At 64.0% G+C, this 114,481-nt stretch carries 106 protein-coding genes and 1 pseudogene (1 of these 107 cut by a window edge); 44 read left to right on the top strand and 63 right to left on the bottom strand.

What is annotated here, in order from left to right; all coding sequences use genetic code 11:
- Positions 1–284: 284 nt before the first annotated feature.
- The 5 genes from ABID58_RS23925 to ABID58_RS23945 form a co-directional block, all read right to left on the bottom strand.
- Positions 285–1,103, bottom strand: a complete 819-nt coding sequence (locus tag ABID58_RS23925) for an aldo/keto reductase (RefSeq protein ID WP_354035112.1) — start codon at positions 1,101–1,103, stop codon at positions 285–287.
- A gap of 263 nt (positions 1,104–1,366) precedes the next feature.
- Positions 1,367–2,932, bottom strand: coding sequence for an alkaline phosphatase D family protein (locus ABID58_RS23930; protein ID WP_354035113.1), 1,566 nt, complete (start codon positions 2,930–2,932; stop codon positions 1,367–1,369).
- A gap of 118 nt (positions 2,933–3,050) precedes the next feature.
- Positions 3,051–3,470 (bottom strand): hypothetical protein, encoded by a 420-nt coding sequence (locus ABID58_RS23935; RefSeq protein ID WP_354035115.1) that lies wholly within the window; start codon positions 3,468–3,470, stop codon positions 3,051–3,053.
- Between the two features lie 108 nt (positions 3,471–3,578).
- The gene (locus ABID58_RS23940) at positions 3,579–4,580 is read right to left on the bottom strand and encodes an NAD(P)H-dependent flavin oxidoreductase (protein ID WP_354035117.1); all 1,002 of its coding nucleotides are present in this window, start codon (positions 4,578–4,580) and stop codon (positions 3,579–3,581) included.
- A 69-nt stretch (positions 4,581–4,649) separates the two neighbouring features.
- Complete coding sequence (locus ABID58_RS23945; protein ID WP_148754569.1) at positions 4,650–5,387, bottom strand: SDR family oxidoreductase; 738 nt, start codon at positions 5,385–5,387, stop codon at positions 4,650–4,652.
- Between the two features lie 165 nt (positions 5,388–5,552).
- Here ABID58_RS23945 and ABID58_RS23950 point away from each other — a divergent pair, with 165 nt between their 5' ends.
- A complete protein-coding gene (locus tag ABID58_RS23950) occupies positions 5,553–6,020 on the top strand; it encodes a winged helix-turn-helix transcriptional regulator (protein WP_354035118.1) in 468 nt (155 codons plus the stop codon).
- Here ABID58_RS23950 and ABID58_RS23955 read toward each other — a convergent pair.
- From ABID58_RS23955 to ABID58_RS23970, 4 genes are all read right to left on the bottom strand, one after another.
- Entirely contained in the window at positions 6,017–7,636 is a 1,620-nt protein-coding gene (locus ABID58_RS23955; RefSeq protein WP_354035120.1) for a DHA2 family efflux MFS transporter permease subunit, read from the bottom strand. The genes ABID58_RS23950 and ABID58_RS23955 overlap by 4 nt on opposite strands.
- Positions 7,633–8,790 (bottom strand): HlyD family secretion protein, encoded by a 1,158-nt coding sequence (locus ABID58_RS23960; RefSeq protein ID WP_354035121.1) that lies wholly within the window; start codon positions 8,788–8,790, stop codon positions 7,633–7,635. Before ABID58_RS23960 ends, ABID58_RS23955 begins: the two co-directional genes overlap by 4 nt.
- Positions 8,791–8,989: 199 nt before the next feature.
- Positions 8,990–9,148, bottom strand: coding sequence for a hypothetical protein (locus tag ABID58_RS23965; protein WP_187435241.1), 159 nt, complete (start codon positions 9,146–9,148; stop codon positions 8,990–8,992).
- 30 nt (positions 9,149–9,178) lie between these two features.
- Entirely contained in the window at positions 9,179–9,553 is a 375-nt protein-coding gene (locus ABID58_RS23970) for a PRC-barrel domain-containing protein (RefSeq protein ID WP_354035122.1), read from the bottom strand.
- A gap of 139 nt (positions 9,554–9,692) precedes the next feature.
- Here ABID58_RS23970 and ABID58_RS23975 point away from each other — a divergent pair, with 139 nt between their 5' ends.
- The 7 genes from ABID58_RS23975 (at position 9,693) to ABID58_RS24005 (ending at position 14,743) form a co-directional block, all read left to right on the top strand.
- Positions 9,693–11,480, top strand: coding sequence for a thiamine pyrophosphate-requiring protein (locus ABID58_RS23975; RefSeq protein ID WP_354035124.1), 1,788 nt, complete (start codon positions 9,693–9,695; stop codon positions 11,478–11,480).
- Between the two features lie 8 nt (positions 11,481–11,488).
- The gene (locus ABID58_RS23980; RefSeq protein ID WP_128953211.1) at positions 11,489–11,716 is read left to right on the top strand and encodes a hypothetical protein; all 228 of its coding nucleotides are present in this window, start codon (positions 11,489–11,491) and stop codon (positions 11,714–11,716) included.
- Positions 11,717–11,798: 82 nt separating this feature from the next.
- Positions 11,799–12,350 (top strand): DUF4142 domain-containing protein, encoded by a 552-nt coding sequence (locus tag ABID58_RS23985; RefSeq protein ID WP_354035126.1) that lies wholly within the window; start codon positions 11,799–11,801, stop codon positions 12,348–12,350.
- 47 nt (positions 12,351–12,397) lie between these two features.
- Positions 12,398–13,288: an SDR family oxidoreductase gene (locus tag ABID58_RS23990; protein ID WP_354035127.1), complete on the top strand. Its 891-nt coding sequence runs from the start codon at positions 12,398–12,400 to the stop codon at positions 13,286–13,288.
- A gap of 77 nt (positions 13,289–13,365) precedes the next feature.
- On the top strand, positions 13,366–13,950 hold the full coding sequence (locus ABID58_RS23995; RefSeq protein WP_354035128.1) for a phosphatase PAP2 family protein: 585 nt from the start codon (positions 13,366–13,368) through the stop codon (positions 13,948–13,950).
- On the top strand, positions 13,947–14,294 hold the full coding sequence (locus tag ABID58_RS24000) for a DUF3147 family protein (RefSeq protein WP_354035129.1): 348 nt from the start codon (positions 13,947–13,949) through the stop codon (positions 14,292–14,294). Before ABID58_RS23995 ends, ABID58_RS24000 begins: the two co-directional genes overlap by 4 nt.
- Positions 14,294–14,743 carry a DUF3147 family protein gene (locus tag ABID58_RS24005; protein ID WP_354035130.1) on the top strand — a complete coding sequence of 150 codons (450 nt, stop codon included), beginning with the start codon at positions 14,294–14,296 and terminating at the stop codon, positions 14,741–14,743. Before ABID58_RS24000 ends, ABID58_RS24005 begins: the two co-directional genes overlap by 1 nt.
- Positions 14,744–14,806: 63 nt before the next feature.
- On the opposite strand, the gene ABID58_RS24010 is transcribed toward ABID58_RS24005, so the two are convergent.
- The 4 genes from ABID58_RS24010 to ABID58_RS24025 form a co-directional block, all read right to left on the bottom strand.
- Positions 14,807–14,956 carry a hypothetical protein gene (locus ABID58_RS24010; protein ID WP_187435242.1) on the bottom strand — a complete coding sequence of 50 codons (150 nt, stop codon included), beginning with the start codon at positions 14,954–14,956 and terminating at the stop codon, positions 14,807–14,809.
- Positions 14,957–15,299: 343 nt separating this feature from the next.
- Positions 15,300–15,506 carry a hypothetical protein gene (locus tag ABID58_RS24015; protein ID WP_354035131.1) on the bottom strand — a complete coding sequence of 69 codons (207 nt, stop codon included), beginning with the start codon at positions 15,504–15,506 and terminating at the stop codon, positions 15,300–15,302.
- An 84-nt stretch (positions 15,507–15,590) separates the two neighbouring features.
- Complete coding sequence (locus ABID58_RS24020) at positions 15,591–15,722, bottom strand: hypothetical protein (protein WP_283812778.1); 132 nt, start codon at positions 15,720–15,722, stop codon at positions 15,591–15,593.
- A 120-nt stretch (positions 15,723–15,842) separates the two neighbouring features.
- Positions 15,843–16,037, bottom strand: a complete 195-nt coding sequence (locus tag ABID58_RS24025; RefSeq protein WP_148754581.1) for a hypothetical protein — start codon at positions 16,035–16,037, stop codon at positions 15,843–15,845.
- Between the two features lie 96 nt (positions 16,038–16,133).
- Between ABID58_RS24025 and ABID58_RS24030 the strand changes: the two genes are divergently transcribed.
- The gene (locus ABID58_RS24030; RefSeq protein ID WP_354035132.1) at positions 16,134–16,640 is read left to right on the top strand and encodes a DUF4142 domain-containing protein; all 507 of its coding nucleotides are present in this window, start codon (positions 16,134–16,136) and stop codon (positions 16,638–16,640) included.
- 7 nt (positions 16,641–16,647) lie between these two features.
- Here ABID58_RS24030 and ABID58_RS24035 read toward each other — a convergent pair whose 3' ends face one another.
- A complete protein-coding gene (locus tag ABID58_RS24035) occupies positions 16,648–16,944 on the bottom strand; it encodes a hypothetical protein (protein ID WP_354035133.1) in 297 nt (98 codons plus the stop codon).
- A gap of 282 nt (positions 16,945–17,226) precedes the next feature.
- Here ABID58_RS24035 and ABID58_RS24040 point away from each other — a divergent pair, with 282 nt between their 5' ends.
- Entirely contained in the window at positions 17,227–23,523 is a 6,297-nt protein-coding gene (locus tag ABID58_RS24040) for a HAMP domain-containing protein (RefSeq protein ID WP_354035134.1), read from the top strand.
- Between the two features lie 13 nt (positions 23,524–23,536).
- Complete coding sequence (locus ABID58_RS24045; RefSeq protein WP_354035135.1) at positions 23,537–25,030, top strand: sensor histidine kinase; 1,494 nt, start codon at positions 23,537–23,539, stop codon at positions 25,028–25,030.
- Here ABID58_RS24045 and ABID58_RS24050 read toward each other — a convergent pair.
- The gene (locus tag ABID58_RS24050) at positions 25,027–25,332 is read right to left on the bottom strand and encodes a hypothetical protein (protein ID WP_354035137.1); all 306 of its coding nucleotides are present in this window, start codon (positions 25,330–25,332) and stop codon (positions 25,027–25,029) included. The two genes, ABID58_RS24045 and ABID58_RS24050, sit on opposite strands and share 4 nt — an antisense overlap.
- 58 nt (positions 25,333–25,390) lie before the next feature.
- Between ABID58_RS24050 and ABID58_RS24055 the strand changes: the two genes are divergently transcribed.
- From ABID58_RS24055 to ABID58_RS24070, 4 genes are all read left to right on the top strand, one after another.
- Positions 25,391–25,660 carry a hypothetical protein gene (locus ABID58_RS24055; protein WP_148754640.1) on the top strand — a complete coding sequence of 90 codons (270 nt, stop codon included), beginning with the start codon at positions 25,391–25,393 and terminating at the stop codon, positions 25,658–25,660.
- Between the two features lie 96 nt (positions 25,661–25,756).
- A complete protein-coding gene (locus ABID58_RS24060; RefSeq protein WP_148754586.1) occupies positions 25,757–25,987 on the top strand; it encodes a hypothetical protein in 231 nt (76 codons plus the stop codon).
- A gap of 385 nt (positions 25,988–26,372) precedes the next feature.
- On the top strand, positions 26,373–26,567 hold the full coding sequence (locus tag ABID58_RS24065; protein WP_354035139.1) for a DUF3072 domain-containing protein: 195 nt from the start codon (positions 26,373–26,375) through the stop codon (positions 26,565–26,567).
- Between the two features lie 83 nt (positions 26,568–26,650).
- A complete protein-coding gene (locus ABID58_RS24070; RefSeq protein ID WP_354035140.1) occupies positions 26,651–26,905 on the top strand; it encodes a DUF6496 domain-containing protein in 255 nt (84 codons plus the stop codon).
- 12 nt (positions 26,906–26,917) lie between these two features.
- On the opposite strand, the gene ABID58_RS24075 is transcribed toward ABID58_RS24070, so the two are convergent.
- The 12 genes and pseudogenes from ABID58_RS24075 to ABID58_RS24130 form a co-directional block, all read right to left on the bottom strand.
- A complete protein-coding gene (locus tag ABID58_RS24075) occupies positions 26,918–27,280 on the bottom strand; it encodes a hypothetical protein (RefSeq protein ID WP_148754589.1) in 363 nt (120 codons plus the stop codon).
- A gap of 286 nt (positions 27,281–27,566) precedes the next feature.
- Positions 27,567–29,108 carry a Do family serine endopeptidase gene (locus ABID58_RS24080; RefSeq protein ID WP_187435243.1) on the bottom strand — a complete coding sequence of 514 codons (1,542 nt, stop codon included), beginning with the start codon at positions 29,106–29,108 and terminating at the stop codon, positions 27,567–27,569.
- Positions 29,109–29,303: 195 nt separating this feature from the next.
- Complete coding sequence (locus tag ABID58_RS24085) at positions 29,304–29,516, bottom strand: hypothetical protein (RefSeq protein ID WP_254129531.1); 213 nt, start codon at positions 29,514–29,516, stop codon at positions 29,304–29,306.
- Positions 29,517–29,626: 110 nt separating this feature from the next.
- Positions 29,627–29,851: pseudogene (locus ABID58_RS24090) on the bottom strand (hypothetical protein); the annotation flags it as partial.
- A 99-nt stretch (positions 29,852–29,950) separates the two neighbouring features.
- Positions 29,951–30,688, bottom strand: a complete 738-nt coding sequence (gene rpe / locus ABID58_RS24095) for a ribulose-phosphate 3-epimerase (protein ID WP_354035142.1) — start codon at positions 30,686–30,688, stop codon at positions 29,951–29,953.
- Positions 30,685–31,617 (bottom strand): CbbX protein, encoded by a 933-nt coding sequence (gene cbbX / locus ABID58_RS24100; protein ID WP_354035143.1) that lies wholly within the window; start codon positions 31,615–31,617, stop codon positions 30,685–30,687. The genes rpe and cbbX overlap by 4 nt, the downstream gene beginning before the upstream one ends.
- Positions 31,618–31,715: 98 nt before the next feature.
- Positions 31,716–32,123 carry a ribulose bisphosphate carboxylase small subunit gene (locus ABID58_RS24105; protein ID WP_148754595.1) on the bottom strand — a complete coding sequence of 136 codons (408 nt, stop codon included), beginning with the start codon at positions 32,121–32,123 and terminating at the stop codon, positions 31,716–31,718.
- Between the two features lie 11 nt (positions 32,124–32,134).
- A complete protein-coding gene (locus ABID58_RS24110; RefSeq protein ID WP_354035144.1) occupies positions 32,135–33,595 on the bottom strand; it encodes a form I ribulose bisphosphate carboxylase large subunit in 1,461 nt (486 codons plus the stop codon).
- A gap of 29 nt (positions 33,596–33,624) precedes the next feature.
- Complete coding sequence (fba, locus tag ABID58_RS24115; RefSeq protein ID WP_354035146.1) at positions 33,625–34,710, bottom strand: class II fructose-bisphosphate aldolase; 1,086 nt, start codon at positions 34,708–34,710, stop codon at positions 33,625–33,627.
- Between the two features lie 14 nt (positions 34,711–34,724).
- Entirely contained in the window at positions 34,725–36,746 is a 2,022-nt protein-coding gene (gene tkt / locus ABID58_RS24120; RefSeq protein ID WP_354035147.1) for a transketolase, read from the bottom strand.
- A gap of 16 nt (positions 36,747–36,762) precedes the next feature.
- The gene (locus tag ABID58_RS24125; RefSeq protein WP_354035149.1) at positions 36,763–37,638 is read right to left on the bottom strand and encodes a phosphoribulokinase; all 876 of its coding nucleotides are present in this window, start codon (positions 37,636–37,638) and stop codon (positions 36,763–36,765) included.
- Positions 37,639–37,651: 13 nt separating this feature from the next.
- Positions 37,652–38,689: a class 1 fructose-bisphosphatase gene (locus tag ABID58_RS24130; protein WP_354035151.1), complete on the bottom strand. Its 1,038-nt coding sequence runs from the start codon at positions 38,687–38,689 to the stop codon at positions 37,652–37,654.
- A 116-nt stretch (positions 38,690–38,805) separates the two neighbouring features.
- Between ABID58_RS24130 and ABID58_RS24135 the strand changes: the two genes are divergently transcribed.
- Complete coding sequence (locus tag ABID58_RS24135) at positions 38,806–39,783, top strand: LysR family transcriptional regulator (RefSeq protein ID WP_354035152.1); 978 nt, start codon at positions 38,806–38,808, stop codon at positions 39,781–39,783.
- 104 nt (positions 39,784–39,887) lie between these two features.
- On the opposite strand, the gene ABID58_RS24140 is transcribed toward ABID58_RS24135, so the two are convergent.
- The 9 genes from ABID58_RS24140 to ABID58_RS24180 all read right to left on the bottom strand — a co-directional run bounded on the left by ABID58_RS24140 (position 39,888) and on the right by ABID58_RS24180 (position 48,383).
- Positions 39,888–40,097, bottom strand: a complete 210-nt coding sequence (locus ABID58_RS24140; protein ID WP_148754602.1) for a hypothetical protein — start codon at positions 40,095–40,097, stop codon at positions 39,888–39,890.
- A gap of 139 nt (positions 40,098–40,236) precedes the next feature.
- Positions 40,237–40,656: a DUF4118 domain-containing protein gene (locus tag ABID58_RS24145; protein ID WP_354035154.1), complete on the bottom strand. Its 420-nt coding sequence runs from the start codon at positions 40,654–40,656 to the stop codon at positions 40,237–40,239.
- A gap of 139 nt (positions 40,657–40,795) precedes the next feature.
- Positions 40,796–41,989, bottom strand: a complete 1,194-nt coding sequence (locus ABID58_RS24150; RefSeq protein WP_354035156.1) for an MFS transporter — start codon at positions 41,987–41,989, stop codon at positions 40,796–40,798.
- Positions 41,990–42,056: 67 nt separating this feature from the next.
- On the bottom strand, positions 42,057–42,611 hold the full coding sequence (locus ABID58_RS24155; protein ID WP_354035157.1) for a TetR/AcrR family transcriptional regulator: 555 nt from the start codon (positions 42,609–42,611) through the stop codon (positions 42,057–42,059).
- 946 nt (positions 42,612–43,557) lie between these two features.
- Positions 43,558–45,204, bottom strand: a complete 1,647-nt coding sequence (locus ABID58_RS24160; protein WP_354035158.1) for a GMC family oxidoreductase — start codon at positions 45,202–45,204, stop codon at positions 43,558–43,560.
- Between the two features lie 14 nt (positions 45,205–45,218).
- On the bottom strand, positions 45,219–45,812 hold the full coding sequence (locus tag ABID58_RS24165) for a GNAT family N-acetyltransferase (RefSeq protein WP_354035160.1): 594 nt from the start codon (positions 45,810–45,812) through the stop codon (positions 45,219–45,221).
- Positions 45,813–45,916: 104 nt separating this feature from the next.
- Positions 45,917–46,843 (bottom strand): SMP-30/gluconolactonase/LRE family protein, encoded by a 927-nt coding sequence (locus ABID58_RS24170; protein WP_354035161.1) that lies wholly within the window; start codon positions 46,841–46,843, stop codon positions 45,917–45,919.
- Between the two features lie 137 nt (positions 46,844–46,980).
- Positions 46,981–47,814 (bottom strand): GyrI-like domain-containing protein, encoded by an 834-nt coding sequence (locus ABID58_RS24175; protein ID WP_354035162.1) that lies wholly within the window; start codon positions 47,812–47,814, stop codon positions 46,981–46,983.
- Between the two features lie 221 nt (positions 47,815–48,035).
- On the bottom strand, positions 48,036–48,383 hold the full coding sequence (locus ABID58_RS24180; RefSeq protein WP_502916428.1) for a hypothetical protein: 348 nt from the start codon (positions 48,381–48,383) through the stop codon (positions 48,036–48,038).
- A 182-nt stretch (positions 48,384–48,565) separates the two neighbouring features.
- On the opposite strand from ABID58_RS24180, the gene ABID58_RS24185 reads away from it, so the two are divergent.
- Positions 48,566–48,790 (top strand): hypothetical protein, encoded by a 225-nt coding sequence (locus ABID58_RS24185; protein ID WP_148754610.1) that lies wholly within the window; start codon positions 48,566–48,568, stop codon positions 48,788–48,790.
- A gap of 281 nt (positions 48,791–49,071) precedes the next feature.
- On the opposite strand, the gene ABID58_RS24190 is transcribed toward ABID58_RS24185, so the two are convergent.
- Positions 49,072–49,728, bottom strand: a complete 657-nt coding sequence (locus tag ABID58_RS24190) for a glutathione S-transferase family protein (RefSeq protein ID WP_354035163.1) — start codon at positions 49,726–49,728, stop codon at positions 49,072–49,074.
- Positions 49,729–49,906: 178 nt separating this feature from the next.
- On the opposite strand from ABID58_RS24190, the gene ABID58_RS24195 reads away from it, so the two are divergent.
- Entirely contained in the window at positions 49,907–51,130 is a 1,224-nt protein-coding gene (locus tag ABID58_RS24195; RefSeq protein ID WP_354035165.1) for a polyhydroxyalkanoate depolymerase, read from the top strand.
- A gap of 128 nt (positions 51,131–51,258) precedes the next feature.
- Here ABID58_RS24195 and ABID58_RS24200 read toward each other — a convergent pair whose 3' ends face one another.
- The 8 genes from ABID58_RS24200 to ABID58_RS24235 form a co-directional block, all read right to left on the bottom strand.
- A complete protein-coding gene (locus ABID58_RS24200) occupies positions 51,259–54,627 on the bottom strand; it encodes an adenylate/guanylate cyclase domain-containing protein (RefSeq protein WP_354035310.1) in 3,369 nt (1,122 codons plus the stop codon).
- Positions 54,628–54,885: 258 nt separating this feature from the next.
- Positions 54,886–55,401: a hypothetical protein gene (locus ABID58_RS24205; protein WP_148754614.1), complete on the bottom strand. Its 516-nt coding sequence runs from the start codon at positions 55,399–55,401 to the stop codon at positions 54,886–54,888.
- 503 nt (positions 55,402–55,904) lie between these two features.
- Positions 55,905–57,773 carry an ABC transporter ATP-binding protein gene (locus tag ABID58_RS24210; protein WP_354035167.1) on the bottom strand — a complete coding sequence of 623 codons (1,869 nt, stop codon included), beginning with the start codon at positions 57,771–57,773 and terminating at the stop codon, positions 55,905–55,907.
- A 9-nt stretch (positions 57,774–57,782) separates the two neighbouring features.
- A complete protein-coding gene (locus tag ABID58_RS24215; RefSeq protein WP_354035168.1) occupies positions 57,783–58,709 on the bottom strand; it encodes a 2-hydroxyacid dehydrogenase in 927 nt (308 codons plus the stop codon).
- Positions 58,710–58,716: 7 nt separating this feature from the next.
- Positions 58,717–60,045, bottom strand: a complete 1,329-nt coding sequence (locus ABID58_RS24220) for an NAD(P)/FAD-dependent oxidoreductase (protein ID WP_354035170.1) — start codon at positions 60,043–60,045, stop codon at positions 58,717–58,719.
- 37 nt (positions 60,046–60,082) lie between these two features.
- Entirely contained in the window at positions 60,083–60,958 is an 876-nt protein-coding gene (locus ABID58_RS24225) for an ABC transporter permease (RefSeq protein WP_354035172.1), read from the bottom strand.
- A gap of 3 nt (positions 60,959–60,961) precedes the next feature.
- On the bottom strand, positions 60,962–61,912 hold the full coding sequence (locus ABID58_RS24230; protein ID WP_354035173.1) for an ABC transporter permease: 951 nt from the start codon (positions 61,910–61,912) through the stop codon (positions 60,962–60,964).
- A gap of 27 nt (positions 61,913–61,939) precedes the next feature.
- On the bottom strand, positions 61,940–63,631 hold the full coding sequence (locus tag ABID58_RS24235) for a peptide ABC transporter substrate-binding protein (protein ID WP_148754620.1): 1,692 nt from the start codon (positions 63,629–63,631) through the stop codon (positions 61,940–61,942).
- 204 nt (positions 63,632–63,835) lie between these two features.
- Here ABID58_RS24235 and ABID58_RS24240 point away from each other — a divergent pair, with 204 nt between their 5' ends.
- From ABID58_RS24240 to ABID58_RS24255, 4 genes are all read left to right on the top strand, one after another.
- A complete protein-coding gene (locus ABID58_RS24240) occupies positions 63,836–64,471 on the top strand; it encodes a cupin domain-containing protein (protein ID WP_148754621.1) in 636 nt (211 codons plus the stop codon).
- A 139-nt stretch (positions 64,472–64,610) separates the two neighbouring features.
- Positions 64,611–66,452 carry an ATP-binding protein gene (locus ABID58_RS24245; protein WP_354035175.1) on the top strand — a complete coding sequence of 614 codons (1,842 nt, stop codon included), beginning with the start codon at positions 64,611–64,613 and terminating at the stop codon, positions 66,450–66,452.
- A gap of 69 nt (positions 66,453–66,521) precedes the next feature.
- Positions 66,522–66,971, top strand: coding sequence for a cupin domain-containing protein (locus ABID58_RS24250; protein WP_354035176.1), 450 nt, complete (start codon positions 66,522–66,524; stop codon positions 66,969–66,971).
- An 84-nt stretch (positions 66,972–67,055) separates the two neighbouring features.
- Complete coding sequence (locus tag ABID58_RS24255) at positions 67,056–68,129, top strand: hypothetical protein (protein WP_354035178.1); 1,074 nt, start codon at positions 67,056–67,058, stop codon at positions 68,127–68,129.
- Between the two features lie 16 nt (positions 68,130–68,145).
- On the opposite strand, the gene ABID58_RS24260 is transcribed toward ABID58_RS24255, so the two are convergent.
- The 4 genes from ABID58_RS24260 to ABID58_RS24275 all read right to left on the bottom strand — a co-directional run bounded on the left by ABID58_RS24260 (position 68,146) and on the right by ABID58_RS24275 (position 73,591).
- Positions 68,146–69,501, bottom strand: a complete 1,356-nt coding sequence (locus ABID58_RS24260) for a cytochrome-c peroxidase (RefSeq protein WP_148754625.1) — start codon at positions 69,499–69,501, stop codon at positions 68,146–68,148.
- Positions 69,502–69,518: 17 nt separating this feature from the next.
- Complete coding sequence (locus ABID58_RS24265; protein WP_354035180.1) at positions 69,519–71,234, bottom strand: alkaline phosphatase family protein; 1,716 nt, start codon at positions 71,232–71,234, stop codon at positions 69,519–69,521.
- 265 nt (positions 71,235–71,499) lie between these two features.
- Complete coding sequence (locus tag ABID58_RS24270) at positions 71,500–72,759, bottom strand: alpha/beta hydrolase family protein (RefSeq protein WP_354035182.1); 1,260 nt, start codon at positions 72,757–72,759, stop codon at positions 71,500–71,502.
- A 40-nt stretch (positions 72,760–72,799) separates the two neighbouring features.
- Positions 72,800–73,591 (bottom strand): ABC transporter substrate-binding protein, encoded by a 792-nt coding sequence (locus ABID58_RS24275; RefSeq protein WP_354035184.1) that lies wholly within the window; start codon positions 73,589–73,591, stop codon positions 72,800–72,802.
- A gap of 244 nt (positions 73,592–73,835) precedes the next feature.
- On the opposite strand from ABID58_RS24275, the gene ABID58_RS24280 reads away from it, so the two are divergent.
- Together ABID58_RS24280 and ABID58_RS24285 are read left to right on the top strand one after the other, a co-directional pair.
- Complete coding sequence (locus ABID58_RS24280; RefSeq protein ID WP_187435246.1) at positions 73,836–75,029, top strand: efflux RND transporter periplasmic adaptor subunit; 1,194 nt, start codon at positions 73,836–73,838, stop codon at positions 75,027–75,029.
- 10 nt (positions 75,030–75,039) lie between these two features.
- Positions 75,040–78,198 (top strand): efflux RND transporter permease subunit, encoded by a 3,159-nt coding sequence (locus ABID58_RS24285; RefSeq protein ID WP_354035186.1) that lies wholly within the window; start codon positions 75,040–75,042, stop codon positions 78,196–78,198.
- Here ABID58_RS24285 and ABID58_RS24290 read toward each other — a convergent pair.
- Together ABID58_RS24290 and ABID58_RS24295 are read right to left on the bottom strand one after the other, a co-directional pair.
- A complete protein-coding gene (locus ABID58_RS24290) occupies positions 78,195–80,453 on the bottom strand; it encodes a cation:proton antiporter domain-containing protein (protein WP_354035188.1) in 2,259 nt (752 codons plus the stop codon). The genes ABID58_RS24285 and ABID58_RS24290 overlap by 4 nt on opposite strands.
- 378 nt (positions 80,454–80,831) lie before the next feature.
- Positions 80,832–82,004, bottom strand: coding sequence for an MFS transporter (locus ABID58_RS24295; protein ID WP_354035191.1), 1,173 nt, complete (start codon positions 82,002–82,004; stop codon positions 80,832–80,834).
- A gap of 59 nt (positions 82,005–82,063) precedes the next feature.
- Between ABID58_RS24295 and ABID58_RS24300 the strand changes: the two genes are divergently transcribed.
- Both ABID58_RS24300 and ABID58_RS24305 read left to right on the top strand, forming a co-directional pair.
- Positions 82,064–82,864, top strand: a complete 801-nt coding sequence (locus tag ABID58_RS24300; RefSeq protein ID WP_354035193.1) for an AraC family transcriptional regulator — start codon at positions 82,064–82,066, stop codon at positions 82,862–82,864.
- A gap of 275 nt (positions 82,865–83,139) precedes the next feature.
- Positions 83,140–84,489 carry a malonyl-CoA decarboxylase gene (locus tag ABID58_RS24305; RefSeq protein ID WP_354035195.1) on the top strand — a complete coding sequence of 450 codons (1,350 nt, stop codon included), beginning with the start codon at positions 83,140–83,142 and terminating at the stop codon, positions 84,487–84,489.
- A gap of 393 nt (positions 84,490–84,882) precedes the next feature.
- Here ABID58_RS24305 and ABID58_RS24310 read toward each other — a convergent pair whose 3' ends face one another.
- The 5 genes from ABID58_RS24310 to ABID58_RS24330 form a co-directional block, all read right to left on the bottom strand.
- Positions 84,883–85,170: a GIY-YIG nuclease family protein gene (locus ABID58_RS24310; protein ID WP_354035197.1), complete on the bottom strand. Its 288-nt coding sequence runs from the start codon at positions 85,168–85,170 to the stop codon at positions 84,883–84,885.
- A 557-nt stretch (positions 85,171–85,727) separates the two neighbouring features.
- Positions 85,728–85,985, bottom strand: coding sequence for a DUF3297 family protein (locus ABID58_RS24315; protein WP_014492823.1), 258 nt, complete (start codon positions 85,983–85,985; stop codon positions 85,728–85,730).
- Complete coding sequence (locus tag ABID58_RS24320) at positions 85,982–86,458, bottom strand: glutathione peroxidase (RefSeq protein ID WP_354035199.1); 477 nt, start codon at positions 86,456–86,458, stop codon at positions 85,982–85,984. Before ABID58_RS24320 ends, ABID58_RS24315 begins: the two co-directional genes overlap by 4 nt.
- A 2-nt stretch (positions 86,459–86,460) precedes the next feature.
- Positions 86,461–87,861, bottom strand: coding sequence for an amidase family protein (locus ABID58_RS24325; protein WP_354035202.1), 1,401 nt, complete (start codon positions 87,859–87,861; stop codon positions 86,461–86,463).
- 224 nt (positions 87,862–88,085) lie between these two features.
- On the bottom strand, positions 88,086–88,343 hold the full coding sequence (locus ABID58_RS24330; RefSeq protein WP_187435261.1) for a DUF6894 family protein: 258 nt from the start codon (positions 88,341–88,343) through the stop codon (positions 88,086–88,088).
- 263 nt (positions 88,344–88,606) lie between these two features.
- Here ABID58_RS24330 and pqqA point away from each other — a divergent pair, with 263 nt between their 5' ends.
- The 11 genes from pqqA to ABID58_RS24385 all read left to right on the top strand — a co-directional run bounded on the left by pqqA (position 88,607) and on the right by ABID58_RS24385 (position 100,082).
- Positions 88,607–88,687, top strand: a complete 81-nt coding sequence (gene pqqA / locus ABID58_RS24335; protein WP_007595659.1) for a pyrroloquinoline quinone precursor peptide PqqA — start codon at positions 88,607–88,609, stop codon at positions 88,685–88,687.
- Positions 88,688–88,806: 119 nt separating this feature from the next.
- Complete coding sequence (gene pqqB / locus ABID58_RS24340; protein ID WP_354035204.1) at positions 88,807–89,736, top strand: pyrroloquinoline quinone biosynthesis protein PqqB; 930 nt, start codon at positions 88,807–88,809, stop codon at positions 89,734–89,736.
- Positions 89,733–90,524: a pyrroloquinoline-quinone synthase PqqC gene (gene pqqC / locus ABID58_RS24345; RefSeq protein ID WP_354035206.1), complete on the top strand. Its 792-nt coding sequence runs from the start codon at positions 89,733–89,735 to the stop codon at positions 90,522–90,524. The genes pqqB and pqqC overlap by 4 nt, the downstream gene beginning before the upstream one ends.
- 12 nt (positions 90,525–90,536) lie before the next feature.
- Positions 90,537–90,848, top strand: a complete 312-nt coding sequence (gene pqqD, locus ABID58_RS24350) for a pyrroloquinoline quinone biosynthesis peptide chaperone PqqD (protein ID WP_148754730.1) — start codon at positions 90,537–90,539, stop codon at positions 90,846–90,848.
- Positions 90,845–92,038 carry a pyrroloquinoline quinone biosynthesis protein PqqE gene (pqqE, locus tag ABID58_RS24355; protein ID WP_354035208.1) on the top strand — a complete coding sequence of 398 codons (1,194 nt, stop codon included), beginning with the start codon at positions 90,845–90,847 and terminating at the stop codon, positions 92,036–92,038. Before pqqD ends, pqqE begins: the two co-directional genes overlap by 4 nt.
- Positions 92,028–93,014 (top strand): prolyl aminopeptidase, encoded by a 987-nt coding sequence (gene pip / locus ABID58_RS24360; protein ID WP_354035210.1) that lies wholly within the window; start codon positions 92,028–92,030, stop codon positions 93,012–93,014. The genes pqqE and pip overlap by 11 nt, the downstream gene beginning before the upstream one ends.
- Positions 93,015–93,039: 25 nt before the next feature.
- Positions 93,040–93,717: a hypothetical protein gene (locus ABID58_RS24365; protein ID WP_354035212.1), complete on the top strand. Its 678-nt coding sequence runs from the start codon at positions 93,040–93,042 to the stop codon at positions 93,715–93,717.
- Positions 93,718–93,957: 240 nt separating this feature from the next.
- Positions 93,958–95,757, top strand: a complete 1,800-nt coding sequence (locus ABID58_RS24370; RefSeq protein ID WP_354035214.1) for an FAD-dependent oxidoreductase — start codon at positions 93,958–93,960, stop codon at positions 95,755–95,757.
- On the top strand, positions 95,727–97,574 hold the full coding sequence (locus tag ABID58_RS24375; RefSeq protein ID WP_354035216.1) for a 2-oxoacid:acceptor oxidoreductase subunit alpha: 1,848 nt from the start codon (positions 95,727–95,729) through the stop codon (positions 97,572–97,574). Before ABID58_RS24370 ends, ABID58_RS24375 begins: the two co-directional genes overlap by 31 nt.
- Positions 97,571–98,626 (top strand): 2-oxoacid:ferredoxin oxidoreductase subunit beta, encoded by a 1,056-nt coding sequence (locus ABID58_RS24380; RefSeq protein ID WP_148772803.1) that lies wholly within the window; start codon positions 97,571–97,573, stop codon positions 98,624–98,626. Before ABID58_RS24375 ends, ABID58_RS24380 begins: the two co-directional genes overlap by 4 nt.
- A gap of 124 nt (positions 98,627–98,750) precedes the next feature.
- Positions 98,751–100,082 carry an adenylate/guanylate cyclase domain-containing protein gene (locus tag ABID58_RS24385; RefSeq protein WP_148754736.1) on the top strand — a complete coding sequence of 444 codons (1,332 nt, stop codon included), beginning with the start codon at positions 98,751–98,753 and terminating at the stop codon, positions 100,080–100,082.
- Positions 100,083–100,181: 99 nt separating this feature from the next.
- On the opposite strand, the gene ABID58_RS24390 is transcribed toward ABID58_RS24385, so the two are convergent.
- The 3 genes from ABID58_RS24390 to ABID58_RS24400 all read right to left on the bottom strand — a co-directional run bounded on the left by ABID58_RS24390 (position 100,182) and on the right by ABID58_RS24400 (position 103,047).
- Positions 100,182–100,631, bottom strand: a complete 450-nt coding sequence (locus tag ABID58_RS24390) for a DUF4399 domain-containing protein (RefSeq protein WP_354035218.1) — start codon at positions 100,629–100,631, stop codon at positions 100,182–100,184.
- Positions 100,632–100,647: 16 nt separating this feature from the next.
- The gene (locus ABID58_RS24395; protein ID WP_354035220.1) at positions 100,648–102,180 is read right to left on the bottom strand and encodes an SUMF1/EgtB/PvdO family nonheme iron enzyme; all 1,533 of its coding nucleotides are present in this window, start codon (positions 102,178–102,180) and stop codon (positions 100,648–100,650) included.
- Between the two features lie 282 nt (positions 102,181–102,462).
- Positions 102,463–103,047, bottom strand: a complete 585-nt coding sequence (locus ABID58_RS24400; RefSeq protein ID WP_148754739.1) for an STM3941 family protein — start codon at positions 103,045–103,047, stop codon at positions 102,463–102,465.
- 196 nt (positions 103,048–103,243) lie between these two features.
- Here ABID58_RS24400 and ABID58_RS24405 point away from each other — a divergent pair, with 196 nt between their 5' ends.
- The 6 genes from ABID58_RS24405 (at position 103,244) to ABID58_RS24430 (ending at position 105,935) form a co-directional block, all read left to right on the top strand.
- On the top strand, positions 103,244–103,864 hold the full coding sequence (locus ABID58_RS24405; protein ID WP_354035311.1) for a hypothetical protein: 621 nt from the start codon (positions 103,244–103,246) through the stop codon (positions 103,862–103,864).
- Between the two features lie 40 nt (positions 103,865–103,904).
- A complete protein-coding gene (locus ABID58_RS24410) occupies positions 103,905–104,348 on the top strand; it encodes a DsrE family protein (RefSeq protein WP_354035222.1) in 444 nt (147 codons plus the stop codon).
- A gap of 134 nt (positions 104,349–104,482) precedes the next feature.
- Entirely contained in the window at positions 104,483–104,806 is a 324-nt protein-coding gene (locus ABID58_RS24415) for an ArsR/SmtB family transcription factor (RefSeq protein ID WP_354035224.1), read from the top strand.
- Entirely contained in the window at positions 104,803–105,234 is a 432-nt protein-coding gene (locus ABID58_RS24420) for an SRPBCC family protein (protein ID WP_354035226.1), read from the top strand. The genes ABID58_RS24415 and ABID58_RS24420 overlap by 4 nt, the downstream gene beginning before the upstream one ends.
- Positions 105,235–105,279: 45 nt before the next feature.
- Positions 105,280–105,492, top strand: a complete 213-nt coding sequence (locus ABID58_RS24425; protein WP_187435263.1) for a hypothetical protein — start codon at positions 105,280–105,282, stop codon at positions 105,490–105,492.
- Positions 105,489–105,935, top strand: coding sequence for a DUF1801 domain-containing protein (locus tag ABID58_RS24430; RefSeq protein WP_354035228.1), 447 nt, complete (start codon positions 105,489–105,491; stop codon positions 105,933–105,935). The genes ABID58_RS24425 and ABID58_RS24430 overlap by 4 nt, the downstream gene beginning before the upstream one ends.
- Positions 105,936–106,152: 217 nt before the next feature.
- On the opposite strand, the gene ABID58_RS24435 is transcribed toward ABID58_RS24430, so the two are convergent.
- The 4 genes from ABID58_RS24435 to ABID58_RS24450 all read right to left on the bottom strand — a co-directional run bounded on the left by ABID58_RS24435 (position 106,153) and on the right by ABID58_RS24450 (position 111,702).
- The gene (locus ABID58_RS24435) at positions 106,153–107,688 is read right to left on the bottom strand and encodes a SpoVR family protein (RefSeq protein ID WP_148754745.1); all 1,536 of its coding nucleotides are present in this window, start codon (positions 107,686–107,688) and stop codon (positions 106,153–106,155) included.
- On the bottom strand, positions 107,685–108,962 hold the full coding sequence (locus ABID58_RS24440; RefSeq protein WP_187435276.1) for a YeaH/YhbH family protein: 1,278 nt from the start codon (positions 108,960–108,962) through the stop codon (positions 107,685–107,687). Before ABID58_RS24440 ends, ABID58_RS24435 begins: the two co-directional genes overlap by 4 nt.
- A gap of 19 nt (positions 108,963–108,981) precedes the next feature.
- Positions 108,982–110,925 (bottom strand): PrkA family serine protein kinase, encoded by a 1,944-nt coding sequence (locus tag ABID58_RS24445; protein WP_148754747.1) that lies wholly within the window; start codon positions 110,923–110,925, stop codon positions 108,982–108,984.
- 384 nt (positions 110,926–111,309) lie between these two features.
- On the bottom strand, positions 111,310–111,702 hold the full coding sequence (locus tag ABID58_RS24450; RefSeq protein ID WP_354035230.1) for a hypothetical protein: 393 nt from the start codon (positions 111,700–111,702) through the stop codon (positions 111,310–111,312).
- Between the two features lie 212 nt (positions 111,703–111,914).
- Here ABID58_RS24450 and ABID58_RS24455 point away from each other — a divergent pair, with 212 nt between their 5' ends.
- Positions 111,915–114,481, top strand: partial view of a bifunctional transaldolase/phosoglucose isomerase gene (locus ABID58_RS24455; protein ID WP_354035232.1) — the 5' portion only. It continues 283 nt past the right edge of the window; the window shows 2,567 of its 2,850 coding nt (coding positions 1–2,567); its start codon is at positions 111,915–111,917; its stop codon lies beyond the right edge, outside the window.

A 114,481-nucleotide genomic window follows, 5' to 3' on the forward strand; every position in this document is an offset into this window, starting at 1 on the left:
TCTCCCGCCAAGGCATCGGCTGATCCTCCCAGCCGACAGAGAACTGTCACCCATCCATCCGGTCTACTGTGTTACCTCTCTATCCGGTCTGGACAACCTCCTTCCTTCTCCCCTTGTGGGAGAAGGTGGCGCGAAGCGCCGGATGAGGGGTATCTCTCGGCGAATTCAAACTGATCTGCACGCGGATAGAGACCCCTCACCCGTCTCGCCGCTCCGCGCCGAGCCACCCTCTCCCACAAGGGGCCCACAAGGGGAGAGGGTAACCTTGCACGTAGTGTCGACATTTAATCCCAAACAGGTGCGAAGCCCGGATTGACGCAACGCCTGTCCTTCGGCAGCGCTGCGATCTTCTTGCGGTCGGCATCATCCAGCTTGATCTTCAGCGCGTCCCGATTGGCCTGCTGGCTCTCGTGGCGCGATGCCTTCGGGATCGCGGCGACACCATCCTGGTCGAGCAGCCATTTCAGCGCCACTTGCGCCGCGCTTGCGTTGTGTTTCGCGCCGATCTCGGCGAGCACCGGATCGGATGCAACGCGCCCCTGCGCGAGTGGGCAATAGGCGACGAGCGGTATCGACTTGGCGTTGAGATAGGCCAGCACCTTCGATTGATCCAGCATCGCGTGATATTCGATCTGGTTGCAGGCGATCGGCGCCTTGACGTCCTCGACCGCGACCTTGAGCAGCGCCGTGGTGAAATTGGCGACGCCGATCGCCCGTGTGCGCCCCTCCTCCTTCAGCTTCATCAAGGTCTCGAACACCTGGCCCCAGTTCGCCGACTTCGACGGCCAGTGCACGAGATAGAGATCGACGTGGTCGAGCCTCAGTTTCTTCAGGCTGTCATCGAAGGCGCGGCGGATCGCGTCCGGCGCCAGGTTCTCGTGCCAGACTTTTGTCGTGACGTGCAGCTCGCCGCGCGGCACGGAGGCCGCAGCCAGCGCGGCGCCGATGGCTTCCTCGTTGGCATACATCTCGGCGGTGTCGATGTGGCGATAGCCGATCGACAGCGCGCTCTCGACCGCAGCGCGGCAGGCGTCGCCCTGCATGCGGAAGGTGCCGAGGCCGAGCTTGGGCATGCTGATGCCCTGTGTTTTCAGATTGTCCATTGAACAGGCTCCTGAGCATTTCAGCCCGCCGGATGCGCGCGGCGATGCCGCGTGAGCAGTCTCTTCGGTGATGGAAAAGAGGTGGCGGGACTGGCCCACTGTAGCGCGCAAGGCGGGCGGCGGCCAATCAAGATCGGGTTAGGTGCTTCCTCACCGTCATGCCCGGGCTTGTCCCGGGCATCCACGTTCTTGACACCACAAGGGGAAGGCGTGGATGGCCGGGTCAAGCCCGGCCATGACGACGGTGAGAATGACCCGTCCCTTTACGAATGCTGCGCAACCATAGCCGGGCGCGCCTGCGGCTGCGGCACGAGGTCGACCGACCAGAGATCGCGGTTGTCGACGTCCTTCAAGGTGACAGTCATCACGCCGCTTGTGCCGTCAATGTCGACGCGGCCGAAGAACTGCAGGCCGAAGCAGGGCGCGAGGTTCTCGCCCTGGGTTTCGCTGCACCCGTTCCGGTACATCGCTACGGGGCCAAACGTGTTGTCGAGCTCGCCGGGGCCCCAGGTGCCTGCATGCAGGGGTCCGGAGACGAATTCCCAGAACGGCTCGAAATCGCGAAACCGGGCCTTGTTCGGATCGTAGTAGTGCGCGGCCGTGTAGTGCATGTCGGCGGTGAGCCAGACGATGTTGCGGACACAAGCGCGCTTGATGAACGCAAGCAGATCGGCGATTTCGTGCTCACGCCGGTCGGGCGGCCCGTCGCCGAGCGCGACGGCATCGAGGCTGATCAGCCCGATCGGCAAATCTGCCGCGATCACCTTCCAGGTTGCGCGCGAGGCAGCGAGCTCCCGCTTCAGCCAAGCGAGCTGCTCGGCGCCAAGAATCCAGCCGCGATGATCGTTGCCCTTGTTCCAGGTCTCGTCGCGATAGCTGCGCATGTCGATCATGAAGACGTCGAGCAGCGGGCCGTAGGCGATCTTGCGATAGACCCGTCCCTGCCGCGCGCCGATGTCCCGGATCGGCATGAAGTCGAAGAAGGCGCGGCGAGCACGCGCGACCAGGCGCGGCGTGCCGTCGTCCTCGTAGCCGGCTTCGTCATAGCTGCCGGTGGGCGACCAGTCGTTGGTGACCTCGTGATCGTCCCATTGCGCGAGCATCGGCACTTGCGCATGGAACGCGCGAAAATGCTCGTCGAGATGGTTGTATTTGTAGTTGCCGCGGAACTGCGCCAGCGTGTGCGCGACTTGCGCTTTGTCCTCGGTCACGACGTTGCGCCAGATCTCGCCATTCGGCAGCTTCTGCTCGGACGAAATCGTGCAGTCGGCATAGATGTGATCGCCGGAGTGGATGAAGAAGTCCGGGCGGTTGTCGAGCATGGTGCGATAGCTGCGATAGCCGCCTCGCGCGATGTCGATGCCCCAGCCCTGCCCTGCGACATCGCCTGACCACAGGAACGAGATCGACTGGCCCGCGGCCGGCGCAGTGCGGAAATGGCCGACGCGGCTTTCGCCGGCGATGCTGCTCGCGATGTCGTCGAAGCGCACGCGATAGAAGACGTCCTGTCCGGGCGGCAGATCGTCGAGCTGCAGTTTTGCGGTGAAGTCTGCGTCGGGCAGAGCGTCGCGCGACGCAGACGCGATGATGGTCTTGAAGCTCTCGACCGTCGAGCATTCCACCTGCATTCGAGCAGGCCGATCCGCGCGCGCCCAGATCACGGCAGAGCCGTCCGAGACGTCGCCGGACTGGATGCCGCCCGCGATCTGCGGGCGATCGGCGGCACGGCTGATGCTCGGCTTTGCGAGCGAGGCGACGGCGAGGCTGGAGCTGGAGCGGACCAGGAACTGCCGCCGGGTCCATGCGCGTGAAGCGCGGAGCGTTGCCATTCAGGAAACCTTCGTCGAATCGCGACGGAAGGTGCCTGCGCTCCTTGACTCCTACCCTTACGGTTTCTTGACTCTGCGCCTACGATTTTACGACGCGGGGATGACGTTCTCGAACTGGTCAGCGCTTCCAGTTGCAGATGCCGCCGGAACGACACGGCCAGGTCTGGATATGCGTGTCCATCGCCTGGGCGTCCAGCGGATTGCCGTGACGATGCGCGAGCTTGGTGCGGGCTGCGCCGCGCGGCTGCGCGCTCTTCGCGTGCGCCACCTTCGGCTCGGAGACGTGCACGCGCTCCGCCGCAACCTTCTTAGGCACGTCGACCGGCTCGGCGCGAGCCTGCGCCTCGGTGCCGCCCTTCGCCTCTAGCGCGACTGGAGCAAAATGCGTCTCGGGTCCGAGCCGCTTCGGTGACAGCACGGCCTTTGAGAGGTCAAGGCCAAGGTATTCATCAGGCTTGTAGTCGTCAGCGCGTGCGATGCTGCCCCATGCAAGCACGAGGGCAACGGCAACAGCGAAAGGAACGCTTTTCAGGACCACGGACGCCTCCTGAAATTGATTATTAAAGGAGTAATCTGCGTCTATCTAGGAGGCGCCGCGTGCAATTCCAGCGGTCAACTGCCGCCGTGGTTAAGAAGTTAGGCGATGTCAGGCGACCTTTCGCGTTGCACTCGTCCCGTCCAGGAACCCCATAAGCCGGCTGCGGATGATTTGTTCCGCCTCGGTCATGATGCGATCGACGAGTTCCTTGCAGGTAGGGATGTCGTGGATGAGGCCCGCGACCATGCCACAGCTCCAGGCGCCGGCATCCATCTGCCCGTCCAGCATGACCTTGGGATAGACACCCGCGACCTGGTCGTGGATGTCGTCGATGGTCAGCTTGGCGCCCTTCTCGCGCTCGACCTCGAGCAGGCGGTCGACATTCGCATTCTTCAGCACGCGCTCGGTGTTGCGCAGGGCCCGCATGATCAGGCGGGTGTCGAGCTCGGTCGCCGCGACCAGCGCGTTCTTCACGTTCTGATGGACAGGTGCTTCCTTGGTCGCGATGAAACGCGTGCCCATGTTCATGCCGGCAGCACCCAACGACAGCGCCGCGACGAGGCTGCGTCCGTCGGCCATGCCGCCCGAGGCCACAAACGGGATCTTCAACTCCTCCGCCGCGCGCGGCAGCAGTATCATGTTGGGAATGTCGTCCTCGCCGGGATGGCCGCCGCACTCAAACCCGTCGACGCTGACGGCGTCGCAGCCGATCCGCTCGGCCTTCAGCGAGTGGCGCACCGAGGTGCATTTGTGGATCACCTTGATGCCTGCCGCCTTCAGCGCCGGCATGTAGGCCTCCGGGCTGCGGCCCGCGGTCTCCACCGCCTTGACGCCGCCCTCGACGATGGCTGCGATGTATTCCGGATAAGGCGGCGCCGAGAAAGCCGGCAGGAAGGTGAGGTTCACACCGAATGGCTTGTCGGTCATGTCGCGGCAACGCGCGATCTCCTTGGCGAGCAGCTCCGGTGTTTTCTGCGTGAGGCCGGTGATGATGCCGAGCCCGCCGGCATTGGAGACGGCGGCGGCAAGCTCCGCAAAGCCGACGAAATGCATGCCGCCCTGGATGATGGGGTGCTCGATGCCGAACAGTTCGGTGATCGCCGTCCTCACGTACATATCCTCCCGGAATTTTGCTTCAGCTCTGCTTGGGGACAGTCTAGCCGCACTTCTGCGCCGCGGTCACCATTTCTCTCCGAACGGGCGGATCTCCATCTCGAAGGTCCAGGCACTCTTGGGCTGCTGATAGAGCTGCCAATAGGAATCGGCGACCGCCGAAGGCGGCATCAGCAGATCGGGATTATCAAGCGCATTCGGCCCGAGCGCCTCGAGCCGGCGCTGCCGCACCCATTCAGTGTCGACACCGGAATCGATGATGAGATGGGCGACGTGAATGTTCTTCGGCCCGAGCTCTCGCGCCATCGCCTGCGCCACCGCACGCAGTCCGAACTTGGCACTGGCAAACGCCGCAAAGCCGCTGCCGCCGCGCAAGGACGCCGTCGCACCGGTGAAGAAGATCTTGCCACCGCCGCGCGGCAGCATCAGCCGCGCCGCCTCGCGCCCTGCGAGGAAGCCTGAATAGCAAGCCATCTCCCAGACCTTGCGAAACACGCGCTCGGAGGTGTCGAGAATCGGGAAATTGACGTTGGCGCCGACATTGAAGATGCAGACCTCCAGCGGCGCATGCTTGTCGGCATCGTCGAGGAAGGAGATGACCTCCTCCTCCTTGCGCGCATCCAGCGAGCGCGCGTGGATCTCGCCGCCGGCGGCCTCGATGTCCTTCACCAGCGGCGCGAGCTTGTCGCCGTTGCGGCGGCCCGCATAGATCGAAAAGCCTTCGGCGGCGAATTTCTTGGCAATCTCGGAGCCGATGAAATCGCCGGCCCCGATCACGGCCGCGGTCGCGTTTCGCTTGGGCAAGGTCGCCTCCTCCGGTGACAGCATGTGATTGGGCCGGGAGGCTATAGTTCTAAAATAGAACTGTCAAACTTTGACGTCGGATGCTAAGTTTCTTTAGAAATACCCCTGATCATTCAAGTCAGTTCTTTTTTCAGACTTATGGTTGCCCAGGCCGGAGACAGGATCATGAAGTGGGATACGCTGGACGAGGAGCCCTGCTCGCTCTCCCGCACCGTCGCCGTGGTCGGCGACCGCTGGACGCTCTTGATCCTGCGCGAATGCTTCTTGCGCGTACGCCGCTTCGAGGCATTCCAGACGTCGCTCCAGATCACGCGGCATCTTCTGTCGGAGCGACTGAAGAAGCTGGTCCGCTTCGGCATCCTGCGCCGCGTCCCCTATTCCGAGTCTCCCAAGCGCTACGAATACATCCTCACGCAGAAGGGGCTCGATCTCTATCCGATCATCATGGCGATGGTGCATTGGGGCGACACCCACATGGGTGACGAGCGCGGCCGCCCGCTGCTGCACGAGCACAAGACTTGCGGCAAGCTGTTCGATCCGGTGATGGTGTGCTCGGAATGCGGCGAGGCGCTGCATGCGAAGCAGGTGCACGTTCATGCGGGACCGGGGCGGCGAGGAGCTGACGCTGCCTAGTGCCCTCGCGCCGGCGAGCGCAAATCGACCGGTCGGATGACCGCGGCAATCGGGATCAACAACGCCGCAATAACGGCAAGCGTCCAGAACACGTCGATATAAGCAAGAAGATCGATCTGCTGCTGGAGGGTCTGGCCGATCCAGGCGATCGCTTGCGAGGCAGCGTCCGTCGCGTTCGAGCCTTGGGCCTGGAAGAAGCGCGTCATTGCGTCGATGGTTTGCTGATAGCCGAGATCGGACGGCGCGGCGTGCTCGATCAGGCGGCTCTGATGGAATTGCTGGCGTTGCGCCAGGAGCGTTTGCGCCAGCGCCACGCCCATCGAGCCACCGATGTTGCGGGCGACATTGATCAGGGCGGAGGCCTGGTTGGTCTTCTCGGGTGGCAAGCCGTCATAGGATGCCGTCGTCACCGGAAGGAATAGGAAGGGAAGAGCGACCGCGAGATAGATTCGCGCCAGCGCGGCGTAGCCGTAGCTGATGTCTCCGGTAAGCCCGGTCAGATGCCACATCGAAAGCGCGGCCGTCGCAGCGCCGAACATGATCAGATATTTCGGCTGCACCATCGTGACCAGTCGTCCCGCCACCGGCATCAACATCATCGTCACGACGCCGCTCGGCGACAGCACCAGTCCCGCGAGCATGGCGGTGTAGCCAAGCTCCGTCTGCAAGAGCTGCGGCAATAGCTGCGTTGTTGAGATCAGCACCGCAAATGTGCCAAGCATGACCAGGAAACAGGACCCGAACTGGCGCCTGCCGAGCAGGCGGATGTCGACGATCGGATCATCCCGCATCAACTCCCACGGGATCAATGCGAGCAGGCTGAAGGCGGCAAGCAGTGCAAAGGACAGGATCATGTTCGATCCGAACCAGTCATTGCGCTGGCCTTCGTCAAGCACGAATTCGAGTGCACCGAGCCCGATCGCGACCAGCAGGAAGCCGATGTAGTCGACGCGCAGGCCTTTGCTCAGCAGCTCCGCCCTCTCCTCTTCCGCGCCCGACGGCTCCTTGACCAGCGTGCCGACCAGGAACAGCGAGATCAGACCCATCGGCACGTTGATCAGGAACACCCAGTGCCAGGAGTAGGTATCAGTAATCCAACCGCCGAGCGTCGGGCCAATCACTGGGGCGACCACGACTGCGACGCCATAGATCGCAAACGCCTGGCCGCGTTTTTGCGGCGGAAAAGAATCAGCGAGGATCGCCTGCTCGCTGGTCGCCATGCCACCACCGCCCAGCCCCTGCAGAATCCGGAACAACACAAGCGCCTGCAAGCTCCAGGCGAGGCCGCACAACAGCGAGGCCACCGAAAAGGTCGCCACGCAGATCATGTAGAAGCGCTTGCGGCCCATCACGGTCGACAGCCAGCCTGAGATCGACAGCACGATGGCATTGGCGACCAGATAGCTGGTGATGACGTAGGTGCTCTCGTCGATGCCGACCGCGAGCCCGCCTGCGATGTGGCGCAGCGCGACATTGGCGATGGTGGTGTCGAGCACCTCCATGAAAGTCGCGATCGAGACCACGAAAGCGATGAGATATGGATTATGGCCGCCGGCTGCCGAGCGTTCCGGCGACCAGCCGCCGGCAGATGCGCCGTCTTGCGTGGCGTCCGTCATCGCACCCTGGTCCAGGGCACGACCGACATGCCGGGACCAACAGGCAGATCGGCCGGCCAATTGTCGACCACGATTTTCACCGGCACGCGCTGCACCACCTTGACGTAGTTGCCGGTGGCGTTCTCCGCCGGCAGCAGGCTGAAGGCGGTGCCGGAGCCCGGCTGCACGGAATCGACATGGCCGGTCAGCTTCCGCCCGGGATAGGCATCGATGCGGATCTCCACCGGCTGGCCAGGTCGCATGTCGGCGAGCTGGGTCTCCTTGTAGTTGGCGACGATCCAGACATCATCGGGCACGAACATCATCGGGCTCTGGCCTGCGGTCACGAACGTACCCTTGGCGCCGGAGAGCTTGACGACGCGGCCGGACTGCGCGGCGACGACACTGGTATATTGCAGGTTTAGCTTCGCTTGATCGAGCTGGGCCTGGAACTGCTCGAGCTGCGCCTTGGCACCTTCGAGCTGGGCTTGCAGCGTCTTGATCCCGAGTTGCGCGGCTATCACCGCAGTCTTGGCGCGCTCGGTGTTGGCTTGCTGGGCCTGAAGATCGGAGCGGGTCTGCTGCTGGCGCTGTACGGTGCCGGCGCCCTTCTCGACCAGATTCTGGGCGCGCGCAAATTCCTCCTGCGAGAACTGAAGCTGGGCCTGCGCCTGCTCGAGCTGGGCCTGGGCCTGCTTGATCTGCTCCTGCTGGGAATCGATCTGCGCCTCGACATTGGCGATGTTGGCCTTGGAGACCTCGACCTGCGCCGCGGCCTGATCGACGGCGATGCGATAGTCGCGCTCGTCAATCTTGGCGAGGAGATCGCCGGCGTTGACATGCTGGTTGTCCGTGACCGGGATATCCGTCACGTAGCCGCCGACCTTCGAGGCCACGGAAAAGCTGCGCGCGGCGACAAAGGCGTCGTCGGTGGATTCGTAGTGGCGGACCTCGAGCCAATAGAGCAGACCGCCGGCCAGCGCTGCGATCAGCACGACGGCGCCAACGGTCGCGAGCAGCCAGTGCTCGCGGAGCCGCTCGCGCAGCGACGGGGTCTTGGCCGGCTTCCCGGACTGATCCCTGGTCTGGCGCTCGGGGTCCGGCGAATTCTTTGGAGCTTCCAGCTTCTGCGGTTGCTCCGCGGACGGCCCGCGCTCCCGGGTTTGAGCATCCACTGCGAACACCTCGATCGAAACTATGCAGCGAACGGCTTTGCCATGCGTGCACACCGGGAGCCTAACCGTAGCCTTAAGGCATGGTTCCGGGTTGTGGGAGCACCGCTCTCATTCGTGAATGCATTGCGCAAAAAAGAAGCGCGGCACCATCTGTACCGCGCCCACAAATTTGCCTGCGCATTTGTTCAATGCGTCTTGTTCAGTGCGTCTTGGTCTCGTGCCATTTCTCCAGGTCCGGCCTTTTCTCGCCGGACCTCTGCTCCTTCTCCGGATTACCCTTCCAGGGCTTGTCCGTCTGGGCGTGCGATCCCCAGTCATTCTGCTGCCGGGGATCGTCGGTGGGCTTTTCCTGGCTCATCTGATCTCCCTCTGTCTCTCCGCCAACCGGTTAGGCGAAGGGAACACCGTAATAGGCGTTGATGCTCCGCGTCGCGGCGTCATCGCTCCAGTTCCAATCGCTGCGCGCGCCATACTTCGGTGCCCCTTCAAGGGCCTTCGCAGTGATTCCGGTGACATAGCCGCCGAGCTCGGTGTCGTATTTCAGCGACTGCCAGGGCAAGGGATAGTGATCGTTGCCGAGGCCCAGAAATCCACCAAAGCCGAGCACAGCGTAGGACACCTTGCCGCTGATCTTGTCGATCATCACGCGTTCGATCGAACCGATCCGGTTGCGATCCGCGCCGTAAACCGACGTTCCCTGGACCTTGTCGCTGCCGATCAGACGGCCCATCTCGGCGCGATCCAGTTCGCCTTGATTCAACATTTGGATCCTCCACTCAGCCAATGTGTGAATCAACTTGCGTGAAGGGGTGATCGTTCCAGAAGGCGCCTGCGGCCAACAGGAACATCGCCGGGAACGCGCTGTTCTTGATGTCAGATCAGGAAACCGGGAGCCGTCCACGATGTCCCAGACCGTCTCCGACTTCATCGTCCAGCGTCTGCATCAGTGGGGCGTCCGCCATATCTTCGGTTACCCCGGCGACGGCATCAACGGCGTGTTCGGCGCCATGAACCGGGCCGAGGCCAAGATCGATTTCGTGCAGGCCAGGCACGAGGAGATGGCGGCGTTCATGGCCAGCGCCTATGCGAAGTTTTCCGGCGAGCTTGGCGTCTGCGTCGCGACATCGGGACCTGGCGCCTCACATCTGATCACGGGGCTCTACGATGCGCTGCTGGATCACCAGCCGGTGCTGGCGATCGTCGGCCAGCAGGCGCGAAACGCGCTCGGCGGAAGCTATCAGCAGGAACTCGACCTCGTCTCGATGTTCAAGGACGTCGCCGGCGCGTATGTCGCGCAAGCGTCCTCACCCGCCCAGGTGCGGCACCTGATCGATCGCGCGGTGCGCATCGCGCTCGCACGCCGGGCCCCGACTGCAATCATCCTCCCCAACGATCTCCAGGAAGAGCCGTACGAAGGACCGCCCCGTGCCCACGGCACCCTGCATTCCGGTGTCGGCTACAGTGCCCCATGCGTGATCCCTCGCGAAGCCGAACTCGATCATGCCGCGGAGGTTCTCAACGCCGGCCAGAAGGTCGCGATGCTGATCGGCGCCGGCGCGCTGCATGCCACCGACGAGGTGATCGCGGTCGCCGACCGCCTGTCCGCCGGCTGCGCCAAGGCGCTGCTCGGCAAGGCGGCGCTGCCGGACGACCTGCCGTGGGTGACGGGCTCGATCGGCCTGCTCGGCACCGAGCCCAGCTACAACATGATGATGGAATGCGACACGCTGCTGATGGTCGGCTCTGCATTCCCCTACGCAGAATTCCTTCCAAGGGAAGGCGCCGCGCGCGGCGTGCAGATCGATATCGATGCCGGCATGACGTCGATCCGCTTCCCCATGGAAGTCAGCCTCGTCGGCGATGCCGCGGAGACCTTGCGGAGCCTGCTGCCCCGGCTCGCGCCCAAGAGCGACGGCGCCTGGCGGAAGGGCATCGAGGACAACGTCGCCAGATGGTGGAAGACGCTGGACGACCGTGCGCATCAGCCCGCCGCGCCGATCAATCCGCAGCTCGTCGCCTGGGAGCTGTCGTCGCGCCTGCCAGAGCGCGCCATCATCACCAGCGATTCCGGCTCCTGCGCCAACTGGTTTGCGCGCGATCTCAAGATCCGGCGCGGCATGACGGCTTCGCTCTCCGGCGGCCTCGCCTCGATGGGCGCCGCGGTGCCCTACGCGCTCGCCGCGAAATATGCCGATCCGGACCGGCCTGTCATCGCGCTGGTCGGCGATGGCGCCATGCAGATGAACAACATGGCCGAGCTGATCACGGCCGCGAAATACTGGCGATCATGGCGCGATCCGCGCTTCGTCGTTTGCGTCTTCAACAACGAAGACCTCAACCAGGTGACCTGGGAGCAGCGCATCATCAATGGCGACCCCAAATTCGAGGCCTCGCAGCGCATCCCCGACGTGCCCTATTCGCGCTTTGCCGAGATGATCGGCCTCACCGGCATCTTCGTCGACCGCCCGCAACTGCTCGCCTCGGCCTGGGAACAGGCGCTGGCAAGCGAGATGCCCGTCGTGCTGGAGGTGAAGACCGATCCCGAAGTGCCGCCGCTGCCGCCGCACATCACCCTGCAGCAGGCGAAGAATTTCTCGCTCGCCTTGATGAAGGGCGATCCTGACGAGACCGGCGTGATCAAGGGAGCGGCCCGGCAAGTGCTGGAAAAGATCCTGCCCGGAAAGGAATGAGGTGAACCATGAGCGACTTCCGTGACATTCAGCATGGCGTCAACGATCCCGTCGACGGCGTCGACGTGAAGCGCCAGATCAACACCAACCAGACGCCGCATGAGCGGGCCCAGCGCCATGCCGACGTGCGCGCCGAGCCGTCGGCCTCGCCATCCGAGCCGTTCCTGCCGGAACGGCTGCGGCGCAAGCCGACCGACCCGATCAATCCCCGCACCGGCCGCCATCCGACGGATTAGGAACATCGGCCCCGGGGCCCGTGTTGGTCGCCGCAAAGATCCGCGCGGCAAAGGCCGCGTGGCCAATCAGAGGGACCGGACCATGAAACGTACCGTCATCGCCTTTGCCTGCGTGCTGCTCGCAGGCCCTGCTCTCGCGCAGTCGCTAGGTGAGAAGACCGGCGTCAACTCGGCGTTGGGCGTCGCACCGACCACCGCCGATTTCGTCAAGGAGGTCGCAGTCAGCGACAGGTTCGAGATCGAATCGAGCAAGCTCGCCGAGCAGAAGGGCAACGCGCAGGAGAAGAGCTTCGCGCAGCAGATGGTGACCGACCACACCAAGACCAGCGGCGAGCTGAAGGCCCTCGTCGGCGATGGCAAGGTGCAGGCGACCCTGCCGACTGCACTCGACAGCTCGCACCAGAGCAAGCTGGACAAGCTCAAGAGTGCTTCGGGCAAGGACTTCAGCTCGGACTATGATTCCTATCAGGTCAGCGCCCACGAGGACGCGACCTCGCTGTTCGATCGCTATGCCAAGGGCGGCGACAATGCCGCGCTGAAGGATTGGGCCAACAAGACGCTGCCAGCACTCCGGCATCATCTCGACATGGCCAAGGAGCTTGGCAGGGCGCCGAGCGTCGGACAGTCGAAGTAAGACTTGCGGCTTCGCTGGCATCTTCGAGGGCGAAAGGAAGCACTGATATGGCCGAGCACGACCTGATCGATCCCCTCACCCGCTATCCGAAGCCGCCGTTCAAGAAGCAGTCGCAGCCCTGGCCCGGCCTCGCCGGCAGGATGGAGCCGCGACCTGACCATGGCGAGGCCAGCTACAAGGGCTCCGGGCGGCTCGCCGGACGCAAGGCGCTGATCACCGGCGGCGATTCCGGCATGGGCCGCGCGGCCGCGATCGCGTACGCGCGCGAGGGCGCCGACGTCGCCATCAACTATCTCCCTGCGGAGGAGCCCGACGCGCAGGAGGTGATCGCATTGATCAAGAAGGAAGGCCGCACCGGCCTCGCAATCCCCGGCGACCTCAAGGAGGAAGCCTTCTGCAGGAAGCTGGTCGAGCAGGCCGTGCAGGGCCTCGGCGGGCTCGACATCATCGTCAACAACGCGGCGCGACAGCAGGCGCGCGCCTCCATCCTCGACGTCTCGCCAGAGGATTTTGATGCCACCATGAAGACCAACATCTATGCGCCGTTCTGGATCATCAAGGCGGCGCTGACGCATCTCAAGCCCGGATCCTGCATCGTCGCCACTACATCCGAGCAGGCTTACGATCCCTCGCCGGATCTCTACGATTACGCGCAGACCAAGGCGGCGACCATGAATTACGTGAAGTCATTGGCAAAGCAGCTCGCCTCCAGGGGCATTCGCGTCAACGGCGTTGCGCCGGGGCCGATCTGGACGCCGCTCCAGGTTTCGGGCGGCGCCACCATGGAGAAGCTCGAAAAGTTTGGCGGCATGACGCCACTCGGCCGCCCCGGTCAGCCCGCCGAACTCGCCTCGATCTACGTGCAGCTCGCAGCTGCCGATGCGAGTTATGCAACCGGCCAGGTCTACGGCTCCGCGGGCGGATCGGGACAGCCGTAACGCCTCGGCTCAGGAACAATCGTCGGTGTTCGGCTTTACAAAACTGTCATGGAGAACCTTTCGCCGACCTGGGATCAATGGCGCTCGTAGCAGTCAAACCCACACGGATCGATACCGCGATCGCGAATAAGATCGCAGGTCGCACCAACCCGGAGATCGAGGAGGCTGTCGAAGCGCTGACCTGGGGCGCGGATGAACATGTGCTGCTCGCCCTCGCCGCCGCGGGTTGGCTCTACACCAGGCATCGCCCTGCCGAAGAGCGCAATGCGGCCAACCACATCCTCGCGGTGTCGCTGGTGACGGCGATACTGCCCCACATCCTCAAATCCGCGTTCGATCAGGTCAGGCCGGACCGGCTCACGATACGAGGCCATCGCCGCGGCATCCCGTTCTCCGGACGGGCGCGCGATGCCTTTCCGTCCGGCCATGCCGTGCATATGGGCGCGCTGGCATCCGCGGCCGGCCCGCTGCCGCCCGCCCGCCGACGTCTCGTGCGCTTCATCGCCGTGGGGCTTTCGCTAACGCGCGTCGCCTTGCTTGCGCATTGGGCCAGCGATGTGGTCGCAGGCTTCACCCTGGGCATCGTCATCGAGCGGATGATGAGGCCATGGACGCTCACGAATCGCAGCAGGAAGCCCCCGGATCGGCGGGCCCGATCATGACCGAGTACGTTCTCCGCTTCGTCGCCGGCGGCATGATCGTGTCCGCCTTCGCGATCCTCGGCGATATGTTGCGGCCCAAAAGCTTTGGCGGCCTGCTCGGTGCCGCGCCATCGGTGGCACTGGCGACGCTGGGCATCGCTGTCGTCCAACACGGCCCGCAATATGCTGCGGCGGAAAGCTGGACCATGATCTATGGCGCGGCAGCCCTCGCTTGCTACAGCCTCGCCGTCTGCCATCTCCTGATGAGGTTTCGACTAGCGGCGCTACCAGCCACCATCGTCGCTTCCGTCGTATGGCTTGCGGTTGCTTTTGCCCTGCTCGCGGGTTTCGGAGGCGCCGCCTGATGCTGGTCAAACTGTCATCGTCGTCCCTGAAGCAAACGCGCTGGTACGAGTACAGCGTTCGCTTCCTGCTCGGCGGACTGGCGACGGTTTTCGCAGGCGTCGTGAGCAGACAGTATGGCGTCGCCGTCGGCGGGCTCTTCCTCGCGCTTCCTGCCATCTTCTGCGCCAGCGCGACGCTGATCGAAAGCCACGAGCGCCGGGCCAAAGAGAAGGCGGGCCTCTCGGGGCGGAGACGCGGGCAGCAGGCTGCAGCTCTCGATGCTGCGGGTGCCGGGCTTGGGAGCCTCGGTCTTGCGGCGTTCGCCGCGACCTTCTACGCCCTGGTTGCGGCTAACGTGACCGGGGCATTCGCAGCCGCCATCCTGGTATGGGCTGCTGTCTCGGTGTCAGCGTGGTGGTTGAGGCGGAAGCTTCGCATCACCACCCAAACCACGCCGGCTGAACGCTGAGGGCGATCAGCGAGAAGCCGCGGCGTCTTCCCGTAGCATCACAAACCCTACTTCCCCGACGGTCTACGCGTCGTCGGTCCTCGGGGGTTGCAGGCCCGGGCTGTTGGCCCAGCGCTCGACTTGCTCAATGACCTTCTGATGGCTCGGCCGCACCGGCTTTGGTGCTTCGGGTTCCTCGGAAAGCTTGCGGGGTAACCTGACCTTGTCCGTCATGGCGCGTCTCCCTTCGTCTTTAAAATGCGCCTGCAGGGAAAACGTTTCAAGTCGCAAGCTATTGATTTTATTTGACTATCCTTCTCAATTGACGCCTTTTCGGACTCCTGCGGAACAGGTCGTGCTCTCGCCGGAAGAGCTGTCTGCAGCTGATGATTTCCGATTCAAGCACAACGAAGCCGGGAGGCGACGCCGAGGATTGATTTCCAACCTCTCACAAGCACGACGACCCCGGCACGGTGGGTGCCAGGGCCGTCCTTGGAGATTACTTCCGGCTCACCGGGGGCATGACAACCGGAAGCAATCAGTCGACTCATCGTGCGGGGATTCGTTCCTCGCTTAATTAGCCGCTCGGCGCAGCGCCAGAATCGTCCGGCGTCATGCCGGAGCCCGGCGTCTTGCTGCTATCGTTGAGCTTGGGATCGCGCGTCGCCTCGCGCGACGGCGAGTCCCTCTGGCCCGTCTTGTGCGCAGTTTGCGCGCGCTGCTTGTCGCGCGGCTGATCCTCCGCGCGCTTGTCCTTGACGATGCCGTGGTCGGAATGTGCCATGATTTCCTCTCGCGTGTTCCGATGCCTCGAAGCGCTTACGCTCCGGTGCGTCGAATGTTCCGAACATGCGAAAGGTGTGCGACGCTAGCTATGCGCCGCATGCACCGCCACGGATGCGTTCTCCTGATGCACCTGCCGGACCGTCGTCGCCGTCGCGAACGCGACCGAAACGCCAAAGGCGAGAATGAGTGAGAAAAGTGCCAGACGCGGAGCCATCGCAAAACCTCCTTCTGGAATCGGAAAAATCAACGCGATCGACTATTCCCGGATGATGGTTGATTGGTGCCGCTCATTCCGTGAGCGGTCTCACACTGGGACTCACGGAAACGAGAGCGGTCAGGCACTCTGGCTTTGCAGGATGCTGACCTTAACGGGCGGGACTTCGCCATCGAGCCAGTCCTGCTCTTTTGCCAAGGCCATCCAGGCATCCGCCATGCGCGAATAGCGATTATAAGCGGGCTGCCCTTCCGAGCGCTCGGCCAATTGCAGGCAGTTCTCGGCGTTGTCCCTGAAGATGTCAGACTGTTTCATGGGTAGGACGTGGGCATGGAACCCGCGCCCTGCAACCGCCCTTACATGATCGTAACCTCCGCCGGAACTTCGCACGTTACAAGTCATTGGATCCTCATGCGGATATTTGTCGCGATCGTCCTGGCCTTCATAGGCACCGCAGCTCTTGCCGACAGCACCGGCGAGCAGGTGCGCGGTGATCGCGCGCCTGACGCGACGGACGTCATCAGCGGCCTCTACGCCTTCAGCCGCTTCCAGCAGGGCCTGCTGGAGAGCACCGACCTGAACGGCAATGCGGAGGTGAAGAACCTTGCCGCCTTGCGCGCCGAAGAGGCGGCCAAGCGCGACAAGGCGCTCAAGGAGATTCAGGACGCCATCGGCACCGAGCCGTGCGTGACAAAATCGGCCGGCATCAGTCTCGCCAAGCCCGATGATACGGATGGGCCGGCCTATGTCCGGAGTTTCTATGCCGCGCAGATTCCCGAATACGAATCCACGATCGCCCTGCTCGAGCGCTATCTGAGGACGCCTGACAATCCTGCGCTCGCCGCCTTCGCGCACGAGCACCTGCCCGTGCTGCGCGCGCAGTTGAAGGACACCGAACGCACCATGGCCGACAGGTAGAGCAACCCTACTTGTCCTCCGGATGATGCTGCTGGCCCATCGGCCGGACGGTGCGGTCGCTGTCGGGCATCTTGTCCCGGCCGGCATCTCCATTGGCATCTTTCCCGCCCGAGGTCGAAGTGCCGCTGCCGCTGGGGTTTGACTTGGGGGCGGCCCCCGTGGTCTGCGAGCCCGCATGCGGGGTGGCGGAGCTTGCGGCGGGATCGCCGGTCACGGCTCCGCGCCCGCTTGGCGCACCGGCCTGCGCCAGCGCCGATCCGGCGGCTAATAATGCGGCGATGAAGACGGCCAATCCGGCTTTCATATGCTCTCTCCCTGGGTCTGCGGGCTAACTTGGGGGCTTGTGCCGGCGTTCCTAACGATGGCGGGCGGCTCCGGAATTTGGAACGCCCACCCTTTGGGTGAGAATTTTGGGTAATCGGATGGAACTCTCAACAGTCTTCGCCGTTGGTTTGGCCGGGCTGAGCACGGCAGGTTCCAATTCCTCGCGTCGCAACCTTGGCGCTTGATTTCGAATTTGGCTAACGCTCTATTTTGACAGTTGCGTCACGCCTAAGATTCGGCCGACGCCCGCGGGGGAAATAGCATGAGCGACCTCGATCCCGGAACGGCATCACGCTCCGGTCGTCGCGTCCCAAAACCAAAACCCAACGGTATGTCGGAGCAGGATTCCCGGCCGGAATTGCTGCTTGCGCTCCAGGCCATGCGCAGCGGCGATTTTTCGGTGCGGATGAGCGGCGACTACCTCGGCATCGACGGCAAGATTGCCGACACCTTTAACGAAATCATCGCCGCCAACCAGCGCATGGCGCAGCAGCTCGAGCTGGTCGGCCAGGTGGTGGGACGCGAAGGCAAGACCCGCCAGCGCGTGAAATTCGGCCTCGCCTCCGGCTCCTGGGCCGACATGGAAGGCTCCGTCAACACGCTGATTGACGACCTGCTGTGGCCGACGCGCGAGGTGACCCGCGCGGTCGCAGCCGTGGCGCAGGGCGACCTGCTGCAAACCGTCAAGCTCGACGTCGAGGGCCGCCCGCTGGGCGGCGAATTCCTGCAATCGGCGACCATCGTCAACACGATGATCAAGCAGCTCGGCGTGTTCACCTCGGAAGTGACGCGTGTCGCGCGCGAGGTCGGCACCGAAGGCAAGCTCGGCGGCCAGGCCCAGGTGCCTGAGGTGACCGGCGTCTGGAAAGACCTGACCGAGAGCGTCAACTCGATGGCGAACAACCTGACCAACCAGGTTCGCAACATCGCCGAGGTGACGATCGCGGTGGCCAACGGCGACTTGTCCAAGAAGATCACCGTCGACGTCCGCGGCGAGATCCTTCAGCTCAAGGAAGCCATCAACACGATGGTGGACCAGCTGCGCTCCTTCGCCTCCGAAGTGACGCGCGTCGCCCGCGAGGTCGGCACCGACGGCAAGCTCGGCGGCCAGGCCATCGTGCCCGGCGTCGCCGGCACCTGGAAGGATTTGACCGACTCCGTGAACGCGATGTGCGGCAACCTCACCGCGCAAGTCCGCAACATCGCCAACGTAACCACCGCCGTGGCGCGCGGTGACTTGTCCCGCAAGATCACGGTGGACGTGCGCGGCGAAATTCTGGAGCTGAAGGACACCATCAACACGATGGTGGACCAGCTGAACTCCTTCGCCTCCGAAGTGACGCGCGTCGCGCGCGAGGTCGGCACCGAAGGCAAGCTCGGCGGCCAGGCCCAGGTGCCCGGCGTCGCCGGCACCTGGAAGGACCTCACCGACAACGTCAACTTCATGGCGTCGAACCTGACGGCGCAGGTCCGCAACATCGCCGACGTCGCCACTGCGATCGCAGGCGGAGACCTCTCCAAGAAGATTACGGTGAACGTCTCGGGCGAGATCCTTCAGCTGAAGGAAACGCTCAACACCATGGTCGACCAGCTCAATGCTTTCGCCGGCGAAGTGACGCGCGTCGCGCGCGAGGTCGGTACCGAAGGCCGGCTCGGCGGCCAGGCCAACGTGCTCGGCGTCGCCGGCACCTGGAAGGACCTCACGGAAAGCGTCAACTCGATGGCGTCGAACCTGACCGCGCAGGTTCGCAACATCGCCGAGGTGACGACGGCGGTCGCCGGCGGCGACTTGTCAAAGAAAATTACCGTGGACGTCCGCGGCGAAATCCTGGAGCTGAAGGACACCATCAACACCATGGTGGACCAGCTCAACGCCTTCGCCGGCGAAGTCACCCGCGTCGCGCGCGAGGTCGGCACCGAGGGCAAGCTCGGCGGCCAGGCCCAGGTGCGCGGCGTCGCCGGCACCTGGAAGGATTTGACGGACAGCGTCAACTCGATGGCCTCGAACCTGACCGGTCAGGTCCGCAATATCGCCGAGGTCGCGACCGCGGTGGCCAAGGGCGACCTGTCCAAGAAGATCACGGTGAACGTCTCGGGCGAAATCCTTCAGCTGAAGGAAACGCTCAACACCATGGTCGACCAGCTCAACGCCTTCGCCGGCGAAGTCACGCGCGTGGCGCGCGAGGTCGGCACCGAGGGCAAGCTTGGCGGTCAGGCCCAGGTGACGGGCGTCGCCGGCACCTGGAAAGATCTCACCGACAACGTGAACTCGATGGCGGGTAACCTCACGGCCCAGGTCCGCAACATCGCCGAGGTCGCAACCGCCATCGCCGGTGGCGACCTGTCACGCAAGATTACGGTGGACGTGCGCGGCGAGATCCTTCAGCTCAAGGACACCCTGAACACGATGGTCGACCAGCTCAACCGCTTCGCGGGCGAGGTGACGCGCGTCGCGCGCGAGGTCGGCACCGAAGGACGCCTCGGCGGTCAGGCCAACGTGCCCGGCGTCGCCGGCACCTGGAAGGACTTGACGGACTCTGTGAACTCGATGGCGGGCAACCTCACGGCCCAGGTCCGCAACATCGCCGAAGTGACCACCGCAGTGGCGCGCGGCGACTTGTCACGCAAGATCACAGTGGACGTGAAGGGCGAAATCCTCGAGCTCAAAAACACCATCAACACCATGGTGGACCAGCTCAACGGTTTCGCAGGCGAAGTGACGCGCGTGGCGCGCGAGGTCGGCACCGAAGGCAAGCTCGGCGGCCAGGCTGAAGTGCCCGGCGTGGCCGGCACCTGGAAGGACCTCACCGACAACGTCAACTTCATGGCCTCCAACCTGACGGCCCAGGTCCGCAACATCGCCGAGGTCGCGACCGCGATCGCCGGCGGCGATTTGTCGAAGAAGATCACTGTGGACGTGCGCGGCGAAATCCTGCTGCTCAAGGACACCCTGAACACGATGGTCGAGCAGCTCCGCTCCTTCGCGGCGGAAGTGACGCGCGTGGCGCGCGAGGTCGGCACCGAAGGCCGGCTCGGCGGTCAGGCCGTCGTGCCCGGCGTCGGCGGCACCTGGAAGGACCTCACTGACAACGTAAACCTGCTCGCCGCGAACCTCACCACGCAGGTCCGCAACATCGCCGAAGTCACAACGGCCGTGGCGCGCGGCGACCTCTCGCGCAAGATCACCGTGGACGTGAAGGGCGAAATCCTCGAGCTCAAGAACACCATCAACACCATGGTGGACCAGCTCAACGCGTTTGCCGGCGAAGTCACCCGCGTTGCGCGCGAGGTCGGCACCGAAGGCGAGCTCGGCGGTCAGGCCCAGGTGCCCGGTGTGGCCGGCACCTGGAAGGATCTCACCGACACCGTCAACTTCATGGCGGCGAACCTGACCGAGCAGGTCCGCGGCATCGTCAAGGTGGTGACCGCGGTCGCCAACGGCGACCTCAAGCAGAACCTCACCGTGAAATCGAAGGGCGAGGTCGCAGCACTTGCCGACACCATCAACAACATGACCGAGACGCTCGCGACCTTCGCCGACCAGGTGACGTCGGTGGCGCGCGAGGTCGGCGTCGAAGGCCGCCTGGGCGGTCAGGCCGACGTGCCCGGTGCCGCCGGCACCTGGAAGGACCTCACGGGCAACGTCAACCTGCTGGCGGCCAACCTCACCTCGCAGGTGCGCGCGATCGCCGAAGTGGCGACCGCCGTGACCAAGGGCGATTTGACGCGGTCGATTCAGGTCGATGCCCGCGGCGAAGTGGCCGAGCTGAAAGACAACATCAACACGATGATCACGAATCTCCGTCTGACGACGGACGTGAACACCGAACAGGACTGGCTGAAGACCAACCTCGCCAAGTTCACCAACATGCTTCAGGGCCAGCGCGATCTCACGACCGTCGGCCGGTTGCTGCTGACCGAGCTGTCGCCGCTGGTCAACGCGCATACCGGCGTGATCTACCAGGTCGAGAACGAGGACAATCCGCAGCTCCTGCTGCTGGCCTCCTATGCCGGCGACGGTGTCTATCCCTATCAGCGCGTGCTTCCGTTCGGCGACGGCCTGATCGGCCAGTGCGCGCTCGACCGGCGCCCGCGCATGGTCTCCGACATTCCCGCCGACGTGGTGCCAATCAACTCGGCGCTGCTCCGCGTCGCCCCGAAGAACCTCGTGGTGCTGCCGGTGCTGTTCGAGGGGCAGGTCAAGGCGGTGATCGAGCTCGCCTCGCTCACCTCGTTCACGACCTCGCAGATGACATTCCTGGAGCAGCTCACCGACTCCATCGGCATCGTGCTCAATTCGATCGAAGCGACGATGCAGACCGAAGGCCTGCTGAAGCAGTCACAACAGCTCGCCGGCGAGCTCCAGACCCAGCAGCGCGAGTTGCAGCAGACCAACGACCAGCTCGAGCAGAAGGCGCAGCAGCTCGCCGAGCGCAACGTCGAGGTCGAGCGCAAGAACCAGGAGATCGAGCAGGCCCGCCGCGCGCTCGAGGAAAAGGCGACCGAGCTCGCGCTGACCTCGAAGTACAAGTCCGAATTCCTGGCCAATATGAGCCACGAGCTGCGCACGCCGCTGAACTCGATCCTGATCCTCGGACAGCAGCTCACCGACAATCCGGACGGCAACCTCTCCGCCAAGCAGGTCGAATTCGCCCGCACCATCCACGGCGCCGGCACCGACCTCCTGAACCTCATCAGCGACATTCTCGATCTCTCCAAGATCGAGTCCGGCACGGTGACGGTTGACGCCGAGGAAATCCTCACCGCCAACCTGCTCGAGACGGTCGGACGGCCGTTCCGGCATGAGGCGGAGAACCGCAATCTGTCGTTCAAGATCGACGTCGATCCGAACCTCGCGCGCAGCATCGTCACTGACTCCAAGCGCCTGCAGCAGGTGCTGAAGAACCTGCTCTCCAACGCCTTCAAGTTCACTGGCGAGGGCGAAGTACGGCTGAAGGTCGCCGGCGCGCTCGGCGGTTGGGGCACGGATCATCCCGTGCTGAACTCCGCGCCGGCCGTGATCGCCTTCGAGGTCTCCGATACCGGTATCGGGATTCCCCTGGAGAAGCAGAAGCTGATCTTCGAGGCGTTCCAGCAGGCGGACGCCGGCACCAGCCGTAAATACGGCGGCACCGGCCTTGGCCTCGCCATCAGCCGCGAGCTCGCGAGCCTGCTCGGCGGCGAAATCCACCTGCGCAGCGCCCCGGGCAAGGGCTCGACCTTCACGCTGTATCTGCCGCTAAAATATTCCGGCCCGACGCTGGCGCCGCGCGCAGCACCAGCGCCGCAACAATACAACCAGCCGCCGGCACTCCAGGCCGCCGCACCGGAACAGCAACGCGTCATCGAGCAACTGCCCGACGACCGCCTCAATCTCGAGCCTGGTGACAGCATCCTTTTGATCGTCGAGGACGATCCGCATTATGCCCGCATCCTGGTCGACCTCGCACGCGACAAGGATTTCAAGGTCCTGGTCGCCGCACGCGGCGCCGAGGCGCTCGAACTCGCAAAGCAGTATCAGCCGCGCGCCGTTTCGCTCGATGTGTTCCTGCCCGACATGCTCGGCTGGACGGTGCTGAGCCAGCTCAAGCATAACCCGCTGACGCGCCACATCCCCGTGCAGATCATCACGCTCGACGAGGACCGCCAGCATGCGCTGGCCCGCGGCGCCTTCTCCTTCGTCAACAAGCCGACGACGACCGAAGGCGTTGCCGCCGCGCTGACGCAGATCAAGGAATACGCGCGACCGCGGCGCAAGCGGCTGCTGATCGTCGAGGACAACGAGGCCGAGCAGTTGTCGATCCGGGAGCTGCTGCATCACGACGACATCGAGATCGTGACCACCGACACCGGCGCCGGTGCCCTGTCGACACTGCGCGGGGCGCCCTGCGATTGCGTCGTGCTCGACCTCAGGCTGCCCGACATGAGCGGCTTCGAGGTGCTGGAGCAGATCCGTCGCGACGACACGCTGTCGAACGTTCCCGTGGTGGTGTTCACTGGCCGCGAGCTCTCCGCGGAAGAGGATGCGGAACTTCACACCATGGCGCGCAGCATCGTGGTCAAGGGCGTGGAATCGCCCGAACGCCTGCTCGACGAAACCGCCCTGTTCCTGCATCGCGTGATCACGGAGCTGCCGGTCGAGAAGCAGCGCATGCTGGAGAAGCTCAACAGTTCCGATGAGGATTTGATCGGCAAGACCGCGCTGCTCGTCGACGACGATGCGCGCAACATCTTCGCGCTGTCGAGCGTACTGGAACGACGCGGCATGAAGGTGCTGACAGCGACCACCGGCCGCGAGGCGGTGACGCTGGTCGAATCGAACCCGGAAATCGCCATCGTGCTGATGGACATCATGATGCCGCAGATGGATGGCTATCAGACCATCGGCGTGATCCGCGAGAATCCGGCCTTCCTGCGCCTGCCGATCATCGCGCTGACGGCGAAGGCGATGAAGGGCGATCGCGAAAAATGCCTGGAAGCCGGCGCGTCCGACTACCTCGCCAAACCCGTCAACACCGATCAATTGCTGCTTGCGATCCGCATGTGGCTGCATCGCTGAGTTGGATCCGAGAATGGACCACGAAAAGGTCAATATCCTCCTCGTCGACGACCAGCCGGCCAAGCTGCTCGCTTACGAGGTGATCCTAAAGGAACTCGGCGAGAACCTCGTGATCGCCTCGTCCGGCCGCGAGGCGCTGGAGGTGCTGCTCAAGACCGAGATCGCGGTGATCCTGGTCGATGTCTGCATGCCCGAGCTCGACGGCTTTGAGCTCGCGGCAATGATCCGCGAGCATCCGCGCTTCCAGAAGACCGCGATGATCTTCATTTCGGCGATCCAGGTCAGCGACATCGACCGGCTGCGCGGCTACGAGATGGGCGCCGTCGACTACGTGCCAGTTCCTGTCGTGCCGGAGGTGCTGCGAGCCAAGGTCAAGGTGTTTGCCGAGCTCTATCGCAAGACGCGCGAGCTCGAACGGCTGAACCAGGATCTCGAGGATCGTGTCCGTGCCCGCACCGCCGAGCTCGAGAACTCCACCGCAAAACTGCGCGAAAGCGAAGAGCGGCGCAGCATGGCAATCGCCGCCGGCAAGATGGGATCCTGGGACTGGGACTGGGTCAACGGCGACTGGATGTGGGACGAAGGCCAGTACCGCATCTTTGGCGTGACACCGGAGACGTTCAACGTCACCTCGGCCAACATCCAGGCGCTGCTGCACCCGGATGACGTGGACCAGTTCGGCCAGGCGATTGCCGCGTTCGATACCGGCGCGCACGCCTATGAAGGAGAGTTCCGCGTCTGCCGGCCCGATGGTGATGTGCGCTGGTGCGTCGGCACGGCCGCCGCGACTATGGATCCGGGCGGTCGAGTCGTGCGGGTGAGCGGCGTCACAGTCGATATCACCGAACGCAAGCGCGCCGAGGAACGGCAGAACCTGCTGGCGCGCGAAGTCGATCACCGCGCCAAGAATGCGCTGGCTCTGGCACAGTCGATCGTGCGCCTCACCCGCGCCGACGAGGTCAAGGCTTACGTCAATGCCGTCGAGGGGCGCATCAATGCGCTCGCGCGCGTGCACACCATCCTGTCGCTGTCGAGCTGGCAGGGCGCCGAGCTCTCCAAGCTCATCGAGGAAGAGCTTGCGCCCTATTCGCTCGGCGGACAGATCAAGCTCGGGGGTCCCGAGGTGCAGTTGCTGCCGGCGACCGCCCAGACACTGGCGCTGGCGCTGCACGAGCTCTTCACCAATTCGGCCAAGTATGGCGCGCTCTCGACCCGGTCGGGGCGGCTCGCGATCGGCTGGCAGGCCGAGAACGATCTCCTCACCTTGACGTGGGACGAGACCGGAGGGCCGTTGGTCAGGACGCCGAAGTCGCGTGGCTTTGGCACAAGAAGCCTGCTGGCCAGTGTCGAATCCCAGCTCGGCGGACAGGCGCAGTTCGACTGGCGTCCAGAGGGCTTGTTGTGCCGCCTTGATGTGCCATTGACGCGCAAGAGCGCGGCAACATCGGCGGTGCAGGACAAGTTCGAGCCCAGCACCTCTCCCGAACTTCAGCGCGCGTCGGGTTAGCGCGACGCAGCGACCTTCAGCCGTAACATCGGCTGCGGTTCATCGGCGACACGCCCTTCGAGCCAGGCTTCCGTTCGCGCGAGATCGCGCAACGCCGTCGCGTAGCGGCGGGCGGCGCTGCGCTCCGCACCGCGCGGCAGCTTGCGTGCTTTGCGCAACATGTCGGCCGCCGCGTTACGGTAGGCCAGCGAGCGATAGAGAAAGACCACCTTGCCCATATCGAATGTTCCCGTGTTGATGGCGTTCATCTTCGCAAAGTCGGCATGAACGTCGGATGAAGCGGCAGATGACAATTCCTTCATGCGCATTGGAACCCGCGATTGCGGCACGCGTTTGCATGACAGATCGATCGGCAGTTCCATGCGCGCAAAAAAGTCGCCAAATAGGTCGCCAAGTCTGATCTCTCCCACCGGCGTCATCAAATTGATGACGCATGCGATGATGGGCGCTGCACTCGGTCTGGCCTTCACGCTCGCGCTCATTCTGGTCAATCCTGCGGTCGCAGAATTGCTGAACCACGGCGGCCGTGCGGCAGCCTTGGTCTTTGTCGGCACGATGGTGACGACGTTTGCCATCGGTGCCGCCCTGACGGGCGTCGTGCTCATCCTCAACGAGGACAAGGAATCTTGAAGCGCGCGTGAGGCGCAATGCGACGTATTGTTCGGAACTCCCGCGGCAAATAGCGGTTGGGTGCCTGCGTCAATTCAACTCAGGGAGTTCCCGCGCATGAACACGACCAAGCTCGCTCTCGCCGTGATGTTGGCAACCGGCCTCGCCGCCGCGCCCTTCGCCGCACAGGCCAAGTCACACAAGGCCAAGCATGAATCATCGACCTCGTCCTCGCAAACGACAGGCGCCAACACGAAGTCCAAGGGCAGCGACACCTCCGGTCAGGGCGGCTCTGACCAGGGCGGCACCATGACGAACAACAAGAGCGCCCCGGGCAACACCAAGTAAGCTCGCCAGAGAACAGGCTTCGCCAGAGCGGGGCCTGTTCTTGGATGATCGAACATCCTCTCAGGGCCACACGGTCGGTGCGTGGGTCAAAGCATCCCGGCCGGCCCGCCTCAAATCAACACCTTGCCACCGCCAGCGGCCTTCCATTCGCCGATCAACAGATTGATTTTCCGGCGCAGATCCATCTGTGCCTGCGCCCGCTCGGTGTAGTCGCATCGCGATCGACAAGATCGCGTACGGCCGCCTCGACATCGGCCATCTCCAGCCTCAAGGCACTGATTTTACGTCGAATTTCATTGATTCTGTTGTCCTTGACTAGTTAGAGGCTTGTTAGAACAAAATAAGAACATATAGTCAGACCATGAATTCAGAATGGAGAGCGGACATGCAGGTTCAGGGCAAATACGACGCCAAGGTTTTCCTCATGGAGCAGATGACCCGGGCGCAGGGGCTGCGACTGAAGCGGCTGAGTGAAGAGGCCTACCAACCCGCGCAATACGATCGCAGTCTGTCCTCTACCGAAGCCGCGCGCCGCATCCAGGTGCTGGAAGCGGAGATCGAGCTCGCGAACTCCTTCTAAGGCTCGCGGCCGGCGCCTTTGGAACGTTGGGTCAGCACTCCTGTTCTCTTCCGAGGCCAAGGGGAGGCCAAGGGAGAGAGTTGATGGCACGCAAGGCAAAGAAGCGCAGCTACTCACGCAGCGCCAGCAGTGATGTCGAGCGCCAGACGCGGCGTTACAAGAAGGGGACTGCGAAGAGCGGTCGCGGCGGACGCGTGAAGAGCCGCAAGCAGGCGATCGCGATCGGCCTCTCGGAAGCGCGCAAGAAGGGCAAGAAGGTCCCGAAGAAGGCTTCGAAACGGAAGGCGTCCAAGAAGACGACAAAGAAGAGCTCGAAGCGCAAATCCGCCAAGCGGTGACGCCGATCGGCGTCAGATCATGGTGCCGGGCATGAAGCAGCGGATCGAAACGCCGAACGCCGTCTTGACCGGCCAGACCATGGTGCGACCGGCGCGGTTCGGCTCGGTGATCACAGCTTCGTCGGGGACCTCGACCCATTCCCCATCAAGCCGGACTCGGTAGTGCCCGTTGTGCGAGTCCCAGTCAGGATCGGCCACGGCAACGCCGTCCGCGTCCGAACAGCATGGACCGAGATGGCTGCGCAGGCTGTCGAACCAGGGTTTTAGCGGCGAATCGGTGAAGCGGCCATCATCGCGCCCCATGGCACTTCCGGTCGACAGCAATAGAGGCGCCGCGAGCAGCGCAAGCTTCAGCGAGAGCTTCAATCGATCCATGTCGGCACCGATCAAATGCGAACCACCGGCCGGTTCCACAAAGCGGCCGGAGGTCCGAAGTTCCACTCCTGCAATTTGCCTCGGCGCCGTCATTGCCGCCAAAGCACAACACGCGATCTCAAAGTCTGACGAGTGAACGCGGCTTTTTCGGACGAACCCGTCATCATTGCTGCCGTTAACGAGAATGTTATCGGCGGCCTGTGGGTATCTCGGAAGGCGCGCACGAAAAAGGCGGCCCGCAGGCCGCCTTTTGAATTTGCCGTCGAGACCAAGAGGCGTGATCAGATCAGGCGAGCGGCACCGCGATGAACCGGGTCGCCTCCGCATTCTTCACCTGCAGCAGCACGCTGTTCTTGCCGGACGATTTGGCCTGCGCCAGCTCCGAGCGGACGTCGCCGACAGTGGCGACTGCCTTGCCGCCGACATTGAGGATGACGTCGCCGGTCTGGATGCCGCGCTGCGCCGCCGGTCCCTGCGGGTCGACCTCCGTGACCACGACGCCCTTCTGACCTGCGCCCTGGACGTCGCCAGCGGGCGCCAGGCTGAGGCCGAGGCGCGGCGTGCCGGGGGCCTGCTGCGTCTTGCCGTCGTCAGCGTTGCCGCTTCCTTGGGCCTGCCGCTCGGTAGGCAGTTCGCCGAGCGCCAGCGTCACCGTCTTGGTGTCGCCCTTGTGGACGACATCGAGCTTCACGGACGTGCCCGGCGCCAGCGTGGCGATGGTGCGGGCGAGATCGCGGGAGTCCTTGATCGCGGTGCCGTTGACGGCAGTGATGACATCGCCCGCCTCGATGCCGGCCTTCGCCGCCGGGCTGCCATCCTGCGGGTTATCGACGATTGCGCCGCGCGCCGCCTTCAGGCCGAGGCTGTCGGCGATCTCCGCCGTCACCGGTTGCACCTGCACACCGAGCCAGCCGCGGGTGACAGCACCCTTGTCCTTCAACTGCGCGACCACGAGCTTTGCAGTCGAGGACGGAATATCGAAGCCGATGCCGACCGAGCCGCCCGAGGGCGAGAAGATCGCGGTGTTCACGCCGATCACGTTGCCGTTCATGTCGAAGGCCGGACCGCCGGAGTTGCCCTTGTTGATGGGCGCATCGATCTGGATGAAGTCGTCATACGGACCGTTGCCGATGTCGCGGCCGCTGGCCGAGACGATGCCGGCCGTCACGGTGCCGCCGAGGCCGAAGGGATTGCCAACAGCAACCACCCAGTCGCCGATCCGCGGCTTCTGGTCGGAGAATTTCACGAACGGAAAGTCCTTTTTGCCCTCGACCTTGATCAGCGCGAGATCGGTCTTCGGATCGGTGCCGACCACTTTCGCGGTGTAGATCGTGCCGTCGTCCGTCGTCACCTGCACCGACTGTGCATGGTCGACGACGTGGTTGTTGGTCACGGCATAGCCGTCGGCCGAGATGAAGAAGCCTGAGCCCTCGCCCGTGACCACCTGGTGACGTTGGCGCGGCATGCCGTTCATGCCGCCCGGAAAGCCGAACTGCCGCGAGAACTGGTCGAACGGAGAATCCTCATCCGAATCCATCCGGTTCTGTTGCAGCATCGCGCTCTTGTCGTTGTCCTGGTCGATCTTCACGCGCACCGAGATGACGGCGGGCTTGACCTTGCTGACGAGGTCGCCGAAGCCCGGCGGCGTCGCGGCGCTTTCAGCTGCCTGCGCAGGCGCAATCAGGGAGTTCACGCCGAACGGCGTCGAAGCGGGAGACGCAGCCAGCACGGCCACGCCAAGTGCGGCCACGGTGCCAAGCAGCGCAAGCCGGCGCGGCTTCAGAATTGTACGGCTCTTGGTGGTGTCGGAATTGACGCGATCGATCATGTTGAAATGTCCATGTTGGGTAAGTCGCCTTGCACCCAACATGGACATCGTCACCTTACGGCGTCCCGTCCACGCGATTAAATCTTGGCAAAGAAAGTGCGGCCGGCGGCCGCAAGCCAGATTCTCGAAACGGACGTCGCGCTGCGCAATGAAAGCCCGGCGAGCAGCCCGTTGAGGAATTGCAGTTAGAGCGCTCTAAGCCGCGGCGGGGCGCTCCCATGCCGCAGCTGCAATGGCGTCGTCTTCGCGTTGCGCATTGCACGCGTCGAAATGCGCCTTCAGCGCGATCTCGGCAAGATATTCGAAATGTTCGGCCTGGCCGAGCAGCTGCCAGTTCTGGAGCGGCCGATAGGCCGCCTGCTGGCGACAGAGGGACGCCAGCGCGCGGTAGCGACGTACGTTCTCCATGAGACCCTCCCTCGCATTCACACAGGCTTATTACCCTGATTTGCGTCAGGCCGATGGCGGTTATGCAAAACATTTCTTGCGCCCACGGCCCGCTTAACCTGGGTTAATTTTCAGAAAACCTGCAGACGCCCATTGGTTCCTATCGGGCGAACCGAGCCTGGAAGCTGCGATGGGTTCAAGGCGTAGCGGCGGCGTTCGACGTTGATGCCGATCAGATCGCAATACTGTTCGATCGGTTCGGGCCGCCCGATGAGATAGCCCTGCATCTCCCCACAGCCCTCGTGTTCCAGGAGGGCACGCTGCGCCTCCGTCTCCACCCCTTCCGCGACCACCGGCGCGACACAGCGCGGAGGCGGCATTGGCGAGCAGCTTCCGCGGCGAGCCTCCGTAAGACCCAGGGAACACGTCGCGGTTGCGCGCAGCGCCTCCGTAATCTACCGGATGCGCCCGCCTTCTCCTGCACGCATCGGCAGCGCGGAATGATCCTGCAGTTTCGGAACCCGGGCGGCTTCCGCGGCAACGCGAATGGCCGCGATGTTGGCGGCATAATCGGCATTGCTCTTGCCGCGGAAAACCGCGGAACCCGCCACGAGCGTATCCGCGCCGGCCTCGGCAACCGCAGCGGCATTGTCCCGCGTGACGCCACCATCGACCTCGAGACGGATCGGCCGCTCGCCGATCATGCTTCGAATGCGCCTGATCTTCTCGAGCTGGGATTCGAGGAAAGACTGGCCGCCGAAGCCAGGGTTGACCGTCATCACCAGCACAAGATCTAGACGATCGAGCACATATTCGATCGCGCTCTCGGGCGTCGCCGGACACAGGCTGACGCCTGCCTTCTTGCCGAGTGCGCGGATCGCCTGGAGCGAACGGTCGAGATGCGGGCCCGCCTCGGCATGGACGGTGATGACATCGGCCCCCGCCTTCGCGAACGCCTCCAGATAGGGATCGACAGGCGCGATCATCAGATGCACGTCAAAGACCTTCTTCGTCGCCGGACGGATCGCCTTGATGACATCTGCGCCAAAGCTGATATTCGGCACGAAGTGGCCGTCCATGACGTCGCAGTGGATCCAGTCGGCGCCGGCCGCATCGATCGCTGCGATCTCCTCGCCGAGGCGCGCGAAATCCGCCGCAAGGATCGAGGGGGCGATAATGATCTCCCTGGTCATGTCTTTGCACTCCGCGCATCTGCCCCGCCGCTGAAGACACGGCTCGCCAGGACGTCGATGGGATCGATCGTCTCGAGAGCGGCAACGTCGAGCATGCGGTCGAGATCCGACACCAGGCGATCGGCCTGCCGCAGGCGAATGCGATCGACGGCGTTGCGGATCGAGCGCGCATTGGAGAAGAACGGCTGGGTCCGGCGCAACGCGATGTACTTCTCGAAGGCCTCGCGCGCAGCCACCGAGAGGCGGTAGCCGCGCTCCCTCAGCATCAGCTCGGCGATGACCAGCAGCTCGGCTTCCGCATAATCCGGAAATTCGATGTGATGGGCGATGCGCGAGCGGAAGCCGGGATTGGAGGCGAAGAAGCTCGTCATGCGCTCGCCATAGCCGGCGAGGATCACCACGAGGTCTTCGCGCTGGTTCTCCATCACCTGGAGCAGGATCTCGATCGCCTCCTGGCCGTAGTCGCGTTCGTTGTCGGGCCGGTGCAAGTAATAGGCCTCGTCGATGAAGAGCACGCCGCCCATCGCCTTCTTCAGGATCTCCTTCGTCTTCGGCGCGGTGTGGCCGATATATTGCCCGACAAGATCGTCTCGCGTCACCGAGATCACCTGCCCGCGCCGCACGAAGCCGAGCCCGTGCAGGATCTTTGCCATGCGCAACGCCACTGTGGTCTTGCCGGTACCGGGATTGCCGGTGAACGACATGTGCAGTGTCGGTGGTGCCGATGCGAGGCCCGCACGCTGGCGGATCCGCTCGATCAGCAGCAGCGAGGCGATCTGGCGCACCCGGTTCTTGACCGGGCGGAGGCCGATCAGCTCCTGATCGAGCTGTTGCAGCGTGTCGGTGATGCCGGCCGCTTCGGCCTCCTTGCGGAGATCGAATTGGGTCTCACCGCCTTCGGCGGCCGTTGCATGGGGAACGTCGAGCATGGGCACCTCGAAGAAAAGAGCTTCGCCGCGAGGGGAGCGGCGAAGCAGTGGTCCGCCAAGGATACGGAGCAGGGAGTGCTCCGCGCGGAAGGGAGTGGCTATTGCGAGGCGTGGGCAGCCGGCTTGCGTATGGTGCTGTACCGGATCGCGCGGCCGCCAACCTCCTGCCGCACCAGCTCGAATTCAGCCTCCTGCGGCGGGCGGTTGACCAGGAAAGATATGCGCACCGACTCCCATCCATGGCTGGAGTCAAAGCCACTGATGCGGATGTAACGGTCGCCATAGACCCTGCGGCACTCGGCGAGCTCCATCATCACACCGGCGGCGTCCTGGAGATCGAACATCGGCAGGCCCCACATCTCCCAATAGGTGTTGCGGGGATGCGGGTCGTCGGTGAACTCGATGTTCACCGCCCAGCCATTGGCGAGGCAGTACTGCACCTGCTTGGTGATCTGATCGTCGGTAAGATCGGGCAGGAATGAGAAGCAGCCCTGGGTGAGTTTCATGTTGCGTCTCCTCAAGCCGTTTCGAGCGCGGTCGGCACGAAGTCCGGCGTGTCTGTGGATTGATAGTTGAAGGTGACGTCCTTCCAGACCTCGAGTGCGGCCTTCAGCGGCGTACACGTCTCGGCGGCTCTGGCCAGGATCTCCGGACCTTCATGGACATAGTCGCGGCCCTCGTTGCGGGCGAGGATCATCGCCTCCAGCGCCACGCGGTTGGCGATCGCGCCCGCCGCAATGCCCATGGGATGGCCGATGGTGCCGCCGCCGAATTGCAGCACGACGTCCTCGCCGAGCAGATCGAGCAGCTGGTGCATCTGGCCGGCATGGATGCCGCCGGAGGCCACCGGCATCATCTTGTTCAGGCTCGCCCAGGACTGGTCGAAGAACAGGCCATGCTCGAGCCTGGTCGGGTTAAAATCCTCGCGGCAGACGTCGTAATAGCCGCGCGTGGTGTTGGGATCGCCTTCGAGCTTGCCGACCACGGTGCCGGCATGGATGTGGTCGACGCCGGCCAGCCGCATCCATTTGGCGATGACGCGGAACGACACGCCGTGGTTTTTCTGCCGCGTATAGGTCGAGTGACCGGCGCGGTGCAGATGCAGGATCATGTCGTTGCGGCGCGCCCATTTCGCCATGGACTGGATCGCGGTGTAGCCGATCACGAGGTCGATCATGACGATGCACGACCCGAGCTCCTTCGCGAACTCCGCGCGCTCGTACATGTCCTCCATCGTCCCGGCAGTGATGTTCAGATACGTGCCCTTGACCTCGCCGGAGGCCGCCTGCGCGCGGTTCACCGCCTCCATGCAATAGAGGAAACGGTCGCGCCAGTGCATGAAGGGCTGCGAGTTGATGTTCTCGTCGTCCTTGGTGAAGTCGAGCCCGCCTTTCAGCGCCTCGTAGACGACGCGGCCGTAGTTGCGGCCGGAGAGTCCGAGCTTCGGTTTGATTGTTGCGCCCAGCAGCGGTCGGCCGAACTTGTCGAGCCGCTCGCGCTCGACCACGATGCCGGTCGCCGGTCCCTGGAATGTCTTCACATAGGCGACCGGGAAGCGCATGTCCTCCAGGCGTAGCGCCTTGAGCGGCTTGAAGCCGAACACGTTGCCGATGATCGATGCCGACAGGTTGGCGATCGAACCCGGCTCGAACAGGTCGAGGTCATAGGCGATGTAGGCGAAATACGAGCCAGGCGTGCCGGGCACCGGATCGACGCGATAGCACTTTGCGCGATACTTCTCGGCAGCGGTCAGGCGGTCGGTCCACACCACCGTCCAGGTCGCGGTCGAGGATTCGCCGGCGACCGCGGCCGACGCCTCGATCGGGTCGACGCCCTCTTGCGGCGTCACGCGGAACAGCGCGATGACATCGGTGTCCTTTGGCACATAGTCGGGCTCCCAATAGCCCATGCGCGCGTATTCCATCGTGCCCGAGCGATAGCGTTCCTTGCCGCGAACGGTTCCTGCATGTGCATTCATGGCTCTCTCCTGCTCTTCTCTCTGCATGATTAGGCTGCGACTGGCTCGCGGGCGCCGGTACTGGGGTCGAGCTCGCCGGTGCGGTAGCGCCGCGCCATCTCGCTCAAGGGAACGACCTTGATCTTGCTGGCGTGGCCCGCGGTGCCGAACTGCTCAAAACGATCGCGGCAAAGCTCGCGCATCGCATCCATCGCGGGTTTCAAGAATTTGCGCGGATCGAACTCGTTGCGATTCTGTGTGGCGACCTTGCGGAACACGGCGGTCATGGCGAGCCGGCAATCCGTGTCGATATTGACCTTGCGCACGCCGCTCTTGATGCCCCGGACAATCTCCTCGACCGGCACGCCCCAGGTCTGCGGCATCTCGCCGCCGAACTGGTTGAACATGTCCTGGAGCGGCTGCGGCACCGACGAGGAACCGTGCATCACGAGGTGCGTGTTGGGCAGTCGGCGATGGATCTCCTCGACCACCCGCATCGCCAGAATGTCGCCATCCGGCTTGCGGCTGAACTTGTAGGCGCCGTGCGAAGTACCCATTGCAATGGCGAGCGCATCGACCTTGGTGGCACGAACGAAGTCGACGGCCTGGTCGGGATCGGTCAGCAGTTGGTCGTGGCTGACCTTGCCCTCGACGCCGTGGCCATCCTCCTGCTCACCACCACCATGCTCGAGCGAGCCGAGCACACCGAGCTCGCCTTCGACGGAGGCGCCGACCCAGTGCGCGAGATCGACGACGCGGCGGGTGATCGCGACGTTGTAGTCGTAGTCGGCCGCCGTCTTCGCGTCGGCCTTGAGCGAACCGTCCATCATCACCGAGGTGAAGCCATGTGCGATGGCGCTGGCACAGGTGGCCTCGTCGTTGCCGTGGTCCTGGTGCATGCAGAGTGGAATGTCCGGATAGGTTCGCTCCAGCGCGTCGATCATGTGCGAAAGCATGAGATCGCCGGCATAGCTACGGGCACCGCGCGAGGCCTGGATGATGACGGGCGCATCGACCTCGGCCGCCGCCTGCATGATCGCGATGCCCTGCTCCATGTTGTTGATGTTGAATGCCGGCACCGCGTAGCCGTGGCTGGCGGCATGATCGAGTAATTGGCGAAGGGTGATACGGGCCACGAAGGGTCCTCCTGTTATTGCTTGCGAGCGCGGGCGATCGCCCGCCGGGCAGCTTCGGCGACGCTTTGCGGCGTGATGCCGAATTCGCGGTAGAGCACTGGAGCCGGTGCCGAGGCACCGAAGCCGCGCATGCCGACGAACTCGCCCTCAGCGCCGATCCAGCGATGCCAATCGCCGGCGACGGCCGCCTCGATGCCGACACGCGGCGCCGTGCCAAGAACCGCGGCGCGATAATCGTCCGGTTGCTCCTCGAACAGGGCGAAGCACGGCGCCGACACGACGGCGGCGCGGACATGCTCGGTCGCGAGCAGGCGAGCCGCTTCCAGCGCGATCGAGACTTCCGAGCCGGTCGCCACCAGTGTCACGTCGCGTCCGCCATCGGGCGAGACAATCACATAGGCGCCGCGCGCGACCCGGTTCCTGCCGCGCACATCGCTGCGGAAGGTCGGCAACGCTTGGCGCGACAGGCACAGCACGGACGGACGATCCTCCGATTCGAGCGCGCAGTCCCAGGCTTCCAGCGTCTCCACCGCATCGGCGGGACGGAACACGAGCAGGTTCGGAATGACGCGGAGAGCGGCGAGATGCTCGACCGGCTGATGCGTCGGACCATCCTCGCCGAGGCCGATGGAGTCGTGCGTCATCACATGGATGACACGCAGCCGCATCAGGGCCGCAAGGCGGATCGCCGGCCGGCTGTAGTCGGAGAAGGCGAGAAACGTGCCGCCATAGGGAATGAAGCCGCCATGCACCGCGAGTCCGTTCATGGCAGCCGCCATGCCGTGCTCGCGAATGCCATAGTGGATGTAATCGCCGGCGAACGCGTCACGTCGGACAGGCGCCTGCGCCTTGGCATGCGTCAGGTTCGAATGTGTCAGGTCCGCAGAGCCGCCGACAAGTCCGGGAATCGTTCCCGCGATGCCGTCGAGCACCTGTTGCGAGGCTTGCCGCGTCGCAAGCTTTGGACGCTCGGTGGCAAAGCGCTCGCGCAATTTCGCCGAGGCCTGGGCATAGGCGATCGGCAGGGCAACCGACTTGCCCTCGATGAACAGGTCGCGCTGCTCGGGCGTCGCGCGTTCGTAACGATCGAGCCAAGCGAGGCGATCCACTTGCCCACGCTGCCCAATCATCCGCCACGCCTTCAGGATCAGGATCGGCACCACGAACGGCTGATAGTCCCAGCCAAGCGTCCGCCGCGCCGCCGCGGTCTGCTCGGTGCCAAGCGGCGCACCATGCGCCTTCTCGGTACCTTGTCGGTCCGGCGCGCCATAACCGATGATGGTGCGGCAGGCGATCAGCGACGGTCTTGCGCTCTCACGTTCCTCTGCGATCGCCTGAGCAACAGCCTCGGGATCGTGCCCATCGACGCGGCGGACCGACCAGCCGGATGCAGCGAAGCGCGCCAGCTGGTCGTCCGAGGTCGCAAGCGATGTCGGTCCGTCGATCGAGATGCCGTTGTCGTCGAACAGCACGATCAGGCGGCCAAGCTGGAGGTGACCTGCAAGCGAGATCGCCTCCTGGCTGATCCCTTCCATCAGGCACCCATCGCCTGATATCACATAGGTGAAGTGATCGACGAGGCCGTCGCCATGCCGCGCATTGGCCATACGCTCGGCGAGCGCCATACCCACGGCCGTCGCAATGCCCTGCCCCAGCGGCCCGGTCGTAGTCTCGACGCCCGGCGTGTGACCATATTCGGGATGGCCCGGCGTCTTCGAGCCCCATTGCCGGAACGCCTTGATGTCGTCGAGGCTGACATCGCCACCGGTCAGATGCAGCAGCGCATAGAGCAGCATCGAGCCGTGCCCGGCCGAGAGCACGAAGCGGTCTCGATCCGGCCAATTGGGATGGGCCGAGTCGAACTTCAGGAAGCGCGAGAACAGCACCGTCGCAACATCGGCCATGCCCATCGGCAGGCCGGGATGGCCCGACTGCGAGGCCTCGATGGCGTCGACCGCGAGGAAGCGGACGGCATTGGCGAGATCGGAGTGCGCGACCGCGGTGAGGTCGGCGTCGGCGTGGACGGAGATGTTCATTGGATCCTCCCCTGGTTTACTTCAGGTTTCGCTTGCGCTCGATGAGCTGCATGATCAGCGGCGTCAGGATCAGCTGCATCGCCAGGTCCAACTTCGCCCCCGGACACACGATCGAATTCGCGCGCGACATAAAGCTGTGCGGCAGCATCGAGAGCAGATAGGGAAAGTCGATGCCGCGCGGATTCTTGAAGCGGATCACGACCATCGATTCATCAGGCGTCGGGATCCAGCGCGCGATGAACGGATTGGACGTGTCCACCGTCGGCACGCGCTGGAAGTTGATGTCGGTGTCGGTGAATTGCGGACAGATGTAGTGGATGTAATCCGGCATCCGCCGCAGAATCGTGTCGGTGACGGCCTCGGTCGAATAGCCGCGCGCGCTGCGGTCACGGTGCAGCTTCTGGATCCACTCGAGATTGATCACGGGCACGACGCCGATCTTGAGGTCGGCATAGCGCGCGACATTGACCTTGTCGGTAACCACGGCGCCGTGCAGGCCCTCGTAGAACAGCAGGTCCGAGTTCTCGGGCAACCGCGCCCATTCGGTGAAAGTACCGGGCGCGACGCCGTGCAGCGCGGATTCCTCGGCGTCGTGCACGTAGTGCCGCGTCACCGCGGTGCCGGTCTCGCCATAGTCGCGGAACGCGCGCTCCAGCTCCTCGAACAGATTGGTCTCGGGGCTGAAATGGCTGAAATGCTTGTTGCCACGCTCGGCCTCCGTGGCCATCTGCGTGCGCATCTCGGTGCGGTCGTAGCGATGGAAGGCGTCGCCTTCGATGTAGACGGCGTTGACCTTCTCGCGGAAGAAGATCTGCTCAAAGGTCTTCTTGACCGAGGTCGTTCCTGCGCCAGAGGAGCCGGTGATGGAGATGATCGGATGCTTCCTGGACATTCGTTGCCTCCCATCACAACCGGAAGAAGCCGCGCCGCGCGAACAGCGGCGCCGAGACGCTGGCAACGAGCAGCGGATCGCAGTGCAGCTCGGCGACGCGCCGCACCTCGTTACTCGACCCCATGACCAGCGGCACGCGCTGGTGCAGGCTGTCCGCCGCGAGGTCGAGGACGCGCTCGCGCCCGGTCGAAGCGGAGCCGCCGGCCTGCTCGATAACCATCGCCATCGGATGGGCTTCGTAGGTCAAACGCAGGCGGCCGTCGCCATAGCCGGGACGCGCGTCAGAGGGATAGAGGAAGATGCCGCCGCGGGTGAGGATGCGATAGGCCTCCGCGACCAGCGAGCCGATCCAGCGCATATTGAAATTATGGTTGGCGGGTCCGTCGACACCGGCCAGGCATTCGTCGATGAAGGCACGCATCGGCGGGTCCCAATGCCGGCGGTTGGACGCATTGATCGCGAACTCGTCGCACGCCTCGGAGATCTGCACGCTGCTGCGCGCGAGCCGGAAACAGCCGGCCTTGCGGTCGAGGGTGAATATGTCGACACCGTCGCCGAGCGTCAGCACCAGCGAAGTCTGCGGGCCGTAGGTGACGAAGCCCGCGGCGAGCTGCGCCGAGCCGCGCTGATGGAAAGCGAGCGATAGGTCGTCCGTCGCGGGCAGAATCGAGAAGATCGTGCCGACGGTCATGTTGAGATCGATGTTGGAGGAGCCGTCGAGCGGATCGATTGCGACGCAGATCTTTGCTTCGCGGTCTCCGACCTGCGGCTCGCGCATCTCCTCCGATGCCAGCGCCGCGACCGGCACCTTGCCGAGGCAGCGGCGCAGGATCGCATCCGCCTGGATGTCGAGATCGCGCTGGAGATCGCCGTCGCTGTTGCGGCCCGTGGTCAGGCCCGAGGCGTCCGCGAGATCGCCGGTGCTGATGAGGTCGGCGATCTCGATCGCGGCCGCCGCGATGGCATCGGCTGCGGCCGCCACTGCCAGCGCGTGCGGTGCCGTCTCGGAATACCGTTGAAGGTGGTCGTCCAGCCTGAGTTGCCCGGTCATGCGTCCATCCCTTCTGGGCGCCGCATCCAGTTCCCTCCCCGGCGGAGGTCGGTGCGGTCGGTCCCGGCATAAGGAGATTGACAGGGGCAGCTTAATAAGGAAAATTTCTAATTATAATGAGCGCCAAAGAATTTTCTTATAGTGGTCCCGGCCATGCAGCGGCCCAGCTCCGGCATCTGACGATCCGGCAGTTGCGCTCGCTTGCGGCGCTTTCAGCCAAGGGCAGCGTCACCGCGGCCTCGACCCAACTCGGGCTGACCCAGCCGGCCGTAACCCAGCAGCTGAGGCAGCTTCAGGACCTCGCCGGCCTGCCGCTGGTGCAGCGGACCGGCGACGGCATGCTGCTGACGGAGGCAGGCCGCGAGGTCCTGGCGCTCGCCGAGCGCGTCGAGGCCGCGATCACGGACTGTCAGGGCGCGCTCGACCTGCTCGCCGGAAGAACCGCCGGCACGGTGCATCTCGGCGCGGTCTCGACCGCGAAATATTTCGTGCCGCACGCAATCGCGGCATTCTCCAAGCGCTCACCGAAGATCGAGATCAAGCTGACTATCGGCAACCGCGAGGAGATCCGCGAGGCCATCCACGGCTACGAGCTCGATTTCGCGGTGATGGGTCGGCCACCGGCCGACGTCAGCGTCGACGTACGCCAACTCGGGCGCAATCCGCACATCATCGTCGCGCGCAAGGGGCATTGGCTGGAGAAGGATTCGGGCCTCAGCCTGACCGATCTCGTGCACGAGACCTTCCTCACCCGCGAGCCGGGATCGGGCACACGCACGCTGATGGAGGGAATGTTCCAGAAGTCCGATCTCGAACCGATCATCGGCATGGAGATGAGCAGCAACGAGACCATCAAGCAGGCGGTGATCGCCGGACTCGGCATCGCCTTCATCTCGGCGCATACGGTGGCGCATGAGCTCGCCGAAGGCCGACTGATCGTGCTCGACGTCGCGGGCCTGCCGATTGTGCGGCAATGGTACGTGATCCGCCGCAGCGACAAGGTGCTGTTGCCGCCGGCGCAGGCGATGTTCGATTTTTTGGGATCGGAAGGCGCGAACTATCTGCCCGAGGTGCCCAATTTCGGCGAGCGATAGCGCCGCCGGCGCTTACCCCATCAGCTTCATTGCGACCGTCGCCACCAGAATGACGATGATCTGGAGGAGGCGCTTCGCTGACGTTCGCGTCGGATGGTTAACAATCAGGCAGCGAGCGGCGTGGCGTAATCGGCGCGCGCGGCGAAATAGGCCTCCAGCTCCGACAGCGCGCGGGCTTCCCACTCGCTGGCCTGCTGAAGCAGCGACCAGCGCTGGCCCGGCCGAAACGCCGCGGTCTGGCGATAGAGCGATGCGATGCCGCGGTAGCGGCGCACGTTCTCGAAAATGGCGTGTCCGTTGATTTGGCCGTTCATGTCGAAAAAACTCCCTCGTATTCCCACGGAGGAAATTGCGGCCAAATCTTTTTCGAAAAGTTAGCGGCGCGATCCAGCTGCACGGATGGTTGCCGGACTGTTGCCCGCGCGCAACGCGCACGCTCCGTACAGCACCTGATTATTGCGAATTCGTTGCCGCGGTCTCGCCCGACGACTTCAACCCACCGCGGCTGATGATCGTCATGCTCGCGCGGCAGAGATCGGCGAGGCCGATCAGGAGCACGGCCAGCAAGAAGAACAAGTTGATGGAATCCGCGCTCGCACTGGACAGCGGCGTGAACTCGAAGAAGGGCGGGATGAACGCCCACCACACCAGCGGAACAGTGAGCAGTGCGGCGAACACCGCTGCCGGTGCGCCCGCGACAATGCCGAGCACGAACAGGCTGGGCAGGAACGCCGCGAAGTAGAGCTTTGCGCCGAGCACAACGCAGACGGCTTGAAGCGCAGCCGACACCGCGACAACGACAAAACCGAGCACAAACGCCTGCCACGACCATGGCCGTACTCGCGGTACGCCATACAGTCCCGCACGCCTCATAGGGCCTCCCCTGCCGCCGCTTAACCAGGCCGCTTGCGACCAAAGTACTACAGCTCAAGGGAATCCGCGAGACGGAAATTGCACCCGCCGGGCCGCCGACCCAACCCTTGGTAAACGGCCACGGCACACAATCGTACCTCTATTCGGTTGCCGCGTAGATCAGGCTCGCGACCGGCAGCGCAAGGCCAATGGCCGAGGCCAGCGTCCAGCCGCCTTGCGCGAACGCCCAGGTGCCGAGCGCAGACCCGGCCGCACCGGCCGCGAAGAACGTCGCCATATAGAGCCCGTTGAGACGGCTGCGGTTCTCGTGCCCAAGCACGAAGATGGCCCGGAAGCCCACTATGACATTGCCCTGCACGCCGAAATCGATCGCAATCGCGGCAACGACGAGGCAGGCGAGATTGAGGACGGACCCGGCCGCGCCGACATGCGTCACCAGGAAGCCCAGGGCGACAAACAGCATCGCGGCGATCGTGGCGATGCGGCTATGGCCGCGATCGGCCAGTCGTCCTGCGATCGGCGCCGCGAACACGCCGGACACGCCGGCGAGCGCGAACAGGGCGATGCCGCGCTGGGTGAAGCCGAACTGGCTCGCGAGCTGGAGCGGCACCACCGTCCAGAACAGGGTGAAGGCGCCGAACAGGCCGGCCTGGTAGAGCGCACGGCGCCGCAAGAGCGGCGTGGCGCGCACCAGATGCGGCATCGACAGCAGTAGCGCGCCGTAATGCATCCGAGCCACCGGCTTGCGTTTCGGCAGCGTGAGACGCAGCACGACCGCGAGCACGATCATCAACGCTGCCGAGCCGAAGAACACCGCATGCCACGACAGCGCCGCCGTGACGAAGCTCGACACCGGCCGCGCCAGCATGATTCCGAGCATCAATCCGGTCGAGACGTTGCCGACGACGCGGCCGCGAATGGCCTCCGGCGCGAGATGGGCGGCATAGGGAATGATGACCTGCACCGCCACCGAGCCGAGGCCGATGAACAGCGCGGCAATCAGGAACGGCAGCGCATGAGTCGCAAACGCGGCCGCGAGCAGCGCCGCCGCACCGAGCGTGATGACGGTGCAGATCAGCATGCGGTTCTCGACGAGATCGCCGAGCGGCACGATGAAGAGCAAGCCGGTGCCGTAACCGATCTGCGTCATGGTCACGATCAGGCCGGCGGCTGCATGCGACAGGCCGAGCGCGGCGCTGATCGGGGCGATCAGCGGCTGGGCATAGTAGATGTTGGCGGCGACCATGCCACAGGCCGCGGCAAGCACGAAGGTCAGTCGTTGCGACACGGCATCCGGCTCGGGTGCGGCGTCGATCGTGGCATTCATCGTCATTCCAAACTCTCCGGCACGTCAAAGTCTCCAGATATAGGAAACGACCATTTCCTAATTTGACTAATGTTCAGGCAAGCAGCTTCATCGCGACGCCGGCCAGGCGCTCGCCGTCGAGCGGCAGGCGCACCTTGCCGACGACGCGCAGGCCCTGCGTCATGCAGATCATCAGCCGCGCGGTGTCGTCCGCTTCGACATGGTCCGGAATCGAGCCGTCCGCCTGCCCTTCGCGAATGAGGCCGGCGATGAAGTTCTCGTTGGTCTTGAGCTGCGCCGTGACGCGCGCCCGCATCACCGGATCGACCGCCGACAGCTCGACCGCACTGCCGACCACGATGCAGCCGCGGCGCCCCTCGCTGCCCTGGGAGTGCTCGACATAGGACAGCAGCACGTTGCGCAATTTTTCGCGGCCGTTCGCACCCCGCGCCGCCGCCGCGCGGGTCTGCTCCCCACGCACCGTGACGTAACGTTCGAAGGCGGCGAGGAACACGGCATGCTTGTCGCGAAACGCCTTGTAGACGCTGCCCGTGGCAAGCCGCATCGCCGCGGTCAGCTCTCCGATCGAGGTGGCATGATAGCCGCGCTCGCAAAACACCCGGATCGCGCCGTCGAGGGCCGTCTCCATGTCAAACTCCCGGGGACGGCCCGGCGGCTGGGGAGAAGATTGAGACTGACGTGCGGATTTTTGCATTGCGGGACAATAGGGAATAATCGCTTCCTAATCAAGACACCTGGTTGTGATTGGGAGGATGGGGACGGGCAGGCTTGCGATGCTGACGCGGCCAGTCCCGTCATCCTGAGGCGCGTTGGGCGGCGCATGCGCCGCTGAACAAGCCTCGAAGGATGAACGGCCGAGATGATGCAGCCGGGCCGTCGCCCTTCGAGGGCCGCTGAAGAAGCGGCCACCTCAGGGTGACGGTGAGAGATTTGAGCTCGCCGCTCTCTCCATTCGTCATTGCGAGCGCAGCGAAGCAATCCAGAGTCTTCCGCGGTGACAGTCTGGATTGCTTCGCTGCGCTCGCAATGACGGAGTATGAGGCAACTGTTTCGCTCCTCCGGTTCGCACTTTGAATCGCAGACACACCTTCGCGTCCTCGCGGCGCAATTCGCCCGAGCTATGCTCTCTCCGTTACACCCTCATGAAAGAGGGCGCAGGGAAGGCCGGGTGCCGGCTTGGCACCCGCGGTCCGCTGTGCGCGTGTAGCGCAATAGGAAATTGCCACAGCGGCATACAGGTGAAGCCGAACACACGGCCTTCCCTGCGCAGTGGGTTGACGGCTTTATGCCGCGCTCTCCTGGGAGCCGAATTCCTTCTGGCCTCCCTCGCCTCGCGAATTAACGGCGACAGTCCACCCGGTTGGGCTCGCTGACACCTCCGCGACGGCTTGACCGTAGCGACGACGGCCGGGACCACACGGTTTTGCCGTACGCGCACAGCGCCGCTCGTCCGCACGAAGCCTCGGGTTCACGGAGAGCAATCCGCCCTGCCCTTAGCCTCTCGTGCCGACGCTGCCGCGTCCACGGAGGGGTTGACGGGGTGGCAGGTGTTTTGCCCGACGAAGACGTGCCCCTCACGCCACCGCCATATCCGGCACGCGCGCGGCTTCAATCGGCTGCTTGCCGCGGATCAGGTCCGAGGCACGATCCGCGATCATCATCGTGGATGCATTGAGGTTCGCCGAGATCATGCGCGGCATGACTGATGCGTCGATGACGCGGAGACCTTCGAGCCCGTGAACGCGGAGCTGGTCGTCCACCACCGCCCAGGTCGAATCCGCCGGGCCCATGCGGCAGGTGCAGCCGGGGTGGAAGGTGGTGGTGCCGCGTTCGGTGGCGGCGGCGAGGAATTCGTCGTCGGCGTTGATGTTCGGACCCGGGAAATCCTCATAGGCGTAGTAGGGCGAGAGCGGCGCGGACTTCAGGAGATTGCGCGCGAGCTTCATGCCGCCGACGATGACGCGGCGGTCAAGCTCGGCGTCGAGATAATTGGTCTGGATGATCGGCGGCGCGAACGGATCGCTTGAGCGGATGCGGACATAGCCGCGGCTCTCGGGGCGCTGCTGCCAGGATGCGACGGTCATGCCAGGCTCGTCCTCGAGCTGGCCCTGCACGCCTTCCTTGTAGCTCGCCGGCGTGAACGTGAGCTGCAAGTCGGACGAGTCGGCGCTCTCGCCGGAGTGCCAGAAGCAATAGACCATGGTCGGCGACAGCGAGAGCAGGCCGCGGCGCGCGGTCGCCCATTTCAGCGCCTCGATCCACAGCGAGAAGCCACGACGAAGCTCGTTGATGGTCCTGATGTCCTTGACCCGCGCCACCGTGCGCGGGGCGTAATGGTCCTGCAAGCCTTCGCCGACCGGCAGCGCGTGGCGCACCTGGATGCCGTGAGCGCCGAGCAGCTCCGGCGAGCCGACGCCGGAGAGCTGCAGCAGCTGCGGCGAATTGTAAGTGCCGCCGGAGAGGATCACTTCCTTGTTGGCGCGCACCTCGACCGGCGTGCCGCCATAGCCGCCCTTCATGTAGCGCACGCCGACGGCACGCTTGCCTTCAAAGATGATCTCGGTGGCGTGCGCATGCGTGTGCACATGCACATTCGGCCGCTTCATCGCGGGCTTGAGGAACGCGGTCGAGCCGGAGACGCGCAGGCCCCTGTCGATGGTGCGCTGGCAGTAGGAGACGCCTTCCTGCTTCGCGCCGTTGTAATCGGGGTTGCGAGGGATGCCGAGCGAGACCGCTCCTTCCATGAAGGCTTCGCAGAGCGGATCGCGCCACTCCATCGTGGTGACCGTGAGCTTGCCGTCGCGCCCGCGATAGATGTCCTCGCCCTCGCCGACCCGCTTCTCGAGCCGCCGGAAATAGGGCAGCACGTCGGCATAGCCCCAGCCGCGATTGCCCATCTGCGCCCAGGTGTCGAAATCCATGCGCTGGCCGCGGTTGTAGATGTGGCCGTTGATCGAGGACGAGCCGCCGAGCGTCTTGCCGCGCGGCGCGTAGATGCTGCGCCCGCCGGTGTAAGGCCCGACCTCCTGCTGGTAGGCCCAGTTGATGCTCTTCATGTGGAAGGTCTTGATGAAACCCGCCGGGAGATGGATGTAGGGATGCCAATCGCTCGGGCCCGCCTCGAGCACGCAGACGCTGACGTTCGGATCTTCGCTGAGCCGGCTGGTGAGGACGCAACCGGCGGAGCCCGCGCCGACGATCACATAATCGAATCTATCCATGGTGCCTCGGCCGCTCAGCGCGGCTTGTCGTTGAGTTGATAATTCAAATGCGTCCGCACCGTCGGCCATTCGGCGGCGGTGATGCTGTAAACCACGGTGTCGCGCAGCGTGCCGTTCGGCGCGACCTGGTGGCTGCGCAAAATGCCGTCCTGCTTGGCGCCGAGGCGCTCGATGGCGCGACGGCTCTGGTGGTTGAAGAAGTGCGTGCGGAATTCGACCGCGATGCAGTTCAGCGTCTCGAACGCGTGGGTCAGCAGCAGGATCTTGCACTGCGTGTTGAGTGGGCCGCGCTGCGCGCTCTTGCCATACCAGGTCGAGCCGATCTCGACGCGGCGGTTGGCGGCATCGATGTTCATGTAAGTCGTTTGGCCGACGATCTTGCCGCCGGCGTCGAACACGGTGAACGGCAGCATCGAGCCCGCGGCCTGCAGGCCGAGGCGGCGGTCGATCTCCTTGGCTACGTTGTCCGGCGTCGGGATCGCAGTGTACCAGATCGTGTAGAGCTCGCCGTCCTTCACGGCCTCCACCAGTCCTTCGCGGTGCTCTTTCGACAGCGGCTCGAGACGGGCGTGCTGTCCACGCAGGGTGATGGGATCAGGCCAAGGCATTTGGGACTCTCTCCGTTGTCATTGCGAGCGAAGCAATCCAGAGTCTTACCGCGGAGGCAGTCTGGATTGCTTCGTCGCTTCGCTCCTCGCAATGACGGCTTGGCTCACTTATTCAGAAAATTCAACGGCAAACCACCGCGCGGCCAGTCCATGGCGATCAGCTCGCCGTTGCCGGACAGCGTGATGTAGGCCGTCTTCAGCTCGGGGCCGCCGAAGGCGATATTGGTGGTGACGCGGTCGCCGGTCGGGACCTGCTCGACCAGGGTGCCATCAGGCGCGATCACCGAGATGCAGCCGGAGACGAGGGTGGCGACGCAGACATTGCCGTTGGCTTCCACTGCGAGCGAATCGAACATCTGGTAGCCGCCGAGGCCGCAGATCGGCTTGCCCCGCTCGCCGCGATATATCACCTCGCGTGGCTTCAGCGTGCCGGGCGCGGAGAGCTCATAGGCCCAGAGCCGGCCGGTGGGCGTCTCCGCGATGTACACCGTGTTCTCGTCCGGCGAGAGACCAATGCCGTTGGCGGGCAACACGCCGTGCACGACCTCGACGATCTCCTTCATGCCGGGCTTGAGATAGTACATGCCGCCGACATCCATCTCGCGCGCACGGCGCTTGCCGAGGTCGGAGAACCACAGGCCGCCGTGCTTGTCGAAAACGAGATCGTTCGGCCCACGCAGATCGTGCTCGCCGCATTTGGTCACGACGGTCTCGATTTGGCCGGATTGCAGGTCGACGCGCTGGATCGAGCCGCCGAGATAATCGTCCGGCTGCGGTCCCGGCATGATCATGTTGCGGGTCGGGATCCAGGAGAAGCCGCCATTGTTGCAGATGTAGATCTTGCCGTCGGGGCCGAGGGCCGCACCATTCGGACCGCCCGGCACCTTGGCCACGATCTCCTTACGGCCGTCGGGATAAACGCGAGTCAGGCGCTGGCCGCGGATTTCCACCAGCACCACCGAACCATCAGGCATCACGACCGGCCCTTCTGGAAATTCGAGGTCGGTGGCGAGAACACGGACGTTGGACATTGGGGGACCCTCCCGGCTGCTTGTTATGGCTTGCTCGGGATGTCCGGCACGGGCCCCGCTGGCAAGTTTTGCCAGCGGTTATGACAAAGTAGGTCCCCCTTGCCAAGCAAGCGGGATGGTATGCCAGCGTTGCAGCGCTACTCTCTTACGGGCACCCAAATCTCGAAGCCGCCGTTGCCGGTCACGGGATCGAACTTCTCATCGTACCGCTCGAAGTTCGGCGCGTCCGCGGCCTTCAGGCCCGAGGCCGGCAGCCACTGATTCCAGATCGTGTTGACGGTGCGGCGGATCGAGGCGACGTGGTCGGTGTGGGTGAACACCGCATAGCGCTGCTCGGGGATGCGGATGCGGCCGAGCCCGCGCGGCAGATCGGAGAAGTCGGCGACCTCGATGCCGGCGATGTAATCGAAATTGCCGGCATCGTCGCCGTTGCAGCACACGCCGTAGGCGACGCTCCCGACGCGCGCGGGAATGCCGGCGACCTCCTGATGGAAACGCTGCCACAGCCCAGGAATGATGGCGCCGTTGTCGCAGGTGATGCGCTCGGCGAGGCCGGCGACGAGGAAGGCCTTTGCAGTTTCGAAACGCGGGGCTTTGAGATCGTCGAGCATAGTGGACTCCATGAGGATCGGCTCCTGAAGTGTGAGATGGTTGACGCATGTCGCGGCCCGCACCGCTTCGGGCGTGGTGCCGAACTGGTCGCGGAACGCGCGGGTGAATGCTTCGTGCGAGCCGTAATCCGCTTCCAGCGCCAGCGACAGAATATTCGGCGCGCCCTTGGCAAGATTGCGCGCCGCCTCACTCAGCCGCCGTGCGCGCACGTAGCGCATCACCGGCAGGCCGACTGCTGCGGCAAACGCACGCACCATGTGGAACCGCGACACGCCCCCGATCGCAGCAATCTCGTCGAGCGTCATCGGCTCGGCCAGATGGCTCTCAATGTACCAGAGCGCGCGCTGGGCTGGGTTCATGGGTTACGACTCTCGTTCGAAGCGGGACGATGATGCGTGTGCTTTCTGCGCTCCGCTTGATCAGGATTGCTCGCGTGCTCCGGATGCAGTGCAACGCGCCGCGCTTCGCGGCGGGGTGCGCTGCTAAGCCGGGGCCCATATTGCCGCGATCTCGTGGTCCCTGGGTCCCGGCTCTGCGTCGCGTCATTTCATGCCGCGCCGCGTCCGGGACACGACACCACCTACTTCGCATCCTTCGGCGGCGGCGCGTCCTGCTTCTTCTTCAGATCGTCCGCCTGCTTCACTTGGGCCGCCTGGAGATCGCCGATGGTCTTCTGCAAGCCTACGAGCGTCACCTTCAGCGCGTCGATCTGACGGTTGGCGGCATCGACTTTTTGCTGGTGATCGAGATTGAGCCTGGTGATGGTCTTCTGGAGAAAATCGACATTGCTCTGGAGACAGCTCGTGCGCCGCTCCATGGTCTTCTCGACCGTGCAGATCTCGATGCCAGGGACGTCCTGCGCGTGCGCCGGCGCATGCGCGACGAGCGCTAACATGGCGAAACAAACGGCGGCGAGCGTGCGCGGCATTCCGGTTCCTCATCAAATTAATCACGGCAATGTGCGCCGATTGAGCGCGCCTCCCCGAAGCTACCACACTCGTACCGCATTCTCGCGTTGAGCTTGGTTGTTCCCTCGGACGGGGAGCAGTGAACCGCGCGCGGAAGAAGTGGGCGCTCTTTCCGCGGCTTTGATTAGGGGAGATTTTTGGAATGGCAACGCGCGATAGACGTCTGGCGGAATTCGACGGTGCCGGCGAGCCGCCAGCTGGCCTGCCGGTCGAGGTGCTGTGCGAGGATCACAGCGGAACGTATCAACTGCCGTTCGCCTGCCGCTATGTCGAGGGCCGCTGGCAGAACGACGCGGCTGGCGTCCCGGTGGAAGCCACCGTCATCGGCTGGCGCGTGCCGCGCTTAAAGCATTCCGGCGTGGCCTGACAGCACTCGTCTGTCTCAAAATGCAACGGGGCCGCGCTCAGCCTTAACGAACGGAACGCGGCCCGAACGAATCACGTCCGAATCAGCCGTTTGGCGCTGTACGCGGCTGTTCACGGCTAGATGTCGACAAGGCCCCGCTATGGCGCACAATATCTGCGCGACATGACCGCTGCCCCTCGCCAATTGCCGGCGCCAAAAGTTAATATTGACAAGGACATAGGGGGCGGCTGGGGCGCAGTCCGTCGCCGCTCCGGAAACAGGCAGAGCGGTGCAGCGTCTGCCTAATATTCGACCTCGAGCTCCTCGATCTCGGCCGGCTCTTCCTTCGCGGCCGCGATCCATTCCTTCATCTCGGGCATCGCCATGATGGTGTCGGCATAGGCCTTGAGCCGCGGCTCGAGCTTGACGTCATAGGTGACGAAGCGCGTCACCACGGGGGCGTACATCGCATCCGCCATGGTGCGGGTCTCGCCGAACAGGAATGGGCCGCCGGATTTCGCCAGGCAGTCGCGCCAGATGAACCAGACCCGGTCGATGTCGGCCTGCGCGCGCGACCAGATCTTGAAGCCGGGAAAATGCCCCTTCAGATTGACCGGAAGCGAGGCGCGCAGCGTGGTGAAGCCGGAATGGATTTCCCCGCAGATCGAGCGGCAATGCGCGCGCTGGACGCGATCGGCGGGCAACAGCCCGGCGTCCGGCATCGCCTCGTTGAGATATTCGGCAATCGCCAGCGTATCCCAGACGGTGGCGCCGTCGTGGCGCAGGCAGGGCACCAGGATCGAGGACGACAGCAGCAGGATTTCGGCGCGCGCCGATGCATCGTCCGGCGCGGTGACGATCTCCTCGAAATCGAGCCCGGAAAACCTCGTCAGCAGCCAGCCACGCAGCGACCAGGACGAGTAATTCTTGCTGCTGATGGTCAGTGTCGCCTTCGCCATAGGGCTCTTCCCTCATGCCTTTGACTTGCTGTGACTTGCACGCCGCCCGGCCTGGGCGTGCCCGTCACCTGTGCTTCCTGGAGAATGAGCAGCAAGCGACGTGCCAATCTTGAGGGCGGCCCAACGCGCTTTTGGCTCCGATATTGCATGGCACCATCGGACAGGTGGGCGCTTCAGTATGATGTCGATGTATTATCAGGCTTTTCAGAACCAGATGGACCTGACGGCGCCGTGGCGGGCGGGCGCCTCGTCCGCGCTCAAATTCCTCAATCTGGTGCCGCAGGGCCTGTCCGACCAGGTCGTCGGCCGGCTCTCGGCGGCGCTGGAGCTGATCTCGCGCTCCACCCTCACCTATGACCGCCCGGCCTACGGCATCGACAGCGTGATGGTGGGCAATCGCGAGGTCGGCGTTACCGAGGAGGTCGCCTACGCGACGCCGTTCGGCTCGCTGCTGCATTTCAAGAAGGACGGCGTGACCGAGCAGCCGCGCATGCTGCTGGTGGCGCCGATGTCCGGCCATTTCGCCACGCTGCTGCGCGGCACGGTGAAGACGCTGCTGCAGGACCACGACGTCTACATCACCGACTGGCACAATCCGCGCGAGATCCCGCGCAGCGAAGGCCGCTTCGGGCTCGACGACTACACCGAGCATCTGATCGACTTCCTCGGGCAACTGGGCCCGCGCCCGCATATGGTGGCGATCTGCCAGCCCTCGGTCTCGGCGCTCGCGGCCGCCGCGATCATGTGCGAGGGCAACCATCCCTCGCGGCCTGCGACGCTGACGCTGATGGCGGGGCCGATCGACACGCGCATCCAGCCGACCAAGGTCAACGACTTCGCCAAGAGCAAGCCGATCGAATGGTTCGAGCAGAACCTGATCAACTACGTGCCGGTGCAGTGCCGCGGCGCGCTCCGGAAAGTCTATCCCGGCTTCGTGCAGCTCACCGCCTTCGTCTCGATGAACCTCGAGCGCCACATCAAGCAGCACGTGGATCTCGCCAACCACATCGCCAAGGGCGAGAAGGAGAAGGCGGCGAGCATCAAGACCTTCTATGACGAATACTTTGCGGTGATGGACCTGCCGGCCGAGTTCTACATCGAGACGGTGCGCGACGTGTTCCAGGAGCATCTGCTGCCGCTGGGCAAGCTGATGCATCGCGGCCGTCCCGTGGACACCAGGGCCGTCGGCCGGATGGGGCTGATGACGGTCGAGGGCGAGAAGGACGACATCTGCTCGATCGGCCAGACGCTCGCCGCCCAGGATCTCTGCACCGGCGTCCGCGCCTATCGCCGCGTCCATCACATGCAGGCCGGCGTCGGCCATTACGGCGTGTTCTCCGGCAAGCGCTGGAATAACGAGATCTATCCACTGCTGCGGGACTTCGTGCACGTGAATTCGTGAGGCTGCATTCCCTCGCCCTCGCGTCGCGCTGCGAACCCAATAGGCAATTGGGCGTCGAGCTTCGAAGATGCGGGCGGAACGATCGAGATGCCTCTCTTGCCACGGCCAGCTGGAGAAACGGCACGTAGCTAAGGCTCCCTCTCGAGCAGTTCCCTCGCTTCAATAACTTCTGGAAGATCTCGCTCCGCATCGAATCCAGCGAGCACGGCAGCCAGCGCCACGGACACTGCGCCCACCCGGCCATTCTTCTTGTGCAGGCGCGCAAGTCCAAGGGCGCTGCGCAGCTCAAAAGTCCTTGACTGTTGGTGTCGAGCGATCTCCAGCGCGCGATTGAGGGCATTTTCAGCCATGGAATCGGCCGCAGAGTCGTGACGCAACAAGAGCTCCCCCTGGACACGATGCAGCTCGGCATCAAGCCAATGCTGGCCGGATTGCCCTGCGGATGTGATCAATTCGCTCAAGATTTCCAGCCCGTTTTCGAGTTGGCCGGACTCCGCGTTCGCCATCGCGACATGCATCCCCCAAAACGGTTCACAGAGATAGCAGTCATTCTCGTGCAGCAAGGCCCAGCCGCGACGCATGTCCGTCAGTCCGGCCGTTCGATCGCCGGCGCGCCACTTGGCCAGGCCATGCAGGTAGGTGCCGGCGGCCACATACAGCGGCATCGTATGGTCGCGAGCGAGACCGAGCGCCAGGATCGTCTCTGTTTGCTGCAACATGCCCCCGCATAGTCCGTCGAACACGGCTCGATGGACAAGCGCGTTGGCCTGGGAAAGCGCCCGCTTTTCGCCCGAAGCGCTCACCCCTTCAGCGGCGAGGCGGCGTGCGCGAGCGATTTCGCCAAGCGGCCAAAGCACCAGGGCAAGAAACCTCATGATCACGAACGGGAGATCCAGCGCCGAGGCCCTGAACGTCGCGGGATCCGGCTCGGCACCATAGATATCGAGTGCCTGCTCAAGATGCGCTCTCGCGTTCAAGTAGTCACCCCCGAACCAGCAGGTGACTCCACCCGTCCAATGCGCGACGACGGCGGCCACTGGCGAGTGCGGTCGTCGGTCAGCGGCGCTCATGATGGAATCCGCCAACTCCCGCATCGGAGCGAACTCGCCGTGTGTCAGGCAGGCATTGAAGAGGCCCGAATGGACTGGCGCAAGTTCAACCGGATCGTTGATGTCGGCTGCGATCCGTCGGGCGCGCGTCCATGCGGCCACCGTTTCCGGGGCGCTGTGCCCGAGACTGCCTCGTAATGCGCGGCCATATGCGATTTGAAGATGCAGCCTGCTCATCAACCGGCCAGGCTCATCGGGCAATTCATCGGCGGTGGCAATCGCCTTGCCAAAATGTGCAATCGCTTCGGAATAGGCCGAACGTTTCAACGCCTGCTGGCCCGCCTTGCGCCACCACTCGATGGCGGTTTCGCTCAGCCCGGCTTCCGTGAAGTGGTGTGCTATAATTTCAGGTTCAGTCTCGGCGACGATCGGAAACTTCTCACGCAGGACATCGCCGATACGCGCGTGAAGCACCTGCCGTTTGCTCTTAAGCAGGCTCTCGTAAGCCGCTTCCTGAACGAGAGCGTGCTTGAAACTATAGTCTGCTTCGGGAGGAGCCCCGCGACGCACCAGCAGTCCGGCCTCTCCGAGTTGCTCTAGCGCAGCGCTGAGCGTCAAATCATCGCGTCCCGCCACATATCTCAGCAGCGGGTATGAGAACTCGCGACCGATAGCGGCGCCTATCTGCGCCACCTCCTTGACTGGAGCCAGCCGGTCGAGCCGCGCCATCAGAGAATCCTGCAGCGTCGCCGGAATAGCGAGCGGCGGGAGCGGACGACCGAGGCGATAGCGCCCGGCATCTTCGACGAGCAGTCCGGACTCCAGCACCATCTTTGTCAGTTCCTCGACGAATAGCGGGATGCCATCCGTCCTGTCGATGATCTGCTTCATCATTTCGCGTGGCAGATGGCGACCAACGGTCACCTCCTCGACCAGCGCGCGCGTGTCCCGCCGATCGAGCCGGTCGAGCCGCACCAAGCTGACGTTGGCAAGGCCCGACCAGGAAGGCTCGAACTCCGGCCGGGCCGTCATGAGCACGAGTATCGGGAGTCCCCTGATCCGGTCGACCCCGAGATCGAACAGTTCAAGCGTCGTGGCATCGGCCCAATGCATATCCTCGCAGACAACCAGCAGGGGTTGCTCTCGCGCCAGCCCCTCAAGCTGATCGAGAAGGACGGCAAATGTCTGTCGTCGCTGCTGCGCTGGACTCAACCCGAGCGGTGGACAATGGTCGCTGGTTGGAATCGAAAGGAGAGCCGCAATGAGCGGTGTAGCTGGGGCGACCTGCTGTGTTCCAAGCGCCAGCATTGTCTCAAGCTTGTCGAGCTTTTGCCTGGGCGTGTCGTGCGAGCAGATGCCGGCGGCACGCTCGATCTGCGCGACAAAGGGATGAAGCGCGCTGTTGGTGTGGTAGGGCGAACACTGATACCGCACCCGGCGGTGCGCCCCCAAGGCGGGACTTTCGGACAGCGTTGCGACAATGCGCGACTTGCCGATGCCCGCTTCGCCAGAAATCAACACCATCTGGCCTTGCCCCTGCCATGCGAGCCGCTGGCGCGAGAGCGTGAATTCAATCTCCTCCTTGCGGCCGACAAAGCCGATCGAGCGGGCCGCACGGACCGCCTCGAACCGGCTCTCCGATGCGCCCGCCCCCTCGACCGCCCAGACCGCGATGGGTTCGGATATCCCCTTGACCTCGCGGCGGCCGAGATTGCGAAAAGTGAAGAGGTCGCCAAGCAGCCGTCGCGTCGACGACGCAACGACGACCGCCCCCGGTTCCGCCAGGCTCTGGAGCCGGGCAGCGAGGTTTGGTGTATCGCCGACCGTTGCGTGCTCTTCTGACGCATCGCCGCTGATGAGGTCGCCGACCACCACAAGCCCGGTCGCGATTGCGATCCGCAGTTCAACCCGCTCGTCGGCGCCTGTTTTGAGCCGACTAATCGCTGAGATGGCGTCCAGGCCCGCTCGCACTGCGCGCTCCGCATCATCCTCGTGGGCGCGGGGATAGCCGAAATAGACGAGTATTCCGTCACCGACGAACCTGACTATCTTGCCGTCATAGGCAGCAATGACGCTCGCGCAGGCGGCGCGGTAGGCCCGGATCACCTCCCACATATCCTCGGGATCGAGACGCGCCGAGAGTGCAGTCGAGCCGACCAGATCGCAAAACATAACGGTGAGGTGGCGCCGCTCGGCGTCCTGAGGAGGAGGAGCCGGCGATGCGATCAACGCGGCCGGATCGAGGTCACCAATAGCACGCAGCATTTTACGGCGATGGCCGAGCAGGACTCCGAGCTTATCGAAGTCCTCGCTCATCAGTTCGGGAAGGACGTCCACGTCGATCCCATTTTGGGCAAAACGCTCCGCGTATTGTCCAAGTCCAAGGTTCTCGAGCCACTCCGCAATCTGCATTGGCTCCCACCGATCGTGTGGTTGGCGGTTTCGCAGAATTTTGGACCACGGCGCGGGGACGATATCCCAACGTGACCACGATGGCACGCCTTGTTTGTCGTGCGACAAATTAGGCTGCTCAGTGCCGATACCACTTCCATGGATAGTGCTCGATGCGAACGGTTGCACCACTAAAATCGCCGGCACGCAAACGTTTGACTACTGAGGTTGCGAAAGATCGCCAGCTACTCGCTTTCAGACTGAAGCCGAAGCCAAACACTAGCGTCCAAACAGATGTCTTCCGTGCGCACATCATCATTCCTTGTCCATGGGGACTCCGCGGGTACGAGCCATCGTGCCCGCCGCAACTTGAAGCGAAGAGCCAACCACCCAAGAGCCGGCAACAAAGCCTATCAGGCCATTGGGCAGGTTTTGATCAAGGACAAGGATGCTGACGGAGAGAGTTGCTGCCATCGCAGCGCCGAACGTTCCTGCGGCGCTCATGATCTCTGCCACCTCGGAACCATTCCACTCTTCCGAGATGCTCGAAATCGACTTCCGCGCGACGCTGCCAGACAAATCAATTCCGACATAACAGCTAAGAGCTCCGTAGAGCATCATTAGCAGCACGATCCAGCCGCTTTCAAACAGTCCACCTCTCTGACGCAACAAGGTCGCACCCACATAGAGGCCACAAGATGCCCCGATGGCTGCGAGCCCAATTCTTTCAAGAAGATGGGCCGCTTTGATCAGGTCAGAACGAGCAATCCGAAGATTGCCGACGTATCCTGTTACGGATAATGCGCTGGAAACTGCGTTGCTTATCTTCATTGGGGAACTCCTCAGGTAATAAGCGACCTACCGGCCGCCCCTGAATAGAGGGCAGCCTCGTGGACGCGTTTTGCGATTCCCTTGATTCCAATTTCTGAAAAATCTGTGCTGAGTGATGGGGCTGACTTGCTCGTGAGCAAGACGAGGGCCAATCCAAAGCTGCGAGCACGCGGCTTCGCAGGCATTGCATCTCACCCGTGTCTGTCAGTTGGGTCCGGGTGCGGCAATTTCTTGCGGGCGTGATAGCTCGAAAAGAGAGCGATGGAATATGAGGCAGTTCACATACCGCAGTTCCTTGTCGTTCGATCTGGTCACAATTTCCGGAGGACAGGTCTGCATTGTCGCGATACTCGGGAGCGCAGGAGCGGAAGCTGAAAGGCGCGGTTAGTTCACAAGCTGTCCCGCGTTTCGCCGACGTCAGACCTATCCACGCTTGCCTGTTTCGCGCACGTCAACTCATGGGTTCGGCCGCGTCACCGAAAGCGCACCGCACCCTGCGCGCGTCAGGCCGACCACTCCTCGCCCCAGGCCTGGACGACGTGGCCCGGCGAGACTTCACGATATTGCCGGGCCGGCGGCTGGTAGTCGGGCGCGCGGACCGGGCTTCTGATCTCGTCATTGGCGACGTCGCGCCTGGTGCCGCGGCGTGACGGATCTGGCACGGGAACGGCCGCCATCAGCTTCCTGGTGTAGGGATGCTGCGGGTTGCCGAACAGAGCAGCACGCGGGCCGATCTCGACGATCTCGCCGAGATACATCACCGCGACCCGATGGCTCATCCGCTCGACCACCGCGATGTCGTGGGAAATGAAGAGATAGGCCAGCCCCATGCTGGCCTGCAGGTCGAGCATCAGATTGACGACCTGCGCCTTGACCGAAACGTCGAGCGCGGAGACCGCCTCGTCCGCGACGATCAGTTTTGGCCCCAGCGCGAGTGCGCGCGCGATGCAAATGCGCTGGCGCTGGCCACCGGAGAATTCGTGCGGGAAACGCGCGGCCATGTCGGCAGTGAGACCGACACGCTCGAGGAGGTCGGCGACCTTGTCGCGCGCCTGCGACGCTGTCGCGAGACCATTGGCCAGCAGCGGCGCAGCAATCGCCGTTCCCACCGACATCCGCGGATTGAGGCTCGCGAACGGATCCTGGAACACGATCTGCATGTGCTTGCGGAAATCGCGCAAGGTGCGGCCGTTCATGGCGAGCACGTTCTGGCCGTCGATCAGGACCGTGCCGGCGTCGGGCTCGGTCAGCTTGAGGATCGAGCGTCCCGTGGTCGACTTGCCGCAGCCGGATTCGCCGACCAGCGCCAGCGTCTCGCCGCCGCGCAAGCTGAAGGAGATGTTCTCGACCGCGTGCACACGGCCCGAGACCTTGCCGAACAGGCCCGAGCGGATCGAAAAGCGCGTGGTGAGATTTGACACCTCTAACAGCGGACGCTCGGCGCTCGACACCGTGTCGGGCGTCTCCGTCGGCTCGTCCGAGGTGCCCGTGACCTTGTCGACGATCGGAAAGCGCATCGGCCGCGTCCGGCCGTCCATGGAGCCCAGCCGCGGCACGGCCGCGAGCAGCGCGCGCGTATAGGGATGCGAGGGTGCAGCGAAGATGCGCGGCGTCGCGTCGGTCTCCATCGCCTGCCCGCCATACATCACCACGGTACGATCCGCGATCTCCGCGACCACGCCCATGTCGTGGGTAATGAAGAGGATCGACATCTCCTCCTCCTGCTGAAGCTCCTTCAACAGTTGCAGGATCTGGGCCTGGATGGTGACGTCGAGCGCGGTTGTCGGCTCGTCCGCGATCAGGAGTTTCGGCTTGCAGGCCAGCGCCATCGCGATCATCACGCGCTGGCGCATGCCGCCAGAGAAACGATGCGGATGCTCGTGGAAGCGCGATTTTGCCCCGGGGATACGGACGCGGTCGAGCAGGCGGATGGTCTCGGCTTCCGCTGCCGCGCGCGACAGGCCGCGATGCTGGGTCAACGCTTCCGCGATCTGGAAGCCGATGGTGAGCACCGGATTGAGGCTCGTCATCGGCTCCTGGAAGATCATCGCGACATCGTTGCCGCGGATGTCCTTCATGCTCGCTTCGGGTAGCGTCAGCAGATCGCGGCCGGAAAGCATGATACTGCCCTCGCTCTGGCCGCTCTCCTTGGGAATGAGCCGCATGATCGAGAGCGCGGTGACACTCTTGCCCGAACCGGACTCGCCGACGATCGCGACGGTTTCGCGGGGCGCGATCTCGAAGGAGACGTTGCGAACGACCGGGATCCATTGCCGCTCGCGCAGGAACGACGTGGTGAGGCCCGCAACCGACAGCACGGGCGCCTGCGCTTCGGCAACGACTTGGTCAGGTGCGTTTGCGCCGATGCTCATGCAAGGATCCTAGTAGCCGCGATCACGGTCGACACGCCCCGGCAGGGGCTCGCCGCGGCGGTGGCGCGCGATAGTGTCGAGCACGTAGTCGACCGCCGTTTCCGGCTTAGTCGTGCTGGCGATGTGCGGGGTCAGAAGAATGCGCGGATGGCTCCAGAACGGATGGCCCGCGGGCAGCGGCTCAGGTTCGGCAACGTCGAGCACGGCGGCCGACAGCACGCCGCCATCCAATGCCGCGATCAGGTCGGCCTCGACCAGATGCCCGCCGCGCCCGACATTGAGCAGCCGCGCGCCGCCGGGCAGACGCGCGAACAATTTTGCGTTGAGTATTCCGTGCGTTTCCGATGTCAGCGGCAGCAGGCAGACGAGAATGTCGGTCTGCCCCAGGAAATCCGGCAGGGCGTCCGCACCCGCATAACAGGTGACGCCCGCGATGCTGCGTGGCGAACGGTTCCAGCCGAGCAGCGGAAAATCGAACGATTTGAGCCGCTCGAGCACGGCTTGGCCGAGCAGACCGAGTCCCATCACACCGACACGCCGTTCGCTCGTGTGCGTCACGGAGAGCTCGCGCCAGACCTGGTCGCGCTGCTGGCCGATGAACTGCACGAGATCGCGATGCAGCGCGAGCACCGACATGCAGGCATATTCGACCATGCGCTCGGTGATACCGGGCTCCATCATGCGGACCAGCGGAACATGCGGCGGAAGTTTTGTGATGTCGAACTGATCGACGCCGGCGCCGACCGAGAACACCAGCTCGAGATTGGGGAACGCCGCCGCGATATCGTCCGGCGGCTGCCAAGCCACGAGATAGCGCACCGTTGCGGGATCACCGATGTCGGGCCACAGCCGGAACGGCATGTCCGGCGCGCGCTCGGCGAAGAACGTCGCCCACTCTGCACCGCGTACCATGTTGGCCTTGTAGAGAACCGTCATGCCGCCCTCAGAACGGGCTGACCGGCGCGAGCCGCCGGCCGTCGATCATGCGCTTGTGGCTGTAGGCGGCGGGATCGACCAGCGGCGTCGCGCCGGTCACGATGTCGGCGGCAAGCTTGCCGGCCGCAGGGCCGATGCCGAAACCATGACCGGAGAAGCCGGTCGCGAGGAAGAAGCCGGGCAGCGCATCGACCGGCGAGATCACGGGGATCGTGTCGGGTGTGCAGTCGATGGTCCCGCCCCAGGCCTCCGCGATCTCGATGTCCTTCAATTCCGGATTCGCCTTGATCAGCGAGGCCAGCGCGGCATTGACCAGCGACATGTCGGGCTCGGGATCGCGCACGCGCTCGGTCTCGAACGGCGACGGCTTGTCGAGGCTCCAGCTGGTGCCGCGCATGACCTGGTCGAAGAACGACTTGCCGAACGAGAGCTTCAGTCCGTTCTTGCGATGCAGATAGGTCGGCCAGAACGTGCGGGCGTAGCGGAACAGGTCGGGCGACAGCTCCACCGTGCCGCGGTTGCGCAGCGCCAGCGTGAAGCCGCCATCGAGGCGGCGGCGGATGCAATAGAGATCGGTACCGAGCGCGCCCGAGGTGATCTCCGGCGCTGGCGTGGTCCGGCACGCGGTGGCGTTGACGAGGCCGATCGGCAGCTCAATGCCATGACGACGGCAGAACAGCGACGACCATGCGCCGCCCGACAGCAGCACGGCTTGCGTGCGGATGGTGCCCTTCTCGGTGACGACGGCGCTGACCCTTCCTCCTTGTGTCTCCAGCCCGCGCGCAGCGCAGCCCTGGTGAATGGTGACGCCATGTTTGCGCGCAGCCGTCGCCAGCGCCGGCACGGCCATCGACGGCTCCGCGCGGCCATCGCTCGGCGTGTGCAGGCCGCCGACCCATTTGTCGGTATTGCCCGGCATGCGCTCGGCGACCTCGGCCGGCGTCAGCACGGTCGAGTGAACCTGCATCTCGCGCGCGACCGCCGCCCAGCGCTCCCAACTCGCAAGCTCGTCCTTGCTCTTGGTCAGGAACAGCACGCCGGTGCGGCGGAAGCCGGCATCGACGCCGGCGTCGTTCTGCATGTCTTCCCACAGAAGCAACGCTTCGCGTGCGAGCGGAATCTCCTCACGGGCGCGGCCCTGCTGACGACACCAGCCCCAATTGCGGCTCGACTGCTCGCCGCCGACATGCCCCTTCTCGACCAGCGCGACGGAGAGGCCCTTCTTCGCAAGGTGATAGGCCGCGGAGACGCCGATGACGCCGCCGCCGATGACGACGACGTCCACCTGCGCGGGCAGGCGTTCGTCGCTGCTTATACGGTTGAGCGGCGGGGACATGATGCACTCCTGAACTTCAGTTCGATGGTCTGGCTCGTCATGGGATGTTCATTCGCGGATCGAGCGCGTCGCGCAGGCCGTCACCGAGGAAATTGAAGCTCGTCACCGCCAGCGTGATCGCGAGGCCCGGCGCAATCGCAAGCCAGGGCGCGCTGGTGAGATAGATCTGCGCGTTGTTGAGCATATTGCCCCAGCTCGCGGCCGGCGGCTGGATGCCATAGCCGAGATAGCTGACATAGGACTCGAGCAGGATCGCCTGGGCAACGTTCAGCGTTGCCGCAACCACGATCGGCGCAATCGCGTTGGGCACCAGCTCGCGGAACATGATCCGCAGGTTCGACGAACCGAACGCGAGAGCTGCGACCGCGAATTCGCGCTCCCGCAGTGAACGGACCTGCGCCTCGACGATGCGGGCAACGCTCATCCATGCGGTAGCCGCAATCAGCACGGTGGTGGTGACGGGGCCGGGCTCGGTGAGCGCGGCGAGCGCAAGGAGCAGGAAGATCGTCGGGAAGCACAGCACGGCATCGACGAGCCGCATCAGCACCGCGCCGACCACGCCGCCATAGAAGCCGGCGAAGGCGCCGACGACAATGCCGACCGCCATCGCCATCACCATCGCGACGATGCCGATCGAAAGCGACACCCGCCCGCCCATCATCAGCCGCGCCAGCACGTCGCGGCCGAGTTCGTCGGTGCCAAGGATGTGCGCGGCCGAGAACGGCGGCGCGAACCGCTTCATGATGTCGATATAAGTGTCGTCGAAAGGCAGCAGATAAGGACCGAATGCCGAACCGAGCACGAGAACCAGAATGATCACAGCTCCGGCGAGCGCGAGCCGATGTCGGCGGAATCTCCGCCACGCCGCCTGGCCGGGCGCGGGCTGGTCCGTGGAAAGGGTCGCGATCGTCATCGCCTAGCCCACCCTGATGCGCGGATCGACGACGGCATAGAAGATGTCGGCCAGCAGCGAGCCGATCAGCACCATGATTGCCGAAAACATCAGAATGCCCATCACCACGGGATAGTCGCGATAGCCGATGGAATCGAGGAACAGCCGGCCCATGCCGGGCCAGGTGAAAACGGTCTCGGCGACCAGCGCGCCGCCGAGCAGCGTCGGAAATTGAAGACCGGCCACCGTGATCATCGGCAGCAGCGCGTTGCGCAAGGCATGCACGGTGAGGATCCGCCATTCCGGCATGCCCTTGGCGCGCGCGGTGCGGATGTAGTCCTGGTTGATGACCTCCAGCATGGAGGAGCGCATGAAGCGGCCCCACATCGCGGTCTCGACCAGCGCCAGCACCAAGGCCGGCGCGATCAGATGATGCAGCAGGTCGAAGAAGGAGCCGTCGCCAACAGTCTCGCGGTTTCCGGCCGGCAGCCAGCCCAGCGTCACTGAAAAAACGTAGATGGTGATGAGGCCGAACCAGAAGGTCGGGATCGACAGAGCGATCATGGCGCCGACGGTGGCAAGCGAATCGAACAGCGAATATCGCCGGAGCGCGCCGAGTATGCCGATCCAGCAGCCGAGCAGCACCGCGATGATGGTCGCCGTCGTCATCAACTCCAGCGTGGCGCCGAGATGCGAGGAGATCACCGACAGCACCGTCTCGCCGTCGCGATACGACCTGCCCCAATCACCCTTGAGCATGCGGCCGAACCAGTCGAGATACTGGATCGGCAGCGGACGATCGAGCCCGAGCTGCCTGGTGACGCGGGCGAGATCCTCCTGCGTCATCTGCCCGGAGACGGCAAACTGCGACAGCGGGCCGCCAGGCGCAAGATGCAGAATCGCAAAGCCGATCGCCGAGACGATCACCAGCAGCATCATCGCCTGCGCCAGGCGATTGGCGACGTAACGGGCCATCTCAGGCGATCCCGCGGATCGAATGCATCAGGCCCAGTACCACTCGCGGATGTTCCAGCAGTTGATCGACATGTTGATGTTGGGGCGGAACCCTTGCAGCCCTTCCTTCACGCCTTCGGCGATGAAGCCCTGGAACAGCGGCAGGATGGCGAGGTCGTTGCGGACGAGCTTTTGCAGATCGCCATAGGTGATCTTGCGCTGGGCGAGATCGAACTGCCTGGCGCCTTCGGCAAGCAGCCGGTCGGCTTCCGCGCTCTGGTATTGATAGGTGTTGTAGCCGCGGCCGCCCTTGGCGAGAATGGCGCCGGAGCCGAAGCGCGGCGTCACGTCGGGGTCGCTGCCCAGCATGAAGTTCACCCCCACGATCACCGAGTTGAATTTCGACTGCTGCCAGAAATCACCCCAGATCACGGCCGCCGGCATGTTGTTGACGCGCATCGTCGCGCCGATCGCGCGCCAGTCCTGGATCAGGAGTTGCTGGGTCTGCTCGCGAACGGCATTGCCTGACGTGGTCGAATTGGTGAATTCGAGCTTCACGCCACCTTTTTCGCGCACGCCTCCGGAGCCGCGCATCCAGCCGGCCGCATCGAGCAGCGCATTCGCTTTCGTCGGATCATATTTGTGCTGCGGCAGTCCCTGCTGGAACGACCAGGCCTGCTGCGGCACGAAGCTTTCGGTCGGCGTCGGCAGGCCGTAATTCAGCGCATCGATGATCGCCTGCTTGTTGATCGCAAGATACAGCGCTTCGCGCACCGTGCGGTCGGCGAGCGGCCCGAACTCCAGATTGGGCGCGATGTGCTCGACCGAGGACGTCGCGGAGACGAAGATCTTGCGGCCCTTCAGCGTCTTTGCCTCCTGCACGAAGTTCGGCAAGATGCCTTGCAGGCCGGTGTAGTCGACCTGACCGGTGCGGAACTGGGTGTAGAGGACGGTGAGATCAGGGATATATTTGAAGACCACGCGTTCGACGTAAGGTCCTTTGCCGTGATAGCCGGTGTAGGCATTCAACTGAATATGGTCGCCGGGCACGCGCTCGCCCCAGCGGAACGGTCCGGTCCCGACCGGCGCGTTGTGGAACGGCGAGGCATTCGGATCGGACACCTTCTCCAGGATGTGCTTGGGCACGATGAAGGTCAGCGCCCCCAGAATCGACATGTAGGGCGAATAGGCAGCCTCCATCCGCCAATGGATCTCGTCGGGTGCGACGATCTTGATATCCTTCACGAGGCTATGGCCGACGCGGCTGCGCGCACGAAAGTCGGGATTGTTGTTCAGCTCGAGCGAGAATTTCACGTCGTCCGCCGTGAACGGCGTGCCGTCGTGCCACTTCACGTCGCTGCGCAGCTTGATCTTCCAGGTCAGGCCGTCGGCCGACAGGCCGCCATTCTCGATGGTCGGGACTTCGCGCGCGAGGTCGGGGATGAACCTGCCATCGGGATCGATGAACCAGAGCGGCGAGAACACCTGCCACCAGACGCCCTGGTCGACCTCGATGCTGGGCATCAGCGGATGGAAGACGGTCGGCTCCTGCGACAGCGCCGCAATCACCTGCCCGCGCGGCTTGTCCGGCGGATTGCCCGAGCGCTCGGTCTGGGCGAAGGCGTTACCGGCAAGGCTCCATCCCGCCGCCGCGCCCGCGCCGAGCTGGAAGAACTGACGGCGATTCGGAATGCCGAGATGCAGTGCCCCAACGCCGAACTTGCCGGTGTCGTCTGCCATGACCACTCTCCGTTGTCGCACCCGGCACCGTCTCCCGCGCCCCCAGACCCCGGCAAAGGGACAGGAGTGGGCTTTAGTGCTTCTAAATTTTTCGATCAAAAGTTCATCATGACTAAATACAGCTGTCAATCGGATTGCTAGGATGCGCGACCTTTTCACACCGCCGGCCAATTCCGGCGGTGAGGTCATGCACGGGAGAGCGACATGGATGGTCGCGGCAACACGAACGGTCCGAAGGACGCGCCGACGACCGAGACCGACGATGCGGTCGACCAGCGGCTCGGCGAGACCGTGCGGCTGCTGCGCCAGCGCGCCGGCCTCTCGATCCAGGACGTCGCCACCAAGACCGGCCTCTCCAACGGCATGATCAGCCAGCTCGAACGGGCACGCGCGATGCCGTCGATCCGCACGCTGCGCCTGCTCAGCATCGCGCTCGACGTGCCCATCTCCTATTTCTTCGAGACCAGCGATCCCGCCGCCGACGTGCAGCGCTACATCGTGCGCAAGAACAACCGGCGCCTGCTGCGGCTCACCGCCAGCGGCGTCGTCAAGGAAGCGCTGACGCCGGAAGGCACGGGCCAGCTCGAGCTCTACGAGCTCACGCTCAATCCCGGCGCCTCGTCAGGCACCGACTTCCTGCAGCACACCGGCGAGAAGGCCGGGTACATCCTCTCTGGCAGCCTGCGCCTGTGGCTCGACAACGAGGCCCATGTGCTGGAAGCCGGCGACAGTTTTCGTTTTCCGAGCATCGTGCCGCACATGTTCGACAACCCAACCCAGCAGGCCGCGCGCGTGATCTGGGTCACAACGCTGCGCCAGACCGATTCGCCTGCAAGTTGACCCAAAGGAACACCTCGCCCCGATACCGCCGGAAATTGCCCTCGACGCCGCCGCAGGGAGTCTGTAGCTCACATGGAGCCGGACTCATTTGACAAAGCGGACTTTGGGGGTTCGCGACTGACGTCGTTGGTGCGAAAGCATGAAACTCAGGGGGCTTCTGACACTCGCGATGGCCGCGCAGGTCGTCGTGACCGCCGCGGCTCTCCTCGTCTCGTATGCCGTGACCGGACAACCCTGGTTCGGTATTGCCCAGATCATTGCCCTGCTCGCAAGCGGCGCCGTCGCGGTGCTGATCGCGCGGCTCTGCACGCGCATGATCGAGGCGGCTCAAGACAAGCGCACCGCCGCGCAACTGGCCGAGCAGGCGCAGTCGAGTGCCCAGATGACCCAGGCCGTCATCAAGACCGCGCTGGATGCTTTCGTCCAGACCGACGCGAACGGGATCATCCTGGAGTGGAGCGTTCAGGCGGAAGCGCTGACCGGATGGACGCGCAAGGAGGCGCTCGGCGCTGACGTCGTCAGCCTTCTCATCGCCGAGCCGCTCCGCGACGGTTTCAGGCAACGCATGACGCGCCTTCTGCCCGAGCTCTCGAATGCGCCGATCGGCATCCGGTTTGAGGCGACCCTGCTGCACCGGGAAGGCGACGAGATCTTGATCGAGGCGTCGAGCACCACGCTCCAGCTCGGCGGGCGCACCGTCATCAACAATTTCGTCAAGGACGTCACCCAGAAGCGCGCCGCCGAGGAGCAGCTGATCCAGGCGCAGAAGATGGAAGCGGTCGGCCAGCTCACCGGCGGCATCGCGCATGAATTCAACAACATGCTCACGGTGATCACGGGCACGATCGAGATCCTCGCCGAGGCCGTGAAGGATAACACGCCGCTCGCCACCATCACCAAGCTGATCAGCGAGGCCGCCGATCGCGGCGCGGCACTGACCTCGAGCCTGCTGTCCTTTGCGCGCAAGCAGGCGCTGCAGCCGGCCGATATCGACGTCAACGACCTGCTCGAAGAGCTCGCAAAGCTGCTGCTGGCGACCTTCGATAAGAAGATCGAGATCGTGAGGAGGCTCGACGGCACCATCTGGCTCGCCTTCGCCGACCGCGGACAGCTCTCTTCGGCGCTGCTCAACCTCGCGATCAACGCCCGCGACGCGATGCCTGACGGCGGCAGGCTGACGCTGACGACGCGCAATGTGGTCTTCGGCGTGCGCGAGGCCGTCGCGGTCGGTGCCGGCTATGCCGGCGACTACGTCGAGATCCAGATTGCCGACACCGGCATGGGCATTCCGCGGGCGATCCTCGAACGCATCTTCGATCCGTTCTTCTCGACCAAGGAGGTCGGCAAGGGCACGGGCCTCGGGCTCAGCATGGTGTTCGGCTTCGTCAAGCAGTCCGGCGGCGGCATCAAGGTCGAATCCGCCGAAGGCAGCGGCACGACATTCACGATCTACCTGCCGAAGGCCGAGACCAGTGCGCTTCGCCCGACCGGCTATGACGAGCGCAAGATCGTGGGCGGAACGGAAACCATCCTTTGCGTCGAGGACGACCGCGATGTCCGTCACTACGTCACGGTCCAGCTCGAAAGCCTCGGCTACAAGGTCATCCCCGCCGCCAACGCGAGCGACGCGCTCGCCATCGCGGCCCAGGGCACGCCCTTCGATCTGCTCTTCACCGATATCGTGATGGCCGGCGCCTTGAACGGACGGGAGCTCGCCGACGAGATGGTGGCCGCGCGGCCGTCCTTACGGGTGCTGTTCACGTCGGGCTATGCGCACGACGCCCCGCATGGGCCGGGACACGCCACCAGGGGTGCGCCACTTCTGACAAAACCCTACCGCAAGGCCGAGCTCGCACGCATGCTGCGCCGCTCGCTCGACACCGCCGTCGATGCGGCAGGCGACCCGATCCCGACGCCCTATTCGGTGCAGGCCGAGGTCGAAGGGTTCTTGCGGAAAAATGCGTCCGACCGCGACGGCTAGGGCGGATGGACTCCGCTCCACACCTGGGCAACACTCCGATACGGCCGGAATTCCCAATGGAGGCGAGCCATGGCGTCACTTGAAAAAGGCATCACCGCGAACGGCACGGGTTTTGGCGGCAAGACCTGGAACATCCTGGGCCAGGTCTATTTCCCCAAGGCCGTCACTGAGTCCAGCTTCGCGTTCGAGACCAACAGCGAGCCCGGCCAGTTCGTGCCGGTGCACATCCATCCGACTCAGGACGAGTTCATCCTGGTGCAGGAAGGCACGCTCGACCTCAAGCTCGACGGCAAATGGGTGAAGGCCCATGCCGGCGACCTCGTGCGCCTGCCGCGCGGCATTCCGCACGGCTATTTCAACAAATCCGACAAGCCGGCCCGCGCGCTGTTCTGGGTCTCGCCGATGCAAAAGCTGGAGGCGCTGTTCAACCAGCTCCACAATCTGACTGACCCCGCCGAGGTCGTGCGTATCTCGGCCCAGCACGAGGTCGACTTCCTGCCGCCCGAGGCCAACGACTAGGCGGGCGGACCGGATTTCATCTCGCCAGCCCTCGCATCTGATGCTTACGATCCCTTGACCGACGAATCGTTGGGGGAACCGGCCATGCGTGCACGACGTCATGCCATCGCAGCCATCGCGGGGCTCGGGCTGATCCTGATGACGCTCACCGCGGGCCAGGCGCAATCGCTCCCGCCAACACAATCGGACGCGCAAGCCGCCTACGATCGCGCACTCGGCGATTTCAAATCGATCCTTAGCGAGCGTCGCCGCCAGATCGAGGCGAAGCAGCCGCTGCCCAACCTGCCCGGCCAAGCGCTTTATCTCGCGCGCGTCGCCGTGATCAGCGCGTACAAGGATCTCACCGACGCCGTACCGTCGCGGATCGGAAAACCGAACAAGTTCGAAGTTCCCCCGGCCTATTTCGATGCCGCAATCGAGCCGCTGGTCGACGAATATGCCGATCTGTTCGAGATCATGGAGGCGCCGCCGCCGAGCGCGCAGAATTCGGCGACGCCGTTCAAGGATGTCGTCGATCTCGCCGCAGCGATTGCGCGCGCCAAGGGGCTTGCGCCTGTTCATGCCGACGCGGCGGGCCGCATCAGCCTCGGGCTGTTCTTTGCCGAGACCAACGGCAAGCAGAACGTCCGCAATGCGCGCTCGAACACCTATATGGGCAGCCTGCAGACCGGCCCGTCCGAGGACCGCAACGGCCAGCGCAAATGGGAGGCGATCAAGGGTGCGATCGCGGCCACCGATCCCGCGCTGAACGCGCGTGACGACAAGGAAGAGGCACGATCCCGCGGCACCGATCGCCGTTTCAATCACTGGACCAATGTGCGCGACGGCCTGATGAACGCACATGCCGAGCTGTTCGCCGAGATCCCGGCGATCGTGAAGACGCTGCCCGATCCGATCGACCAGATGAAGCTGTTCGAGCTGATCCAGATCATCCCGACACCGACACGCTCGGCGCTCAAGTCGGGCGACCTGCTGAACTACCGGGTATCCGATCCCACCATCATGAAGCACCTGCGCAACAACAGCATCTTCGCCTTCGGCAAGGCCGACCGGGCGCGAAGCTCGGCCAGCTTCCGTGAGATTCTCGGCGCGATGTGGCTGTTCAAGCGGAAGTTCGAGAAGGCGATGGTGAAATACGCGGAGATCAAACCGCACTAGCCCTGTTGGACGCGCCCTAGTTCTCCGCCTTGTAGCCGTCCGTCAGCGTCTTCAGGAAGGCGATGATGTCAGCCTCGTCCTGATCGGTCATCGCCGGCTTGTCGCCGGAGTGACGATCGAACGGGGGATCGGTGACGTCGACATTGGCGTGATATTTTTCAGGCAGGTCGTCGTATTTCCGCACCGTGCCGTCGGCTGCGCGCGGAAACACCTTTTCCGGATTGGTGTCGCGGAAATTGTAGAAGTCGAGCACCTGCTCGAGGGTTCTGAAGCCGCCGTTGTGGAAGAAGGCGCGACGCGTCGCGGTGTTGCGCAGCGTCGGCGTCAGGAACATGCCGCAATACTGCGTCTGCTCGGGAATGTCGGTCCGATGCGGACCGCACACGCCGAGATCGAAATAGCCGGAATCCTTGTTGCCCGCGAGCGCGGCATTCCGTGGCGCGCCGAGCGCTTCATATTGATGATCGGTAAACATCGGCGGCAAGCCGTCGCGGGCCGGCGCCGAGGTATGGCAGCCGGCGCAGTTCGCCTTGTCGGGATCGTTGAACAATTGCAGGCCGCGCAATTCGCTCTCCGACAACCGCGCCTTACCCTCGAGCCAGTAATCGTACTTGCTGGTGTAGGGATGGAAGCTCGGCTCTTCGACCTGGTAGCGCGCAACCGCAAACATCGCCTCCGCGATCAGCAGCCGCTGGTTTCTCAGCACGCCGGCGCCGAACAGCTCGACGAAGCGGTTGACATAAGGTGCGCGGCGCAGCTTGTCGGCCACGATCTCCGCGCTGCCGCCGTCCATCTCGTTGGCGTCGAGCAGCGGAAACAGCGCCTGGTCCTGAAGCGTGTCGGCGCGGCCGTCCCAGAACAGGCCGCCCTGCGGCACGATGTTGGCCGAGGCGCCGGTGCCGCCCGCGGTCTTGGTCGTGCGCGCGGCCTGCTGGCCGAGCATAGCCATCTGCGCGAGGTCGATGATGTTGTCGTCGTCGCCCTTGTCGGGGCCGATGCTGAAATTCGGCTGGCGATCGAGATAGGTCAGCGACGGCACCGCGCGTGCGCCTTGACGCGACAGACTGGCGCCGCCGAGCATCACCGGCCCGTCGTTGGGCGGGCCGTAGGCGTGATCCGGGCTGTGACAGGATGCGCAAGACAGCGAGCCGGACGACGACAGCGAGGCGTCGTAGAAAATCTCCTTGCCGAGCTGCGCCATCGCGGACAACGGGGCAACGGACGGACGCATGAGGCGAACCGGGTTCGGGTTGGTGCCCGCCGTATTCGCCTCTGCAAGCCCTTGCGCTAGTCCTTGCGTCTCGGCTGCAAAGACGGCGCCGGCCAGGACGAGCAGGCCGGCGCCGAGGAGCCACAAAGTGCGGCTGTTCATTATGACGTCCCGTTGGACTAGTGGTGGTGGTGGTGCTCGTCCGGCGGGCTGACCATCACCGTGCCTGTGGTCGGATCGAGGAACAGCGCGTCGGTGCGGAAGTCATGGCTATGATCATGGTCGAAATCGAACAGGTCCATGATCGATCCGGTGGTGGCGTCGAACGAGCCGCCGCCGAGGCGCTGGCCATGCAGCCAGTTGTCCTCGATGAAGCGAACCACCGAAGCCTGGGTCGTATAGGTGTGGCTGACATAGTTGGTCTTGGCGTAAGGCGAGACCACGATCAGGGGCACGCGGGTGCCCGGACCACAGCGGCCGTTGACCGGCTTGCCGCTGAGACCGTTCGGCGCCGGCTGCTTGGTCGGGCCGAGGCCGCACAGGCCAGGACCGTTGACCTGATCGGCGGTCGCGTCATACGAGGCGTTCTTCGGTGCAACGTATTGGTGATCGTACCAGCCGTCGGAGTCGTCATAGGTGATGATGACGGCGGTCTCGCGCCACTCCGGCTGCTTCTGGAGGAAGTTGATCAGCTCGACATTGCCGGCCTGCTCGTCGAGCGGGTCGGAGTTGCCGGCGTGACCGTCCTGAAAGGCCGGCATCTTGACGTAGGACACGGCCGGGAAATTGCCGGCCTTGATCGCCGCATAGAGGTCTTCGAGGTCGTAATTGTGGTTGGCCGGATCGACCTTGCCGTTGAAGTCATGGGTATGGCCGATCGCGTGCACCGAGCTCGGCCGCGCGTGGGTCGGGTTCGCCGTCGACGCGTGATACTGGAAGAAGGCGTGGTGCGGGATGTAGTCGACGATGGTGCCGTTGACGTTGGTCGAGAACGTGCTGCGGGCGCAACCGGTGGTGCCGTTGGCGTTCTTGAGGGTCAGATCGAAGCCACCCATGAAGCTGCCCCAGCTGATACGCTCGGCGGTGAGCAGGTCGCCGATGTTCTTGCCGCCCATCAGCATGGTGCTGGTCTTGCTGGAGCAGGCATCGTTGCCTGGATCGGTGTCGCCGGTCAGCGTCAGGCCGCCCTGCCCGTCCGCGATCGACGCCGTGGTGCCGATGACCGGCTGCACGCCGTTGGTCTGGCCGCCGACCACTTCCAGCATGCCCGGCGTCGACGGACCGAACGTGTCGGTCCAGTTGTTGTCGGTCATGGCGAAATGCTGGGCGTAGTTCCAGAATCCGGTGACGGTGTTGCCGTCGAAATAGCCCATCACCTGACCATTGGTGCCGAACGCGCCGGCGCCGCCGGCGGTGCCGCGACCGGTGAATTTCGGGAACAGGTCTTCCTTGCCGTTGTCGACGGCCTGCTGCTCGGGCGTATAAGCGTGGTTCTGCGAACGCGTGTTGGCCTGGGTGCGGTCAAGGCGGAACGGGTCCGTTGCGCCGGTGCCGTTGGCCGGATTGTTGTTCGGGTTGTTCACCAGCAAACTGGCGTTGGCGAGGTTGTTGACCCGGGGCGTATGCGGCTTCGGCACGAAGGGGATCGAGCCCGAGGGATTGGCCGCGTTCGGATAGGTCGCGAAATAATGGTCGAACGAGCGGTTCTCGTTGAAGATGATGACGAGATGCTTGATCGGCGTTTCCGTATGGATCTCATGCGGATGCCGGTCATGATCACGATCGTGGTCATGATCCCGGTCCCGGCCGAAATCGTCTGCGAGAACCGGCATGGCGCACGCAAGTGCGATCGCGGCCGCGAAAATCGCAGCCGTCGTCAAAAATTTGGATTTCATCTCTGTTTGCCCCGAAGGAATGACGCCGCGACCCTAGCGTTCACATTTGACAGAGCTGTGTCAGTTTGACGCGTGAGACACTTCGCGCAGCCAATCAGAAAGAGATTTTTACGTGCTCCTGCTGGCGACAAAGGCGGGTCTTCTGCCGGAATGCGCCATCGGCAATTATTCCACGCGTGGAGATAAAAAATCGCAGCCCTGCATTTGGCTTTGCGGAACAAGAACGAATCCTGCATGGCAAGATTGCCGCGGCTGTCCGCGGCGACTAATGCTCGCGATCGAGCGAAGCCAGGAATTTGTCGGCGATCGCTCGCCAGCGTTCGGGATAAAGCCGCAGCAGATGGCCATCGCCGGGGACGCCGTGTAGAATCTCGAAGCGCGCGCTGCCGCCGGCGGCTGCGAACGCCTCGTGATATTCGCGAATAAGATCCTCCTTGTAGAGGCGGTCGTTGTCGGCATAGAGCCAGAGCTGCGGGACCTTGGCGGCTGCGCCGCGGCCCGCATTGGCATAGTACGGCGTGGTCACCGGTCCATACGGGTACCAGCCGCCGCTGAAATTCACCACGCCCAAGACCTCGCCGGGCTTGAGGCCGGCATAGTGCATGGCGAGGAAGCCACCACGCGACTGGCCGGCGAGCAGCACCTTGCCCGGCTTGACGCCGGGCAGCGTCCGGCCATAGGCGATCGCGGACTCGATATCCTCGACGGCTTCAGCGACACCGGCCGAGACGTCGATCAGGCTGCCGTCGTGATCGCGGCCGAAAGTCTCTTCACCGTTGATGCCCTCGGAGCTGCCGCGTCCGCGGCGCATCAGCACCAGCACTGCAAATCCGTTGTCGCGCAGCCAATGCGCTTCGGTCGAGAACGACCAGGATCTCAGCTGATTCCGACCGACGTCGGATCCATGGGTGACGATCGCGAGCGGTGCCGGCTCCGGCCCCGACGGCGGGTAGAAAGTGCCCTCGAGCGTGATCGGCCGCGTGCCATCAGGCGTGCGAACCGCAAGATGCGGAATCCGGACGCGCGCGCCGGGCCACGGCCAGTCGTTCGGCCGATCGCCCGCAGCAAGACGCGCAGGATCGGCGCGGACCAGCGCTCCGGAGGTGACGACGCCATTCTTGAGCGTGGCCGTCATGTACAATCGGTCGGGGCCATCAAAGGCATAACGGAAGATGCGAAACCCCGTCATGGTCAGCACGCCGTCCACGACCGTCGCCTGGTCCCGCCACCATTCGCGATTCATGCCGTTGAAGGCCGAGTCCGACCGGGCGAAGACGAGGTCTGCATGTCCGTCAGCCCTGACGCGCTCGACCACGAGGATGTGCCTGTCGTCGCTCCAGGTCCCGATCCATGCGCCCTGGAAGCGCGCGATCTCGGGCGGCACGTCGGAGGCCGGCGGCTCCATGTCGAACCCGGGCGGCAGCGGGACGATGGTCTCGGGATCGACCGTCAGCGGTTGGGCCTGAGCGCTCTGCATCATCAAGACCAGCGACACCATCGCGGCTGCGATCCAACGTCCAAGCATGTGCCCCCAGTCGAAATCCAATGTGGCCGGAAGGATAAACCTATTCGGTGCGGATAGGCGTGTCCTTCAGCCCGTTATTATCATAAGCCTTGCGCAAGGTGCCGTTGGTCACGGCCTCGGTCATGAACCTGGTGACGAACGCCAGCGACTGGCCATGGCCGAGCGGGACCGCAACGGCGGTCACCGTCTTCTTGAACGTCTCGTCCAGCACCTTCGTGCCCGGGATCTTCTGCGCCATCTTGTTGAGCTGATCGCGCGACAGCGCGAAGGCGTCGATCTCGCCGCTCTTCAGGAGGCCATAGATCTCATCGTAGGTCTGATAGCCCGTGACCTTCGCATTCTTCAGATGCGCAACGGCGCCGCGCATCGTGGTCGTAGCGTTGACTGCCGCGACCTTGATGCCGGGTTGGTCGAGCGTGGCGAAATTGGTGACGGTCGAACCCGCCTTGACGATATAGGTGGCGTCCGCGACCTCGTAGATCGGGCCGAACATCATCCTGGTCTCGCGTTCGGGATCTTTCGGCAACCAGCTGACGTCCCAGCTGCCCTTGCCGGCCGCGTCGGTGATCTGTCCGGAATTCTGGTACACGACATACTCGACGGGGATGCCGATTTGCGCCGCCATGTCCTTGCCGAGATCGACGGGGACGCCGGCGTAACCGGCTTCGGTCTTGGTCGACCAGAACGCCCCGCCCGCCGGGCTGATCGCGATCGCGACCCGCAGCTTGCCGGTCGGTGCGATCTCGTCCTTCAGACCATCTGCTAGCGCGGGCATGGCGACCGCCGCAGCGAGGACGAGGCCGGCGCAGGCTGACCAGAACGGCGTTGACATGTCATGTTCTCCTCACGTTTCTTCTTGTCCGCTTCCTTCCGCCAGCCTCGCGCCGATCGCGCTGCCTTTGACACAATTCTGGTCGATCGTTCGCCCGGTGAAAAGCGATTTGTCACGACCCAAATGTCGAAGACACGCCGCTGTTTGCAGTGCAAGGGCTGCGCCTGCCATGGCTATGGTGTTTCACGGCCGGTCATTTGTTGCTAGCCTGCCGCACCGACAGCTAGCCATCGGGGGCCACCGAATGACCTCAGCGTATCCCGTCCATTCCGCACAATCTCGTGGCGCATGGAGGCATGTCGGGCGGGCCCTGGCCGCCACGGCGGTCGTGATTGCGCTCGCCGGCTGCGAGGACAAGAACGCCTTCGTCGCGCCGCCGCCGCCCAAGGTGGACGTCGCCACACCCGTACAACGGTCGGTGACGCGCTATGTCGAGGCCACCGGCAACACCGCGCCGGTCAAGAGCGTCGATCTCGTGGCGCGCGTCCAGGGCTTCCTGCAATCGATCGACTACACGGACGGCACCTTCGTCAAGCAAGGCACCCAGCTGTTCACGATCGAGCCCGAGACCTACAAGCTCAAGCTCGAACAGGCGCAAGCTGCCGAGACCGGCGCGCAGGCCACGCTCAAGCAGGCCGAAGCCGACTTCAAGCGGCAGGCCGATCTGGTGCAGCGCCAGGCGGTCTCGCAGGCGACACTCGACACTTCGACATCGACCCGCGACAACGCCCAGGCCAGCCTCCAGCAGGCCCAGGTCAATACAAGGCTCGCCGAGGTCAACTACGGCTACACCAAGGTGAGCGCGCCGTTCGACGGCATCGTCAGCGCGCATATGGTCTCGATCGGCGAGCTCGTCGGCGTCTCCTCCCCGACCCAGCTCGCCACCATCGTCGCGATGGACCCGATCTGGGTGAATTTCACCGTCAACGAGCAGGACGTGCTGCGGATCCGGGCAGAGGCTCAGCGCCGCGGACTGACCGCCGCCGACCTCAAGCAATTCCCGATCGAAGTCGGCCTCCAGACCGAGACCGGCTATCCGCATGAAGGCCACCTCGACTACGTCGCGCCGACCATCAATTCATCAACCGGCACGCTTGCCGTGCGCGGGCTCGTGCCCAACGACAAGCGGGTGCTGCTGCCCGGCTATTTCGTCCGCGTCCGCGTGCCGTTCGACCAGGACAAGAACGCCCTCCTCGTCCCCGACACCGCGCTCGGCAGCGACCAGGGCGGGCGCTATCTCCTGGTCGCCAACAAGGACAATGTGGTCGAGCAGCGCAAAGTGCAGATCGGCGCCGTCGACAACGGCCTGCGCGTGATCGAGAGCGGCCTAAAGCCAGACGACCGCGTCGTGATCGCAGGGCTGCTGCGCGTGATCCCGGGCCAGAAGATCGACCCGCAGATGACCAAGATCGAGCAGCCACAGGCCTCGAACAAATGAGGCGCCGGTCATGATCTCAAAATTCTTCATCGAGCGGCCTGTCCTCTCCAACGTCATCGCGCTCCTGATGATCCTGATCGGCGGCGTTGCGCTGTTCAACCTCGCGATCGCGCAATATCCTGATGTGGTGCCGCCGACGGTGCAGGTGACGACGCGCTATCCCGGCGCCAGCGCCAAGACCGTGATCGACACCGTCGCGCTGCCGATCGAGCAGCAGGTCAACGGCGTCGAGGACATGCTCTACATGCAGTCCTACAGCGGCTCCGACGGCACCTATACGCTGACGGTGACGTTCAAGATCGGAACCGACCTCAACTTCGCGCAGGTGCTGGTGCAGAACCGCGTCTCCAGCGCGCTGTCGCAGCTGCCGTCGTCCGTGCAGAACCAGGGCGTCACCGTCCAGAAGAGATCGACCTCGATCCTGCTGTTCGTGACGCTGACTTCGCCTGACTCCCGGTTCGACAGCCTTTACCTGAGCAACTACGCGACGATCAACCTACGCGACGAGCTCTCGCGACTGCCCGGCGTCGGCAACGTCACGGTGTTCGGCGCCGGCCAGTATTCGATGCGGATCTGGCTCGATCCAAACAAGCTGCAAGCGCGCGGATTGGTGCCGCAGGACGTGATCCAGGCGATCCAGCAGCAGAGCCAGCAGGTCTCGGCCGGCCAGGTCGGCGCGCCGCCGACGCCGCCGGGGCAAGCGTTCCAGTACACGCTCAACGTCAACGGAAGGCTCGACGACACCACGCAGTTCGAGAACATCATCGTCAAGACCGGCACCAGCGGCGACGTCACGCGTGTGCGCGACGTCGGCTGGGTCGAGCTGGGTGCGCAGACCTATAGCCAGATCTTCTCGCTCAACAAGCAGCCCGCCGTCGGCATCGGCGTATTCCAGTCGCCCGGCGCCAACGCGCTCGAGGTCGAGCAGGCCGTCGAGAAGAAAATGACGGAGCTCGCCAAGCGCTTCCCGGAAGGCATCAAATACGACACGCCGTTCGACACCACCAAGTTCGTGCAGGCCTCGGTGCACGAGGTCTACATGACGCTGATCGAGGCCGGCTTGCTGGTGCTGGTCGTGATCCTAGTGTTCCTGCAGGACTGGCGCGCGATGCTGGTGCCGGCGACGACCGTGCCCGTCACCATCATCGGCGCCTTCGCCGCAATGGCGGCGCTCGGCTTCACCATCAACATGTCGACGCTGTTTGCAATCGTGCTCGCGATCGGCATCGTGGTCGACGACGCCATCGTCGTGGTGGAAGGCGCAGCCCACAATATCGAGCAGGGCATGAACGGCCACGACGCCGCGATCAAGGCGATGGACCAGCTGTTCGCGCCGATCGTCGGCATCACACTGGTGCTGATCTCGGTGTTCTTGCCGGCGTCGTTCCTCGCCGGCCTCACGGGCCGCATCTACTCGCAATTCGCGCTGGTGATCGCGGCGACCGCGCTTTTGTCCGCCATCAACGCAGCGACGCTGAAGCCGACCCAGTGCGCACTCTGGCTGCGGCCGACGGTGCCGCCGGAGCAGCGCAACTTCTTCTACCGTGGCTTCAACGCCGTCTATAACCGCGTCGAGCGCGGCTACATCCGGCTGATTGGCGTGCTGTGCAGGAACAGTACGATTTCGGTTGCGATCGCACTGGTCCTGATCGGGATCGGCGGCTACGGCCTGTCGCGGGTGCCGACCGGCTTCCTCCCAATTGAGGACCAGGGCTATCTGATCGCCGCGGTTCAGCTGCCCGACGGCGCCTCGCTGGAGCGAACCCAGAAGGTGCTCGACAGGGCCGCCGATATGATCAAGGACACGCCCGGCGTTCAGCAGGTCATCACGATTGCCGGCATCTCCGCGCTCGACAACAGCGCGAGCCTTGCCAATGCCGGCGTCGCCTACATCATCCTGAAGGACTGGGACGCGCGCAAAGGCCCCGGCGAGGATTTGCGCTCGCTGGTCTACGGCCTGAACGACAAGGTCGCGACCATCATGGAGGCGCGTACGCTAGTGCTGCCGCCGCCGCCGATTCAAGGCATCGGCAACGCCGCAGGCTTCTCGATGCAGGTCGAGCTGCGCGACGGCAACAGCGATTTCGCCAAGCTGCAGGCCATCACCGGCGCGATGGTCTCTAACGCCCAGAGCCAGAGCGCGCTGCAGCGCGTCTCGTCCTCGTTTCGTTCGGCGGTGCCGCAATTCAACGTCGAGATCGACCGCGTCAAGACGCAGACGCTGCACGTGACCACGGACGCCGTATTCTCGGCGCTGTCGACCTATCTCGGCTCGTCCTACGTCAACCAGTTCAACAAGTTCGGCCGCGTGTTCCAGGTCTACACGCAGGCCGATCCGGCGTTCCGCGTCACCGAGCGCGACATTGCCAACATGCAGGTGCGCAACCAGAACGGCGACATGATCCCGATCGGCACCGTCGCCACGATCACGCCGGTTACCGGCCCGTCGCTGATCAGCCTCTACAATCTCTATCCCTCCTCGACCATCGTCGGCCTGCCGGCGCAGGGCTATTCGTCCGGCCAGTCGCTGAAGCTGATGGAGGAGATCGGCGACAAGACGCTGCCGCCGGGCACCGGATTCGAATGGACTGCGATGTCGTACCAGGAGAAGGCGGTCTCGAACCAGATCTACTGGGTGTTCGGCCTCGCCATGCTGCTGGTCTATCTCGTGCTCGCCGGCCAGTACGAGAGCTGGTACGCGCCGATCTCGGTGATCCTCGCCGTGCCGCTGTCGCTGATCGGGCCCATGCTGATCCTCAACGGCTTGAAGATCGATAACAACCTCTATTGCCAGATCGGCCTGATCCTCTTGATCGCGCTGTCGGCCAAGAACGCGATCCTGATCGTCGAGGTCGGGCTCGAGCTGCACGGGCGCGACGGCAAGCCGGTGCTGGAAAGTGCGATCGAGGCGGCGCGTGCCCGCTTCCGCCCGATCCTGATGACGTCGTTCGCCTTCATCCTCGGCGTGGTGCCGCTGGTGATCGCGACCGGCGCCGGCGCCAGCGCGCGCAAGTCGATCGGCATCACGGTGTTCTCGGGCATGCTGGCCTCGACCTGCCTCGCGGTGCTGTTCGTGCCGGCGTTCTTCGTGGTGGTGCAGCGGTTCGAGAACTGGCGCGCGTCGAAGAAGGCGCCGAAGGCGCAGCCGGTCGCGGAGTTGAAGTCCTAGGCCTCGCCTGGTGCCTGCCGCGCCTCGCCGCTCGAGACCAGCAGCACCGAGACCTTCGACTGCCTGAGCACGGCGTCCGCAACGCCGCCAAAGGAGAGGTGGTCGGCCTGGATGCGGTCGACGCCCATGACGACGAGATCGACATCGGTGGTGTCGATCTCGCGCAGGATCGCAGCTTCCGGCGCCCGGTTCACACGCAGCGTCGTGGTGATGTCGACCTCGTAGCGGGCGGCGAGATCGCCGGCGTCCTTGAGGATGCCGGCCTCCTGGCTCAGGCCGCGGGAGGCACCGCGCTGCGCGCCCTTGTCCCGCGTCGTCGCGACATAGATCACGCGCAGCGAGCCCGATCCGGCCTGCGTCAGCGCGACCGCGACCTCCGCGCCGCGCTTGGCGACGCCGCTGCCGGAGACGGGAACGAGGATGTTGAGCGCATCCGGCATCGGTTGCTTGAGGTGCTTGCCCCTGGCGGCCACGATCGCGAGCGGTCCGTCGAACCTTGCGGCGATGTCCTCGATCTTCCGATCGAACCGATCGTTGGCCGCAGTGACCTTGTCGACGCCGACGATCAGGAGATCAAATCCCTTGCGCGCCTCATCGGCGATGGTCTCGCCGAGCTCTGCGCGCCTGGCACGGGTGACGACATCGACGCTGCCGGCGTCGCCGTCACCATTGGCGGAGACGGCTGCCTTCCTCACCACGGCCTCGTGACTCTCCTCCCCGTCGCGGACCTTCTCCTGCTCCCTGGCGTGCGTGCCGATATGCAGCACTGTGATGGGCAGGCCGCGCATGCCGGCCATCAGGCCCATGATGTGCGACGCGAAGGTGGCGTTGACGCTCTCGTCGACCGCCAGCAGCGGACGTTCGAGATTGGCGACAAAGCCGCGCTTCTCGAATTCCTCCCGCTCCAGGCGCTCCTTCTCCTCCCGGTTCATCGGCAGCTTCGCCAGCGCCGCGCGCAGCATCGGGGGCATTGCCATCGTGGTCACGATCGCCATGGTCACGATCATCGTGAACAGGTTCTGGCTGAGCACGCCGATGGACAGGCCGATGGTGGCAATGATCACCTCGGTCGAGCCGCGCGCATTCATCGCGCTCGCGAGCGCCAGCGACTCCCGCGTGCTCAGGCCGCCCAATGTGCCGCCGACAAAGGCGCCGCCGAACTTGCCGACGCTCGCGATCACGACCAGCAGGCCGGTGAGCATCAACAGGCTGGGATCGCGCAACACCGAGAGATCGGCACTGAGGCCGGCAAGGCCGAAGAACACCGGCATGAAGAAGCTCGCGATCAGCCCGCGCAGGCGCTCGTCGATCTGCCGCGTCAGGATCGGCGACTCCCCGACCAGGATGCCGGCGACGAAGGCGCCGAGCACGGTGTGGACGCCGATCGCATGGGTGATCAGCGCCATCGCGCCCATCAACAGCAGGATCACCGTGACGACCGCCGCGGCGCTGACGAGGTTGTCGTTGGCCCAGCGGATGAGCTGAAACACCAGCCGCCGGCCGATGGTGAAGCTGATGGCGAGGAAGGCAAGCGTGCCCAGCACGGCCTTCGCCACCGAGGCGATATCCAGCGTGCCTTGCGAGGCCAGGCTGAAGATGACGGCGATGATGATCCAGCCGATGGTGTCGTCGATCACGGCGGTCGCGACGATGATCTGGCCGACATTGCGGCGCATGAAATTCATCTCGCGCACGACCACCGCGACGATCTTCACCGAGGAGATCGACAGCGCCGTGCCCATGAACAGCGCGGCCACCAGGCGCTGCTCCGGTTTGGGCAACAGCGCATCGGGCAGGAACTCACCGAGCGCAAAACCGCAGGCGAAGGGCACCACGATGCCGGCGATCGAGATCGCGATCGCGGCCTTGCCGACCTTCCTGACCAGCTTGAGGTCGGTCTCTATGCCGGTGAGCAGGAGCAGCAGCAAAATACCGAACTGGGCGATGCCGTCGATCATCGCCTTCTGTTCGGGCGTCGCAGGGAAGATCGCGTGCTGCGCTTCGGGCCAGATCCAGCCGAACAGCGACGGCCCGAGCAAAATGCCGGCGAGCAATTCGCCGATCACCGAGGGCTGGCCGATCCGCTGCATGATCTCGCCGAGGCCGCGCCCCACCAAGATCAGCAGCACGATCTGCGCCACCAGCAGGAATTCGGACGGACCAGCCGATTTGCCGCCCTCGGCATTCGCCGCGATGATCGTGAGGGCAAGCGCCGCGGAGACAAGGCCGACCGGTCGGAGCAGGCTCCACTGCATGCAGGTGTTTTTACCCCTTCAATTGGCCCGGCAACGCGCCGGAGCCACGGGGATAGAACCCGCGGGAGGTGGAGGGGGTTCCCGCGGCATTCGCGGCCGCGGCGAAAATCAAAAAACAACCCCATGCACAGTAGATATGAGGTTGAAAAGGGCCCGAGAAATTTCGGTCTTACCGAAATCGCTTGCTCCGTCGGGCAAAACACCGGCATGATGGCATCATGGGTGGTGTGCGGGGCGCGGTGCGACGTTCCGTCATTGCGAGCGAAGCGAAGCAATCCAGAATCTTTCCGCGGAAAGATTCTGGATTGCTTCGTCGCAAGGGCTCCTCGCAATGACGGTGAGGCGCGAGTTGCGCGCCTCACGACGATGCGTCAGGCCTCACGCCGCCGCCGGCGTCCGGATCTCGCGCGGGAGGATGATCGCCGCCGCGATCGCGAGCAGGCAGAGGGCGGCAAACGCGTGCAGCATGGTGACGAAGCCGCCCTGCTCGTACAGCCAGGCAACCAGGCCGACCGAGGCACCCGCCGCGGTGAAGCCGATGAAATAGCGCACGGCGTAGGCGCGCGAGCGCCATTCCTCGCTGGTGTATTTGCCGACCATGGCGTCGTTCACCGTGACCTGCCCGAAGGCGGCCATGACGATGCCGATCGACACCAGGATCAGCGGCAGGTTGGACAGGCTCGCGGCAAGATACAGGAACGGCGCCAGCATGAAGGACAGCGGCAAGGCCACCGCCTTCAGCGAGTAGCGGTCGAGCAGCCGGCCGATCGTGTACTGCGTCATCGCGCCGAACACATAGACGCAGGCCGCGATGACCCCGAGCAGCGCCGGGCTCTTGGTCAGGTCCGCGAGCCGCTCGGCGAACAGCTTTGGCAGCGCCACCGTGACGGCATTGAAGGTGGTGGAGATCGCGATCACCACGATCAGCAGCGACAGCACCACGCGCCACATGTCCTGCTTGGCGACACGCGCCTGCGCCGCCGCCTGCTTCGAGCCCTTGCGATCCTCATGCACGACCATCATCGCAAAGCCGATGCCGATCAGGACGGTGACGATGCCGGGGACGATGAAGGCAAAGCGCCAGCCGAGATACTGGCCGATCACGCCGGTGACCAACGCGGACGAGGCGACGCCGAGATTGCCCCAGACGCCGTTGATGCCCATCTCGCGGCCGAGCCTGTCGGCATAGGACACGATCATCGCGGTGCCGACGGGATGATAGACCGAGGCGAACACGCCGATCGCAAGCAGCGCGGCGCCGAGCTCGACCTGCGTCTGCACGAAGCCGACCGAGATCATGGCAAGGCCAATACCGAAGAAGAAGATCAGCATCATGTGGCGGCGGCTCCAGCGGTCCCCGAGCCAGCCGGTGAGCAGCGAGCCGGCACCGAAGGCGATGAAGCCGGGCGTCGCGTAGGGCAGCAGTTCCGAATAGGTCATGCCGAGCGCCGGGCCCATGATGATCACGGCGGCGGCAAAGATCAGCATCGCATAATGGTCGATGAAATGGCCTGCGTTGACGAAACTGATGACCCGGCTGGGGTTGTTCATGCGAATCCTCTCCTGCTCCGAAATGAGTTATATGTCGGAGCCATGACGGGATGCTGCCAATGAGTGTCGTCGAAACGCCAATCCTCAGGGAGGTCCGCGGCAACCACCGCTCCACCGCGGGGGTGCACCTGGTCGCGCGCGATTATCCCAAGGGCTTGCGGCTCGACCCGCACCTGCACCGCGAGGCGCAGCTGGTCTATGCCGCGAAAGGCACGATGCAGGTGAACACGCCCGGGGGACGCTGGCTGGTGCCGCCGGACCGCGCGGTCTGGGTGCCGGCCGGGCTGGAGCACGCCATCGACGTGCTCGCCGACATCGAGATGCGCACGCTGTATTTCGATCTCGCCTGGCTAAAGCGCGAGAAGCGCTACGAGGGATTGACCAGGGAATTCGTGGTGCGGGTGTCGCCGCTGCTCAATCAGGCGATCCTCGCGCTGTTCGACGCGCGCAACACCGAGGGGCGCACCGAGCTGCTGGTGCGTCTGGTGATGCTGGAATTGCACCAGGCCGAGGATTCCGCGACCTTCGTGCCGCTGCCGCACGAGCCGCGCTGCCGGCGCGCCGCGATGATCGTGCTCGACGATCCGACCGGCCTGCACGACATCGACACGCTGGCGCGCGAGGTCGGAACCTCCGCGCGCACGCTGTCGCGGCTGTTCTCGAGCGAGACGCAACTGAGCTTCAAGAGCTGGTGCCAGCGCGCGAGGATTGCGGCGGCGATCCAGCGGCTGTCGACCGATGCGAGTGTCTCGGTGAAGCAGCTCGCGACGCAGCTGGGCTACGCCAGCGTCCCGGCGTTCTCGGCGGCGTTCCGTCAGGTGACCGGGCGTACGCCAACGGAGTTTTCGGGGAAGAGTTAGCCCCAACCTCGTCATTGCGAGCGCAGCGAAGCAATCCAGAATCCTTCCGCGGTGGCAGTCTGGATTGCTTCGCTGTGCTCGCAATGACGGCGTGTGAGGCAGCCGCCTCGCTGCCCAAATGCCGCCCGATGCACCGCCCTCGCCGGGCATGACCGCCTTCTCGAAACGCACGGCCCAGCTAAAGTTGCCAAATTCGCCTGCTTGATTGTGATCGGCTTCCGCCTAAATCAAGTGTAAGCTTCCGCACCGCACAAACCCGGTTTCGAAAGGCCCAGATGGCTAACGCCTTCTTCTCCGACCTGCTCGCCACCATCTCCGAGCGCGGCCGCACGCTGTTGCGCCGCGATTCTGCCGACACCAAACAGGACGCCGACGGGCTGATCGAGCTCTGCGACGCGCTGCTGTCGGGCCGGGGTGAAGCCTCCGGCACCGCCATGGCGCGTGAAGTGCTCGACATCTACCAGGAGTTGGATGCGGCAGGACGCCGCGCCTTCTTCGAGGCGCTGGTGCGCGACTTCGGCCCGGATCGGGAACGGCTGGCACAGGCGATCGAGAAATGGCGCGCCAAGCCGGCCGACGAGGACGCAAGCGCGTTGCATTTCGCCTCCGAACCGCGGCGGCAGGAGCTGATCCGCCGTCTCAACCGCGCGCCGGGCGGCACCGGCGATCTCGTCGCCATGCGCGCCGATCTGCTCGGCATGATGAACGGACACACCGATCTCGCCGCGCTCGACCGCGACGTCTCGCATCTTCTCTCTTCGTGGTTCAACAGGGGGTTTCTCGTGCTGCGCCGGATTGACTGGTCGACCCCGGCCAACATCCTCGAAAAGATCATTCGCTATGAAGCCGTCCACGAGATCAGCGACTGGGACGATCTGCGCCGCCGCATCGATCCGGTCGACCGCCGCTGCTACGCCTTCTTCCACCCCGCGATGGTCGACGAGCCATTGATCTTCGTCGAGGTCGCACTGACCGAGACCATTCCCGGTGCGATCGCGCCGCTGCTCGCCGTCGATCGCCAGCACCTTCCGATCGGGAAGGCGCGCACCGCCGTGTTCTACTCGATCTCCAACACCCAGCGCGGCCTTGGCGGCATCTCCTTCGGCAGCTTCCTGATCAAGCAGGTGGTCGAGGAGCTGCGCCGCGAGACGCCGAAGCTCGACACCTTCGTGACGCTGTCGCCGGTGCCGGGCTTCATGCCATGGCTGAAACAGGACAAGGACCTGCCGCTGTCGGACGAGGATCGCGAGGTGCTGAAGCGCCTCGACGATCCCAAATGGTTCGAGAACCCCGAGACGATCGCGCAGCTGCGCGGCGTGATCGAGCCGCTCGCAGCCTACTACTTCCTGAAGGCGCGCACGCCGAAGGGCCGCCTGATCGATTCCGTCGCCCGCTTCCACCTCGGCAACGGTGCCCGCCTCGAGCGCATCAACTGGCTCGGCGACCTCTCGCCGAAGGGCATGCGCGAGTCCGCCGGCGTGATGGTGAACTACCTCTACCGCCTCGACGACATCGAGAAGAATCACGAAGCGTATGCCAATGACGGCGAGGTCGTGGCGTCCGGCGCGGTGAAGAAGCTGCTCAAGGGTGAGGGGCGGCGGCTGCTGGATATGCGGCTGTCGTAGCGGAGACGCTCGCGTCTCATTGCGAGTTGGGATCGGCTTGAGGAGCCGACGCGCGCTGAATGAAACTTTACGGCTGCACCGCTCCGTCCACCGTCATTGCGAGGAGCTCTTGCGACGAAGCAATCCAGACTGCCTCCGCGGAAAGATTCTGGATTGCTTCGCTTCGCTCGCAATGACGGAGAATGTGGCGGCACCTCGCAATTCGGCACCACCGCGCATCGCAGACGAAGGCACCAGCAGACGACCCAGCTCCCTCCGCCGTCATTGCGAGGAGCTCTTGCGACGAAGCAATCCAGACCGCCTCTGCGGAGAGACTCTGGATTGCTTCGCTGCGCTCGCAATGACGGAGGATGAGGAGATAGCTTGCGTCTCGGTCTCACCGTCCTAAGACGCTCAAATCAGCGTCTCGTACAAATCGGTCCAGTCCGGATTGACACTCTCGATCAGCGCAAGTTTCTTCGCCCGGCTGCCGCCCTTGATCTGTTTCTCGCGCGTAATCGCGTCGGTCATGGTCGCGTGCAGCTCGAACCAGACGAGGAGCTTGCAGCCGTACTGCGACGAGAAGCCCTTCACGAGGCCCTCGCGATGCTCGAACGCGCGGCGCGGCGGATTGGACGTGACGCCCGTGTAGATCGTCCCGTTACGACGATTGGCGAACATGTACACGCAGGGCTGCTTCATGATTGTGCTCGGCCAGGAGAGCCTTTACGATAACACAACCTGAAGGAAATTGCGAGCGACGCTTGAGACAGGAGCAAAAAAACGTGACGTCGCCACACCGTCATTGCGAGGAGCCCGCGACAAGATTGCGAAGCAATTTGCACTGATGCGACGAAGCAATCCAGACTGCCTTCGCGGAAAGATTCTGGATTGCTTCGCTGCGCTCGCAATGACGGAGTGTGTGGCAGCACCTCGCGCAATTCCGTACCACCGTGCATCGCAGACGGGGGCCGCCGGTAACCGACACCGCCCTCTCCACCGTCATTGCGAGGAGCTCTTGCGACGAAGCAATCCAGACTGCCTACGCGGAGAGATTCTGGATTGCTTCGCTGCGCTCGCAATGACGGAGTTGGTTGCGCCAGCGGAGGCTACTCCGCCAGCGCCTTTCAGTCTGCTACTCGCGGAAAGACTCTGGATGGCTTCGTCGCAAGGGCTCCTCGCAATGACGAGGAGGGAGAATGCGTCCCTCGCAATGACGAGGAAAGAGAGTGCGCTGACGAGGAGAGAGCGCGTCGCGCTTACTTCTTGTCCCGGAAATACGGCTCGACCGGACCATGCACCTTGATGGTCAGCGGATTGCCGTAGCGGTCCTTGGCATTGCCCGCGGTGACGCGGACCCAGCCTTCGCTGATGCAGTACTCCTCGACATTGGTCTTCTCGACGCCCTTGAAGCGGATGCCGACGTCGCGCGACAGGATGTCGGCGTTGTAATAGGGGCTGTTGGGGTCGACCGACAGGCGGTCCGGAAATTCGTCGCTCATGATTGTCTCGCTCATAACAGGGTCTCGATCTTCTGCCGCAATCCTTCCGGCCGCGCGGTCGGCGCGTAGCGCGCGATCACGTGGCCGGCACGGTCCACCAGGAATTTGGTGAAATTCCATTTGATGGAGGCGCCCAGCAGGCCGGATTGCTGGTGTTTCAGGTACTCATACAAGGGATGCGCGTGGGCGCCGTTGACGTCGATCTTCTCGAACAGCGGAAACGTGACGTCGTAATTGGTCGAGCAGAACGCCTGGATCTCCGCTGCCTGCCCCGGCTCCTGCGCGCCGAACTGGTTGCAGGGAAAGCCCAGCACCGAGAAGCCGCGCGGCGCGAGATCGCGATGCAGATCCTCGAGGCCCCGATATTGCGGCGTGAAGCCGCATTTGCTCGCGGTGTTGACGATCAAGAGCACCTGGCCCTCGAACTGGCGCAGGGCGACCTCCTCGCCGGCAAGCGAATTGGCCTTGAAGTCGTAGATCACGGACATCGCTAACCCACAGGGTCGATCGGCGACGGCGGCACGCCGCCCGCCTCGATCGCTTCGCCGGCGAGCAGACACAGATCCTCGCGATAGCGGCCGGAGACGATGTGCACGCCGACCGGGGACTTGCCGACGAGGCCGGTCGAGACCACGAGGCCCGGCAATCCCATGAACGGGATCGCGATCTGCGGCAGCTGCGCTTCCCAGACGCGCTCGAAGGAGGCGGCGTCCTTGCGGTCGAGATGATCGGCGAATGGCAGCTCGCCGGAGACTGGCGTCAGCACGACGGCATATTTTTCGAAGAACAGCATCCAGTCGCGGGTCAGCGTGGCGCGGCGGGTCAGCGCCTGGGCGTAGTTGGCCTGATCCATCGGCGTGACCTTGGCGCGGATGCCGCGCAGGCACGCCAGCGCGCCGGGATCGCCCTCGCGCTCGGCCATTTCCAGCTGCGCCTCGTAGCCATCGCCAAGCCAGAGCTTGCGCTGCCATGCGACGGCTTCGCGCATCGGCGGGGTGTTCTCGATCACATCGACGGTCCACCCCGCCCGCTCGAGCCGCTTGCCGGCGTCGGTCACGGCCGCCTTCACCTCAGGCGTGGTCGCAAGACCGTCCGGATTGAGGCAGAGCGCGGCGCGCTTCGGCACAGCCGGGCCATCGAGCGGCGCCGGCACATACCAGGGATCGCGCGCATCGCGGGCCGACATCGCCGCGAGCGAAATGCGGAGGTCATTCACGGTGCGTGCCAGCGGGCCCGAGACCGCCATGATCTGCGGCCCGATCGGCCGCTCCGGCAGCGCCGGGTTGAAGGCGGGGATACGGCCCAAGGTCGGGCGCAGGCCGTGCACGCCGCAGGCATAGGCGGGATAGCGGATCGAGCCGGCGATGTCGGTGCCGTGGGCGATATGGCCGATACCGGCCGCGACCGCCGAGCCGGCGCCGCCCGACGAGCCGCCCGGTGTCAGCGAGGCGTCACGGGGGTTCTTGGTATCGCCATGGACCAGGTTGGTGGTGAACCAGCGGTAGGAGAAGGCCGGGCAATTGGTGCGCCCCAGGAGAATGGCGCCAGCTTTGCGGAAATTGGCGACCACCGGATTGTCCTCGCGTGCGATCAGGTCGCGCTGGAGCTTGAGGCCGTTGGTGGTGGCAAAGCCTTCCTGGTCGACATTGGCCTTGATGGTGACGGGCACGCCGCCCAGCACACCGGGGTCCTCGCCCCGGGCAATGGCGGCATCGACGGCGTCGGCCTGCTTGAGCACGTCCTCGGGCCGGTGGTCGATCACGGCGTTGAGCTGGGGGTTGACGGCGTCGAGGCGGGCGAGCCCGGCCTTGGCCGCCTCCCGGGCGGACACCTTTTTGGATTTGACGAGGGTCGCGAGGTCGGCGGCCGACAGGCGCCAGAGATCTTGCATGACGTGCTCCGTTTAACCGGCGTCTTTTAGCGCCAGGAACGCGGCAAAGCCATGCGGATTTCGCAGGGAGGAAGGACGGGTTTGCCTCATTCTCCGTCATTGCGAGGAGCCCTTGCGACGAAGCAATCCAGACCGCCTCCACAGAGAGATTCTGGATTGCTTCGCTTCGCTCGCAATGACGGCGGAAAGAGCTGCGGCGTCCGGTCCTCGCAATGACGGAAGCCCTAATGCCGCGTCGCGGACTGGTCCGGAATGTCCAGCAGGGCCTCGGTGAAGGGAAATTCCAGCACGATCTCGCCTTCGACGTCGGTGACCTCGATCACCGCCTCCATGAGCGCCGGCTGGGTCCCCTCGGATTTCAGCACCTCCAGGATCATCTGGCGGGCGACCTCCCAGGCGCGATCGGGATTGCGCAGATCCTCGCCATCGGGATCCACGATCAACTCATCGCCGATACGGGTGTTGAAGAAATATCTGGGCATCACCGAATTCCACTTGGGGCGATTCCACTTGGGGCGCCTGTACCGGATTGAAAGCTGCACTGCACTCACAACTGCTTTATCAGGGCAGGGTTCGCGACCGAATGCGCCTGCCGCAAGGCAGCGTCGTCAGAAGTGATGTTCCACCATCATTTTTCGCGGCGCAACATGCCGTTCTCGGGAAAATTTCACTGGCGAACTTTTGCGCCCGCAGTAACTTAGCCCCCGGGCGGATACGTCCGAAATCTCAAGAATGGAGCGCCAAAATGGCCTGGAAAGCCCCCAAGATCGTTGAAGTGCCCTGCGGCATGGAAATCAACATGTATGTGAGCGCCACCCGCAAGTAAGCGGTTGGTGAGTAGGCGTTCTGCGCAGGTGGGTCTTGCCGGTCACGATCGGTTTCCGGACGATGGAAACTGTGTTGGCCTAGGATCCACCTGGCGACGTTGCTTCCAGGAGACGGATCATGCTTCGCGTCGTCGTCCTGGGCGCCGGGGCCGGCGGCGGAGTCCCGCAATGGAATTGCGGTTGCGAGGGCTGCCGGGCGGCGCGTCACCACGGCCATGAGCTTTATCGGACCCAGGCCTCGGTTGCCTTCAGCGGCGACGGCGAGCACTGGTTCCTGATCAATGCCTCGCCCGACCTTCGCCAGCAATTGAACGCCACGCCGCAGCTGCATCCCAAGGCAGGCGCGCTGCGCCATACGCCGATCGCAGGCGTGATCCTGACCAACAGCGAAGTGGATGCGGTCGCGGGCCTGCTCTCGATGCGCGAGGGCTCGCCGTTCACGGTCTATGCGCATGAGAAGGTGCTGGCGATCCTGAACAGCAACACCATCTTCAATGTGCTCAACGAAAAGAACGTGCGGCGGCAGCCGATCGGTATCGGTGAGCCGTTCGAGCCGCGTCTCACCGATGGTGCGCGCTCGGGGTTAGAGGTGCGGCCCTTCGCGGTGCCGGGCAAATCGGCCTGGTATCTCGAAGGCAAGGCACATCCGGGCGGCGAGAGCGGCGACGGCGATACGCTGGGCCTGAAGATCACCGACAAGTCGACCGGAAAATGCTTCTACTTCATCGCCGCCTGCGCCGAAATCACCGACGCGCTCAAGGCCGAGATCGACGGCGCCGCGCTGGTGTTCTTCGACGGCACGGTCTGGCAGGATGACGAGATGATCAAGGCCGGGCTCGGCCACAAGACCGGCAAGAGCATGGGCCATGTCGCGATGTCCGGTGACGACGGCGCGATCGCCCGGCTGGCCGATCTCACTATCGACAGGAAGATGTTTCTCCATATCAACAACTCGAACCCGGCACTACTGCCCTCCTCGCCTGAACGCAAGACGGCTGAAGCGGCGGGCTGGCAGATACCTGCCGACGGAACGGAGATCGTGCTGTGAATGCCGCGTCCATGACTGGAATGACTGCGCTCTCGGTCGGCAAGGACATCAGGCTCACTAGCGCCGAGGAGCTGGAGGCGACGCTGCGCCACATTGGCGCTACGCGCTACCACAGCCTGCATCCGTTCCATAAGCTCTTGCACGGCGGCAAGCTGAACAAGGGCCAGGTGCAGGCCTGGGCGCTGAACCGCTACTATTACCAGAGCACGATCCCGATCAAGGACGCGGTGGTGATCTCGCGCTTCCGCGACCGCGCCACACGGCTGGAATGGCGCCACCGCATCGAGGACCATGACGGCGATGTCGGCAGCGAGGGCGGCATCGAGCGCTGGCTGAAGCTGACCGAAGGCCTCGGCCTCGACACATCTTACGTGGAATCCACCGAAGGCATCTTGCCGGCGACGCGCTTCGCCGTAGAGGCCTATGTGCATTACTGTCGCGAGAAGAGCCCGCTGGAGGCGATCGCCTCCTCGCTCACCGAACTGTTCGCGCCGAACCTGCACGAGGAACGCATCTCCGGCATGCTGGAGCATTACGACTTCGTCAATCCTGACATCATGAGCTATTTCAAGCGCCGCCTCGCACAGGCGCCGCGCGATGCCGGCTTCGCGCTCGACTACGTCAAGGCGCATGCGATGACCCCGGAGCAGCGCGCGCAGGTGTGCAACGCACTGATCTTCAAGACCAACGTCTTGTGGGTGCAGCTCGATGCGCTCCAGCACGCCTATGTCGAGGGCAACATTCCGCCGGGCGCGTTCGTGCCCCAGGAAACTAAAAAAACGAGTTGAGGGACAAGAGCAATGGCCGGGCCGCGGAACATCAGCGTCAGCGAGGCAAGCCGCCCCGTGCTGCCGCGGCATGCCAGGCTGAAGTATGACGAGACGCGAAAAGTCTGGGTGATCCTGGCGCCGGAACGCGTGCTGGCGCCTGATGAGATCGCGGTCGAGGTCTTGCAGCTTTGCGACGGCAAGCGCAGTGTCGGCGACGTATCCGACCTGCTGGCGGAAAAATACGCCGCACCCCGCGAGGCGATCCTCGCCGACGTCATCGTCATGCTGCAGGATCTCGCCGACAAGGGCTTTCTGACCGAAGCCCGGGAGAAGACGCCATGAGCGATGTGCTCCCAACCATCCCGCCTGATGCCAGCGACAGCCTCGCGGTACTAGAGAAGAGCCGCTCGACGGCGGAGACATTTGGCATTCCGCTCGCCGTGCTGCTCGAGATCACCCATCGCTGCCCGCTGCAATGCCCCTATTGCTCCAACCCCGTCGAGCTCGACCGCTCCGGCAAGGAGCTGACGACGGATGAGTGGAAGAAGGTGCTGAGCGAGCTCGCCGAGATCGGCGTGCTCCAGGTGCATTTCTCCGGCGGCGAGCCGACCGCGCGCAAGGACCTGGTCGAGCTGGTCAAGCATGCCAGCGACGTCGGCCTCTATACCAACCTCATCACCTCGGCCGTGCTGCTGACGCGCGAGCGGCTGAGCGACCTCGCCGACGCCGGGCTGTGCCACGTGCAGATCTCTTTCCAGGGCGTCGAAGAGGGCCTCTCCGACCGCGTCGCCGGCTACAAGGGTGCACATCATAAAAAGATCGAGGTCGCAAAGTGGACGCGCGAGCTCGATTTGCCGCTCACCGTGAATGCGGTGATGCACCGGCAGAACCTGCACCAGCTCCCCGACATCATCCAGATGTCGATCGATCTCGACGCCGACCGGCTCGAGGTCGCCAATGTGCAATATTACGGCTGGGCGCTGAAGAACCGCGCCGCGCTGATGCCGACGGTCGCGCAATTAGATGAGTGCACCCGCCTCGTCGAGGAGGCGCGCGAGCGCCTGAAGGGTACGCTCGCGATCGACTACGTCGTGCCCGACTATTACGCGCTGCGGCCGAAGAAATGCATGGGCGGCTGGGGTCGGCAGTTCTTCAACATCTCGCCGGCCGGCAAGGTGCTGCCCTGCCATGCCGCCGAAAGCATCACCGGGCTCGATTTCGAGTCGGTGCGCTCCAACCATTCGATCGCCTGGATCTGGCAGAACTCGGACGCCTTCAATCGCTATCGCGGCACCGGCTGGATGAAGGAGCCGTGCAAGAGTTGCGAGTTCCGCGAGATCGATTTCGGCGGCTGCCGCTGCCAGGCCTTTGCACTGACGGGCGACGCCGCCAACACAGACCCTGCCTGCGCGCTGTCGCCGCTGCACGAGACCATCTTCAAGCAGGCCGAGCGCGAGGCCGAGGGCGAGACCAACCGCTTCCTCTATCGCAACTTCGCCGGCGGCACTCTGGAATCCGGGAATGATGCCTGACGCCGACGCGGCCGCATCGGCCAGACGTGCCGATCCCTTTGCGCCGCTGACCTCCGACATGCTCGACGTCGGCGACGGCCACGAGCTCTACGTCGAGAGCGTCGGCCGTGCTGGCGGCATTGCTGCGATCTATCTGCATGGCGGCCCCGGCAGCGGCTGCCAGCCGGATCACCGCCGCCTGTTCGATCCCGAGCGTTTGCATGCGGTGCTGTTCGACCAGCGCGGCTGCGGCCGCAGCCGTCCCAAGGGCTCGCGCGAGCACAACACGACGGCGCATCTGATCGCGGACATGGAAAAGATCCGCGAAAAGTTCGGCTTCGACCGCTGGATGGTGGTCGGCGGCTCCTGGGGCGCGACGCTGGCGCTGGCTTATGCGCAGGCCCACCCCGAGCGCGTCTCCGGCATCGCGCTGCGCGCAACCTTCCTGGGCACGCGGGCAGAGGTGGCGACGGCCTTCACCTCGCGCCTGCCGCAGTTCTATCCAGCGCTGCACGACGATTTTCTGACCGTGCTGCCGCCGGAGGAACGCGCGCAACCGGTGGACGCCTATTATCGCCGCATCCTCGATGCCGATCCGGCCGTGCACGGACCGGCCTCGCGCGCCTGGCATGACACCGAACGCGCCCTATCGGAGCACAAGCCGGCCAAGACGCGGATCGACCTCGCCTCGCTGAACGTCTGGCGCACATTGCCGGCGACACCGTTCATGGAGGCGCATTACTTCATCAATGACAGCTTCATGACCGAGAACCAGCTGCTGCAAAACGCCGGCCGGCTCGCCGGCATCCCCGGCATCATCGTGCAGGGCCGCTACGATCTGTTGTGCCCTCCTGAGACATCCGCGCAGCTCGCGAAAGTTTGGCCGGGTTCCGAGATCCGGATCGTGGAAGAAGCCGGACATTCGCTCTATGATGCCGGCGTGCGGGACGCGGTCATGAAGTCGATCGCCGACCTCGCGTCGAAGGCCGCGCGATAACACGCGAAGCAAGGACAACAAGAAAATGCCGCTCGCCGGGAAAGGCATGCTGCTGACGTCGATGAACATCGACGCCGCAGATGAAGCTGATTTCAACCGCTGGTACGATCGCGAGCATCTGGAAGAGCGTGTCGCGATCGAGGGTTTCCTGGAGGCGCGGCGCTATGTCGCGCACGCCGCCAATCCCAAATATCTCTCGCTGTATTCGACGTCGACGCTCGACGTGCTCGACAGCTCCGCCTACCGGACGCGGCTCGCCAACCAGACCGAATGGTCGCGGCGGACCATGGCGCATTTCAAGAACATGCTGCGCGTGATAGCGCGCATCACCATCAGCAAGGGCACTGGACGCGGTGCTGCGCTGGGGCTCGTGCGGCTGCGCCCTACGGCCGGCAATGCCGGCGCGTGGCGTGATGCACTGCAAGAAAAGCTGGCACCCGGAGAGCGCGAGGGCATCATCTCGATGCATCTGCTCGAGAGCGAACCGGAATTGTCGGGCGCAACGGCGGATATTCCGGCGGTGCGCAACGAAGGCGCGCGCGACTGGTTCGTGCTGATCGACGGCACGCGCGTCGGCGCGGTCTCGGCTGTCATCGCCGAACGCTTCACCGGTCCTGCGGCCGCGCCCTTCCCGCTGCCCGTCTCCGTCGGCACCTATGCGCTGATGTGGGACCTCGCGAAGAGCGACATCACGCACGGCTGACGCACCGGCATGCAGCGCAACATATTGCACCGCCGCATTGCCTGCGGACGGCCATTAATGCTGTCTGCGCGCAGCTCCCATGAAAGCAGGTGATTCACCCAAATTTGCCGTTGTACTTCGGACCGGTTCTAATAAGCTAACCCAATGACGTCATTCAGAAACCAGATCGCCGCGCGTTAAGCGTCCGACAAGCTCAAGAAAAGGCCGCCGGGTCTTTGAGCCTGCGCGGACAGGGTAGGAATGAAACCGACCGATATCGCGGCCCCCGACTACTTTCACAAAGTGGTCGATTGCCAGTGGGCCTGTCCTGCGCACACCCCGGTTCCCGAATACATCCGATTGATCGCACAAGGCCGCTACAGCGACGCCTACATGATCAATTGGAAATCGAACGTGTTTCCCGGAATTCTGGGACGCACCTGCGATCGTCCATGCGAGCCGGCGTGCCGCCGCGGACGCGTCGAGGAAACGCCGGTGGCAATCTGCCGCCTCAAGCGCGTTGCCGCCGACTTCAAGGACGACATCAAGCACCGCCTGCCGAAGCCTTCAGCCAAGAACGGCAAGCGCGTCGCATTCGTCGGAGGCGGACCGGCCTCGCTGACGGTGGCGCGCGATCTGGCGCCGCTCGGCTATCACTGCACCGTGTTCGACGGCGATCCCGAAGCCGGCGGCATGATGCGGACCCAGATCCCGAAATTCCGCCTGCCCAATTCGGTGATCGACGAGGAGACCGGCTACATCCTCAATCTCGGCGTCGAGTTCAAGGGCGGGCACCGCATCGAGAGCATGAAGGCGCTGCTCGCCGAGAAATACGACGCGATCTTCGTCGGCTCCGGCGCGCCGCGCGGCCGCGAGCTCGACATTCCGGGCCGGAAAGAGGCTGCCGCTCACGTCCATATCGGCATCGACTGGCTGTCCTCGGTCTCGTTCGGCCACACCGACAAGATCGGCAAGCGCGTGATCGTGCTCGGCGGCGGCAACACCGCGATGGATTGCTGTCGCACCGCGCGCCGCCTCGGCGGCGAGGACGTCAAGGTCATCGTGCGCTCCGGCTTCGAGGAGATGAAGGCCTCGCCCTGGGAGAAGGAAGACGCGATCCACGAGGACATTCCGATCCTCAACTTCCTCGTCCCCGTCGCCTTCATCCACGACAACGGCAAGCTCACCGGCATCACCTTCCAGAAGGTGAAGGCCGAGTACGATGCCAAGGGCCGCCGCAACCTCGCCCCCTCGGGCGAGCCGAACCAGACCCTCGAATGCGACGACGTGCTGGTCGCGGTCGGCCAGGAGAACGCCTTCCCCTGGATCGAGCAGGACTGCGGCATCGAGTTCGACAAATGGCACATGCCCAAGGTCGATCCGAAGACCTTCGTCTCGACTAACCCAAAAGTGTTCTTCGGCGGCGACGCCGCGTTCGGGCCCAAGAACATCATCTGGGCGGTGGCGCAGGGTCACGACGCCGCGCTGTCGATCCACAAGATGTTGTCGGGCGAGGACATCACCGAACGGCCGCTGCCGGAGGTGCATGTCTCCTCGCAGAAGATGGGCATCCACGAATGGAGCTATGACAACGATATCTCCAGCGACAAGCGCTTCAAGGTGCCGCATCGCGACAAGGTGATCGCGCTGAAGGACATCCGGACCGAGGTCGAGCTCGGCTACGACGTCAAGCTCGCGCTCGGCGAAGCGCATCGCTGCCTGAACTGCGACGTCCAGACGGTGTTCTCGACCTCGCTCTGCATCGAATGCGATGCCTGCGTCGACATCTGCCCGATGGACTGCATCACCTTCACGGAGAATGGCGAGGAAGACGATCTGCGCCACCGCCTGAAGGCGCCGTCGCCGCATCCGGACCAGGACCTCTACGTCTCCTCCGACCTCAAGACCGGGCGCGTGATGGTGAAGGACGAGGATGTCTGCCTGCACTGCGGGCTGTGCGCCGAGCGTTGTCCCACCGGAGCCTGGGACATGCAGAAATATCTCATCGAAATGACCCACGCAGGTTCGACATGCCCGACAAAAAGCCGATCAGCAGCGTAAACGACTTCGTCGTCCGCTTCGCCAACGTCAACGGCTCGGGCTCGGCCAGCGCCAACGAAATGTTCGCACGCGCGATCCTGCGCCATGGCGTGCCGGTTAGCCCACGCAACATCTTCCCCTCCAACATCCAGGGCCTGCCGACCTGGTACGAGGTGCGGGTGACGGAAGAGGGCCATCTCGGCGCCCGCGGCGGCGTCGACATGATGGTGGCGATGAATCCGCAGACCTGGGACAAGGACGTCGCCGGCATCGAGCCCGGCGGCTATCTGTTCTACGATTCCACCAAGCCGATGCCGTCGACCAAATTCCGCGACGACATCACCGTGATCGGCGTGCCGCTGACCGCGATCACCAACTCGACCTATACCGATCCGCGCCAGCGCCAGCTGTTCAAGAACATCATCTATTTGGGCGCGCTCTCGGCGCTGCTCGACATGGACCCGAAGCTGATCGAGCAGCTGATCGGCGAGCAATACAAGGGCAAGGAGAAGCTGCTCTCCTCCAACGTCCACGCGCTGCATTTGGGGCGCGACTGGGCACTGCAAAATTTGAAATGCCCGATCGGGCTGCGGGTGAAGAAGTCCGACAAGGTCGGTGACCGCATCTTCATCGAGGGCAACAGCGCGGCCGCGCTCGGCGCCGTCTATGGCGGCGCAACGGTCTGCGCCTGGTATCCGATCACGCCGTCCTCGTCGGTGGCGGAGGCTTTCACCGCCCATTGCAAGAAGTATCGGCACGATCCGGAGACCGGCAAGGCGAAATACGCGATCGTGCAGGGCGAGGACGAACTGGCCTCGATCGGCATCGTCATCGGCGCCTCCTGGAATGGCGCACGCGCCTTCACCGCCACATCCGGCCCCGGCATCTCCCTGATGACCGAGTTCATCGGCCTCTCCTACTTTGCCGAGATCCCGGCCGTGATCATGAACATCCAGCGCGCCGGTCCCTCCACGGGCATGCCGACCCGCACCCAGCAATGCGACATCATCGCCTGCGCCTATGCTTCGCACGGCGACACCAAGCATGTGCTGCTGTTCCCGGAAGATCCGGCCGAGGCCTTCGAGTTCGCGGCCGCCGCGTTCGATCTCGCCGAGCGGCTCCAGACCACGATCTTCCTGATGCTCGATCTCGACATCGGCATGAACCACCGGCTCTGCCGCCCGCTGAAATGGGACGATTCCAAGCAATATGACCGCGGCAAGGTGATGACGGCGGAGATGCTGGAAGAAGGCCGTGACTTCGGCCGCTACCTCGACGTCGACGGCGACGGCATTCCCTACCGCACCTATCCCGGCACGCATCCGACCAGGGGCTCCTATTTCACCCGCGGCACGTCGCGTGATCGCTATGCGCGTTATTCCGAGGAAGGCTCGGTCTATGCGGACAACATGCAGCGTCTGGTGCGCAAGTTCGAGACCGCGCAGGACCTGGTGCCGCGGCCACTCCAGGCCAATGCGGAGCGGCCGACCAAATATGGCGTGATCTATTTCGGCTCGACCTCGCCGGCGATGGACGAAGCGATCGGATTGCTTGAGGCACGCGGGCATCAGCTCGATCGCCTGCGCATCCGCGCCTTCCCGTTCCATTCGAGCGTGGCGAGCTTCCTCGCCGAGCACGATTTCGTCTATGTCGTCGAGCAGAACCGCGATAGCCAGCTCCGTCAGCTCATCGTCAACGAGAACGGCATCGACCCGATCCGCCTCGTGCCGATCGTGCATTACGACGGCTCACCGATCACCGCCCGCTACATCGCAAAAGCCATTGGCGACCACCAGGATCACCTCAAGGTGACTCCGCTCCGCAAGGCCGTGTCATGACCTATATTGCCAAGCCGAAATTTCATCACCCGGGCCTCAAGAAGAATGAGCTCGGCTACACGCATCGCGACTACGAAGGAAAAATCTCGACGCTGTGCGCCGGCTGCGGCCATGACTCGATCACGGCCTCGATCATCGAAGCCTGCTACGAGCTCTCGATCGAGCCGCATCGGGTGGCAAAAATCTCCGGCATCGGCTGCTCGTCGAAGACGCCGGATTACTTCCTCGGCAATTCGCACGGCTTCAACTCCGTGCACGGCCGCATGCCCAGCGTGCTGACCGGGGCCAATCTCGCCAATCGCGATCTGATCTATCTCGGCGTTTCCGGCGACGGCGATTCCGCCTCGATCGGCTTCGGCCAGTTCGCGCATTCGATCCGGCGCGGCGTCAACATGACCTATATCGTCGAGAACAACGGCGTCTACGGCCTGACCAAGGGCCAGTTTTCGGCGACCGCCGACCGTGGCTCGAAGTCGAAGAAGGGCGTGACCAACACCGACAACGCGATTGATCTCGTCGCGATCGCGCTGCAGCTCGGCGCCACCTTCGTGGCGCGCTCGTTCTCCGGCGACAAGGCCCAGCTCGTGCCGCTGATCGCGGCTGCGATCGGCCACAAGGGCGCGTCCTTCATCGACGTCATCAGCCCCTGCATCGCCTTCAACAACCACGCCGGCTCGACCAAGAGTTTTGACTATGTCCGCGAGCATAACGACGCCGTGAACCGGCTCGACGTGCTGGTCGGCCGCGATCCCATTGCAGTGGACTATGCGCCGGGCACGGTGCAGGTGGTCGAGCAGCATGACGGCAGCAAGATCGCGCTGCGCAAGATCGACGCCGACTACGATCCGCATGACCGGCTCGGCGCCCAGACCTTCCTTGCAAGGCACGCCGCCAAGGGCCAGATCGTCACCGGGCTGCTGTACGTCGATCCCGACGCGGAAGATCTGCACAGCCATCTCAACACGGTCGAGACGCCGCTCAACACGCTGGAAGCGGATACGCTCTGCCCGGGCTCGGCGGCGCTGGACAAGTTCAACGCCAGCCTGCGTTAAACACCGGCGTCGCGATTCCGAGGCGCGTTCGTCCCCGAGCGCGCCTTAGCCTTTTGGACCAAAGTGACGGCTTTCCGTCTGCAAATCTTGTTTGCTATGGTCAGCCTGCAGGCAGGGATCACGTATGCAGCCGGTTACGCAGTACGCCAGGAGCGGAGACGTCCACGTTGCCTACCAGGCGTTCGGCGACGGTCCGATCAATCTTGTCCTGGTGCCGGGCTTCGTGTCCAACGTCGAGAACTACTGGGACCAACCCGACCTCGCTCGCTTCCTGACCCGCCTTGCGGGCTACGCGCGCGTCGTCACCTTCGACAAGCGAGGTACCGGCGGATCCGATCGCGTCAGCGAACTCCCGGGCCTCGACGTGCGCATGGACGATCTGCGTGCGGTGATGGACGCGGCTGGCATCGAGCAGGCAGCCCTGCTCGGGATCTCGGAGGGCGCGCCACTCTCCATTCTGTTTGCGGCCACCTATCCGCATCGGTGCCGCGCGCTCGTGCTTTACGGCAGCTTTTCGCGCTTCTCCTATTGGTTTGCGACCGACGAGGCGCTTGCGGCGTTCTTCGACTATGTCGAGAAAGCCTGGGGCACCGGCGGCAGCATCCAGAAGTTCGCGCCGTCGCGGGCGAACGACGCCGCGTTTCAGCGCTGGTGGGGGCGCAACGAGCGATTGGGCGCCAGCCCGGCCGCAGTGACGGCCTTGATGCGCATGAACAGCCAGATCGAGATCGGCGGCGTATTGCCGGCGGTTCGTGTGCCAACCCTCGTCATCCACCGGACCGGGGACCAAGTCGTCAACGTCGCGGGCGGGCGCGACGTCGCCGCGAAAATTCCCGGAGCGCGTCTGGCGGAATTTCCCGGGAGCGATCACCTCTTCTATGTCGGCGAAAACGCCGACGACATTTCCGATGCGATCGAGGAATTCCTGACGGGAGCACGTGGTTCCGCAGTGGCTGATCGCGTGCTCGCAACGGTGCTGTTCACCGATATCGTGGGTTCGACTGAAAAGGCCGCCAGCCTCGGCGATCGTCGTTGGCGCGCCCTGCTTGACGACCATCACGCCATGGTCCGCAGCATCCTCGCTCGCTTCAGGGGCCATGAGGTCAAGACCACCGGCGACGGGTTTTTCGCGACGTTTGACGGGCCTGCGCGCGGGGTCCGTTGTGCTCGAGCGATCGCTGATGAAGTCAGGTCGCTCGGCATCGATATCCGCGCCGGCCTGCATACGGGCGAATGCGAGATCATCGACGATGATGTCGGCGGGATCGCCGTCCACATCGGCGCACGGGTCGCGGCGCTGGCCGGCGCCGGGGAAGTATTGGTGTCGAGCACCGTGAAGGATCTCGTCGCTGGGTCTGGCCTCCGCTTTGGCAGCCGTGGTGTCACGCCACTGAAGGGCGTTCCCGGCGAATGGCAAATCTTTGCCGCCGAAAGCTCTATCTCACCCGCACCGTGATCTTGCTCGAAACGACGGGCGGCTCGAACGGATCATGCTTGGCATCGCTCTGCACCAGTTGCAACGCGCGGCCCCGGGCGAGAGCCCAGCCTGCGTTGATCATTTGCTCCGCGCTGAAACGGGCTGCCTGACGCGCACGGTGATCTTGTCCGAGACGACCGGCGGGTCGAACGGGTAGTGCTTCGCATCGCCCAGCACCAGTTGAAGGGTGTGGGTCCCGGGCGGAAGCTCGAGAAAAGTTTCTGTCTGCCCTGCCCCGAAATGCAGATGCGACTTGTCCTGCGGGATCGGCTCCTTCGGATCGATGGGGTCGTTGACGTCGACCAGCAAATGATGGTGGCCGGCGTTCTGATAGTCGTCGCCGGCATGCGTCACACCCATGTTGCGCAGGCCGAACCGGACCAGGAATCCGCCGCGCACCCTTTGCCCGTCATACGGGGTTATAAAATAAACCCTTGCGTCCTTTGGAGCAGCCTTACCCTGCGAGAAGGCCATGCCCGGGAGCAATGCGAGCACCGCCGACAGCGCAACGCAGCGAAGGATTTGCATCAATCTACTCCGGCAGTTAAGGACTGAGCGCGACACGGAAGCCATGCGTCGGGTAACGAACATTGGTATCGTAACCGTCGCGGTTGGACGGGCGCACGTATCTCAAGTCGTTCTTCCAGGAGCCCGAGCGCAGGACGTGCGAGCTGCAGTCCCCACCGCTCCATGCCGAACCGTCATTGGGCGCGCCCTGATAGCTCTTGTGCCAGCAGTCCTCGACCCACTGGTCGACGGCGCCGCCCATGTCGTAGAGACCAAAAGGATTGGGCTTGAAGCTGCCGACTTTCGCCGGCTGCTCGGCCACGGCATCACCGCAGTCCTTGCACCCGGCCATGCCCTGCTGGGACTTGTCGCCCCACCAATACTTTGTCGACGTCCCGCCGCGCGCCGCATGTTCCCATTCGGCTTCGCTTGGGAGCCGGTAAGGCTTCTTCGTCGTCTGCACGAGGAACGCGACATATTGCTGTGCGTCGGTCCAGCTCACATTGGTGATTGGCGCATCGTCCTTTCCGGTGGCCGTGAATCCGCACGCCTTGGCGGCGGCGCATTCGTTCCATTCCTGCACTGTCACCGGATATTTTCCGATCGAGAATGGCTTGACCGTGACCTGGTGGACAGGACGTTCGGTCGGATCATCATTGCTTCCCATCGCAAAGCTGCCGCCGCGAACAGCGATCATCTCGGGTTCACGGACCGGTGCCGCTGTCGGTTGGCTGGGCGCAGGAGTGGGCGACGCAGGCACTGAGGCCAGTGAGGGAGACGGTTGCGGTGTCTGCGTCGCCGCCTCGCGCGGCGACGGCTGCGGGATCGGCGATGCGGCCGGAGAAACGGTCGGCGTGGCCGCCTGCTCGCCCACCCTGCCCTCCGGCTGCGCCAGCAGATACCAGAGCACGCCCGTGGCAATGACCAGCAGCGTGATGCCCAGGAGAAAGATCAGGGTATTCTCGCGCCGGCCGCGCGTCCTGCCGACTGCATCTGCATCCGGCAGCACACGATAGATGCGCACGGGATCCGTGATGTTCTTGACCTTGCGATCCCCGAGCGACTCATAGCCGCACACCACCTTGTGCTTGATCTGCTCGTAGATCGCGCCCGAGATGTAGACCTGACCGGGCTCGGCAATGCCCTCGATGCGTGTGGCGATGTTGACGCCATCGCCGTAGATGTCGTCCGGCTCAACGATGACATCACCGAGATTGACGCCAATTCGGTATTCGATCCGGGAGTCCCTCGGTATCGAGGCATTGCGGCCAACGAGGTTCTGCTGGATGACAATGCTGCATCGAACGGCCTCGACGGGGCTGTCGAAGATGGCGATGAAACCATCGCCCGTGGTCTTCACCAGATTTCCATGATGCTCGACGATGCTGGGTTCGATGAGGTCCCGCTCGATCCGCTTGACGCGGACATGCGTGCCTTCCTCGTCGGCCTGCATCAAGCGGCTGTAGGATGCGATGTCACCGACAATGATGGCTGCGAGACGACGAGGCATCCCGCCGTGCGGAGGCGGCTCGTTCGTATTCCCGGATCTGAAGTTGCGAATTTCGCCCATTGCGGGGGACTCCACAAAACCTACAAGAGGCGGCCCCAGCCTACGACTTCGAGAAACAATCGCGTGTGAACGCTATCACATTGACGAACCGGGACAACGGCGAAGGGATCGCCGACAGCGAGTTCCGGAGAGCAAAGGGCTTACCCATTTGCCTGAACCTTCTTGCCCCAACCTGCGACTAAGGCAACGCTCGGAGCACCGATCTCGGCTCCGCGGAAGGGGGAGAGACAGGGTGACGGACGAGTTCGGCCGGCATGGTCGAGACGCCCGCTTTGGCGAACTCTAGCTGACAGGCTCCGGCGCGGGCTGAGGCTCCGGCACGGCGTGGTCCGCGTGGGCCGGTCGTCCCGCGCCCCAATATTGCTTGCAGGTCTCGAGCAATGTTTCGGTGTTCATGGTCAGGCCGCCCGCTTTGACGATCACGCTGTCAGCGCCAAGCGCCTTGTTCATCAGCACCAAGGCTTGCGTCGCAAATCCTCCGGAAAATCGCTCGGCGATGAGTGGGTCGACCTTGAGTACCACGAATTTCTGCGTGCGCTGCTCCCAGAGCATGATCTTTCGCACGGCGCTCCAGGCGATGGTCTCGCCGGCGAGCCTGGTGTCGCGGATGCCGACACGGCTGATGAAGACCACCGGCTGCCGCGCGGAGAACAGCCGCCAGAGCATGCGGCAGGTGGCAAGGCCGAAGAACACCGCACCGACATAGCAGGCGGCGACCTGGAACGAGGTGATGTTCTTGCCTTCCTGCCAGGTGAATGCGAGCCCGGCAAAGAGCAGCGTCAGTAGCCCGCTGCCACCGAAAAGCGTCAGCAGGCGGGCTCGCGAATAGCCGATCGCAAGATTGGGCAAGTTTTGACTTTCGGACATTTCGATCGCCTCCAGCCATTTGCAACAATCTGGGGTCTATCCACGCCCCTCCCTTGCAACGGTTAAGCCTGGAACCTTGCGCGAGGCTGCCGGAAGCGATGCAGTTGAACGCGCGGCATGCGGCTTGCGACTAACGGCCAGTTGGCCCCCACCCTGCCGATGCGGGCCGTCAATGGCTGACGTATCCGGTGCGATCATGAAGCTTGCCCTCATCCTTCCGCTTGCTTTTGCCGCCTTCATCGGCGCCGCCCGGGCCGAGGAGGCCGACGACATCCGCCAGGCGAGCAAGACCGAAGCCGAGACCTTCAACGCGCGCATGTATGCGGGCACGCCCGGCAAGACGGCCTATGCCTGCTTCGTCCGCCGCTACGATGCCGGGCACCTGGCGCGGCATCCGATGCAGAAGGTCGCCTCGATGACGCTGCTGGTCTCGGCGGAGATCGACAGCGAGGACAAGCAGCTCCACAACTCCTTCCGGCTCGGCTTCCGGTATCGCCACCGCAGCGGCGATTTCGACTCCAGCGGCTCCTGTCACCACGTGGTGTTCACCAAGGACGGCGGCGAGGTCCGCCTCGGCTGCGGCGTCGATTGCGAGGGCGGTGGCATCGGTGTCGCACTCTCGAAGGACGACAAATCGGCCATCGTGCGGCTCGCGAGCATCAGGGTCTGGCTGCACAACAAGCCGGACGACGAGGCCGAGCGGTCGCTGGTCGCAGGCCACGACGACGGGATTTTCCGGCTCGACCGGACCGACAACAGCGAGTGCGCCGCGCTCGTGACCGACCGCAAGGAACTCGCAGCGCTCCGCCACAAATGATATGTCTCCGGCAAAGCCAGTCGCTGCGAGGGAGACCGCGATGAACCGCCGGAACATCTTGTGGAGCACCGTCTCGGCGCTGGGCGCGGCGTTTGCCTCGCGCGCCAATGCTGCAACGGAAGCGAAATCGGACAGGCTGAAGGTGGTCTATCACCTCAGCGACGCCGACAAGGTCAATTTCGTGCTCGGCAACATCCAGAACCACATCGACGGCGTCGGCGGCCCCGACCATGTCACGATCGCGCTGATAATCCACGGGCCGGCGTTGAAGGCATTCCACTCGGCGCAGGCCAACCCGGACATCAGCAAGCGGATCGGCGATTTCTCCAGGGACGGCGTCGAGCTCGCCGCCTGCGGCAACACGATGAAGGCGCAGAACATCACGCTGACGGATCTGCTGCCGGGGTTTGTCAGCGCGGAGAAGGGCGGCGTGGTTCGTTTGGCCGAGCTGCAGTCGCAGGGGTATCTGTATCTGCGGCCGTAGGGCGCCGCCACATTCTCCGCCATTGCGACGGAGAGAGCGCATGGCGCCCTCTTTCAACTCATCTCCATATCGCTTGACATACCCATAACCCTGCGGTTATGAATTATCCATAACCTACGAGTTATGGATTGCGCATGTCCGCCGCACACGACCTTCTGTTCCGGACGCTCGCCGACCCCACGCGGCGGGCGATCTTCGAGCGGCTGTGCCGCGAGGGCGAGCAGACGGTCGGGGCACTGACGGTGCGATCCGGCGTTTCCCAACCGGCGGTCTCAAAGCATCTCGGCGCCTTGAAGCAGGCGGGCCTGGTGCGCGACCGCCATGAAGGACGCCAGACCCATTACAGCGCGCAGCCCGGCGCGCTCAATCCGCTGATCGACTGGACCAGCCAGATGGCGGGCTTCTGGCAGAACCGGCTCGATGCGCTCGACGATCTCCTCAAGAGGATGGACCAATGACTGAGGCTGCGACCGAAACACGTTCCGTGGTCATCGAGCGGGAATTTGCTTATCCGCCGGAGCGGCTGTGGCGCGCGCTGACGCAGCCGCATCTGATCGAGGAATGGCTGATGAAGAACGACTTCAAGCCGACGGTCGGTCACCGCTTCAATCTCCGCGGCGAATGGGGCGGCGTGCTCGATTGCGAGGTGCTCGCCATCGAGCCGCAGCGCTCGCTGGCCTACACCTGGAATTTCACGCATGAGGATTCGGCCTACGACCTCAAGAGCGTGGTGACGTTCACGCTCACCCCGCAAGGCACCGGCACGCATCTGCGCGTCGAGCAGGCGGGCTTCCGCCCCAGCCAGAAGCAGGCCTATGGCGGCGCGCATGCCGGCTGGAAGCAGTTTTTCACCAAGCTGGACGAGCTGCTGGCGCGGGCCGAATAGCCTTGCCACGAGCGTCCATTCCGAACATTCCCACAGGAGACCTAGATGAGCTCGAACATGTGGATTCGACAGATCCATCGCTGGCTGTCGCTTGCCTTCACGCTCGCCGTGATAGCCAACATCGTTGCGCTGACCATGCAGATTCAAGCGACATGGATCGGCTTGCTGGCCTTCGTGCCGCTGATCCCGCTGCTCGCGACCGGGCTCTATCTGTTCGCGCTGCCCTATGTCGGCCGGCGCAGCGGGGCGCGATCATGAAAAAGGCGGTGACGGCAAAGGAGAACGCCGCGAAGGACACCGATGGACCTTCGCCTGCCAAGATGATCGACGGCAGGATCAAGGAGCTCGGCGACTGGCGCGGCGAGACGCTGAAGCGAATCCGCGCGCTGATCAAGGAGGCCGATCCCGAGGTCGTCGAGGAATGGAAATGGCGCGGCGTTCCCGTGTGGGAGCACGACGGCATCATCTGCACCGGCGAGACCTACAAGGCCGTCGTCAAGATGACCTTTGCCAGGGGCGCGGCGCTGGACGACCCGGCCGGCCTGTTCAATTCCAGCCTCGACGGCAATGTACGGCGCGCGATCGATATTCCCGAGGGCGCCAAGATCAACGAAAAGGCGATGAAGGCACTGATCCGCGCGGCCGTGGCGCTGAATGCGTCCAAGGCGAAGAAGAAGCCGGCGAAGAAGCAATCGGCCTAGAGCACGTGTTGCGCAGCCGCGAACGCCTTCCTTCTCCCCTTGTGGGGGAAGGTGGCGCGAAGCGCCGGATGAGGGGTCTCTATCGACACGGGAAAGTGCGGAGAGATACCCCTCACCCCAGTGAGCTTGTGTCTACCAGTGTCGCTGCCCTCTCCCACAAGGGGCGAGGGCACATTGACGCGCATCTCGCCTTGTCACTTCCGCGCAGTCAGCGGCGTTACGCTGCCGCTGTGATCGGCCGCGGGCTCACGACGTATTCGCGCAGCACCTTGTCGCTCCCGTCGACCTCGATCAGCGCGACGTCGTAGGTCCAGAGATCGGCCAGATGCTGGAGCACCCGCTTGGCATCGGTCTCGTTGAGCTGCGAGCCCTTGATGACGCGGTGGTGCAGGATCAGCCGGCGGTCGCCGGAGAGATCGACATCGACCACCTCGATATTGGCGTCGATGTAGCCGACGTCGTGCTGCCGCGCCAGCTCGCGGCGGACGCGGCGGAAACCGCGGTCGTCGTGAATGGCGTCAACCCGGATGCCGGCGCGCTCCTCGGGATCGTCATGCAGATGGAACATGCGGAAGTGCCGCATCAGCTTCGGGCTCAGGAACTGGGCGATGAAGCTTTCGTCGCGGTAGTTGGCCCAGACGTCGCGCAGCACGCCCATCACGTCGTTCTTGCCGGCGATGTCAGGGAACCATTCGCGGTCCTCGTCCGACGGACTGGTGACGATGCGCTCGATGTCCTGCATCATGGCGAAGCCCAGCGCATAGGGGTTGAAGCCCGAGAAACGCTGATCGTCGAATTCGGGCTGGAACACCACATTGGTGTGCGATCCCAGGAATTCGAGGAAGTTGCCGTCGGTGATGCGGCCCTGCTGATGCAGCTGGGTCATGATGCGATAGTGGACGTAGGTCGCCGTCCCCTCGTTCATCACCTTGGTCTGGCTCTGCGGATAGAAATATTGCGCGATGTGGCGAACGATGCGCAGCAGCTCGCGCTGCCAGGGCGCCAGCCGCGGCGCGCTCTTCTCCAGGAAGTAGAGCAGGTTTTCCTGCGGCAGGCCGAGCAGCTTGCGGCGCCGCTCGAGCGAGATCGCGGTCCTGCTCTTCGAGGCACCCTTGGGCACGGTGCGCCAGAGATCGTTGAAGACTTCCTCTTCGTGCTGGCGGCGGCGCCCTGCCCGCTTCTCTTCCTCGCGCAGATCGAGCTTCTTCTTGCCGGGATAACGGTCGATGCCGTGCGACATCAGCGCGTGCGCCGCGTCAAGCGTGCGCTCGACCTCGGTGCGGCCGTAGCGCTCCTCGCATTGCATCACGTATTTCTTGGCGAAATCCAGGTAGTCGAGAATCCCTTCCGCATCGGTCCACTGCTTGAACAGGTAGTTGTTCTTGAAGAAGTGGTTGTGGCCGAAGGCGGCGTGCGCGATCACCAGCGTCTGCATCGTCGCCGTGTTCTCCTCCATGAGGTAGGAGATACAGGGCGAGGAGTTGATCACGATCTCATAGGCGAGGCCCATCAGGCCCTTGCGATACGACGCCTCGTGATACGCAAAATGCTTGCCGAACGACCAGTGCTTGTAGAACAGCGGCATGCCGACGGATGAATAGGCATCCAGCATCTGCTCGGCGGTGATCACCTCGATCTGGTTCGGGTAGACGTCGAGCCCGAGATCCTTCAACGCCACCTCCTCGCAGGCATCGGTGATGCGCTGCAAGGTGTGGAAATCCCAATCGGCGCCTTCGAACAAGCGTTCCGTCATGGAGCGGCTTTCTCCTGAGAAGTCTCGCGGCGCTGGAACAGATCGTGGAACACCGGGAAGATCTCGCTGCGCTCGCTGACCTTGCGCATCGAGAGCGGTGCGCCGCCGTTGCGCAGGCGCTCATAAAGGGTCCAGAGCGAGGAATCGGACAGATCGAAGGCGCTGCCGCCGGATTCTCCGACCTCGAGATAGGCAAAGAACTGGCAGACCGGCAGGATTTTCTCGGTCAGCAGCAGGCCGGTGAGCTCGCCGTCGGAATAGGAATTGTCGCCGTCGGAGGCTTGCGCCGCGTAGATATTCCAGTCCGCCGGATTGAAGCGTTCGCGCACGATCTCATGCATCGCCTGCAGCGCGCTGGAGACCAACGTGCCGCCGGAGGCCGGGCCGTAGAAGAAGGTCTGCTCGTCCACTTCCTCGGCGCGGTCGGTGTGGCGGATGAAGACGATCTCGACATGCTTGTAGCGACGCTTCAGGAACACGTAGAGCAGCATATAGAAGCGTTTGGCGAGATCCTTCATATGCTCGGACATCGAGCCGGAGACGTCCATCAGGCAGAACATCACGGCCTGCGCCACCGGCCGCGGCACCTTCTCGTAGCGGCGGTAGCGGATGTCGAGCGGATCGATGAAGGGAATGCGCTTGGTCTTCGCCTTCAGCTTTTCGAGCCGGGCGAGAAGCTCCACGCGTTCGTCCTCGTCGGCGCAGGCGGCGATCTCGGCTTCCAGCGCTTCGATCTCGTCCTTGCTGGGACGCTTGAGCGCGATGCGGCGCGCCAGCGCGAGCTTTACGGTGCGGCTGACCGAGATGTTGGCGGGCGACCCCGACGTGGTATAGCCGACGCGCTGGATGCCCTCGCTCTCCGTCTGTGCAATCTTGCGCTTGGCGAGATCGGGCAGCTCGAGATCGTCGAGGAAGAGATCGACGAATTCGTCGCGGCTGAGCACAAAGCGGAAGGCGTCCTCGCTGTCGCCTTCGCCGGGACCGGAATCCTTGGCGCTGCCCTGGCCGGAGCGCTGGAGGTAGTCGCCCTCGATGAACTTCTTGTTGCCGGGCAGCACCATGTCGCGCGTTCCGCCTTCACGGCGGAAACGCGGCTCGTGCATGCCGTCGAGCGGTATCGTGACCTCACCACCCTCCAGGACGTCCTTGATGTCGCGTTCCTGCGAGGTCTTCTTGACGGCGCCCTGCACCAGGGATTTGGCCCGACGCAAGAACCGCTGCCGGTTCTCAAGACTCTTGCCGCCTGGATTCAGGCGCCTGTCAATAATGTGAATGGCCACTTTCTCATCCGTCTCAACCGGCTTGCTTCACGCGCATGTACCATTCGACCAGTCGGCGAACCTGACGCTCGGTGTAGCCGCGCTCCACCATGCGTGCGACGAACTCGCCGTGCTTCTTCTCCGTCTCGCCGTCCTTCTTAGACCCGAACGAGATGACCGGAAGCAGGTCCTCGACCTGAGAGAATATCCGCTTTTCGATCACATCGCGAATCTTCTCGTAGGAGGTCCAGGTCGGATTCTTCCCGCCGTTCTGGGCGCGCGACCGTAACGAGAATTTGACCACCTCGTTGCGGAAATCCTTCGGGTTGGCGATGCCGGCCGGTTTTTCGATCTTGGTCAGCTCCTGGTTCAAGAGATCGCGATCAAGGAGTTGTCCGGTGTCGGGATCCTTGAAATCCTGGTCCTCGATCCAGGCGTCGGCGTAATCCACGTAGCGGTCGAACAGGTTCTGGCCGTAATCCGAGTAGGATTCCAGATAGGCCTTCTGGATCTCGTTGCCGATGAACTCGGCATAACGCGGCGCAAGTTCCGCCTTGATGAATTCGAGGTAACGCTTTTCGATTTCCTCAGGAAGCTGCTCGCGGCGGATCGACTGTTCCAGCGCATACATCAGGTGCACGGCGTCGGCGGCAACCTCCTGCGGATCGTGGTTGAAGGTCGCGGCCAGGATCTTGAAGGCAAAGCGCGTGGAGACACCGTCCATGCCTTCGTCGACGCCGGCGGCATCCCGGTATTCCTGGACGCTGCGCGCTTTGGGATCGGATTCCTTCAGGCTTTCGCCATCATAAACCCGCATCTTGGCAAACAGCGTGGAATTCTCGTGCTTGCGTAGCCGCGACATCACCGAGAATCGCGCCATCGTTTCCAGCGTCGCCGGCGCGCACGGTGCAGACGCAAGCTCGGAGCCCTGGATCAGCTTTTCGTAGATCTTCTGCTCTTCGGTGTAGCGCAGGACATAGGGCACCTTGATAACGCAGATGCGGTCGATGAAGGCTTCGTTGTTCTTGTTGGCCTTGAAGCTCGACCACTCCGCCTCGTTGGAGTGCGCGAGGATGACGCCTGTGAACGGGATCGCGCCGATGTTCTCGGTGCCGATATAGTTGCCTTCCTGCGTTGCGGTCAGCAACGGATGCAGCATCTTGATCGGCGCCTTGAACATCTCGACGAATTCGAGCACGCCCTGATTGGCGCGGTTGAGGCCGCCGGAATAGCTGTAGGCGTCGGGATCGTTCTGCGCGTAGGTCTCGAGCTTGCGGATATCGACCTTGCCGACCAGCGAGGAGATGTCCTGGTTGTTCTCGTCACCGGGCTCGGTCTTGGCGATACCGATCTGGCGCAGCCGCGACGGCTGAATCTTGGCGACGCGGAATTGCGAGATGTCGCCGCCGAAGGCTTCCAGCCGCTTGTAGCACCACGGGCTCATCAAGCCGGTGAGACGCCGGCGCGGAATGCCGTACTTCTCTTCCAGCATCGGACCGAGCTGATCGGGATCGAACAGGCTGAGCGGGCTCTCGAACACCGGCGAGAGTTCATCGCCGGCCTTGAGCACGTAGATCGGATGCACTTCCATCAGCGACTTCAGCCGCTCGGCGAGCGAGGATTTGCCGCCGCCGACCGGTCCGAGCAGATAGAGGATCTGCTTGCGTTCTTCGAGGCCCTGCGCCGCATGACGGAAGAAACCGACGATGCGCTCGATGGTTTCTTCCATGCCGTAGAAGCCGGCGAAGGCCGGATAGGTGCGGATCGTGCGGTTCAAAAAAATACGGCCAAGGCGTGGGTCCTTGGCCGTGTCGATCGTCTGGGGCTCGCCGATCGCCGCCAGTAACCGTTCGGCCGAGTTCGCGTATTTCATGGGATCGCTTCGACACGATTCCAGGTATTCCGCCATCGACATGTCGTGCTGGCTTCTCGCCTCGAACGACTTAGCGAAAGCGTTGAATAGAGAATCGTTGTACATGATCCCTCTCCGCGTGAGTTCCGCTACAAGCTGAAACGAAAGCAGTTACTGGACCGTTCCTCAGGCCGCTTCTCGAATCAGCGTGAGCACATGACCATCATTGGACACCCGGGTGCCGAGACGACGCAACGCACAAGGTAGGCACTCGCTGAATTACGAACAGGCACTTGCCTGTAATTTGTGCGAATCTCTATCCATCTTCGCTCATTTCCAGAAAATGTCACTCGCTCGCCACATCCGGGCAATACCGGGGACGAGTCCCTCGGGCACTGCAACATGACAATTTGCCAGCGGCAAACTTATGACGCTTGCAGGGCGATGCCTTGCGCGCCGCGTTCATCTTCCTGCTGCGATGCGATGCGTGGGCAAGCGCGCAGCGCTGTATCATAATCGGTCGCCAAACCCTCCGAACGGATAACGTCGTTCTGCGTGGCGGCCCGGATGCAGAAGAGCTGCCGCGCTTGACTTGAAGGCAAGCCGTCTGAAAGCAAGCCTTTTGAAAGCAAGCCTTTTGAAAGCAACGCTTGCGCGCCGCCGCATCATCGCGAGGTGCGCCGCGACCAGGAGCCGCATGACGGATTGACCGATGTCGAGATCATGGGATGCGCCGATGCAGACGGTCGACGCGATCGATGGCCCGTGATCGGCTACGGCAACGCCATCAGGACTTGCGTGCATGCTTCCCCCAGCATGGCCATTCGCGACCGAGCCAATGACGATCAGACGGATCGATAACCGCTGACGACACTTCGCGACGCGACCGATGTCCTCACGCAACAACGCCTCGGCCGAACCATCGCGGCCAAATTTTTATTACGCAAAAGGACGACTGCCGCCTGGATCGCCATGATCGCGACGGAGTTAAGCTGAGAGAATGACGCCAATACCCTTGATTGGTTCCCTCCCGGGAGCATGTGAGCTAAAGGATAGCGCGTCAGGACCGGCGCGGAAACCCCCTCCGCCCGCAGGCTTGGAGATAAATAAGCATCATGAATCCCGTCAAAGAACTGGAAAAGCACGGACAAGCCGTCTGGCTGGACTTCCTCGCCCGCGGCTTCATCGCCAAGGGCGACCTGAAGCGGCTGATCGACGACGACGGCCTCAAGGGCGTCACCTCCAATCCGTCGATCTTCGAGAAGGCGATCGGTAGCTCGGACGAGTACGACGCCCCGATCGGCAAGGCGCTGAAGCGCGGCGACCGGACCGTGGCCGATCTGTTCGAGGCGGTCGCGATCGAGGACATCCAGAACGCCGCCGACGTGCTGCGGCCGGTCTATGACCGCCTCAAAGGCCATGACGGCTATGTCAGCCTCGAGGTCTCGCCCTATCTGGCGATGGACACCGCCGGGACCGTCGCCGAGGCACGGCGGCTCTGGAAGGACGTCAACCGCAAGAACCTGATGGTGAAGGTGCCGGCGACGCCGCAGGGCCTGCCGGCGATCGAAACGCTGATCGGCGACGGCGTCAGTATCAACATCACGCTGTTGTTCTCAAAGGCAGTCTATCTCGAGGTCGCCGAGGCCTATCTCGCCGGCCTCGAGAAATATATCGCCGGCGGCGGCGACCCCTCGCATGTCGCGAGCGTGGCGAGCTTCTTCGTCAGCCGCATCGACTCCATGGTCGACAAGCAGCTCGACGAGAAGATCGCGCGGGCCAACGACCCATCCGAGAAAGAGCGGCTCGCCGCGCTGAAGGGCAAGGTCGCGATCGCCAACGCGAAGGTCGCCTATCAGGATTACAAGCACCTGTTCTCGGGCCCGCGCTGGGACAAGCTCGCCGCCAAGGGCGCCAAGCCGCAGCGCATGCTGTGGGCCTCGACCGGCACCAAGAACAAGGACTACAGCGACGTGCTCTATGTCGAGGAGCTGATCGGCCCCGACACCATCAACACCATGCCGCCGGCGACGCTGGATGCATTCCGCGACCACGGCAAGCTGCGCGACAGCCTGGAGGAGAACGTCGACGACGCCCGCCGCGTGCTGGAAGAGCTGGAGCGCTCCGGCGTCTCGCTCGATGCCATCACCGAGGAGCTCGTCAAGGACGGCGTCAAGCAGTTCGCCGATGCCGCCGACAAGCTCTACGGCGCCGTCGCCCACAAGCGCGCCACGGTGCTCGGACCCGCGATCGACCGCCAGCAGCTCTCGCTGGGGGACGGCCTCGGCAAGGCCGTGGCCAAGAGCACCGAGGAATGGCGCGCATCGGCAAAGATCCGCAGGCTGTGGCAGCGCGACAAATCGGTCTGGACCGGGACGGACGAGGACAAATGGCTCGGCTGGCTCGACAGCGCGGCGAAAGCCGACGTCGCCGACTACGAGGACTATGCCAACCGCGTGAAGGGCCAGAACTTCTCCGACGCCGTCGTGCTCGGCATGGGCGGATCGAGCCTCGGGCCGGAGGTGCTGGCCGAGACCTTTGCTAGGAAAGCGGGCTTCCCGAAGCTGCACGTGCTGGATTCCACCGATCCGGCGCAGGTGCGGGCGATGGAGGCCAAGATCGACATCGCCAAGACCGTGTTCATCGTCTCCAGCAAATCCGGCGGCACCACCGAGCCGAACGCGATGAAGGATTATTTCCATGAGCGCGTCGCGCAGGCGCTCGGCCCGAAGGCCAAGACCGGCTTCCGCTTCATCGCGGTGACCGACCCGGGCTCCTCGCTGGAAAAGGCGGCGAAGAAGCTCAACTACGCCCGCGTCTTCCATGGCGAACCGTCGATCGGCGGCCGCTATTCGGTGCTGTCGCCGTTCGGCCTGGTGCCGGCGGCCACGGCCGGCATCGACGTCAAGACCTTGGTCAAGCATGCGCTCTCGATGGCACGCTCCTGCGGACCGGACGTGCCGCCAAGCGAGAACCCGGGCGTCCAGCTCGGCCTCGCCATGGGCCTCGCCGGACTCGAAGGCCGCGACAAGGTGACAATCCTGTCGTCGAAGAAGATCGCCGATTTCGGCGCCTGGGCCGAGCAGCTCATCGCGGAATCGACCGGCAAGGAGGGCAAGGGCCTGATCCCGATCGCCGGCGAGCCGCTGGGCGAGTCCTCGCTCTACGGCAACGACCGCTTCTTCATCGACATCCGCACCGAGGGCGAGACAGACGCCGCGCACGACTCGGCACTTGCCGGGATCGAGGCGGCCGGCCATCCCGTGGTGCGCATCGTCATGAAGTCGATCGACCATCTCGGTCAGGAGTTCTTCCGCTTCGAGATGGCGACGGCGGTGGCAGGCTCGATCCTCGGCATCAACCCGTTCGACCAGCCCGACGTCGAAGCCGCCAAGATCAAGACCCGCGAGCTGACGTCAGCCTACGAGAAGACCGGCGCGCTGCCGGCCGAAGAGCCCGTGGTCAGCACCGCGGAATTCGACCTCTACACCAACGACACCAACGCAGTCGCGTTGCGCACGATGGGAGCCAATGGCGACCTCGCCTCCTGGCTCAGGGCACATATCACGCGCTCGCGGCGCGGCGATTATTTTGCCCTGCTCGGCTACATCGCCCGCGACAAGGCCACAATCGAGGCGCTGCAGGAGATGCGGACGGCCGTGCTGGAGAAACGGCATCTGGC

Source organism: Bradyrhizobium sp. S3.2.6 (genome assembly GCF_040546885.1).
Lineage (GTDB): Bacteria > Pseudomonadota > Alphaproteobacteria > Rhizobiales > Xanthobacteraceae > Bradyrhizobium > Bradyrhizobium cytisi.

Coding starts and splice junctions, on each gene's coding strand:
- ABID58_RS23925 (WP_354035112.1), bottom strand. CDS start 1,103: ATGGACAATCTGAAAACACAGGGCATCAGCATGCCCAAGCTCGGCCTC.
- ABID58_RS23930 (WP_354035113.1), bottom strand. CDS start 2,932: ATGGCAACGCTCCGCGCTTCACGCGCATGGACCCGGCGGCAGTTCCTG.
- ABID58_RS23950 (WP_354035118.1), top strand. CDS start 5,553: ATGAAGTGGGATACGCTGGACGAGGAGCCCTGCTCGCTCTCCCGCACC.
- ABID58_RS23955 (WP_354035120.1), bottom strand. CDS start 7,636: ATGACGGACGCCACGCAAGACGGCGCATCTGCCGGCGGCTGGTCGCCG.
- ABID58_RS23965 (WP_187435241.1), bottom strand. CDS start 9,148: ATGAGCCAGGAAAAGCCCACCGACGATCCCCGGCAGCAGAATGACTGG.
- ABID58_RS23970 (WP_354035122.1), bottom strand. CDS start 9,553: ATGTTGAATCAAGGCGAACTGGATCGCGCCGAGATGGGCCGTCTGATC.
- ABID58_RS23975 (WP_354035124.1), top strand. CDS start 9,693: ATGTCCCAGACCGTCTCCGACTTCATCGTCCAGCGTCTGCATCAGTGG.
- ABID58_RS23980 (WP_128953211.1), top strand. CDS start 11,489: ATGAGCGACTTCCGTGACATTCAGCATGGCGTCAACGATCCCGTCGAC.
- ABID58_RS23985 (WP_354035126.1), top strand. CDS start 11,799: ATGAAACGTACCGTCATCGCCTTTGCCTGCGTGCTGCTCGCAGGCCCT.
- ABID58_RS23990 (WP_354035127.1), top strand. CDS start 12,398: ATGGCCGAGCACGACCTGATCGATCCCCTCACCCGCTATCCGAAGCCG.
- ABID58_RS23995 (WP_354035128.1), top strand. CDS start 13,366: ATGGCGCTCGTAGCAGTCAAACCCACACGGATCGATACCGCGATCGCG.
- ABID58_RS24000 (WP_354035129.1), top strand. CDS start 13,947: ATGACCGAGTACGTTCTCCGCTTCGTCGCCGGCGGCATGATCGTGTCC.
- ABID58_RS24005 (WP_354035130.1), top strand. CDS start 14,294: ATGCTGGTCAAACTGTCATCGTCGTCCCTGAAGCAAACGCGCTGGTAC.
- ABID58_RS24010 (WP_187435242.1), bottom strand. CDS start 14,956: ATGACGGACAAGGTCAGGTTACCCCGCAAGCTTTCCGAGGAACCCGAA.
- ABID58_RS24015 (WP_354035131.1), bottom strand. CDS start 15,506: ATGGCACATTCCGACCACGGCATCGTCAAGGACAAGCGCGCGGAGGAT.
- ABID58_RS24020 (WP_283812778.1), bottom strand. CDS start 15,722: ATGGCTCCGCGTCTGGCACTTTTCTCACTCATTCTCGCCTTTGGCGTT.
- ABID58_RS24025 (WP_148754581.1), bottom strand. CDS start 16,037: ATGAAACAGTCTGACATCTTCAGGGACAACGCCGAGAACTGCCTGCAA.
- ABID58_RS24030 (WP_354035132.1), top strand. CDS start 16,134: ATGCGGATATTTGTCGCGATCGTCCTGGCCTTCATAGGCACCGCAGCT.
- ABID58_RS24035 (WP_354035133.1), bottom strand. CDS start 16,944: ATGAAAGCCGGATTGGCCGTCTTCATCGCCGCATTATTAGCCGCCGGA.
- ABID58_RS24040 (WP_354035134.1), top strand. CDS start 17,227: ATGAGCGACCTCGATCCCGGAACGGCATCACGCTCCGGTCGTCGCGTC.
- ABID58_RS24045 (WP_354035135.1), top strand. CDS start 23,537: ATGGACCACGAAAAGGTCAATATCCTCCTCGTCGACGACCAGCCGGCC.
- ABID58_RS24050 (WP_354035137.1), bottom strand. CDS start 25,332: ATGAAGGAATTGTCATCTGCCGCTTCATCCGACGTTCATGCCGACTTT.
- ABID58_RS24055 (WP_148754640.1), top strand. CDS start 25,391: ATGCGCGCAAAAAAGTCGCCAAATAGGTCGCCAAGTCTGATCTCTCCC.
- ABID58_RS24060 (WP_148754586.1), top strand. CDS start 25,757: ATGAACACGACCAAGCTCGCTCTCGCCGTGATGTTGGCAACCGGCCTC.
- ABID58_RS24065 (WP_354035139.1), top strand. CDS start 26,373: ATGCAGGTTCAGGGCAAATACGACGCCAAGGTTTTCCTCATGGAGCAG.
- ABID58_RS24070 (WP_354035140.1), top strand. CDS start 26,651: ATGGCACGCAAGGCAAAGAAGCGCAGCTACTCACGCAGCGCCAGCAGT.
- ABID58_RS24075 (WP_148754589.1), bottom strand. CDS start 27,280: ATGGATCGATTGAAGCTCTCGCTGAAGCTTGCGCTGCTCGCGGCGCCT.
- ABID58_RS24080 (WP_187435243.1), bottom strand. CDS start 29,108: ATGATCGATCGCGTCAATTCCGACACCACCAAGAGCCGTACAATTCTG.
- ABID58_RS24085 (WP_254129531.1), bottom strand. CDS start 29,516: ATGGAGAACGTACGTCGCTACCGCGCGCTGGCGTCCCTCTGTCGCCAG.
- rpe (WP_354035142.1), bottom strand. CDS start 30,688: ATGACCAGGGAGATCATTATCGCCCCCTCGATCCTTGCGGCGGATTTC.
- cbbX (WP_354035143.1), bottom strand. CDS start 31,617: ATGCTCGACGTTCCCCATGCAACGGCCGCCGAAGGCGGTGAGACCCAA.
- ABID58_RS24105 (WP_148754595.1), bottom strand. CDS start 32,123: ATGAAACTCACCCAGGGCTGCTTCTCATTCCTGCCCGATCTTACCGAC.
- ABID58_RS24110 (WP_354035144.1), bottom strand. CDS start 33,595: ATGAATGCACATGCAGGAACCGTTCGCGGCAAGGAACGCTATCGCTCG.
- tkt (WP_354035147.1), bottom strand. CDS start 36,746: ATGAACATCTCCGTCCACGCCGACGCCGACCTCACCGCGGTCGCGCAC.
- ABID58_RS24125 (WP_354035149.1), bottom strand. CDS start 37,638: ATGTCCAGGAAGCATCCGATCATCTCCATCACCGGCTCCTCTGGCGCA.
- ABID58_RS24130 (WP_354035151.1), bottom strand. CDS start 38,689: ATGACCGGGCAACTCAGGCTGGACGACCACCTTCAACGGTATTCCGAG.
- ABID58_RS24135 (WP_354035152.1), top strand. CDS start 38,806: ATGAGCGCCAAAGAATTTTCTTATAGTGGTCCCGGCCATGCAGCGGCC.
- ABID58_RS24140 (WP_148754602.1), bottom strand. CDS start 40,097: ATGAACGGCCAAATCAACGGACACGCCATTTTCGAGAACGTGCGCCGC.
- ABID58_RS24145 (WP_354035154.1), bottom strand. CDS start 40,656: ATGAGGCGTGCGGGACTGTATGGCGTACCGCGAGTACGGCCATGGTCG.
- ABID58_RS24150 (WP_354035156.1), bottom strand. CDS start 41,989: ATGACGATGAATGCCACGATCGACGCCGCACCCGAGCCGGATGCCGTG.
- ABID58_RS24155 (WP_354035157.1), bottom strand. CDS start 42,611: ATGGAGACGGCCCTCGACGGCGCGATCCGGGTGTTTTGCGAGCGCGGC.
- ABID58_RS24160 (WP_354035158.1), bottom strand. CDS start 45,204: ATGGATAGATTCGATTATGTGATCGTCGGCGCGGGCTCCGCCGGTTGC.
- ABID58_RS24165 (WP_354035160.1), bottom strand. CDS start 45,812: ATGCCTTGGCCTGATCCCATCACCCTGCGTGGACAGCACGCCCGTCTC.
- ABID58_RS24170 (WP_354035161.1), bottom strand. CDS start 46,843: ATGTCCAACGTCCGTGTTCTCGCCACCGACCTCGAATTTCCAGAAGGG.
- ABID58_RS24175 (WP_354035162.1), bottom strand. CDS start 47,814: ATGAACCCAGCCCAGCGCGCGCTCTGGTACATTGAGAGCCATCTGGCC.
- ABID58_RS24180 (WP_502916428.1), bottom strand. CDS start 48,383: ATGCCGCGCACGCTCGCCGCCGTTTGTTTCGCCATGTTAGCGCTCGTC.
- ABID58_RS24185 (WP_148754610.1), top strand. CDS start 48,566: ATGGCAACGCGCGATAGACGTCTGGCGGAATTCGACGGTGCCGGCGAG.
- ABID58_RS24190 (WP_354035163.1), bottom strand. CDS start 49,728: ATGGCGAAGGCGACACTGACCATCAGCAGCAAGAATTACTCGTCCTGG.
- ABID58_RS24195 (WP_354035165.1), top strand. CDS start 49,907: ATGATGTCGATGTATTATCAGGCTTTTCAGAACCAGATGGACCTGACG.
- ABID58_RS24205 (WP_148754614.1), bottom strand. CDS start 55,401: ATGAAGATAAGCAACGCAGTTTCCAGCGCATTATCCGTAACAGGATAC.
- ABID58_RS24210 (WP_354035167.1), bottom strand. CDS start 57,773: ATGAGCATCGGCGCAAACGCACCTGACCAAGTCGTTGCCGAAGCGCAG.
- ABID58_RS24215 (WP_354035168.1), bottom strand. CDS start 58,709: ATGACGGTTCTCTACAAGGCCAACATGGTACGCGGTGCAGAGTGGGCG.
- ABID58_RS24220 (WP_354035170.1), bottom strand. CDS start 60,045: ATGTCCCCGCCGCTCAACCGTATAAGCAGCGACGAACGCCTGCCCGCG.
- ABID58_RS24225 (WP_354035172.1), bottom strand. CDS start 60,958: ATGACGATCGCGACCCTTTCCACGGACCAGCCCGCGCCCGGCCAGGCG.
- ABID58_RS24230 (WP_354035173.1), bottom strand. CDS start 61,912: ATGGCCCGTTACGTCGCCAATCGCCTGGCGCAGGCGATGATGCTGCTG.
- ABID58_RS24235 (WP_148754620.1), bottom strand. CDS start 63,631: ATGGCAGACGACACCGGCAAGTTCGGCGTTGGGGCACTGCATCTCGGC.
- ABID58_RS24240 (WP_148754621.1), top strand. CDS start 63,836: ATGGATGGTCGCGGCAACACGAACGGTCCGAAGGACGCGCCGACGACC.
- ABID58_RS24245 (WP_354035175.1), top strand. CDS start 64,611: ATGAAACTCAGGGGGCTTCTGACACTCGCGATGGCCGCGCAGGTCGTC.
- ABID58_RS24250 (WP_354035176.1), top strand. CDS start 66,522: ATGGCGTCACTTGAAAAAGGCATCACCGCGAACGGCACGGGTTTTGGC.
- ABID58_RS24255 (WP_354035178.1), top strand. CDS start 67,056: ATGCGTGCACGACGTCATGCCATCGCAGCCATCGCGGGGCTCGGGCTG.
- ABID58_RS24260 (WP_148754625.1), bottom strand. CDS start 69,501: ATGAACAGCCGCACTTTGTGGCTCCTCGGCGCCGGCCTGCTCGTCCTG.
- ABID58_RS24265 (WP_354035180.1), bottom strand. CDS start 71,234: ATGAAATCCAAATTTTTGACGACGGCTGCGATTTTCGCGGCCGCGATC.
- ABID58_RS24270 (WP_354035182.1), bottom strand. CDS start 72,759: ATGCTTGGACGTTGGATCGCAGCCGCGATGGTGTCGCTGGTCTTGATG.
- ABID58_RS24275 (WP_354035184.1), bottom strand. CDS start 73,591: ATGTCAACGCCGTTCTGGTCAGCCTGCGCCGGCCTCGTCCTCGCTGCG.
- ABID58_RS24280 (WP_187435246.1), top strand. CDS start 73,836: ATGACCTCAGCGTATCCCGTCCATTCCGCACAATCTCGTGGCGCATGG.
- ABID58_RS24285 (WP_354035186.1), top strand. CDS start 75,040: ATGATCTCAAAATTCTTCATCGAGCGGCCTGTCCTCTCCAACGTCATC.
- ABID58_RS24290 (WP_354035188.1), bottom strand. CDS start 80,453: ATGCAGTGGAGCCTGCTCCGACCGGTCGGCCTTGTCTCCGCGGCGCTT.
- ABID58_RS24295 (WP_354035191.1), bottom strand. CDS start 82,004: ATGAACAACCCCAGCCGGGTCATCAGTTTCGTCAACGCAGGCCATTTC.
- ABID58_RS24300 (WP_354035193.1), top strand. CDS start 82,064: ATGAGTGTCGTCGAAACGCCAATCCTCAGGGAGGTCCGCGGCAACCAC.
- ABID58_RS24305 (WP_354035195.1), top strand. CDS start 83,140: ATGGCTAACGCCTTCTTCTCCGACCTGCTCGCCACCATCTCCGAGCGC.
- ABID58_RS24310 (WP_354035197.1), bottom strand. CDS start 85,170: ATGAAGCAGCCCTGCGTGTACATGTTCGCCAATCGTCGTAACGGGACG.
- ABID58_RS24315 (WP_014492823.1), bottom strand. CDS start 85,985: ATGAGCGAGACAATCATGAGCGACGAATTTCCGGACCGCCTGTCGGTC.
- ABID58_RS24320 (WP_354035199.1), bottom strand. CDS start 86,458: ATGTCCGTGATCTACGACTTCAAGGCCAATTCGCTTGCCGGCGAGGAG.
- ABID58_RS24325 (WP_354035202.1), bottom strand. CDS start 87,861: ATGCAAGATCTCTGGCGCCTGTCGGCCGCCGACCTCGCGACCCTCGTC.
- ABID58_RS24330 (WP_187435261.1), bottom strand. CDS start 88,343: ATGCCCAGATATTTCTTCAACACCCGTATCGGCGATGAGTTGATCGTG.
- pqqA (WP_007595659.1), top strand. CDS start 88,607: ATGGCCTGGAAAGCCCCCAAGATCGTTGAAGTGCCCTGCGGCATGGAA.
- pqqB (WP_354035204.1), top strand. CDS start 88,807: ATGCTTCGCGTCGTCGTCCTGGGCGCCGGGGCCGGCGGCGGAGTCCCG.
- pqqD (WP_148754730.1), top strand. CDS start 90,537: ATGGCCGGGCCGCGGAACATCAGCGTCAGCGAGGCAAGCCGCCCCGTG.
- pqqE (WP_354035208.1), top strand. CDS start 90,845: ATGAGCGATGTGCTCCCAACCATCCCGCCTGATGCCAGCGACAGCCTC.
- pip (WP_354035210.1), top strand. CDS start 92,028: ATGATGCCTGACGCCGACGCGGCCGCATCGGCCAGACGTGCCGATCCC.
- ABID58_RS24365 (WP_354035212.1), top strand. CDS start 93,040: ATGCCGCTCGCCGGGAAAGGCATGCTGCTGACGTCGATGAACATCGAC.
- ABID58_RS24370 (WP_354035214.1), top strand. CDS start 93,958: ATGAAACCGACCGATATCGCGGCCCCCGACTACTTTCACAAAGTGGTC.
- ABID58_RS24375 (WP_354035216.1), top strand. CDS start 95,727: ATGCCCGACAAAAAGCCGATCAGCAGCGTAAACGACTTCGTCGTCCGC.
- ABID58_RS24380 (WP_148772803.1), top strand. CDS start 97,571: ATGACCTATATTGCCAAGCCGAAATTTCATCACCCGGGCCTCAAGAAG.
- ABID58_RS24385 (WP_148754736.1), top strand. CDS start 98,751: ATGCAGCCGGTTACGCAGTACGCCAGGAGCGGAGACGTCCACGTTGCC.
- ABID58_RS24390 (WP_354035218.1), bottom strand. CDS start 100,631: ATGCAAATCCTTCGCTGCGTTGCGCTGTCGGCGGTGCTCGCATTGCTC.
- ABID58_RS24395 (WP_354035220.1), bottom strand. CDS start 102,180: ATGGGCGAAATTCGCAACTTCAGATCCGGGAATACGAACGAGCCGCCT.
- ABID58_RS24400 (WP_148754739.1), bottom strand. CDS start 103,047: ATGTCCGAAAGTCAAAACTTGCCCAATCTTGCGATCGGCTATTCGCGA.
- ABID58_RS24405 (WP_354035311.1), top strand. CDS start 103,244: ATGAAGCTTGCCCTCATCCTTCCGCTTGCTTTTGCCGCCTTCATCGGC.
- ABID58_RS24410 (WP_354035222.1), top strand. CDS start 103,905: ATGAACCGCCGGAACATCTTGTGGAGCACCGTCTCGGCGCTGGGCGCG.
- ABID58_RS24415 (WP_354035224.1), top strand. CDS start 104,483: ATGTCCGCCGCACACGACCTTCTGTTCCGGACGCTCGCCGACCCCACG.
- ABID58_RS24420 (WP_354035226.1), top strand. CDS start 104,803: ATGACTGAGGCTGCGACCGAAACACGTTCCGTGGTCATCGAGCGGGAA.
- ABID58_RS24425 (WP_187435263.1), top strand. CDS start 105,280: ATGAGCTCGAACATGTGGATTCGACAGATCCATCGCTGGCTGTCGCTT.
- ABID58_RS24430 (WP_354035228.1), top strand. CDS start 105,489: ATGAAAAAGGCGGTGACGGCAAAGGAGAACGCCGCGAAGGACACCGAT.
- ABID58_RS24435 (WP_148754745.1), bottom strand. CDS start 107,688: ATGACGGAACGCTTGTTCGAAGGCGCCGATTGGGATTTCCACACCTTG.
- ABID58_RS24445 (WP_148754747.1), bottom strand. CDS start 110,925: ATGTACAACGATTCTCTATTCAACGCTTTCGCTAAGTCGTTCGAGGCG.